This window comes from Aquimarina sp. U1-2 (assembly GCF_017897595.1).
In the GTDB taxonomy this organism is placed as follows: Bacteria; Bacteroidota; Bacteroidia; order Flavobacteriales; family Flavobacteriaceae; genus Aquimarina.
Window position 1 is genome coordinate 1 of record NZ_JAGKIK010000015.1, and the last position, 98065, is coordinate 98065.

76 protein-coding genes, 1 tRNA gene and 1 pseudogene are annotated in these 98065 nt (G+C 35.1%); 24 read left to right on the top strand and 54 right to left on the bottom strand.

Annotation, left to right across the window (positions count from 1 at the left end):
• The first annotated feature begins 273 nt into the window (after positions 1–273).
• The 6 genes from J8281_RS15840 (at position 274) to J8281_RS15865 (ending at position 7338) form a co-directional block, all read left to right on the top strand.
• A complete protein-coding gene (locus J8281_RS15840) occupies positions 274–1878 on the top strand; it encodes a prolyl oligopeptidase family serine peptidase (protein ID WP_371812628.1) in 1605 nt (534 codons plus the stop codon).
• Positions 1879–1906: 28 nt separating this feature from the next.
• A complete protein-coding gene (locus J8281_RS15845) occupies positions 1907–3547 on the top strand; it encodes a S8 family serine peptidase (RefSeq protein WP_210198632.1) in 1641 nt (546 codons plus the stop codon).
• A 175-nt stretch (positions 3548–3722) separates the two neighbouring features.
• Positions 3723–4586 carry an RNA polymerase sigma factor RpoD/SigA gene (locus tag J8281_RS15850; protein ID WP_024772554.1) on the top strand — a complete coding sequence of 288 codons (864 nt, stop codon included), beginning with the start codon at positions 3723–3725 and terminating at the stop codon, positions 4584–4586.
• Positions 4587–5081: 495 nt separating this feature from the next.
• A complete protein-coding gene (locus J8281_RS15855; RefSeq protein WP_210198633.1) occupies positions 5082–5489 on the top strand; it encodes a BLUF domain-containing protein in 408 nt (135 codons plus the stop codon).
• 105 nt (positions 5490–5594) lie between these two features.
• A complete protein-coding gene (gene rpe / locus J8281_RS15860; RefSeq protein WP_210198634.1) occupies positions 5595–6257 on the top strand; it encodes a ribulose-phosphate 3-epimerase in 663 nt (220 codons plus the stop codon).
• A gap of 109 nt (positions 6258–6366) precedes the next feature.
• A complete protein-coding gene (locus J8281_RS15865; protein WP_210198635.1) occupies positions 6367–7338 on the top strand; it encodes a YpdA family putative bacillithiol disulfide reductase in 972 nt (323 codons plus the stop codon).
• Between the two features lie 52 nt (positions 7339–7390).
• Here J8281_RS15865 and J8281_RS15870 read toward each other — a convergent pair whose 3' ends face one another.
• The 3 genes from J8281_RS15870 to J8281_RS15880 form a co-directional block, all read right to left on the bottom strand.
• Positions 7391–8101 carry a Bax inhibitor-1 family protein gene (locus tag J8281_RS15870; RefSeq protein WP_210198636.1) on the bottom strand — a complete coding sequence of 237 codons (711 nt, stop codon included), beginning with the start codon at positions 8099–8101 and terminating at the stop codon, positions 7391–7393.
• Between the two features lie 87 nt (positions 8102–8188).
• Entirely contained in the window at positions 8189–9043 is an 855-nt protein-coding gene (locus J8281_RS15875; RefSeq protein WP_210198637.1) for a zinc-dependent peptidase, read from the bottom strand.
• 261 nt (positions 9044–9304) lie between these two features.
• On the bottom strand, positions 9305–13417 hold the full coding sequence (locus J8281_RS15880) for a two-component regulator propeller domain-containing protein (protein ID WP_371812626.1): 4113 nt from the start codon (positions 13415–13417) through the stop codon (positions 9305–9307).
• 172 nt (positions 13418–13589) lie between these two features.
• Between J8281_RS15880 and J8281_RS15885 the strand changes: the two genes are divergently transcribed.
• The 6 genes from J8281_RS15885 to J8281_RS15910 all read left to right on the top strand — a co-directional run bounded on the left by J8281_RS15885 (position 13590) and on the right by J8281_RS15910 (position 26263).
• Entirely contained in the window at positions 13590–16229 is a 2640-nt protein-coding gene (locus J8281_RS15885) for a glycoside hydrolase family 2 TIM barrel-domain containing protein (protein WP_210198639.1), read from the top strand.
• A 264-nt stretch (positions 16230–16493) separates the two neighbouring features.
• Positions 16494–19343: a TonB-dependent receptor gene (locus J8281_RS15890; RefSeq protein WP_210198640.1), complete on the top strand. Its 2850-nt coding sequence runs from the start codon at positions 16494–16496 to the stop codon at positions 19341–19343.
• 22 nt (positions 19344–19365) lie between these two features.
• On the top strand, positions 19366–20988 hold the full coding sequence (locus tag J8281_RS15895) for a hypothetical protein (RefSeq protein ID WP_210198641.1): 1623 nt from the start codon (positions 19366–19368) through the stop codon (positions 20986–20988).
• A gap of 116 nt (positions 20989–21104) precedes the next feature.
• On the top strand, positions 21105–22718 hold the full coding sequence (locus J8281_RS15900; RefSeq protein WP_210198642.1) for a hypothetical protein: 1614 nt from the start codon (positions 21105–21107) through the stop codon (positions 22716–22718).
• Positions 22719–22893: 175 nt separating this feature from the next.
• Positions 22894–24192, top strand: a complete 1299-nt coding sequence (locus J8281_RS15905; RefSeq protein WP_210198643.1) for a metallophosphoesterase family protein — start codon at positions 22894–22896, stop codon at positions 24190–24192.
• 10 nt (positions 24193–24202) lie between these two features.
• The gene (locus J8281_RS15910) at positions 24203–26263 is read left to right on the top strand and encodes an alpha-galactosidase (RefSeq protein ID WP_210198644.1); all 2061 of its coding nucleotides are present in this window, start codon (positions 24203–24205) and stop codon (positions 26261–26263) included.
• A gap of 188 nt (positions 26264–26451) precedes the next feature.
• Here the strand turns inward: J8281_RS15910 and J8281_RS15915 are convergent, their stop codons facing one another.
• The 4 genes from J8281_RS15915 to J8281_RS15930 form a co-directional block, all read right to left on the bottom strand.
• Complete coding sequence (locus tag J8281_RS15915; RefSeq protein WP_210198645.1) at positions 26452–26985, bottom strand: GNAT family N-acetyltransferase; 534 nt, start codon at positions 26983–26985, stop codon at positions 26452–26454.
• Between the two features lie 537 nt (positions 26986–27522).
• Positions 27523–28263, bottom strand: coding sequence for a DUF547 domain-containing protein (locus tag J8281_RS15920; RefSeq protein WP_210198646.1), 741 nt, complete (start codon positions 28261–28263; stop codon positions 27523–27525).
• Positions 28264–29014: 751 nt separating this feature from the next.
• Positions 29015–30013, bottom strand: a complete 999-nt coding sequence (locus J8281_RS15925; RefSeq protein ID WP_210198647.1) for a fasciclin domain-containing protein — start codon at positions 30011–30013, stop codon at positions 29015–29017.
• Between the two features lie 25 nt (positions 30014–30038).
• The gene (locus tag J8281_RS15930) at positions 30039–30914 is read right to left on the bottom strand and encodes a hypothetical protein (protein WP_210198648.1); all 876 of its coding nucleotides are present in this window, start codon (positions 30912–30914) and stop codon (positions 30039–30041) included.
• 483 nt (positions 30915–31397) lie between these two features.
• Between J8281_RS15930 and J8281_RS15935 the strand changes: the two genes are divergently transcribed.
• The gene (locus J8281_RS15935; RefSeq protein WP_210198649.1) at positions 31398–34628 is read left to right on the top strand and encodes a S41 family peptidase; all 3231 of its coding nucleotides are present in this window, start codon (positions 31398–31400) and stop codon (positions 34626–34628) included.
• Between the two features lie 52 nt (positions 34629–34680).
• Here J8281_RS15935 and J8281_RS15940 read toward each other — a convergent pair whose 3' ends face one another.
• From J8281_RS15940 to J8281_RS15950, 3 genes are all read right to left on the bottom strand, one after another.
• The gene (locus J8281_RS15940) at positions 34681–35817 is read right to left on the bottom strand and encodes a sensor histidine kinase KdpD (protein WP_210198650.1); all 1137 of its coding nucleotides are present in this window, start codon (positions 35815–35817) and stop codon (positions 34681–34683) included.
• Positions 35818–35948: 131 nt separating this feature from the next.
• Entirely contained in the window at positions 35949–36989 is a 1041-nt protein-coding gene (locus J8281_RS15945; RefSeq protein ID WP_210198651.1) for an AraC family transcriptional regulator, read from the bottom strand.
• A 314-nt stretch (positions 36990–37303) separates the two neighbouring features.
• Positions 37304–37789 (bottom strand): DUF892 family protein, encoded by a 486-nt coding sequence (locus J8281_RS15950; RefSeq protein WP_210198652.1) that lies wholly within the window; start codon positions 37787–37789, stop codon positions 37304–37306.
• 149 nt (positions 37790–37938) lie between these two features.
• Here J8281_RS15950 and J8281_RS15955 point away from each other — a divergent pair, with 149 nt between their 5' ends.
• Together J8281_RS15955 and J8281_RS15960 are read left to right on the top strand one after the other, a co-directional pair.
• Positions 37939–38988, top strand: coding sequence for an AraC family transcriptional regulator (locus J8281_RS15955; RefSeq protein WP_210198653.1), 1050 nt, complete (start codon positions 37939–37941; stop codon positions 38986–38988).
• A 150-nt stretch (positions 38989–39138) separates the two neighbouring features.
• Positions 39139–39291: a YqaE/Pmp3 family membrane protein gene (locus J8281_RS15960; protein ID WP_210198654.1), complete on the top strand. Its 153-nt coding sequence runs from the start codon at positions 39139–39141 to the stop codon at positions 39289–39291.
• 68 nt (positions 39292–39359) lie between these two features.
• Here the strand turns inward: J8281_RS15960 and tnpA are convergent.
• The 16 genes and pseudogenes from tnpA to mraZ all read right to left on the bottom strand — a co-directional run bounded on the left by tnpA (position 39360) and on the right by mraZ (position 56692).
• A pseudogene (gene tnpA, locus J8281_RS15965) lies at positions 39360–39795 on the bottom strand (IS200/IS605 family transposase).
• A gap of 288 nt (positions 39796–40083) precedes the next feature.
• Positions 40084–40157: transfer RNA gene (locus tag J8281_RS15970), tRNA-Arg, on the bottom strand.
• Positions 40158–40169: 12 nt separating this feature from the next.
• The gene (locus tag J8281_RS15975; protein WP_210198655.1) at positions 40170–40619 is read right to left on the bottom strand and encodes a GatB/YqeY domain-containing protein; all 450 of its coding nucleotides are present in this window, start codon (positions 40617–40619) and stop codon (positions 40170–40172) included.
• A 224-nt stretch (positions 40620–40843) separates the two neighbouring features.
• Positions 40844–42814, bottom strand: a complete 1971-nt coding sequence (gene ftsZ / locus J8281_RS15980; protein ID WP_210198656.1) for a cell division protein FtsZ — start codon at positions 42812–42814, stop codon at positions 40844–40846.
• Positions 42815–42887: 73 nt separating this feature from the next.
• Positions 42888–44237, bottom strand: a complete 1350-nt coding sequence (ftsA, locus tag J8281_RS15985; RefSeq protein WP_210198657.1) for a cell division protein FtsA — start codon at positions 44235–44237, stop codon at positions 42888–42890.
• A 7-nt stretch (positions 44238–44244) separates the two neighbouring features.
• Positions 44245–44964: a cell division protein FtsQ/DivIB gene (locus tag J8281_RS15990; RefSeq protein WP_246849138.1), complete on the bottom strand. Its 720-nt coding sequence runs from the start codon at positions 44962–44964 to the stop codon at positions 44245–44247.
• Positions 44961–46307 (bottom strand): UDP-N-acetylmuramate--L-alanine ligase, encoded by a 1347-nt coding sequence (murC, locus tag J8281_RS15995; RefSeq protein ID WP_210198658.1) that lies wholly within the window; start codon positions 46305–46307, stop codon positions 44961–44963. Before murC ends, J8281_RS15990 begins: the two co-directional genes overlap by 4 nt.
• Positions 46304–47419, bottom strand: a complete 1116-nt coding sequence (gene murG, locus J8281_RS16000; protein ID WP_210198659.1) for an undecaprenyldiphospho-muramoylpentapeptide beta-N-acetylglucosaminyltransferase — start codon at positions 47417–47419, stop codon at positions 46304–46306. Before murG ends, murC begins: the two co-directional genes overlap by 4 nt.
• Positions 47416–48621, bottom strand: coding sequence for an FtsW/RodA/SpoVE family cell cycle protein (locus tag J8281_RS16005; protein ID WP_210198660.1), 1206 nt, complete (start codon positions 48619–48621; stop codon positions 47416–47418). Before J8281_RS16005 ends, murG begins: the two co-directional genes overlap by 4 nt.
• A gap of 70 nt (positions 48622–48691) precedes the next feature.
• Complete coding sequence (gene murD / locus J8281_RS16010) at positions 48692–50062, bottom strand: UDP-N-acetylmuramoyl-L-alanine--D-glutamate ligase (protein WP_210198661.1); 1371 nt, start codon at positions 50060–50062, stop codon at positions 48692–48694.
• Positions 50063–50096: 34 nt separating this feature from the next.
• A complete protein-coding gene (gene mraY, locus J8281_RS16015; protein WP_210198662.1) occupies positions 50097–51329 on the bottom strand; it encodes a phospho-N-acetylmuramoyl-pentapeptide-transferase in 1233 nt (410 codons plus the stop codon).
• 46 nt (positions 51330–51375) lie between these two features.
• Positions 51376–52839, bottom strand: coding sequence for a UDP-N-acetylmuramoyl-L-alanyl-D-glutamate--2,6-diaminopimelate ligase (locus tag J8281_RS16020; protein ID WP_210198663.1), 1464 nt, complete (start codon positions 52837–52839; stop codon positions 51376–51378).
• Positions 52836–54830, bottom strand: a complete 1995-nt coding sequence (locus J8281_RS16025; protein WP_210198664.1) for a penicillin-binding protein — start codon at positions 54828–54830, stop codon at positions 52836–52838. Before J8281_RS16025 ends, J8281_RS16020 begins: the two co-directional genes overlap by 4 nt.
• Before the next feature lie 3 nt (positions 54831–54833).
• Positions 54834–55145: an FtsL-like putative cell division protein gene (locus J8281_RS16030; protein WP_210198665.1), complete on the bottom strand. Its 312-nt coding sequence runs from the start codon at positions 55143–55145 to the stop codon at positions 54834–54836.
• A 109-nt stretch (positions 55146–55254) separates the two neighbouring features.
• Entirely contained in the window at positions 55255–56160 is a 906-nt protein-coding gene (gene rsmH / locus J8281_RS16035) for a 16S rRNA (cytosine(1402)-N(4))-methyltransferase RsmH (protein WP_210198666.1), read from the bottom strand.
• A 64-nt stretch (positions 56161–56224) separates the two neighbouring features.
• Positions 56225–56692, bottom strand: a complete 468-nt coding sequence (mraZ, locus tag J8281_RS16040) for a division/cell wall cluster transcriptional repressor MraZ (protein ID WP_210198705.1) — start codon at positions 56690–56692, stop codon at positions 56225–56227.
• A gap of 301 nt (positions 56693–56993) precedes the next feature.
• On the opposite strand from mraZ, the gene J8281_RS16045 reads away from it, so the two are divergent.
• A complete protein-coding gene (locus tag J8281_RS16045) occupies positions 56994–57764 on the top strand; it encodes an alpha/beta fold hydrolase (RefSeq protein WP_210198667.1) in 771 nt (256 codons plus the stop codon).
• Positions 57765–57777: 13 nt separating this feature from the next.
• Complete coding sequence (gene yihA / locus J8281_RS16050; RefSeq protein WP_246849139.1) at positions 57778–58383, top strand: ribosome biogenesis GTP-binding protein YihA/YsxC; 606 nt, start codon at positions 57778–57780, stop codon at positions 58381–58383.
• 219 nt (positions 58384–58602) lie between these two features.
• Here the strand turns inward: yihA and gldC are convergent, their stop codons facing one another.
• Together gldC and gldB are read right to left on the bottom strand one after the other, a co-directional pair.
• A complete protein-coding gene (gldC, locus tag J8281_RS16055; RefSeq protein ID WP_210198669.1) occupies positions 58603–58941 on the bottom strand; it encodes a gliding motility protein GldC in 339 nt (112 codons plus the stop codon).
• Positions 58941–59909: a gliding motility lipoprotein GldB gene (gldB, locus tag J8281_RS16060; RefSeq protein WP_371812627.1), complete on the bottom strand. Its 969-nt coding sequence runs from the start codon at positions 59907–59909 to the stop codon at positions 58941–58943. Before gldB ends, gldC begins: the two co-directional genes overlap by 1 nt.
• A 207-nt stretch (positions 59910–60116) precedes the next feature.
• On the opposite strand from gldB, the gene nadE reads away from it, so the two are divergent.
• A complete protein-coding gene (gene nadE, locus J8281_RS16065) occupies positions 60117–60905 on the top strand; it encodes an NAD(+) synthase (RefSeq protein WP_210198671.1) in 789 nt (262 codons plus the stop codon).
• Between the two features lie 138 nt (positions 60906–61043).
• Positions 61044–61676 (top strand): response regulator transcription factor, encoded by a 633-nt coding sequence (locus tag J8281_RS16070; RefSeq protein WP_210198672.1) that lies wholly within the window; start codon positions 61044–61046, stop codon positions 61674–61676.
• Here J8281_RS16070 and dnaG read toward each other — a convergent pair.
• Positions 61673–63634 carry a DNA primase gene (gene dnaG, locus J8281_RS16075; RefSeq protein WP_210198673.1) on the bottom strand — a complete coding sequence of 654 codons (1962 nt, stop codon included), beginning with the start codon at positions 63632–63634 and terminating at the stop codon, positions 61673–61675. The two genes, J8281_RS16070 and dnaG, sit on opposite strands and share 4 nt — an antisense overlap.
• Positions 63635–64215: 581 nt before the next feature.
• On the opposite strand from dnaG, the gene J8281_RS16080 reads away from it, so the two are divergent.
• A complete protein-coding gene (locus J8281_RS16080) occupies positions 64216–65124 on the top strand; it encodes a hypothetical protein (protein ID WP_210198674.1) in 909 nt (302 codons plus the stop codon).
• A gap of 293 nt (positions 65125–65417) precedes the next feature.
• A complete protein-coding gene (locus J8281_RS16085; protein ID WP_210198675.1) occupies positions 65418–66056 on the top strand; it encodes a hypothetical protein in 639 nt (212 codons plus the stop codon).
• 348 nt (positions 66057–66404) lie between these two features.
• Here J8281_RS16085 and J8281_RS16090 read toward each other — a convergent pair whose 3' ends face one another.
• The 15 genes from J8281_RS16090 to rsgA form a co-directional block, all read right to left on the bottom strand.
• Entirely contained in the window at positions 66405–69653 is a 3249-nt protein-coding gene (locus J8281_RS16090) for a fibronectin type III domain-containing protein (protein WP_210198676.1), read from the bottom strand.
• Positions 69654–70254: 601 nt separating this feature from the next.
• Positions 70255–71325 carry a hypothetical protein gene (locus J8281_RS16095; RefSeq protein ID WP_210198677.1) on the bottom strand — a complete coding sequence of 357 codons (1071 nt, stop codon included), beginning with the start codon at positions 71323–71325 and terminating at the stop codon, positions 70255–70257.
• A 172-nt stretch (positions 71326–71497) separates the two neighbouring features.
• Positions 71498–72283 carry a hypothetical protein gene (locus J8281_RS16100; RefSeq protein WP_210198678.1) on the bottom strand — a complete coding sequence of 262 codons (786 nt, stop codon included), beginning with the start codon at positions 72281–72283 and terminating at the stop codon, positions 71498–71500.
• Entirely contained in the window at positions 72264–72833 is a 570-nt protein-coding gene (locus J8281_RS16105; RefSeq protein ID WP_210198679.1) for an RNA polymerase sigma factor, read from the bottom strand. Before J8281_RS16105 ends, J8281_RS16100 begins: the two co-directional genes overlap by 20 nt.
• 81 nt (positions 72834–72914) lie before the next feature.
• Positions 72915–73892: a polyprenyl synthetase family protein gene (locus tag J8281_RS16110; protein WP_210198680.1), complete on the bottom strand. Its 978-nt coding sequence runs from the start codon at positions 73890–73892 to the stop codon at positions 72915–72917.
• Between the two features lie 89 nt (positions 73893–73981).
• Complete coding sequence (gene rlmN, locus J8281_RS16115) at positions 73982–75022, bottom strand: 23S rRNA (adenine(2503)-C(2))-methyltransferase RlmN (protein ID WP_210198681.1); 1041 nt, start codon at positions 75020–75022, stop codon at positions 73982–73984.
• Between the two features lie 197 nt (positions 75023–75219).
• Positions 75220–76149, bottom strand: coding sequence for a chalcone isomerase family protein (locus J8281_RS16120; RefSeq protein ID WP_210198682.1), 930 nt, complete (start codon positions 76147–76149; stop codon positions 75220–75222).
• A 306-nt stretch (positions 76150–76455) separates the two neighbouring features.
• Positions 76456–77505, bottom strand: a complete 1050-nt coding sequence (gene queA, locus J8281_RS16125; RefSeq protein ID WP_210198683.1) for a tRNA preQ1(34) S-adenosylmethionine ribosyltransferase-isomerase QueA — start codon at positions 77503–77505, stop codon at positions 76456–76458.
• 77 nt (positions 77506–77582) lie between these two features.
• Positions 77583–78803 carry a 3-phosphoshikimate 1-carboxyvinyltransferase gene (locus J8281_RS16130; RefSeq protein ID WP_210198684.1) on the bottom strand — a complete coding sequence of 407 codons (1221 nt, stop codon included), beginning with the start codon at positions 78801–78803 and terminating at the stop codon, positions 77583–77585.
• A 1-nt stretch (position 78804) separates the two neighbouring features.
• A complete protein-coding gene (locus tag J8281_RS16135; RefSeq protein ID WP_210198685.1) occupies positions 78805–79059 on the bottom strand; it encodes a hypothetical protein in 255 nt (84 codons plus the stop codon).
• Positions 79059–79385 (bottom strand): nucleotide pyrophosphohydrolase, encoded by a 327-nt coding sequence (locus J8281_RS16140; RefSeq protein ID WP_210198686.1) that lies wholly within the window; start codon positions 79383–79385, stop codon positions 79059–79061. The genes J8281_RS16135 and J8281_RS16140 overlap by 1 nt, the downstream gene beginning before the upstream one ends.
• Before the next feature lies 1 nt (position 79386).
• Positions 79387–81414, bottom strand: coding sequence for a DUF3857 domain-containing protein (locus tag J8281_RS16145; RefSeq protein WP_210198687.1), 2028 nt, complete (start codon positions 81412–81414; stop codon positions 79387–79389).
• Between the two features lie 11 nt (positions 81415–81425).
• The gene (locus tag J8281_RS16150; RefSeq protein ID WP_210198688.1) at positions 81426–83339 is read right to left on the bottom strand and encodes a DUF3857 domain-containing protein; all 1914 of its coding nucleotides are present in this window, start codon (positions 83337–83339) and stop codon (positions 81426–81428) included.
• Positions 83340–83366: 27 nt separating this feature from the next.
• The gene (gene dtd, locus J8281_RS16155; RefSeq protein ID WP_210198689.1) at positions 83367–83819 is read right to left on the bottom strand and encodes a D-aminoacyl-tRNA deacylase; all 453 of its coding nucleotides are present in this window, start codon (positions 83817–83819) and stop codon (positions 83367–83369) included.
• Between the two features lie 129 nt (positions 83820–83948).
• Positions 83949–84899: a ribosome small subunit-dependent GTPase A gene (rsgA, locus tag J8281_RS16160; RefSeq protein ID WP_210198690.1), complete on the bottom strand. Its 951-nt coding sequence runs from the start codon at positions 84897–84899 to the stop codon at positions 83949–83951.
• 118 nt (positions 84900–85017) lie between these two features.
• Here rsgA and J8281_RS16165 point away from each other — a divergent pair, with 118 nt between their 5' ends.
• On the top strand, positions 85018–85473 hold the full coding sequence (locus J8281_RS16165) for a hypothetical protein (RefSeq protein ID WP_210198691.1): 456 nt from the start codon (positions 85018–85020) through the stop codon (positions 85471–85473).
• Positions 85474–85544: 71 nt separating this feature from the next.
• On the opposite strand, the gene J8281_RS16170 is transcribed toward J8281_RS16165, so the two are convergent.
• From J8281_RS16170 to J8281_RS16195, 6 genes are all read right to left on the bottom strand, one after another.
• Positions 85545–86627, bottom strand: coding sequence for a bifunctional 3-deoxy-7-phosphoheptulonate synthase/chorismate mutase type II (locus J8281_RS16170; RefSeq protein ID WP_210198692.1), 1083 nt, complete (start codon positions 86625–86627; stop codon positions 85545–85547).
• A gap of 42 nt (positions 86628–86669) precedes the next feature.
• Complete coding sequence (locus J8281_RS16175; RefSeq protein WP_210198693.1) at positions 86670–87518, bottom strand: prephenate dehydrogenase; 849 nt, start codon at positions 87516–87518, stop codon at positions 86670–86672.
• A complete protein-coding gene (locus tag J8281_RS16180; protein WP_210198694.1) occupies positions 87515–88720 on the bottom strand; it encodes a pyridoxal phosphate-dependent aminotransferase in 1206 nt (401 codons plus the stop codon). The genes J8281_RS16175 and J8281_RS16180 overlap by 4 nt, the downstream gene beginning before the upstream one ends.
• Positions 88717–89550 carry a prephenate dehydratase gene (locus J8281_RS16185; RefSeq protein WP_210198695.1) on the bottom strand — a complete coding sequence of 278 codons (834 nt, stop codon included), beginning with the start codon at positions 89548–89550 and terminating at the stop codon, positions 88717–88719. The genes J8281_RS16180 and J8281_RS16185 overlap by 4 nt, the downstream gene beginning before the upstream one ends.
• A gap of 393 nt (positions 89551–89943) precedes the next feature.
• Complete coding sequence (gene kbl, locus J8281_RS16190; protein WP_210198696.1) at positions 89944–91131, bottom strand: glycine C-acetyltransferase; 1188 nt, start codon at positions 91129–91131, stop codon at positions 89944–89946.
• Between the two features lie 259 nt (positions 91132–91390).
• Positions 91391–92371, bottom strand: coding sequence for an NAD-dependent epimerase/dehydratase family protein (locus J8281_RS16195; protein ID WP_210198697.1), 981 nt, complete (start codon positions 92369–92371; stop codon positions 91391–91393).
• Positions 92372–92541: 170 nt separating this feature from the next.
• Here J8281_RS16195 and J8281_RS16200 point away from each other — a divergent pair, with 170 nt between their 5' ends.
• Complete coding sequence (locus tag J8281_RS16200; RefSeq protein ID WP_210198698.1) at positions 92542–93003, top strand: Lrp/AsnC family transcriptional regulator; 462 nt, start codon at positions 92542–92544, stop codon at positions 93001–93003.
• Between the two features lie 312 nt (positions 93004–93315).
• On the top strand, positions 93316–94221 hold the full coding sequence (gldA, locus tag J8281_RS16205; protein ID WP_210198699.1) for a gliding motility-associated ABC transporter ATP-binding subunit GldA: 906 nt from the start codon (positions 93316–93318) through the stop codon (positions 94219–94221).
• A 92-nt stretch (positions 94222–94313) separates the two neighbouring features.
• Here gldA and J8281_RS16210 read toward each other — a convergent pair whose 3' ends face one another.
• The 4 genes from J8281_RS16210 to J8281_RS16225 form a co-directional block, all read right to left on the bottom strand.
• Complete coding sequence (locus J8281_RS16210) at positions 94314–95060, bottom strand: head GIN domain-containing protein (protein WP_210198700.1); 747 nt, start codon at positions 95058–95060, stop codon at positions 94314–94316.
• Positions 95057–96154, bottom strand: coding sequence for an acyloxyacyl hydrolase (locus J8281_RS16215; RefSeq protein WP_210198701.1), 1098 nt, complete (start codon positions 96152–96154; stop codon positions 95057–95059). Before J8281_RS16215 ends, J8281_RS16210 begins: the two co-directional genes overlap by 4 nt.
• A gap of 791 nt (positions 96155–96945) precedes the next feature.
• Entirely contained in the window at positions 96946–97899 is a 954-nt protein-coding gene (gene metF, locus J8281_RS16220; protein WP_210198702.1) for a methylenetetrahydrofolate reductase [NAD(P)H], read from the bottom strand.
• Positions 97877–98065, bottom strand: a 189-nt coding sequence (locus J8281_RS16225) for a hypothetical protein (protein ID WP_210198703.1), incomplete at its 5' end; no start/stop codon positions are given. The genes J8281_RS16225 and metF, both read right to left, overlap by 23 nt.

A 98065-nucleotide genomic window follows, 5' to 3' on the forward strand; every position in this document is an offset into this window, starting at 1 on the left:
GATGGGATACAATGTTATCAAGGAATAAAAACCTGGTTTAACTATTACAACAAAGAACGTAGACATCAAAATTTGGATAATGAACATCCAATAGCGGTTTATAAACAAAACCTAAAACCAGCAGCATAATGAAAAATAAAAAGAAAGTGGAGTTGTTAACAAAAAAAAGAAGTTATGAGTCTCCCCCCAGACCCCCCTCTTTCAACATCATTAACATCTTATTTTTTTAATATTCTGTCCTAAACATGGGGGGAATTATAACATCCACAGGTCATAAAAAATACAAAACCCAAGACTACAGGTGGTATCAATTGGCTACCTGATAATTCTGGTTTTACGTATCAATTTATTGAGAATACCGATCATCAGCTTAAAGAGTATATGACCGACACTCGGTCGGTACTCTACAAATTGAATACTAACGCTAACCTTTTTACGCAAATATTTCCTCCCAAAACAGGTAAAACTATTCCACTCGAACCTGCCGATTTTCCTATTGTACGTATCAAATCAGACCAATCCAGTTACATTTTTGGAATTATCGGTGGTGTTTCTAGTTACAATGATACGTACATAGCGAACTTAGATAAAAATGTAGATTATTCAAAATTAAACTGGAAACTTCTATTCACTCAAAAAGAGCAAATAAAGAATTATATCGTTTATCAGGATGAACTAATTTACAGAACTTCTAAAAATGCATCGAATTTCAAAATATGTAAAACGTCGATTAAAAACCCGGATTTTGATAATCCAATAGTTTTAGTTGAAGAAAAAAAAGAGAATGTCATTACTGATTTTGAGTATGTAGATGGAGAGTTATTTTATATAACGATAAAAAACGGTGTTGACGCTAAATTTTTTAGTAAAAAAGAGAATATAGAAAAAGAAATAAAACTCCCTCAAGCCTCTGGCAATAGTTATATAGCTTACGAAGGAAATCAACTTAAGGTTTCTCTATACAGTTGGACAAAACCTTATCAAGTATACACATATGATAGAAAAAAAAGAGAATTTACTTTATTAGATGTAAATACGAATGCAAACTATCCCGAATTCAATGATTTTGTAGTTGAAGAAGTTGAAGTTCCTTCTCATGACGGGGTTAAAGTTCCGCTATCTATTATTTATAAAAAAGGATTAAAAAAAGATGGAAATAACCGTTTAATCTCATTAAGTTATGGTGCTTATGGAGCCTCGTTTAGTCCCTTCTTTTCAATTCCGTCATTAACCTGGGTCAATGAAGGTAATATTTGGGCACTCCCCCACGTAAGAGGTGGTGGCGAAAAAGGAAATGATTGGCATAAAGCAGGATTTAAAACTACTAAACCTAATAGTTGGAAAGATTTAATAGCCTGTACTGAATATTTAATAGATCAAGGATACACCTCTTCTAAACTGAATATTGCTTTTGGAGTTAGCGCTGCAGGAATAACGATCGGCAGAGCCATCACAGAACGTCCCGATTTGTTTGCTGTAGCTGTAATGAACTCACCTTCTATTAATTTAATTCGATCAGAAATTCAGCCGAATGGGCCTAACAGTGTCAAAGAATTTGGGACTGTAGAAATCAAAGAAGAATTTGAAGCTCTGCTAAAAATGGATGCTTATCATCATATTAAAAAAGGTATAGATTACCCTTCAACTTTAATTACTACCGGCATGAATGATGGTGCCGTTGTACCTTGGGATCCAGCTAAATTTGTTGCAAAAATGCAAACCACGAACCCAAATAGTAAACCAATATTATTTTCAGTAGATTTTGACGCAAATCATGGAGGTGATGGAACAACAACTACTTTTTATAAAAATATGGTAGACACTTTTGCTTTCGCCCTCTGGCAAACCGGCCATCCTGACTATCAACCCAAGGAATAATTGTAGTTCAAAATCGCGACACTCTTTAATGAAAAATAAACTTTTCTTACTTTTATTGTGTTTATGCTCATGTATTGCACAAAACACAAATACTTTTTCTAAAAACATCATAGTAGTCGATGAAAATAAAAGACAGATAAAAGGTGAAATAATAAAATCATGGCAGCATAAAGATATCTTTGAAGATACTATTCAAGGAATGAGTGTCGAAAGAGCATACAGCGAAATTCTATCCAAAAAAAGGGGCAATACAGTCATAGTTGCTGTTATCGATGGAGGGACTGATATAGAACATGAAGACCTAAAAGATCAAATTTGGGTTAATGAAAAAGAGATCCCAAATAACAACATTGACGATGACAAAAATGGCTATGTAGATGATATCCATGGCTGGAATTTTTTAGGAAGTACAAATGGCGAAAATCAATATTATGCCAGATGGGAATTTGTAAGGATTTTAACTAAAAAAGGGCTTTTAACTAAAGAAGGGCTTGAGCAACCTAAAGAGGAGAAAGATTCGTTAATTCTTGAAGCCATCAAGTTTTATCAAAATGCCAAAAATACTTTAGATACAGATCTACGATATATAGAAGAACAAAATAATTATCTCAAAGAGATAAGAGAAAAGCTCAAAAATTACTTTCCAAATCAAAACTATAATTTCGAAACCTTAAAAACTATAGATACACTTAAGAATCCAGAACTGAGTAGACCTGCAAGAAAACTACATGAATTTCTTACTTACGGGCTCACTCAAGAATCTCTAGATGAATATGCAAAGTATGTTTACAGTATTAGAGATTATAAGTTGAATTATGCGTATAAAGACAGAAAGATTTCCAATGATAATGTAGAACACTTTAACGATACAAATTATGGAAATAATATTATAATCGAAGATAAATCAATTGATACTCATGGGACCTCTGTTTCTGGTCTAATAGCTGCTACAAGAAATAATAATATTGGTATAGATGGTATTGCGGATCATGTGAAATTAATGATCCTAAGAACCGTACCACAAGGTGATGAATACGATAAAGATGTTGCCTTGGCTATTCGTTATGCTGTAGACAATGGGGCCAAAGTGATTAATATGAGTTTTGGTAAATTTTTTTCACCACAAAAAGAAATGGTTTTTGATGCTATACAATATGCTGCAGAAAAAGATGTAGTACTTGTACATGGGTCAGGTAATGACGGTAAAAATCTTGATGTATACAATTTCTACCCTTTAGATTACACTAATAGTGAAGAGTTTGCAAATAATTTTATTAATGTTGGGGCATTAAATACATTTTTGGATCACAGATTACCGGCGTATTTCTCTAACTATGGAAAAAAGAATCTTGACGTTTTTGCACCAGGTAAAGATCTGTATACAACTGCCGTTAATAACAAATATGTAGTAGAAGATGGCACATCACTGGCAGCACCTTTGGTATCTGGTGTGGCAGCCGTGATTAGATCCAGATATCCAGATCTCTCTGCATCTCAAGTAAAGCATATCATTTTAGAATCCGGAAACAGCTATAATATTAACGTTAGATTTCCTGGTAATGCCAAAGGTCCAAAAGCACCCTTTTCAGACCTCTCAAAATCCGGTAAAGTAGTTAATCTTTATAATGCCTTACTTATGGCCGAACAGATTTCAAAAAAACAAAAGTAAAATGAATCAACCGGCTTTTCTAAATGACCAATCCTAATTATTCAATCCACATCACAACAAAAAAATCATCTTTTTTAAATTAAATTGAACAATTTTGTAACATTTTGGTAACTCCTTACGTATAACTAATAAAATGCCCTAAATATTCACGTATTAAATTTCAAGGATAACATAGATGAGACAACTAAAAATTACGAAGCAGGTAACGAATCGTGAGACTGCATCGCTGGATAAATATTTACAGGAAATAGGTAAAGTTGATTTAATTACCGCAGATGAAGAAGTAGAATTAGCACAGCGTATTAAAGCAGGTGACGAAAGAGCCCTTGAAAAACTAACCAAAGCAAACTTACGATTTGTGGTATCTGTTGCAAAACAATATCAAAATCAAGGACTTACTCTTCCTGATTTAATTAATGAAGGAAATCTGGGGCTTATTAAAGCTGCTAAGCGATTTGACGAAACCCGTGGATTTAAATTCATCTCGTATGCCGTTTGGTGGATTCGACAGTCTATTTTGCAAGCTCTTGCAGAGCAATCTCGTATTGTACGTTTACCATTAAACAAAATTGGCTCTATAAATAAGATTAATAAAACATATGCGTTTTTAGAACAATCTCATGAACGTCCGCCAAGTGCAGAAGAAATTGCAAAAGAGCTAGACATGACGATTAACGATGTAAAAGAATCTATGAAAAATTCGGGTCGTCATGTAAGTATGGATGCACCCCTTGTAGAGGGCGAAGATTCTAACTTATACGATGTTTTAAACTCTGGAGAATCACCAAATCCTGATAGAACCTTGCTTCATGAATCGTTAAGAACCGAAATTGAACGCGCTCTTGAAACATTGACACCTAGAGAAGCTGATGTGATTAGACTATACTTTGGTTTGGGAGATCAACACCCTATGACATTAGAAGAAATCGGTGAAACGTTTGATCTCACACGAGAACGTGTTCGCCAAATTAAAGAAAAAGCAATTCGACGCTTAAAGCATACCTCTAGAAGTAAAATATTGAAAACATATTTAGGATAATTTTCTAAATTACAGTTACAAACAGTTTTATACTATAACTGTTCGTTTTTTGATTGATGAATGACCTCCGGCTGATTACCGGAGGTTTTTTTATCCTCATATACTGTAAGCAACTACACTTTCTCTTCCACAACCAATTCTTATTTTGTCGTTTAACTATTATTAATTTTTTAAAAATGAATTAGTTAAAAAATTAAGAACGTATGTAAACCGCTACGCTCTCACATTAAAAATTTTATTACTATTCGTTTCAATAGTAGAGTACAGATCTTGATTTAAAAAAACCATGCAAATGTTTGGATATAAATTCAAGTTATATTTCTAAATTCTTTTTGAGTTCATTTTTCAAATTGAAAATCTGTATATTTAAGTAGTATTTTGAGTAAACTACCACGGGGAAAGTCCACGAGACATATGTTGAAAACAATTTTTCAATTTCAAGGCAGGCCTCGGAGTATTATACTCTTTGGCGGTGCCAATAAATTAACAATAATTATGAGATATATTATAAGTTATGTGAGTACAGTACACCCTGATGTATCAAGTACTGATATATCACAACTTATGGATTATGTGAGAACCTATAATAATACAATTGGTCTTACTGGGATCCTAATGTATTCTGAAGGTAATTTTTTTCAAGTTCTGGAAGGTGAAGAAAAATTAGTTAAAATGATGTTTGAAAGAATTAAACAGGATTCGAAACACTACAATATTATCAAAATGCTGGATTCCCAAATGAATACAAATTCTTTTTCAGAATACCACTCTTCTTTTACTGTAATAGCTGATGACTACAGCAAAAACGAATTACTGGAGTTCCTCAAAAAAGAAAAAGATAATAATCCAGAACATTACAAAAGTATTTCTTACCTCACACAACGTTTTATGAAGCTTCTATAGTTGGCTATTTAGAGACAGAAATAGTACTTTTGCATTAAAATGACTAACCTTGTGGCAAGCCTGGGGGTATGAAGCCCTTTAGCGGTGCCAATAACTATTTCGTATATGACTTCAAAAAAGATCGCACCTTCAGTTTTGGCAGCAGATTTCGCCAATTTACAACGAGATGTCGAAATGATTAATACTAGCAAAGCAGATTGGTTTCATATTGATATTATGGATGGTGTTTTTGTTCCGAATATCTCGTTTGGCATGCCCGTATTAAGAGATATCGCAAAACATGCTACCAAAACCATAGATGTACATTTAATGATCGTAAATCCCGATCGCTATATCAAAACGTTTGCAGATCTGGGAAGCCATATACTTACAGTACATTATGAAGCCTGTACACATTTGCATAGAACCTTACAAGCGATAAAATCAGAAGGTATGAAAGCAGGTGTTGCTATAAACCCACATACTAACGTTGATCTACTCGAAGATAGTATTAACGATATTGATTTGGTTTGTATAATGAGTGTAAATCCTGGATTTGGCGGTCAATCTTTTATCGAAAACACGTATGATAAAGTGAAAAAACTCAAAAAAATTATTACAACCCGCAACGCCGGTACGTTAATCGAAATTGACGGTGGAGTAACCGATAAAAACGCGAAACAATTAGTCGAGGCCGGAGCAGATGTATTGGTAGCAGGTAGCTTCGTGTTTAAAAGCGAACATCCTACTGATACCATAGCGTCTTTAAAAGAACTTGTTAATTCTTAAATGACAACCTTTATAATAGTTTCGAAGGACTCGATACACTTCTTCATCCAGTGGAAGCACTCGAATTGACAGACTTTGAATACAATAATTAAAATGCACAACAGATTAAATGAAGCATCTAGATATAATTATAATTGGCGGCGGACCCATTGGTATTGCATGTGCACTCGAAGCCCAAAAGAAAGGTTTTGATTATCTTATTATCGAAAAAGGAACTATTGTAAATTCTCTGTACAATTATCCCATCAACATGCAATTTTTTTCATCTTCAGAAAAGCTTGAGATTGATAATATTCCTTTTATTAGTAAAGAAGCCAAACCTAAACGCAATGAAGCCTTAGAGTATTATCGTCGCATCGTTACTTCTAATAATTTGAATATTCATTTATTCGAAATGGTGAATTCAATCCGCAAAAGAGATACTATTTTTGAGATAGATACACAAAAACAAAGCTATACAGCTTCTTTCATAATTGTCGCGACAGGATTTTACGACATCCCGAATACCATGGATGTACCTGGAGAAAACCTTCCAAAAGTATCTCATTATTATAAAGAACCTCATTATTATGCAAAACAGAAATTAGCCATTGTAGGCGCAAGTAATTCGGCAGTAGACGCCGCATTAGAATGTTATCGCAAAGGTGCAGAGGTAACTATGATCGTTCGCGGACCTGAAATTGGAAAACGGGTAAAATACTGGGTTAAACCTGATATTTTAAATAGAATAGCAGAAGGAAGTATCAAAGTACATTACAATGCTACCGTTCTTGAAATTCTGGAGGATAAAATACGCATTGCAACACCTAAGGGTAATTATACTATTGAAAATGACTATGTATTGGCTTTGACCGGATACAAGCCAAATTTTGAATTTCTCGAAAATAGTGGTATAACACTTACCAATGACAAAAAATTATATCCTGAATACAACCAAGAAACTATGGAATCTAACGTTGAGAATTTATACCTCGCCGGGGTCATTTGTGGCGGAATGGACACGCATCTATGGTTTATAGAGAATTCGAGAATTCACGCAAAAACTATACTAGATTCGATTACAAAAAAAACAGTGAATTAGTTTAAACTTTTTTCGATTTTAATTCAATGACCATACGTTCGCTAGACTGATATTAATCGCCGCTTAGTCTCGAGAGAATGCTTAAAATGTACCAAAATAATAACATTAGAGAAGCAAACAACCCTAGTGAAGCTCCTACGTACTGATCTTCTGCATATTTGTGAACCATATTCGATGTTTGATAAAGAATAGATCCGGAAGCAAGAACTACCATACCTACACTAAACCAAAGCCCAAGATTGAAACCAAATAAAAGACCTGCAACAATTAATCCTAATGCTATAAAAAATCCAATTGTTAAAATAGAACGAAGGAAAGAAAAGTCTTTTTTGGTTAGCAATACAATGGCAGACAGTCCTGTAAACAATGCTAGCGTTAAAATTGCTGCCTGATTCAGGATATTTGCTCCTCCGTTTTCGGCAATCATCATGGCAATCCCGATTAAAGGAATAAAAATGAATGCCTCGGCCACTACGTATAGTAAAAGACCTAGGTATTGCTGATTAATATTATGTGTTCGATGAGCCATTTTTTCAGCATACGTAGTTGCTAGCATAAAACCACCTAACATTAATAGCCATCTCCAGCCTTGAGTCATTGAAAAGGCAAAATTAACGACGGTTTCAGATTGAAAAAAAATCCACTCGACGACTACAAAAAGTAGCACGGCCATAGCAAGATGAGTGTATGTCTTTTTGTAAAATGCGACCCTCTTTTCATCTGACAAGGCGCTTACCGGTAGTACCTGTTGAAATTCTTCCATAATTTTAATTAGTTAACGTTGTTTATCATTGTAAATATAGTAAACTCTTATTACTTCATGGTGTATCATTACAAATGAGCCCCTATATTACTCGAAATATCGAAAATTAAGCATACGCATGACGTACGTATAGATCTTAGGAAATTTTTCTTTCAACTCTTGAGGAGATTCCATAAAAACTTCAACTAATACCGCAATAAACTCAAACTTATCTGTGTAGGCATACTCTCTTAAAATTTTGGTATCGACAATTTTCTTTCGTATTTCTGCCGAACCCAAATACTGTTCTAGTTGCAAAAAAGTATCATAAAAAATTTCAGAACTTATATCATTATTTCGTATTGAATTGTAGTGAATGGCATGCGTTATCTCATGAATTCCCAAACTTTTTCCGCTGTCCTGATGTAAATTCCCTTTCTGGAAATCCTTCCACGAAAGTGCCAGGGCTTTCGACCTTGGATTAAACTCTCCGATATTTTCAGTTTGATTTAGAATAGAATAAAATGATGATGGATATACAATTATAGTATGTAAATATTCTAATAAATAGTGACGCATTCCAAAAGTAAGTTGAATCACCATCATAGCGATTTGCATTCGCATAAAATCATCTACGACCAGGCCTTCTCTGCCTACAAAATTAGTATTCTCAATAAATTTAGCTGTTCTATGAGCAAAATATTGCTTTCTTCTGGCATCGAGTTGATTGTAAAAGTCATTGTCTTGCACAAAAACCTGTAAATTACGAGGTAGTATTTTTAAATTCGGATAAAAATGGATATAGTAGGGCTTTTGATAGTATTTTACATAAATTGACTCAAGGTATCGCAAGACATAATAAATACAAATTGATACAATACCTAAAGTGACTGCTAATCCCAGCGCAATCTGAAACAAAGAGTTTACAGGTTCGTCCTGTACGTATGCAAGTAAATGATTCAAAAATTAATACTGTAGGTTAAGGAAATTAAAAATAGTATTTTAGAAATTAAAATTACGTAAAAAGCAGGTTTTAACATTAATTCACACGGTAACAACGAGTTTAGCTATCGTTCTATTGTTTAAAGGCGATGTGCTCTATCCGGAGTCAGGGTCATGGGAAGAGTATCGAAAAAAAAACTGCTTCGCTATACGTATTAATAGACTAGATTATCTTTTTGTTTTATAGGCAAATTAACAGAAAATAACACAAATCTTCATAGGCTATTTATCTTCCCGTTTTTCATTTTTCATAAAATTTGCGGGGCTTTGACCGTACTTTGCTTTAAAAGTCTTACTAAAATATTGTACATCCTGATATCCTACTGCATAGGCGATATCTGCAATTTTATAGGCCTGATTCTTTAACAAATCCATCGCATAATTCATTTTAAACTCTTTGATATACTCAGCAGGTCCTACTCCGGTTAATGCCTTTATCTTTCTACTTAAATGTACTCTGCTTAGCCCGATTTCGTTACTTAAAAAATCTACTGTAAAATTTGGTTTGTCGAATTGCTCTTCAATAATGGTGATCACCTGTTTCATTAACTTTTCATCAAAGCTGTTCATTTTCAATACAGTAGGCTTAGTAAGAGTATCGTTATCTCTAAACCGGAGTCTTATTAAGTTTCTATTTTTGATAATATTTTTAATTCTGGTCTTAAGCTCGGTAAGACTAAAAGGTTTTGCTATATAATCATCTGCACCCAATTCAAGTCCTTCAATCTTATGCATTTGAGAATCTTTTGCAGTAAGTAATAAGACCGGTATGTGGCACAATTCTTTGGTTTGTTTTATACGTGCGCACAACTCTAAACCATCCATTTTTGGCATCATAATATCACTAATAACTACATCTGGAGCTTCTCTTTGCACTTTCTTTAGCCCTTGTAAACCATTTTTAGCTGTGATTACGGTATAGTATGGTTCTAATTGTTGTTTTAAGTATTGTTTTAATTCTTCATTATCTTCGACTAGTAAAATGACTTCCTTTTTTTCATATTCGCCCGACTTCTTCTTGTTTGACAGCGGTGTGTTTTGAAGCTCTAGAGGAACCGGTTTTACAAAAGCACTATCTTCTTTTTCGAGAGAGATTTCAGCCATTTTAAAAGGTAAATTTACAATAAAAGATGTGCCTTTACCTTTGTTACTTATAGCACGAATATCACCTTGCATAAGTTTCACCAAAGATTTGGTTAATGATAATCCAATTCCTGCTCCTGATTGTTTTTTTTCACCCTTGTAAAACCGGTCAAAAATTTTGTCTAGCTTGTTTTTAGAAATACCTATACCGGTATCACTTATTTTGACTGTATATCGTAGTCGCTTTTGGTGCTCTTCTACGTCTAAAGTTACCTTTATTTTACCGCCTTCAGGAGTGAACTTAAACGCGTTGGACAATAGATTATAGAAGACTTTCTCAATTTTATCCTTATCTGCAAGAACAGGTCGCTCATTTTTGTTAGGTTGACCAAACGATAAGGCAATTTGCTTTTTATCTGCCACCACCTTAAAAGATGATACAATATCCTCGATAATCGCTTCTATATAAAGTGGTTGTTCTTTGAGTTGAGAATGACCTGTTTCTATTTCCCTAATCTCTAAAATTTGATTAATTAATAAAGATAATCGCTTAGCATTAAAATACATTATTTTTATTCTAGAACGCAACCATTTTTCTTGATTTCCAGAACTGATCATCTCTTCTAAAGGACCCAAAATTAAAGTTAACGGAGTTCTAAATTCATGAGAAACATCTATAAAATATTTCAATTTGAGATCATGAATTTCTTTCCATTTTTCTTTTTCAATTTGTTGTATTCGTAAATCATTTTTGAGCTGCGTGCTCTTAATTGCGTTATATCGAATAGCATACATGGTTAAACCAATTAAAATTACATAGATGCAATACGCCCACCAGGTTTTCCAAGGCGGTGGTAGTATCGTAATATGTAAAGACGTGGGGGTAGCACTCCAGACATTATCGGTATTGGCAGATTTTACAAGAAAGGTATACTTACCATCGGCTAGATTAGTATAGGTTGCTTCGTTACGAGTTTGGCTGTACACCCAATCACTATCAAATCCTTTAAGCATATATGCATATTGATTGTGATCTGACCGCAAGAAATTAAGGGATCGAAATGCCACACTAAACACCGATTGAAAATAGTCCAATGTAATCGCAGAAGTTTTACTAATATCTTTGGTAAGAATATTGCTATTATCACCCGGGGTGATATCCTTATTAAAAATTTTTAGCGCAGTAAGTACCGGGCTAGGACTATAAGTATTCAAACTTAATTGATCTGGATGAAATTGAACATAGCCGTTGCTCCCCCCTATTAATAGAAAGCCCTGTTTTGTTCTATAAAACGCTCCTTCATTAATTTCTTCTAACGGAAAACCTGTGTTATAAGAATAACTTCTAAGTATGTGATCTTGATTCAAACTAACTTCGGCAACCATATCTGATGTAATCACCCATCTGTGATTGGGATTCATATTTTCTAAGGTTCCTAATACGATGTTACTACCTAAACCTGATACAGTATGCCATCGATTGCATTTTTTAGATGTACTATCATAAGCGATAAGTCCTTTCCCGTTTGTTGACAACCAGAGCTTTCCATTTTTGGCCAGAGATATATGATTAAATTCTGTACATTGAAAGGATGTGTCACCAACAGTAAACTGCGTTAATTGTTCGATGGTGCCTAAGGCGGGATCAAAAATAATAATACCAGATCCTTGTGTAGCCAGATACACTAAACCATCTTTGATTTCAATTGCTTTAATAGGATCACGCTTGATCAAAGTGTTTAACGCTTCCCTATTGGGATAAACTATATACTGTTTCTTTTTATAGTCGAATTTTTGTAATCCATTCTCGTCTGTTCCCATCCACAAACTTCCCTGCTCATCTGCGGTAATACAATTAATAATTGCGTCTCTTAAATAATTAAATTCGGGAGGTTGTGTTGCAGAGACTCGAATTAGCTTGTTGGTTACAGTATTAAGGTAATGTAATCCTTTTTTAAATACGCCAATCCAAAGTGTATACTGTGGATCTCTATACAAAGACTTTATCGTACTTCTGATTTGTGAAGAATCAACTAACCTATGATGCTTTTTTTCGTTAATATCATAAATATTTAACCCTCCTCTTTCTGTCCCAACAAAAATAGTTTCTTCATCAGGGTTAACTTCAAATGCTCCTACTACGTTATAACTTAGTGAATTGGTGTTACCACTACTATTATAGAAATGTTTGAACCTTTGATTGTGGATATCGTAGATAGAAACACCCCCAAAATACGTTCCTACCCAAATACTGCCCTTTTTATCTTTGAAAAGTGATCTAATACTACCGTGTGATAATCCTTTGGGATCTCCATCCTGATAGTCGATGGTCACCATTTGATTAAAATCTTGAAATACGTTTAATCCTTTAAATGTACCTATCCAAAGATCATGGTCATCTATAAGTAATGTCCTGATGCGATTATCAGAAATTCGATGTTGAGTATTCAATGCATTTGTATGATAATGCCCTAATACATTTCCGTTTGTATCAAATTTGAACAATCCACTACCGTAGGTACCAGCCCATATTTCTTGATCTGTAACGACAAGAGATTGAACTCGCTGTATAGGTTTGTTCTTTTCTTCTTCAGGATGAAAGGATTTTAATTTTTTATTAAGAACATCGTACTGAAAGATACCTTTTTTACTAGTTCCCAGTAGTAATTGTCTATTATCACTTTGTGTAATAGAAGTGACAGCGTATTTCTTAGAAGGATGACGATCATAAAGTGCCATGAGATCAGAGCTAAATTCTTCATTCTTCGAGTCAAAGTGTACAAGTCCAAAATTACCTCCTACCCAGATTTTATTTTCTGTAGTAATATAAAGTACATTAATTAAAGGGGTTTCGTTATTTGCGACATCTAGCTTATAGTTATGAAATAATTTCAGACCTCTATTATACGTACTTAAACCTACATCTGTAGCGATCCATATATTTCCTAAAGTGTCTTCTTTAATATCCTTTATAATATTACCCGATATAGATGTACTGTCACCTACTTGATTTTTGAATACCTTAAATTGATAACCATCATAAAGATTAAGACCATCTCTGGTTCCCAACCACATAAATCCAAATCGATCTTGATGCATACATAAAATAGAACTTTGAGATAGTCCTTCTTTTACAGTGAGATGATCAAAATAAAAACTGTTTTCGACAAATGAAGCGTTTTGAGCCCGAAGAATAAAGCTATTTAAATTTAGAACAACAGCCAGATAGAGAAAAAAATTACAAAAATTCAAGAATCACAATTTTACAGGAACATACTGCTTTTTTAACATAAACTCAAATATTTTAAATCATTTATTTTTTTAAAATGCGTATACCCGTTATATTTGTTTGGCTTTTAGAATATATTGTTACTTCTCTACTATTTTGAAGTTCTTCTATATGTAGAATTTTCAAAATATGATTATGTATTCCATTTCAATAAAGCGTATAGCTTTGCTATGCTCCCTTATATTTATTTTTTCTAGCACAATCCAGGCACAAGTGCGTGTAAAAACCTCTATTAATTCTTTATGGAAATTTAATAAACAAGAGGAAAGCCCATCTAAAACTAATATAAATACGAATAACTGGGAAATTGTTAACCTGCCACATACGTGGAATAACGAGGATGTATTAGACGATGGAAATCGCGGTTATTATCGCGGTAAAGGCTGGTACTACAAGAAACTGGAGGTTGAATTCAAGACTTCGACAAAAAATTATTTTCTACATTTTGAAGGGGCTAACCAACACACAAAAATTTTTGTAAATGGCTCACAAGCCGGAGAGCATAAAGGAGGGTATAGTGCTTTTACAATAGATATAACGCCTTATTTATTAAAAGATCAGAGCAATGAGTTATTAATTATGGTCGATAACGCTCACGATAAAAACATTCCCCCACTCTCTGCCGACTTCACTTTTTTTGGAGGCATTTACCGCGATGTTTTTCTTATTGAAACATCCAAAACTCACTTTAATTTGCTGGATTATGGATCAAAAGGAATTTTTGTGAGTACACCCAAAGTAAGCTCCGACAAAGCAAACATTCAAATTAAAGGTAGCATTAGAAGTGCTTCAAAAAACTTAAAAACTCACAGTGTACACTATACAATTTACGATTCGAAAGGAACTACTGTTGCACAAGGCAACACTCAAATTACTTCAGGAAAAAAAGATGAGTTATCAATTTTTCTTATAGATAAAATTGAGATAAAAAACCCTGCATTATGGTCTCCCGATACACCTGACCTGTATACATTAGACATTTCCATACATAAAAAAGAAGAAGTTTTGGATCGAGAGTATATTAATTTTGGTATTCGAACCTTCTCTTTTGATGCAAATACAGGTTTTTATCTCAATGAAAAGCCTCTTAAACTAATTGGTGCCAATAGACATCAGGATTTCCCGGGAAAAGGGAATGCTCTAAGCGATGATACACATCGTAGTGATCTTAGATTGATAAAGGAAATGGGGGGTAACTTTATTAGGTTGGCGCATTATCCGCAAGACCCTGCTATTCTTGAAGAAGCCGATAGAATAGGTCTAATGGTTTGGGAAGAAACTCCGCTAGTAAACGAAGTAACACTATCAAAAGAACATGATCAAACTAGTGAGATCATGCTAAAAGAAATGATACGACAACATTACAACCATCCCTCTGTAATCATGTGGGGGTATATGAATGAGATTTACTGGGCGCATCGTTTTATTGATAAAGACATAGTCGACCAGCACACCAAGGCAACTGTAAACCTGGCAAAAAAACTAGAAGCTATAGCCAGAAAAGAAGATCCTACACGCTATACAGCTATGGCTTTGCACAAATATCCCCTTTATGAGGGCTCTAAAATCGATGAAATCCCACAAATCGTTGGTTGGAATTTATACCATGGTTGGTATTACGACACCTTTGATGACTTTGGAAAATTTTTAGACGAACAGCACAAAAAACATCCAAATCGCATTCACTTTGTGAGTGAATTTGGTGCCGGAAGCGATCCCCGATTTCACAGTTTGCATCCCGAAAGATTTGACTTTACCATAGAAGGGCACAAACGAATGATGGAAAGTTATTATCAACAAATCATGGAACGCCCTTACATTTCGGGAGCAACGGTGTGGAATTTAATAGATTTTAGTTCTGAAAGACGAATTGACCCCAATCCACACGTTAACAATAAAGGGCTGGTATCGGCAAATCGTAAACCTAAAGATGTATATTTCTTTTTTAAAGCTGCGTTATCAAAAAAACCTTATCTTAAAATTGCCGAAACGAACTGGACAGATCGATCAGATCTACAAACAAAAAAACTTCCGGTACAGGTCTACAGTAATCTGGAAAAAATTGAATTGTTCCAAAATGGAAAATCATTGGGGCTACAAAAAGTGATCAATCATTCGGCCACCTGGGAAGTCATGTTTCAAGAAGGGAAGAATGTTTTTGAAGCTATCAACCCTTTAGAGAAGTATCCCAAAGACATTCTGACCATTAATTATAAAGGTATTCCTGAAAAAATTTCTAATAAAGATAATGTAGACATTAGTATAAACTCGGGGAGTAACCATAGTTTTTACGATCCTATAGGAAAGAATACATGGTTGGTAGATAAAAAATATGAGAGCGGTAGCTGGGGGTATTTAGATGGAGAACCCCTGTATGTAGCAAAAAAAATTGGAACAAAAGAAGACATTCTTACCCTAAAAGAGGATATAGGACTCTATCAAACCATGCGAAGAAATACTGCTGGATATCAATTTGATCTTAAAGATGGCTGGTACGAAGTTGAATTGCTTTTTGTGGAACATTATCCGAAATCCAGACGGTTTGTTGATGGAGTAGAGTCTCCTAAACACAAAGGAGGAACATCTGTTTTTGATGTCATTGTTAATAATAGTACAGTGCTTAAAAACTTAGACATGCTTAAAACCTATGGATACAACTATCCTATTAGAAAAAAGGTAATTATTAGAAGTACAAAAAACAAAGGAATTCGAGTACACCTTAAAAGTAAACAAGGTAGCACATTCATTAGTGCCATTAGAATAAGAAGTCTTTAATTAAATGCAAATTTTTGGGTTACTATTTTATTATGATCAGGTTAATTTAAGTTTAAATTAACAATTTTACTATAAATGTTACAGATACCCCGTACTCTTGATACATATTCACCGTACGATTATAATTCTTTTATAACATCTTTACCATAAGAGTTACTTCAAAACGCAGTAAGATGTTTTAAAGTATATCTAAGAGCCAAAGATCATTAAAGTTTGGATAATGAATACACTCATTATTCTCCATTAAAATTTAACCTAATAAAAATGAAGAAAAAAATTACTAGTATTTTTTTGTTTCTACTTATCTGTGGTATTTCTTTCGCCCAGGATACAAAAGTGGTTACAGGAACAGTTATTGACCCCGAGGCGAATTATCCTTTATTCGGTGCTACCGTGGTTCTTCTAGACGGTAGTGGATCTACACTTACAGGTGTGGTTACCAATGAATTCGGAGAATTTACCATTAGAACAAAAGCCTCTGGAAATGCAAAAATCGAAGTAAGCTACATTGGCTTTGCTACCAGGTCATTTGGCATCGAATTGTCGGGATCCCAGGTAGATGTCGGTAATGTTCTTATGAACAAAAATGCCGCAGAACTCGATCAGGTAGTTGTAATCGGTAATGTCGAAGGAAAGTCAAAAGCTTTAAACCTACAACGAACAGCCGATAATATCAAAAATGTGGTTTCTGCCGATTTAATTGGTCGCTTTCCTGATCTAAACGTGGCCGAGGCACTGCAAAGAGTACCTGGAGTAAATATTCAAAGAGACAAAGGAGAAGGATCGACTATTAGTATTAGAGGAACCCCTCTCAACTTCACGACGGTGCAAATTAATGGTGAACAGATTCCTAGTGTTCAACAAAACGGTGCTAGAACAGAGTCTTTAGATTTAATTCCTGTAGATCAATTAGCCTCTATGGAAATTACCAAAGTACCCACCCCTGATATGGATGGGGATGCCGTTGGAGGTACTGTTAATTTGAGAACACCTATAGCAAGAAGATTCAATCTTGGTGTAAAGGCGGAATCCGGTATTGGATATAACGATATTTCTGATGGTCTTAATGCGTTGAATAAATTACGTCTGGATAAGCGATTTTTTAAAACAGATATAGTTCCTAATGGAAAACTAGGGATTATTTTAGGTGGAAGTATGTATAGTTCAAATAATTCAGAACATAGAAATGATGCACGATGGGGTGGACTACCCATTACCACAGATGTATCACAGGAAGAAGTTATTGTCATGGATCAGTATGAATACAGGCTAACCGAAAATGAAAGAGAACGGTATGGAATTACCGGAACATTAGATTATAAATTTGATGAAAATAATAGCCTTGTTTTTAACTATATGTATAATCGAAGAGAAGATACAGATGTACGTAATCGCTTTCGATTTGATATGGATACCGATCGAGGTGCACGGTATCAAACTTTAGATTCTATTACAGGAAGCGGTGCAAGAGCACGTCGTGATATTAATGTATTTAACGAATTAAAAGAAAATCAAACTTTTAACCTTGAAGGATCGCACACTTTAGGTAGCTGGGATATCGATTGGGGAGCATTTTATACTTTTTCAGAACGAGATTTCACTTCAGACCGAGCAGATTTCGGAGCAGAAGATGTTACCATAATTGCAGATAATCCTTTGGGGATTTATGGCGAAGAACCTAATTTCAGACTATCAACAAATGATCCTAGTGTATATAATCCGTTTATTTATGATGAAGTAAGACGATATGAAGAAGATATAGAAAAAACTGAAGCCGATAATTTGGTAGGTAAACTCAACATTACCAAAAATATATTGCTAGGTCAAGATCAGTTAACCATAAAGTTTGGAGGGAAGTACCGTACCCAAACCAATCAAAAATTTAGAGATAACCGAATTTTTGTAATCAATGATCCCAACGATGTTGTTAGAGAAGAAGAATTCTTTTTAAGATCACTATCAGGAGTAGAGCCTACGAATTATCTGTATGGAGACTATCGTTTCGGACCACTTATTGGGCAGACCGAATTTATGAACGTAATTGATAATAATCGACGGTTTTTAGATGGTGATCGATTAGACTGGAATTCTAGACAAATCTCTTTTAATGATACCTATGAAGCTCAAGAAGATATTTATGCGGCCTATGCTATGGGAAAAATAAAGTTTAACAAATTGATGATCTTAGCAGGTCTGCGATATGAAAGAAATGAGGTTAGCTATGATGCCTTCGATGTTGTAAGGGTAGGTAATACTTCAGAAGCTACACCAATATCCGGAGGTAATGATTTTGATTTCTTTTTACCTAACGTACATGTTAAATATAATATTACAGATTATACATCGCTACGCTTATCTACAGTATTTAATTATGCTCGCCCTGATTTTGTTGATTTAGTACCTTTTGTAGATTTTGATGTTGATGCCAATAGATTAATTTTAGGAAATTCAGAACTTACACCAGCTGAAGCTCTCAATATTGATTTAATGTTTGAACACTATTTTCAGGATGTTGGTGTCTTTTCTATAGGAGGTTTTTATAAAAAAATCGATGATTTTCAGTTTGATAGAATAGATAACTCATTAACAGAAGATGCCCCGGGATTTCCAGGAACTGTCGGTTTTGAATTTCGCCAAAAACAAAATGGAGAAACAGCTACAGTAGCAGGGATTGAATTTAATTTTTTCCGAACACTAGGATTTTTACCGGGAATTTTAAAGAATTTTAATGTAGAAGGAAATTATACGTATGCATATTCTGATTCTGATACGCAATTTAGAACAGGAGTACCCTTACAGGGGCAAGCAGAGCATACGTTTAATGCAGCGTTGGCTTTCAATTATAAGGCATTTTCTGCTAGGGTATCAGCAAATTACAATGGCGAATTTTTAACTGGGTTAGCTAGTACTGAAGATAATGATCTAATACAAAAAGATCGGCTCCAAATTGATGCGAATGCGTCAATTATGTTAGGGAAAAGGTTACGATTTTACGTAGAAGGGATCAACTTAAATAATGAGCCCACTATCAGATACCAGGGTAATACTAGCAGAATTTCGCGTAGAGCATTTTTTGGTTGGTCAACAAGAGCCGGAGTAAGTTATACGCTTTAATAAAGAATTCAAAAATAGAAAAATGAAATTTTTAAAATATATTTTTATAACAATACTCATGGTACTCGTTGGATGCGAGCGTAATGAGATAGATTTTCAGTCAGACGGTCCTTCTATTACTACAGAAGGAAATATTCCTGAATTAACCAAAAAAGCAGCAGGAAATGAGATTTTCCAAAGTTTTACATTTCAATCAACTGATGGAATAGATAAATTTGAAGTTTTTCAAGATAATGATCTTATCGATAGTGTCATTTTTAACAGCACTTTATCAGCAAATTATGAATTTGCATTTACTATTCCTGAAGAAACACCCGATTTTACCAGAATTACATTTACTTTTCTAGTAACAGATGCCTTAGGCGAACAAGCTAAGAAAGAATTTAAGTTACTGGTGGCTCCTACCTTTTTTGAGTTTGAAGAAACGGTTAACAGTGTTAACGTTACTCGTATTAAAGGTGAGTTAAATAAAGATTATACTTTAGAAAAAGATAGAATATATATTGTAGATAGCGTACTTTCAGTTAACAGTGGAAATAATTTAATTATAGAAGCTGGAAATACAGTGTATTTCAAAACTTTTGACAACCCAGCATTAACTTCTCGATTGGTTATAGCTCAGGGAGCAAAAATAATAGCCGAAGGAACCGCAAACGATCCTATAATTTTGACAAGTGATAAATTATTGAAGGGAGAAACACCCAACCCATATGATTGGGGAGGGGTCACCATTTATGGCAAAGCACCTACTAACGAAGGTGATTTTGTAATTGATGATGGGTTTCGATATGGAGGTAATGTCGTAAATGACAACTCAGGAATACTAACATTTATACGAAGTGAATATGCCGGTAATTTACTAGAAAATGGGTTGCATGCTTTTCAATTTAATGGTGTTGGGTTAGGAACTACAGTAAATCATATTCAGGTGTATAGAAATTATAATATCGCCTTTCGTTTACGAGGTGGACGCGTTAGCCTTAAATACATCTCTGCTATTGGGCATGGAGGATATGGTCTATGGGCCGGCAGAGGATGGCAAGGAAATGGGCAATTCTGGTTATTTCAAACCGATGTCAAAGCTACTCTAGTTCCAGTCAACTATTGGAATATAGCACGCTCTATTGAATTTAGAAGTGATGGTGATAATTTTTTAAACGAACCAAGAACTCGATTTAACGTAAGCAACGTTACTATTATAGGTAATGGTTTTGAAGCCAACGTAAATAATGGCACAAGACGCGGTGTACGGGTAAGACAAGGATCCATCGGAACATTCCAAAATGCAGTGGTTACAGGATTTCCAGGAGAAGGGTCTCGCATAGATGATTTAGACTTGGATGTTCTAGGTAGCGAAATGATTTTTGATAACATACGCTCTTATGGTAGTGCTACAAATTTTGTTCAAGAAGCCGAAACCGTATTTTTTAATGACCCCGAAAATGTTTTCAATGTTACCGATGAGCCAATACCAGGCATTACTTTGGCAAATTTTGTAGGATCTATACCCTCTGCGTTTAACCCTACAAGCCTAGGATCATTTTTTTCTAGCGCACCTTATATTGGCGCTATCGAAAATGAAGCTAATGATTGGACTACACAAGGTGATACATGGTTTAAAAATCTGGATGGAACTTTCAGATAATCATTTTCAAAAATAAATTCATAATTATGAAATAAGCCATAACAATAAGGATGATACCCGCCAATATGATTAAATGGCGATTCCATCTGGCAATTAAAAAATAAAAATATAAACAGATGAAAACAAAATATAAATTTTATACTATTATACATATACTTGCTATTTGTACATGTATGCAAATAGTAGTTACAAGCTGTGGTGACGATGATACTGATTTAGCTGAAACACCTACAATTAGTATATCCCAACAAGAGCCTTTATTGGCAAGATCTGGCGAAACTATTGAAGTCCCTGTGAGTTTCAATATTCCTGGAGGTAATAAAGAACTAGTTGTTTTTCTAGGTAGCGGACCTTTGGATATCATTTCACTGGAAACTGACGCAAACTCCTTTACGTATGAGCTGAAGGTACCTTTTGATGTAGAAGAAGGAGAAGAATTAGTATACGAGTTTTTAGTGTCAGATCAAGACGGTCAGGACTCACAAAGAGCTACATTTACAATTGATGCTGCTATTTATGATACAGTCATGATAGAAGGTGAAGAATTATACAAGGTTGACATCCCGGAAGGAGGTACTCTTTTTAGTGGGTCATCACTTACCTTTGCCAAAAATAGGAAATATTTAGTCACAGAACCATTAACTTTTGAACAAGGCAGCAGGTTAAGTATTGAAGAAGGAGCTATTCTTTATATGGAGAAACCCACTCAAGCAGAAGAAGAAAATGTGTCCTTTATTGTAAACTCTGGTACAGATGTGTCGATTGTGGGTACAGCGACTAATCCGGTGGTAATGACTCCTTCTTCTACATTAACTGGTGATCCAGAACCAAAAGATTGGAATCAATTGAGGTTGAATGGTGTTACGAATGCAACAGTGAAATATTTACGTACAGAGTATGCAAGTGATGGATTTAGAGCTAATGATCTAGATACTTCAAATACCGTTGAATACATTCAATCTTTTAAGTCAGATGATGAAGGTATGTATTTTGACGGCGGAAATGTAGTTGCTAAATACTTAGTATCAACAGATTCTAACGATCAATCATATAGATTGGCTGATTTTAATGGAAAATTGCAATTTGGTATTGCACAGCTTTCGCAAGCATATAAAGATACTTATGCCTGCGAAATTCGCGGAAGTTCGGAGCTAATAATATCTAATTTTACACTTGTAGGGCCAGGGATTGAAGCTGGTGATTCTTACGGATTTAGATTTAGAGGTGGAAGTAATGGAAAAGTTTATAATTCTATAGCTTCAAATTTTAATAGAAGATCGGTTAGAATTGATAAGGAAACATTTGCTAGTGAAACACTTGAAGGTCCAACCGTATTAGCATATTCTTATGTTATTAACACAGGTCAGGCATTTCGAGATGATAGATCGAGTACTGATATAACTAATCTCAATTTTTTTCATGGATTTTTGAATAGTGAAGACATGTTCATAAACAATTTTAATAACAATGTGACAGGATTAACTCCAAATGGCAGCAGTGAGGAAGATAATCAAGTAGGAGTACCAATTTTTATACCTACTTTGGAAAATATACCAGGCATAGGAGTAAATGATTTCATTCCGGATGCTACGGTCACAGCGAAACAAAACCACGATCCCAATACGGTGGATGCTGCATTTACTTCAGTAACTTTTGTTGGTGCTGTCGAAGATGCAGAGAATGACTGGACAGTTGGTTGGGTTAAAAATCCAGATGGAACTATACGATAAAAAGTTCAAAGTGTAACTTTGTTTTCAATTTCAAGTCTGATAAGAGTGTCTAAAAAATTACACGTCTAACGTTTTATATTTTTTAGATGCTCTTTCATATTTTAGATTTTATTAATTATTTAATAATACGTTAATTATAGAGTTTTTTTACTATTCGTTTCATATGCACAACTATATGAAAATACAATCCCTACTACATCTTACTATTGCATTCTTTGTTACCTTGCATTGTGTCTATGCACAACCTATACAAAAAAATGTAGCTCCGATAGTACAACACATCGATTACAAGGCCTCAAAAAGGCCGGATCGAATTTTGCTTACACTTACCCGCAATCCATCTCAAGAAATGATGGTTACCTGGAGAACAGATAACAGCGTTTCCCAAGCCTTTGCGGAAATTGCAGAGGTAACCCAAAACTATGACTTTTATAAAAAAAATATCCAATTAACTGCAATTAGTGATACCATAACTTCAATAGAAAATGAACAGGTTATTTATCATAAAGTAAAGTTTAAAAATTTAAAACCAAATACACAATACTCCTATCGTGTTGGTGGTCGGGGGTATTGGAGTGAATGGAGCGATTTTAAAACTACAGAAAGAGCGTTTACCAAGCCATTTCAGTTTTTATACCTTGGTGATGCACAAAATGATATTTTTTCTTTATGGTCAAGAGCTGTACGTGGTGCTTTTAAAAAAGCGCCTAATGCGCGTTTTGCAGTCCATGCAGGAGATTTGATCAATCATTCTCAAAATAATTACGAATGGGGAGAATGGTTTGCAGCAAGCGGTTTTATTCCAAAAATGATTCCTTCTTTGATTACGCTGGGTAATCATGAATACATAAAAGATGATACCGGGCATAAAGTGGATGTAAGTGCCCTTTGGAATCCGCAATTTAATTTTCCCAATAATGGCCCAAAAGGTTTTGAAGATCGAGCCTATTTTGTTAATTACCTTAATACGAAAATGATATGCCTGGACTCAAACAAAGGGATTGTAGAACAAACTACGTGGTTAAAAAAAGTACTTAAAGAAAATAAAGAACCTTGGGTAATCGTATTTTTTCATCATCCTGTAATTTCAGCAGCAAAAGGTAGAGTGAATACAGCAATCATGACGCATTGGAAACCTTTGTTTGATCAATATAAGGTAGATTTGGTATTACAAGGGCATGATCACGTTTACGGTCGCGGCAACAAAGTGAATTCAGGCCTGGGAAAATGGAATGAAAATTCGGGCACAACCTACGTGGTTTCTGTAAGCGGAAGAAAAATGTATACGCTAAGCGATCATAGCTGGATGGATAAGAAAGGAGAGAATATACAACTTTATCAGGTAATCACGATAAAACAAGATAGCCTTAATTTTAAAGCATATACACTAGATGACCAATTGTTTGATCATTTTGAGCTTTATAAACAAAAAAATACGGCAAACGTTTTGAAGGAATTACCGCTACACGAATAGTAAATACGTTATGGATATATTTAAATGGATACTGCTGTGCGCTTTCAATATTTTAGCATCTTTGTCACACGCACAGCAACATACACTGCCCGATATACACGTTACCTTAAAAAAAGATACCCTTTATCTGGAGAATGGCCAGGTTGGTTTTACGTATGAATGGAACAACGGGAACCTAATTCTCAAGAAAATTGTTAATAAGAAGAAGAAACAAAGCATATATTTTCCAGATCATAATGCACCAGATATCGTATTACCTGGTGAAGATATTGCAGCTTCAGATGCGAAAATAGAGATTATCGATACCCGCTTATGGCCTAATGAGGACTTACATAAACAAGTTTCGATTTATTTTTCTTTAGGTAATCTGGAAATAAAAAGAATAATCAAAATATATCCAAATACTTCAGCGATATCACATACCTTCTATCTGCGAGGAAAGGCAACTGCATCTACATGGGTTCTTGATTCGAAAAATGAGTTAGGGATGATCGAGAAAGATCATCAAGAAGATGTTATACCTTCTGTACAGATAGGAAATATTCCTTTAAATAACAGACACTGGGAAACGACAGTAGTTTCATTTAAGGAAGCTACAGATTATCATGATAATTTGGTTTTTGAGCAAAATATCCTCCCCTATCGTAAAAAAACGAACCTATCTGGCACTATTCTTTTAGCTTCAAACCAACAGGATGATATAGGTTTTTTCTTGATTAAAGAAGCTCCGATATCGAATAGCCAGCACAATTATCCCGGTTATGATTTTCAAATTGATCGACAATCGGTAACCATACATGGGATTGGTATTGCCCCAGAAAACGTAACAAATTCGTGGATGCAAGGATATGGCTATGCAATAGGTGTAGGATCGGCCGATAAAACCACAATGCAATACAATTTATTACAATATCAAAAACAATTGCGTAAATACATTCCTAACCGGGATGGAATGATCCTTTCTAACACCTGGGGAGACCGAAGTAAAGATAGCAGAATGAACGAAGCTTTTATTTTGAAAGAAATTGAACATGCCTCGAAAATAGGAATTACTCATCTGCAGCTTGATGATGGATGGCAAAAAGGATTGTCTCGTAATTCTGCTTCCAAAGCAGGACAAAAATGGGACGATTGGAGAACTGAAGACTGGCAACCTCATCCAAAGCGTTTTCCTAATGGTTTTAAGACGATCATCGCTACCGCAAAAAAGAAGAACATTGAAATCTGTTTGTGGTTTAACCCTAGTAAGGCCAATAGTTATCAACTTTGGGAACGCGACGCGACTATTTTGATTGACTATTATCAAAAATACGGTATCGAGGTGTTTAAGATTGACGGCATGTCTTTTGCCGATAAACAGTCTGAAATTAATTTACGTAAGTTATTTACCAAAGTAATGAAAGCCTCTAAAGGGCAAGTCACCTTTAATATGGACGTTACAGCCGGACGCAGAGTTGGCTATCACTATTTTAATGAGTTTGGGAATGTCTTTCTAGAAAATCGCTATACCGATTGGGGAAATTACTACCCCCATAGAACACTTCGCAATTTGTGGCAGCTATCGGGTTATGTACCCACAGAACGATTACAGATAGAGTTTTTAAATCCTTTACGAAATCCTCATAAATATCCCAAAGATGACATATTAGCGCCAAGTAAGATTCCCTTATCCTATTCAAGCGCGATTACGCTCGCAGCACAACCCCTGGCATGGATGGAGTTGAGTTCTTTAACAAATATAACAACGCTAGAAAAGCAATTTACCGAGTATAAGAAAATTTCAGAACAATTGCATTCAGCAATAATCTTACCGGTAGGGCAAGAACCTTCGGGTTTTTCGTGGACTGGTTTTGTTGCGTATCAAAAAAATAAGCCTGCATATGCATTGGTATTTAAAGAGTTCACCAATACGAACACGTATAAGCTGAAAATACCGGATTTACATATAAAAGTAGAACCCAAACGTATCTTAGGAAATGAAATTTCTATATCCCATGATGAAAAGCATCCAGGTATTCTTACATTACATTCAGCCAAACAATTTGATTATGGTTTATTTAGGCTTGATTGATTGCTTTTTTCTCTACCTTTTCTGCTAAAGGACATTTAATATATTATATTATCAAGATTCAAGTAAGAGTAGTAATACTAAAATAAACAACTGCTTTTGATGATACAACACCCATGAGTCACAAAAAAACGATTTAGATCTGCGTCGAAACCAGTAGTATTTAAAATACTTTGGATGATATAGGTAAATTAACTCAACAAGAGAAATTCGTTTTTGAGTATAGCCATTATAACTTCGTTTACGTAATGCCCATTTTTATAAACACATTCGCGTAGAGTTCCTTCTTTTTTAAAATGACACTTTTCATACAGTTTAATAGCGCTATGATTATCTTCTTGTACTTTTAAGAAAACTCTGTGAAGATTTAAATTATTAAAAGCAAACGTGATTGTTTTTAGGGTTGCCTCTTTTGCATAACCTTTTCCTTTTGCATTGTCATCTCCAATAAAAATTGCAAACTCTGCCGTTCTATGTATTAAATTTATATCTTTTAAAAAGGACATCCCAATTAAGGAATTCGATTGCATTTCTTCTATACCAAACGAAGTTAACGGTAGATCAGAAACAGCTATTTTTTCTATCCAAGCTTCTTCTTTTTCTAAATTAATGAAGAAAGGATGACCCGAATAAAAGTATCGTATAGCATCAGTATTGCGCCAAGGCCATGAAACTTTGGCATCATCTTTTGTTAATGCTCTTAGTTTAATTTTTTCACTACTCATAGTCGTTATTTTGCTTCTTATTTGTTTTTAGAAATTCCAAGTGCATGACGGTTATGAAACTACGTTTTGGTTAAACCTGTTCTAAGCATTAGAAGATCCCCTATCTACTTTTTAGGTGTTTTGTAGCAGGACAGTATTATCGGCTTGAAAAGATACTCAAAAAATAAAAACGATTCTAGTATAAACTCGAATCGTTTTTATTTTTATTGATTGTCCGTTATTATACCTAAAATTTAACTGAGGAGTCATCCTGAATTCATTTCAGGATCTCATTACGTTATTTTCAGTACATTGAGATGAGAAGCTGAAACGAGCCTGTGCTGAACTCATTTCAGTATTCAGCTTAACGCAAACCGTTTAGGTTAGATTACGGATATTCGTATTATTTTTATTTGCACACAGCTTGTTCTGGGATTTCTCGATTTCTTTCTACATCTAATACCTGTTCTACTTTAAACCCGCTTTATGCATTAGAAAATCTATTACGGCTTTAAACTGCTGCAAAGACAAGCCTCGAGGTATTCCAATAAACAATTTTTAGTCAAATACGTAACGTTCATAAGTAGGTAACACTTTATTCAAACCCCAATCGTAATTTTTATACTTCAAATTCTGATCTTCCCGAATTTTGACATTAGAATAGGTATTGATAAACTTGATGACATCACTATCATTCGCTCTAAAATCTTTTCGAAACCAATCAAATATTCTAGAAACACGAACCTTTGAGCTGGTGATTTCATTACGTGCAGGATCATTTATGAAATCTCTAGTTTGTCTATCAAGTGCTTTCTGCAAATTTTTTCCGGTGTAGGCTCTATTCCATACTACAGGACATGAAATTGAAGCACAATTAATGGCGAAATGAATCCTTGGATCATTAAATTTTCTTAAAATTTTATGTTCTAAATCATTTAGACTATACCACTCTCCGTCTATTTTAAAAAACTTTTTGTCCCACGGTTTTTTCAAATCAGTAATACTTTTTAAAGGGTAGCTATCGATAATCAGTTTTATAGTATATGCGTTATAGGCATTAATCCAATACGCCATACGTTCATCTTTTGTCCATGATTTATCAGGTTTATTCTCTGAGAGTTCTTGAAAATAATCATAGAGCAAATAACTATTTTGCATAAAACCTTTGTAATCTACGAATCCGTTTGAGGAAACATTTAACAAAAGAGCTTGATCCCAATTGGTGTGGTCGAACTTATTTTGACCAATCACAATGGTAGTTGTAATTAATGCGACAAATAAAATGGTAAAATTCTTCATGCTGTACTTTTTTATTATTGAACTCATCTTGACGCTTTGTTTTTTAACCGAAATTGAGTCAAAACGCGTTCATTGTTATGATGAAATTATTTTTTGGTTACTACTATTTATATCAATACATACGAAAGAAAATAGAGCTAGGTTTTCGTAATAATGTTAAAATTTGCCGAAAGCTTTTGTGATATGATGCGTCGTCTTTTTTATTTTAAGCATCAGAAATCTAATTGAAAATGTAGCATCTGATTTCTTCTTGATTTAACCTGTTTAATGAAATTTCCAACTAACCTGAGTTAGATTATTATTCATTGTTATTCGATAAAAAAGTTGATACGCTCTAAAAACCTCTATTATCCTTAAGAAATTATGAGTTTATAGAAAAGACACCTTGCTTTTCTAAAATTTAGACAACTTATTTTGAAACTGAATCGCCTTTACTTCAAAAACCATAATAGGCAAGTATTTACAAATAAGTCTTTGTTCTATTTTCTAGCAGCGCAGCGGTCTAGTTTCTTTAACCAGACAATACTGATTATTAATCTACTAATTTTCAGAAACCTTATTTTGTTCCAATTATCTTATGCGAGGTCGATAGGTTATTTTGAGGTGTATTAACCAGGTCTCGACTCTACTCGACCAGATTGGCGAATTCAGATTTAAAGGATTACGCCTTAAGATATTACGAGAATTAATAACTAAGAAAACGGTTATATCGAAACATAACCGCTTTCTGTCCTTATTCTAAACCTAAACGTTACATATTTGGTAAAAGGACTTGATCTATAACATGTACAATACCATTTGTGGTTTGCACATCTGGAATAACCATATTCGCCGGACTCATATTACCTGAACCGCTAACAGAAAGCAGGCCATTAGTATACATGCCTAAAGTAATAGTATCTTCGCCTAAAGTTTCGAAACTACCGGCAGAAAGTTCTGATGTAAATTTATCAGCTGATACATCGGCAAAAACATGATTAAGCAAAACGGCGGTAACCAGTTCTTGGGATAACTGCCGTATATTAGCAGGTTCTGTAAATGTGAGACCTAATGCGGTCCCCAAGTCTATAAAAGCCTGATCAGTCGGTGCAAAAACTGTGAAATTAGCATCAGGATTGCTCAAGGCATCAACCAAACCTGTATAAACTACTGCTTCTACAAGAAAAGATAACTCTGGATTAACAAAAACAGCTGCATCGTTTAAGGCTAGTGCAGATTCGACTACGTTACCTCCTGTAGCTATCATTACTTTGTCGATTACATGTACTGTACCATTAATTGCATCTACATCGGTAGCCAAAATTTTTGATCCGTTGATAAAGAGCTCATTATCTCGGTTTACAAAACGTCGGGTTACTCCCAAGGCTGATATAGACATGTCTCCTTCTGAGATGGTATTACCTGCTAAGTTTCCATTAGAAACATGATACAAAAGGGTGTTTGTTAAAAAATCTTTCTGTAATACACCTAATGTATTTTCGTCAAGACCCAGTCTTGCAAATGCATCATTCGTAGGAGCAAATACAGTATAATCTCCAGAAGAGTCGTTAGGGTTTGGATTACTTAAGGTAACAGCCACACCACCCGTAATAGCAGCCTCTTCTAAGGTGCTAAAAGCGGGGTTGCTAACCGCTATATTAGCAATAGTTGGTGGCACATCCTCATAAGCACTTTCGGTTTCGCAACTTAAAATAACGGTTGTCAATATGAAAAAGAAAATGAAATTGTATGTTTTGTATTGTGTATTCATAAGTATAAAATTTTGTTGGTTAGTATTAAAAGGAGTAGGTTAAACCTCCATAAAATCCTGTTGATATGCCTAAATTTCTTCCGGCGATGTAAGTATTAGCTCCTCCTGAAATACCGAAACGATAAATTATGGGAACATACGCGTTGAGTCCGATTCTAGTATAATTCACCTGTGTAGCAGGAAAAAAACCGTTAAAGCCCTCACCTAGAATATCAACTCCATCTCTAGAGATTTGGTTGGCGATAAAGGCATCTACATAAAATTTTTCTGCAGCATACCCTAATTTTAGTTCATTTAAAAAAGCATCAGGCACATCGTTGTTTCTTATACTATATCCGATTTGACCAGTAGCAAAAAATCCAGAATTGTGCTTATAGGTTACAATACCTAAGCTGTTTATATCTGTAGACCGGTTTCCTATAGCGATTATAGATTGTAAACCTTCATCAACCTTATAATTACCTACAGGAAATTCAATACCTAAACTTCCTATAAAATCAAGTTTACCTTTCGCAATCTCGGTAGTGTAAAATCTATATTTAGTATACAAAGCGAGGTCTTGCAAACCTTCACGTACATTTTCAAAACCATTATTCTCCAGACTAGCTTCAGTAGCGTTACCTTCAGATCTTATAAATGGTAAATTAGCTACGATCATAAAGTTATCTGTAAATGAATAGTCAATATACAGTGAAGTGGCGCTAATATCTACTTGATCGAATACTGGAACGCGGTCCACTTTTTCGGGAACTAAAAAAACTTCGTCATAACTTTCTATTGATTGGGATAGTGTAATGCTTCCTTTACCTTTTTTTTTCATAAACCCATCAATAGGGCTTTGAGCTAAACAAAATGTGGAGGCCATTAGAGCCGAAAACATCATAAGTGTTCTTACTTTCATAATTTAGATTTAGAATTTACTTTATTTACGAAGAAAACTCAGGTATGGTTTTCTAAAACTTGTTAAAAAATTCTAAATATGAAGTCTTGCGTTGCTGTTACTACAGACTAGAACACCACATTTTTCTTGTGATGAATTACTTGGTAAGCTTCTCATATTTACAGATATTATACATCGAACTAATGTAGTAAACTACCTTGGGGCAAGCTTACAAGGCATTCGTAAAAACTGAATTTTCACTTCGAACAAGCCTCTTGAGAGGGAACTATGCCCTTTGGCGGTGCCAATAAACTTGATCGGCTCGTATTCACTTTTCTTTAATTCATTTTTGCGATCTGCATAATTTTTTGGCTATAACTTCTTGTATAATTTAGAATTTATTATTTTTTTAACAACTTATCCGTGATTATTTATTTGTTTAGCATTTAGCCATGTTAATTCATCTATATGAGCCAAACAATTAGAATACCTTATATTTTTATCATGAGAAAATCGATCTTTCTGTTTTTTACTTTTATTTCTTTATTCCAAATTTTAACGGCTCAGGAGAGTTCTCAATGGTTACGCTTTCCGGCGTTATCTCCTGATGGTCAAACTATAGCCTTCAGCTATCAAGGTGACATTTATACGGTGCTGTCTACCGGAGGAACAGCCACAATTCTTACCATGAATGATGGTTATGATCATATGCCCGTATGGTCTCCAGATGGTTCTCAAATTGCTTTTGCATCTAATAGACATGGTAATTTTGATATTTTTGTTATGCCATCCAAAGGAGGTACTGCTACTCGGCTAACATTTCACTCTTCTAATGATAGTCCAAGCGATTTTAGTACTGATGGTAATTTCGTCTTATTCTCTTCTTCACGTTTAGACCTACATACAAATCAACAATTTCCATCTGGTATATTACCCGAATTATACCAGGTACCGATTAAGGGAGGCAGAGTAACCCAAGTTCTAACTACTCCTGCAGTTAATACCAAGATCAGTAGTGACGGAAAGACGTTACTATTTCAGGACTCAAAAGGATATGAAGACCCACTTCGCAAGCATCACACATCATCTGTTACACGAGATATTTGGAAATATGATGTCGAATCAAAGGCGTACACACAACTAAGCACATTTAAAGGAGAAGACATGAATCCAGTCTTTGCAGAAGATGGAAATTCGTATTATTTCTTGGGTGAATCCTCGGGGAGTTTTAATGTACACAAAGCAAGTCTTTCTGGAGGTACTTCTAAACAAATTTCAAATTTCACTAAGCATCCAGTTCGTCATCTCAGCATAGCTTCAGATGGTAAGCTCTGTTACGGTTATCATGGTAGCATATTTTTACAAACTGAAGGATCTGAACCTCAACGTATAGAAATAAATATTCGTTCAGATTTACGTAATCTACCTGTGAAAACAGTATCTGTAAATGACAACCTTAGTGAGTTTGCGGTTTCTCCCAATGGAAAAGAAATAGCTTTTATTAAACGTGGTGAAGTATTTGTTAGTTCGATTAAAGATGGAACGACCAAACGCATCACTAATACTCCAGAACAAGAGCGTAGTGTATCCTTTAGCCCAGACGGAAGGGCTATATTGTATGCCGGTGAACGCAACGGAAGCTGGAATCTATATGAAACTTCATTAAGTCGCGAAGAAGAAAAATACTTTTTTAATTCGACAATTCTAAACGAGAAAGTTATTCTTAATTCAGATGCTGAAACCTTTCAGGCGAGCTATTCTCCCGATGGCAAAGAAGTCGCTTTTCTTGAAGAACGTACCAACCTTAAGGTCATCAACCTAAAAAGTAAAAAGGTACGCGAGATTATGCCTGGTAACAATAACTATTCCTATACAGATGGGGATCAGTTCTATGAGTGGTCTCCAGATAGTAAATGGTTCTTGGTGAATTACCTAAGAGATGGACAATGGATAGATCAGGCAGGCCTCGTTAATGCATCTGGCAAAGAACCTGTCATTAATATAATCCCTACTGGTTATGGAGCTCATATCCCACAGTGGATGATGGAAGGCCAAATGATTACGTGGTATTCTAGCCGAAATGGAATGAAAAATCACGCAAGTTGGGGAACCGAAATGGATTTTTATGGTATGTTTTTAACACAAGCTGCCTGGGATGATTTCAATTTAAGTGAACTCGAATCAGAGTTAATGTCTGAAGCGCAAAAAGATTTAGATTCTGAAAGCGATAACAATACTTCAAAAGATAAGAATAAAAGTGAGGATACAGAAAAGAAAGTAGACCCTATCGAGTTTGAGCTTGATGGACGAGAAGATCGAATCACTCGATTGACAACACATTCTTCAGACCTTGGAGCCGCGATTGTTTCGAAAGACGGCAAAATGCTTTATTACCTTGCCAAATTTGAGAAAGGCTACAATCTGTGGCAAACTAATCTTCGTACTAAAGAAACAAAAATTCTTGCTTCATTAAATGCCAAAACTCCGGGAGATATAAAGATGGGACCTAAAGGGGAAAACCTTTATATCCTATCAAATGGTAAAATAAGTAAAGTTGATCTTAAAAAAGGAAAAACTGAAGGTATTGCTATCAAAGGTGAAATGCTACTCGACGAAACGGCCGAACGTGCCTATTTGGCTGAGCATATCTGGCGTCAAACCAAAAAGAAGTTTTACCGTAAAGACATGCAAGGCGTAGACTGGGATTTTTATAAAGAAGCTTATTTTGTTAAGCTCAAAGACATCAATAATAATTTTGATTTTGCAGAGCTAATGAGTGAGATGTTAGGTGAACTAAATGCTTCTCATACAGGCGCAAGCTATAGAGATGCGAAACCAAATGGAGATCAAACTGCTTCTTTAGGAATCTTCCTAGATCCATCGTACACTGGTGATGGATTAAAGATTATTGAAATTATGGATAAGAGTCCGTTAAAGAGTAAAAACAACAAATCTAAAACTGGTCATATCATACAGGCAATAGACGGTGTAAAAATCAATAAGGATATGAATTATTACCCGCTCCTTAATCGTAAGGCTGGTAAAAACACATTACTCACTTTCTATGATCCTGAATCAAAAAAAGAATGGAAAGAAACCGTAAAGCCAATTAACAGGAGTAAATTAAGGGAACTGCTATACGAAAGATGGGTTAAAAATTGTAATCGCCTTGTGAAACGACTTTCTAAGGATACGTTAGGTTATGTACATGTTCGCAGAATGAATGATGAGAGTTTTAGAAAAGTATATGATGATGCTCTAGGAAAACATTACGATAAAAAAGGATTGATTGTAGACACTAGATTTAACGGAGGAGGTTGGCTTCATGATGATCTTGCAACATTTCTAAACGGAAAACCATATATAGATTTTAGACCTAGAGGTCAAAATTTAGGGTCAGAACCTCAATTTAAATGGAGTAAGCCATCGGTTGTTGTAATGAGTGAAAGCAACTACTCTGATGCGCATATGTTTCCTGTTACCTATAAAGCAATGAATATCGGAAAACTTGTAGGTATGCCGGTACCGGGAACAGGTACTGCAGTATGGTGGGAAAGGTTGCAAAATGGGACTCGCTTCGGAATACCAATGGTAGGAATGATTGATACTAAAGGTAAGTATCTTGAAAATCAACAATTAGAACCCGATATCAAAGTGGCATTAGACCCAGAGATAGTTAGTATAGGAAGAGATCAACAATTGGAGGCTGCAGTTAATGTGTTGTTAAAGGATTAATTTAGAAGGGTTTTAAAATCCTTCTAAATTCTGTTTACTAGTATATTGTATACTACCTTTCTTTAAGTTTGGTTCTTGTTTTACCAGGTTTGTTAAAATTTTTATCCAACAATATTGTAAAGCAAGTACCTTCTGTAGTATCACTCTCCAGATGCACATATCCACCGTGAGCCTCTGCTACCAGTCGAACCAGGGTAAGACCCATTCCCCAACTGTTCAAATTTATATTATTTTGAGATTGATCTTTTCTTAAAAACTGAAATATTTCTCCTTGTCTATCTTTAGGAATAGGAGAGCCATAATTACGAACAGAGATTTTTACACTCTCTTTAAGGTCTATCAATTTTAAAATAATTGGAGTTTTATAAGAGCCATATTTAACAGCATTAGAAATTAGGTTTTCTAATAATCGCCGAATTGCTATTTTATCAAAAACTCCGGTAATATCATGAAGATCTCCTTTACATTCAAAAGAATGAGAATAAATGTCAATGGCATCTGTATAGACATCTTTAACAACTTGTGTGATGTTCTCTTCTGTAAAGTTCATCATCATACCTTGTCCAGCTTTTACTGAGATAGAATCCATAAGCCCCTCAATAAGGCTGAGTGCTTTTGTTACGCTTTTTGACGCAGTTCCTTTCATGGTATCAAACCATTCTTCACCCTCATCATATTCCATTAGATCGAGAGAAGTCTTTGCTGCCGATAGCGGATTACGAATATCATGAGCCAGAGTGCCGATGAGTTTATCTTGCATCTCAGATAAGGCTTTTGAAAATGATTCGACTGAGTTCAATATTGCAGTTTCAATTAGATATTTTAGTAATTCACCTACCTCCAGGGTATACACTTCATTTTTAAGTAAAGTAGCGGTAAGAGTCTTATGAAAAACAATATACTCATGAACGATTTGACTTGCTGTATAATTTGACGAAGACGCTCTGTGCCGCCCGTGTTCTATACTATTTTCTAGTATTTCTTGATACTTGTCATCGGTCTGAGCGTCTATCAATGTCTTGCGACGCGACATTACTGTTGATATATCTTTCATTAAATTAGGGAGATGATCATAGAGTGCTATTTCTGAAAGATTAATTGAGGCAGGAACTTCCTTTGTTACCTCTTCTTCCCAAAGCTCCATAATTTCTAAAACTTTACTATTGATCACTTCGGCTGCAGGTTTCATAATTCATTTGTTTATGTAAGTTGATTACTATATTGTACTAAATAGATGATTATGAATATCCCTAAGTTTTTAGAGTTTCTAGTGATCTTTCTAAAATTCAAATTGTATTCGCCAGGATTAGTTTACAAAAATTATTGATGATTGTTAGTTCGAATAGCGTTCTGCAGAGCATATAGCTTCTTATATTCATTGGGTGAAATAGTGTACATTTCTTTAAAAATTTTAGAGAAATAACTTCTACTGCTCAATCCTATCGAATACACAATTTCTGAAACGGTAAGTTTGGTAGTTTCTATTAATTCTCTTGATCGTTCCAGTCGGGCTTTGGTAATAAAACGAGAAACCGTCATGCCGTATAGTTGTCTAAACCCCATTTGCAACTTCCTTGGAGTAAGTCCGGAAAGACTGCATAGTTTTTCTATACCTAAATTTTGTTCTAATTTTTGTGATATGCTTTCTGAAAGGTTTATAATTTTATTAATCTCCTTACGAGATAATGCTGAAGAAATTTGGGGATTATTGATTTCTTCATCGTGATCTTCCAGTTGAGTTAGTAGGATCTGAAATAGAGTAGATTCTGTAATCAGGCGACCAGGCAAACCACTTTTTCTATTATCAATGAGTATTCTAACATATTCTGCGGTTATGGGACGTATCCTCCCAAAGAACTGATAATTTTCTTTGTGCTCTAGTTGCGTAAAAATATCAGAGAGATAGGTTTGCAGGTATGTACTTTGCGATAATTTATTTTGTTGCAAATCCTCTTCCGTAATATAAATAAAACTAATTTTTAGTTTCGTACCACCTGGTAAAATAATTCGGTTTTCTATATTATTTTTATCTAAAACGATTACGTTTTGTTGGGTATTCACGGTATGCATTGCGTTTCTTCCCCCAAATTGGTAATCAAATTGACCGCATAAGCAATATACAAAGTAAACTGTTGAAGAGGTACTGTTTTTAAGTGTGAACTCAAAAGAATCCGAAAACGTTATATCATAGGTAATACAGGAAAAACCAGAAAAAATTTGAAAAGCAGAAATTCTGCCTTTTGCTAAATGATTGTTGACCTGAAGTATTGAAAATCCATAACCTTTTTTAATTGTCGCATTTAATAATTGGGAAAAAGAATCAATAATGTCAAAGGCATTATTACTATAACTATTAATCATTAGTGTTTTGTTATGGATAAGGTCATATTCAAAGGTATTTTATAAAACACCTACTACCAAATCTTTAGCCTTTTTGACTGATTATTTTAACATTTAGGATTTATTATACTACTGTACTGGATCGTACGTTCAAATGACACGATAGGGGAAAATTTATAAGTGATACCGGCATCATTATTCATATTCTAGTATACCTTGGGAAGATAAAACTGTTACAAAATTTTGTATAACCAAAAAAACTTCGATGTAATAATTGTAAGGCATTAACCTTTGATTAAATAAAAAATGACGATGCATAATAGGTTTAGGGATTTTCACTCTAATTGGTATGCCAGTATAAGAAGTTTTTCATCATTCTCATATATATTGTCTAAATGTAGTCTAAAAACTTTGGACCCCTCGTGGTTATTTATTTTTTTCGACAACCTAACTATAGATTCATAAATTGCTATATTATGATGTATGATTTGTTGTAAAAAGAAAACGATTCCATAAAGCAGAGTTATACCATCATTCTTTTTATCTAAGAATGTGTTCATATTATTGATGATACTATGCAAAGTGCTCTGTACGTTACTTTTTTGTAATTTTTCTTTTTGTGATAATAATAGTTCATATTGCTCCATTAATTTGGAATTATCATTAATTATGAATCCGATAAGGTCCTTCACTTGCTTTTTTGATATTTTATTAAGTAGTTCATTCAGTGCTTTTTTAGTTATAATTTCATCACAGTAGGTCGATGTTAGTAATTCTTTATAAAAGAAAATTAATGTATCATTTTGAGGATTTAATTCCATATCTATAATTCTTTGTAAGATAATGTTCTATATCTTTAGGGTTTAGAAAAGTAATCTATTATAAATTCATTGAGGTAGTTGCACTCATCAATTATTTTTCTGGTGTAATCAATACTACATATATTAAAATCCTCACACTATTCAATATAATGGCAAAACAAACTAAAGAAATCTTAATTGATGAAAAAGATATTATAGGGGTTTTAAAAAAAATCAGTAGAAAAATCAAAGGATCCATCACTCAAAAATGGGGAGAATTTTATCTGAATGTAGATAATGAAATAGCCAAAGGCGAGATTCGTGCAGTATATTTAGAGAGTGGTATATCGCTCATAATTTTTGATATTATTTTTTTTCAAGAAGTTCTATTAGAGATTGAGGTCACCTATAGAAATCCTTTATATTTTCTGTATTGTCTGCGAGGCACAGTAACCCATAGAAGAGATAAAACCGCTAGCGAAAACCAAATCGACCGATATCAAAATGTAATATTTGCGAGTAGCTGTGAAACCCAGAATTTCGTAAAATTTCCGCTTAACAAAAAGTTGAACATTAACAATATACAAATAGGTAGAAAAGAATTTTCAAGTCGAAAATTGAGTCAACTAAAAATGCTGAATGCAAAATTAAGAGAAGTTTTTTTGGATATCAAAGAGGAAGATGATTTTGAATATTTTGGTGAAATTAATTTAGAATTAGCAGATAATATAGAAAAGATAATTAATTTAAAAGAAGAAGGAGTTATACGGTTATTGATGCTAGAAGGATTGGTATTCTATTCACTTGCCCAGCAAATCAAATTCTACAATAATGATATAGAAGGAATTAAACTACCTTATCGATTGTCAAATCATGAGCTTGAAAACATTAGAGAGACCGGTCACTTTATTATAAAGAATTATAATATGGCGTATACAGTTAAAAATTTATCTTTAAAGACGGGTATAGATCCCAAAAAACTCCAGACTGGATTTAAGTATTTATTTGCCAAAACAGTTGGAGAATTTATAAGAGATGTAAAACTAGAGGAAAGCTGTAGATTGATTCGAGAAGCAGAATTATCGATTTCTGAGATAGTATATAAGATAGGCTATAACAGCAGGAGTTATTTCTCCAAAATATTTAAAGAGCGTTATAACCTCTTACCTAGTGAGTATGCTCTTAAAACCAAGAAAATCTTAAAAGAATTAGAGGATTAAAATAGCGTAGTTTATATGCTAGCTGTACATTACAAGTAAAGAGATATATAGGTAAATTGAATTCTATATACGTTAAAGATTAGCGTGATTGCGTTAGGTACACATACTGATGTAGTGTAGTTTTGAACATTACTAATTTAAAATACATATATGTCTTTGCTAACTATCATTCTTAATATTTTATTACCACCATTAGCTGTATTTCTTAAACACGGTTTAGGCGGCACATTTTTAATAAGTATTCTTCTTACATTAATAGGCTGGATACCTGGGGTGATTCACGCATTTATTGTAAATGATTAAATTGAATAACCACTATGGATTTCAAATCTATAGTTTTAAAGACAAAAGAATGAAATTCTTTACTAATATTATTTTAATATCCAATTACCTTTCTCTGAGTTGGGTTTATCCTTATGGTGTTCCAGATATTCCTGAACCATTTCATCTGTTATTTCACCTGTACTCCAGGCACCGTAACCAACTGACCAAAAGTGTTGCCCCAGTATTGCTTTTACAATTTGGGAAATTCACGTTGTAACATTCGAGATGAACGACCCTTCAACTTTTTTACCAAAACACTTATATTCAAAGATGGAGGATATTCAATATGCATATCAATGTGATCCTTACTCACAACACCTTTCAAAATTTGAACATTCACCGAATTACATATCTAGATTAACAAATCCCGACAGCGCAATGTTGGATATCACCCTGTAAAACAGTGTAACGATATTTCGTTGCTCAAACAATATGGCAACTCAAATTGGTTATTGAATGAGAATTCTTTCGGCAATTGAACATTCAACAAAACTGAAACATTATAGAAACTAAAGTAACTGCAATAAAATTGCAGGATTTTAACCTCTAACTAGAAAATAAAGAACCATGTATAAAGACGCGGTTTCTTACTTGATGTGACCGTGGAGGGATTAACCAACGTTGATCCCATTACACTCACTGCTGCAAATACAAAACTAGCAAAGCTACCGCTTTACAGTTTTTGTTACTCTCCAAAGGTTCAAAACTTTTGTTTTGACCTTTTCCGAATAACAAAAACCTGCAATTACATTGCAGGTTTTGTGCTTGATGTGACCGTGGAGGGATTCAAACCCCCAACCCTCAGAGCCGAAATCTGATGCGCTATTCAGTTGCGCCACACGGCCAATGTGTAATTGCTAAGACAATTTATTTTTTACAATAGTCGAAATGGTTTTACCATCGGCTTTACCTGCCAATTTCGAAGATGCCATTCCCATCACTTTTCCCATATCCTTCATCCCCTCTGCCCCTGTTTCTGCAATTATAGCTTCAATTACCGCTTCTATTTCCTCTTCGCTCATCTGCTCTGGTAAAAATTGTGCTATAACTTTGGCTTGCTCTAACTCGGGCTTGGCCAAATCCTCTCTACCTTGCTCTGTAAAAATAGCAGCACTATCTTTGCGCTGTTTTACTAGTTTTTGCAATAATTTCAATTCTTGATCTTCTGAAAGTTCTTCTTTTGCACCACTTTCTGTCTGAGCCAACAAAATAGCCGACTTAATAGCTCGTAATGAAGTTAAGGCATTGGCATCTTTGGCTTTCATTGCCTCCTTCATTGCGGTCATTACTTCTGCTTGTAAACTCATTGATGTAAATTTTAAACTTTCGGATTGCGAATATAAAAAATAAACCGATAATCTATAGATAGTTTATCAGTTATCTTGTTTGTCGAGAACTAAATTACTCTATATTCAGCATATTTAAAAAGACATTGAATTCAATATTTAGAAATACGCTCTTAACTTCTACGACAAGTACCTTAGAAATTATAATCCTTTAATAACGATGCTAATACTTTGTTTAACCGGGTTTAATCTACATTATCATGTAAAAAAGAATTGTTTTTTCTAAGCTGAATATCGTCATTCCCATCGGTTCCTAATGAAGTGCGAGACAAGCCCGAATCTTCGGGTTTGGCATCTACATCAATTCCTGCACGCTTGTAGGCAGGTTCTTTTTCAATATCGTCTATCTTATTGGCACTATTTCTGAATTTGTAATTAAATTCTTTCATTTTCTCGCGACGTTCTGCTGCTCTGGCTTTTAATGTTTCAGAAATAGGTTGGTTAATGGGATCTACATTTCCTGTAATTTTGGGTTCTGTATCAGGCGCTACCGTTTTCTTTTCAAAAATCACTTCTTCATCTTCTTCTATTACTTCTGGTTGTGCATTGGTCAATCTTTTTTCTTCTTCCATATAATCTTCGAGACTATATTTACGCACACCTCCTGATATTGTTTCATTAGCAGGAATAACCTCTATGGGCTCATTAACTTCCATATCGAGAATATCATCACTTAGATCAAAAACGATAGGCTGCTCTTCTTCTATTTTTTCAGTATCTGAATTTTTTGCGGTATCAAAAGTATCCTGGCGATCTTTATTCCCACCTTCAACAGGCATATCAAATGCTAGTGAAAACTGATCTTCTTTCTCTTCTGTTCCTTCTACTTCTTTTGCATCATTCACTTCAATTTCTTTAATAATATCTTGCGCATTGATAATCACAAAATCATTATCTGCAGAAAAAGCATCTACAACCTCGTAGTCAACATTAATATTTTTCAAAAGATCTGTGGTCGCGATCAATGGTTCATCGGCTTCCTCTTTTTCATCAATTAATTTGTGTTTAATGACCGAAGGCTTTTCAATCTCTTCCTTTTTGGGTAAAGGAGATAAGATAGGAGTACTTTTACCTGTAGATTTAGGAGTTAAATCCTGTACTGCAGCACGTTGCTCGTCTTCTAATGTGTGAATAATTTTCTTGGTTTCTGTATTTACAATTTCATCCTGTTGCTCTACATCAAATCCAGTAGCTATAACGGTTACAGAGATTGCGTCTTCCAGGGAGTCATCTTCTCCGACACCCATAATGATATTAGCGCCATGTCCTGCTTCTTGCTGAATGTGATCATTAATCTCACCTATCTCGTCGATAGTGATTTCTTCTCTTCCGGATACGATTAAAAGGAGTACATTTTTCGCTCCGGTAATTTTATTATCGTTGAGTAATGGAGAATCTAATGCTTTTACTATCGCGTCATGAGCACGTTTATTACCAGAGGCATGAGCAGACCCCATAATTGCAGTACCGCTATTGCTAAGAACAGTCTTAGCGTCACGTAAATCTATATTTTGAGTGTAATGATGTGTAATTACTTCGGCAATACCTCTTGATGCAGTTGCTAAGACTTCATCTGCTTTTGAAAAACCAGCTTTAAAACCAAGATTACCGTAGACTTCTCTTAATTTGTTATTATTAATCACAATCAAAGAGTCGACATGTGCACGAAGTCTTTCTACACCTAACTGGGCCTGTTCATTTCGCATACGCCCCTCGAACTGAAAAGGTATGGTTACTATACCTACCGTAAGAATATCTAATTCTTTTGCCATTTTTGCAATGATAGGCGCAGCACCGGTACCTGTTCCCCCACCCATGCCGGCGGTAATAAAAATCATTTTGGTATTGGTATCCAGCATGGTTTTTATTTCTTCATAACTCTCGACAGCCGATTGTTCTCCAACTTCTGGATTGGCACCTGCCCCGAGTCCTTCTGTTAAAGAAACACCAAGCTGGATTTTATTTGGGATAGCACTATTCTCTAACGCTTGCGCATCTGTATTACAAATGACAAAATCAACACCTTTGATCCCTTGTTGAAACATATGATTGATAGCATTGCTACCTCCTCCTCCTACTCCGATTACTTTGATAACATTGGATTGATTTTTTGGTAAATCGAACGCAATGTTTTCGAATTCTTCATTATTACTCATAATTGCTAATTTTCTGGTTCTCCTACTTTTCTTTCTATATGTGACTGTTCACTTATGAACATTTCCCTTCTTTTTATTCTGCGTTATCTAGAAACTCCTTGAATTTTTCAGTCCATTTTTCTAGAATATTCTTTCTAGGCTTAAGATCAATACCCGTATTTTCTTCTTCTAATACATTCGTATCAGAGCTTTCTACTTGTTGAGCAGCTTTTGTGCTTTCCAAAGCCTGTTTTTGTATTGTCTTTTTTTGTTTCTTGATATGCACCAGACTATCCATAACCAATCCAACAGCGGTGGCGTACATGGGACTAGTCGTTTCTGCATCACTATTACCTGCCAAATGCTCATTTGGATACCCTATCCTGGTATCCATACCGGTAATATACTCGACCAATTGCTTAAGGTGCTTCAATTGCGAACCTCCTCCTGTTAAGACAATACCCGCAATCAGCTTTTTCTTTGGAGATTCATGCCCATAATTTTTAATCTCCAGAAATACCTGTTCGATGATCTCTACCACACGGGCGTGGATGATCTTGGATAAATTTTTAAGCGTAATTTCTTTTGGCTCTCTTCCTCGCAGACCAGGAATGGATACAATCTCATTATCTTTATTTTCACCAGGCCAGGCAGAACCAAATTTTATTTTTAATAATTCTGCTTGTTTCTCAATAATTGAACATCCTTCTTTAATATCTTCGGTGATTACATTACCTCCAAATGGAATAACAGCTGTATGACGAATAATACCATCTTTAAATATGGCAAGATCTGTTGTACCACCTCCTATATCGATTAATGCTACACCTGCTTCTTTTTCTTCCTGGCTTAGTACTGCATTTGCCGAGGCTAGAGGCTCTAGCGTTACATCAGACAACGCCAAGCCTGAGCTTTTTACGCATCTGCCAATATTTCTAATAGACGTTACCTGTCCTACAACCACATGAAAATTGGCTTCTAACCTTCCTCCATACATTCCAACAGGCTCTTTTATTTCGGCTTGACCATCTACCTTGTATTCTTGCGGAAGTACATGAAGAATTTCTTCTCCTGGTAACATCACCAGTTTATGTACCTGATTGCATAATTTTTCTATATCGTCTTCATCAATAACCGCATCTGCATTAGGTCGTGTGATATAATCGCTATGCTGTAAACTTCTAATATGCTGACCTGCAATACCTACAGTAACATCTGTAATTTTCATCCCCGAAACACTTTCTGCTTCTTGCACAGCTTGTTGTATGGATTGTATGGTTTGGGTAATATTATTCACTACCCCACGATGCACCCCCAGACTTTTGGATTTACCTACACCCAAAACTTCCATCTTTCCGTATTCATTATACTTACCGACCATAGCAACAATTTTTGTTGTTCCTATGTCTAAACCCACTGCTATTTCATTATCTTCTCTTTGCATAATGGTATTATTTTTTTGTACACACCACTTGATTACTAAATTGTAAACTAACCCTTTTATACATATCGAGGCTCTTATCCTTTAGTGCCTTTTGATAAAATGCCTTAAAATTGTTAATCTTACTTATAAGATGCTCTATTTTCCCAATAACTACTTTAAAAGAATATACTCTAAGTTCTAATTCGTAGTGTTTTTTTACATTTAGGTGCACTCCCACTACATGCTTTTTTAAAAACTCGTCATTCTGAATTTTTTTCAGCAAAGGAAAAACTTCTGAAATCTCTCTTTCTGAAACGTTATGTACCAAAGGTACGTGTGCCGAATAACTATCAGACAAAGGCATTGTGTTTCCCGTGATATCTACATAAAATGGAGTAACTGCATTCACCCTGGCAATAGGGGTACGTTGTTTAATTCTAGCTCTAAGCTCCCCATTTACAGTTAAATACACATCAGAATGCTCGATCATTTTGTGTGAATCCAGCGTTTGCTCTACCCTATTCAAAACTAAAATTTCTTTACCCACGCTCGTCACTCTTCCTTCATTTTGTATTAACAATTTATTAACCGCGAGTTCATTTATATAGGGATCTTGTTCTTCTATAAATTCTATATGCACTTCTCTAATTTTTCTTTGCTGATTTCGCTTGCTTGTGAATGCAAATAATATAACTACCAAAGCAATTAAACCTATAAATTTCAAGTATATAAGCATCCTCTTCTTCATGATAATAAAGCTTCTTTAATTCTACCAACTTCTTCTCCTATATCCCCTGCCCCTATAGTTACAACAACCTCTGGGTTATTTTGTAAAATCTCACTAACCAAATTCTCTTTTGAAACTAGCATTTTTTGTTTGTTACTAATCATTTCTAATAACCAGCCTGAAGTTATCCCGGGTATGGGAAATTCTCTGGCAGGATAAATATCCAATAGCAATAGTTGATCAAATTGACTTAGACTTTTTGCAAAATCTACAGCAAAATCTCTGGTTCTACTATACAAGTGAGGCTGAAAAACGGCCAATACCTTTTTACTGGGATGCATTTCTCGAACCGCCTGATGCAGTGCATCAATTTCTGTAGGATGATGTGCATAATCATCTACATACACTATGTCGTTTGTTTTAATTTGGTAACTAAATCTACGGCGAACTCCTTTAAATGATGATAAAGCCTTTGCCAATGATGTGGTCGGGGAGCCATAGAGCATCGCAATAGCAAAGGCTGCGATAGCATTCAACAAGTTATGTCTGCCAGGCAGGTTTAAACGCAGATCCCTAATGAGTTTGTAAGGAGTATGTAAATCAAAAATATAGGTGCCATTATCTATTTTAATGTGTTGCGCACAAAAATCAGAACCATCTTCGATACCAAAAGTGAGTCCCGAAACCGGTAATCCGTTACAGACTAACAAGTATTCTTTTGCTCGCGATGTAAATTCTAGAAAAGATGCTTCAAGCGCATTGGCTTTTTCATAGATATCCAGGTGATCTGCATCCATCGAGGTTATGGCCGCAATATCTGGATATAATTGTAAAAAAGATCTGTCGAATTCATCGGCTTCTACCACTACAACCTCATCACCTTCCATAATAAGGTTAGAGTTATAGTTTTCACTTATACCACCCAAAAATGCCGTAACCTCTACTCCGCTTTCTTTTAGCAAATGTGCCAAAATAGCCGTTGTTGTAGTTTTACCGTGTGTTCCTGCCACCGCAAGGGTATACTTATTTTTTGTAATCAAGCCGAGCATTTCTGCCCGTTTTTGTATGCAAAATTTTTGCTTTTGAAAATAGACAAGTCCTTTATGATCTTTCGGAATCGCAGGTGTATAGACAATAAGAGTTTCTTTTTTGTTTAAGAATACCTTCGGAATTGTATTTACGTTATCCTCAAACTGAATTTCGATACCAGCTGCAATTAAATCTTTAGTAATATCGGTTGGCGTTTTATCATATCCTCCTACGGTTTTACCTAAAAACTTTGCATAACGAGCGAGTGCACTCATGCCGATACCTCCAATACCGATAAAATAAACATTTTTTATATGTTGTAACTCGTTATTCATCCGTTCGTAACAGCATTGCTTTTTATCAAGCGTTCAATTTCATCAACTATAGTCAAAGTTGCATTAGGTAACGCCAGATTCTTAATATTCTTAGACAATTCCCTTTGCTTTTTCTCAGACTGAAAAACCTCTAGAAATACATCGTCAAAAACCGTGTGTAATTCACTTTCCTTCAATAACACTGCCCCATCTTGATCTAAGATTGCCTTTGCATTTTTTGTTTGATGATCTTCGGCTACATTAGGTGAAGGAATGAAAAGAACCGGTTTCCCAACGATACATAATTCTGAAACCGAACCTGCTCCAGCTCTTGAAATTATAATATCTGCGGCAGCATATGCAAGATCCATAGTGTCTAAAAATGGATGCACTTGCACATTTGTTCTGGTATTGTATTTTTTGTATTCTTTGTAATACAGCTTGCCACATTGCCAGAGTACTTGAATCCCAAGTTCAGTAAAAAAATCTAATTTTTGTACGATCAGTTGATTGATTCTTCGAGCTCCCAGGCTTCCTCCTAAAATCAACAACGTTTTCTTACCAGGGTCAAGATTATACTTTAGTAATGATGCTTCTTGCTTACTCTTTATTTCTAATATATCTTGCCGAACAGGATTTCCTGTTTTTACAATTTTATCTTTCGGAAAAAATCGATCCATACAGTCATAAGCCACACAAATTATAGTTGCTTTCTGTGCCAACCATTTATTCGTGATCCCCGGGTAAGAGTTTTGTTCTTGAAGCACAGTTGGAATATTTCTAGAACCTGCTATCTTTAGTAATGGTCCGCTGGCAAACCCCCCCGTTCCAATTACTATATCGGGTGTAAAATTTTTAATTATTCTTCTTGATTTCCAAAGGCTACTTATCAATTTAACAGGAAACATAAGATTGCTTATGGTGAGCTTTCTTTGAATACCACTAATCCATAATCCTATAATTTTGTACCCGGCTTGTGGTACTTTTTGCATTTCCATACGATCCTTTGCACCTACGAACAAAAAAGAAGCATCGGGATATCTATTACGCAGCTCATTAGCAATAGCAATCGCAGGATAAATATGTCCTCCTGTACCTCCACCAGATAATATGATTCTCAACTTTTTATTCATACAGCTTCTCGTAATACTTCTAGAGGATTTTCTTCATTTTCGCTATCCAGTAATTCTTGCTCTATACTCATCTCTCGCTTACTACTTACACTAAGAACAATCCCAATAGCAAGACAAGTCATCCATATCGACGTACCCCCGCTACTAATTAAGGGAAGCGTTTGCCCGGTAACCGGAAATAATTCAACAGCAACTCCCATATTAATCAACGCCTGGAATACTATAGGAAGCCCCACACCAATGACTAGCAATTTCCCGAAAGTATCCTCGCTTTTGTGCGCAACAACGACTAATCTAAACAGCAAAAACATGTACAAGAGCATTAAAAATACGCCACCTACAAATCCCCATTCTTCAATAATGATGGCATAAATAAAATCTGATGATGACTGTGGTAAAAAATTTCGTTGTACACTTTTTCCAGGTCCTGTACCTATGATGCCTCCTCTTGCAATCGCTATTTTAGCGCGTTCGATTTGATAATCCCCAGGTGTATCTTTTTCATCAACAAAATTTTCAATTCTACTTACCCAAGTATCTACTCTATTGGGGAACATCCCGGGAAATGCTTTGGCAAATAGCATAAAAAACACCAATACCAGAAAACTCGATCCTAAAATTGTAGCTATGTATTTCATAGGATATCCCCCAAGAAAGACGAGCATAATCACCATTGAAAATACGATAGCGGCGGTAGAGAAATTTGCTGGCAGAATAAGCATTAATATCAAAAATACCGGAAGCCAAAGTGGTAGTACACTTTCTTTAAACGACACCTTTTGATCTTTTATTTTTGAAAGATACCGAGCTACATATGCCATAAGTACAACAGCTGCCAAAGTAGATGTTTGAAATGTCACCCCCACAAAAGGAACACGAATCCATCTACTGGCATTTGCACCCTCTACAGTAGTATTTTGAGCCATTGTTGCCAGTAGCAATACTAGAACGACAGGTATCATAATAATTGAAAGTCCTTTAAAATAATGATATGGTATTTTATGCACTCCATACATAATTAAAAAACCTAGAACGAGATGTGCAAAATGTTTTATTAAGAAACTAAAGGTATCTCCGTCACCATACAAGTATGCCAGATTACTACTCGCACTATACACCGGCAAAAAAGAAAATAATGCCAACAGGGCGGCCACTGCCCATATTACTTTATCACCTTTTATATTTTTGAGTACTATTGTCATCTGTTATTTTAAGTATTACTATCGTAGTTTTCTATCAATATCCTATTGTACTAATTATCATTTGGTTGTTTTATAATTCTCTAACTGCTTCTTTAAATTGTCTTCCGCGTTCTTCATAATTTTTGAACAGGTCAAAACTTGCGCATGCCGGGGATAAGAGAACATTCTCATTTCGCTCAGCGATTTTATAGGCAATGTTTACGGCTTCTTTCATAGATTGCGTTTCAGAAATAGCATCTACACAATTTCCGAAAGCATTAATAATTTTGGTATTGTCTACACCCAAACAGATAATAGCCTTCACTTTTTCATTCACCAGCGCATATAATTCTGAATAGTCATTTCCCTTATCTATTCCACCAACAATCCATATAGTAGGAGATTTCATGGCATCCAGCGCATAAAATGCTGCATTTACATTGGTCGCTTTTGAATCATTGATATATTGTACATTATTGATCTTAAGCACATTCTCTAGTCTATGTTCAACTCCGTGAAAATTTTCAAGACATTCTCGAATCGTAGTCTTTCGAATTTTTAGTAATTGTGAAACCGTGGCTGCGGCCATCGCGTTTTTCACGTTATGATTGCCCTTTAGCGATAAATCTGTTGTTGGCATGATGAATTTGTTGTTATCTATGGTTATTTTTATTTTTCCGTTTTCTAAACATGCTCCATTTTTCACTTCTCTTCGTAATGAAAATGGTAGTAATCTTGATGGAATGGGATACTTTTCTAAATACGTTGTTATCACTTCATCATCTGCATCATAAATGAAATAATCCTGTTCGGTTTGATTCATTACGATCCTGAATTTTGAAGCGATGTAATTTTCAAAGTTATATTCGTATCGATCCAGATGATCTGGAGTAATATTGAGCAATATTGCAATATGCGGAGCAAAATTTTGTATGCCATCCAATTGAAAACTACTAAGCTCAAGCACATAATAGGGAGCATCATTTTGCGCCACTTGTTTGGCAAAGCTGTCTCCGATATTTCCAGCCATATTCACATGAAGTCCACCGTGCTTTAATACATGATGTGTAAGCATGGTAGACGTTGTTTTGCCGTTACTGCCTGTTATACCCACAATTGAGGCATTTGTATAGCGTGCGGCAAATTCAATTTCAGAAATCACCGAAGTTTTCTGAGCCTTCAATTGTTGTACGATTTCAACTTTATCAGGAATACCCGGACTCTTCATTACTACATCTGCATTTAGAATCTTGGGCGCTGTGTGCTGCTCCTCTTCCCATTCAATTTCAAAATTTCTAAGAACTTCTTTATAATGATCTGTAATCATTCCGTTGTCAGAAATAAAAACATGGTATCCTTCTTTTTTACCAAGAATTGCGGTTCCTACGCCACTTTCTCCTGCTCCCAAAACCACTAATCGATTTCTGGTTCCTGTTTCCTGGTTTCTGGTTTCTTTCTTCATAAACTCTTCAATCCAAAATCATACATCTTAAATCCTACCTTACTTTTAATGTAATCACAGCGATAATGGCCAAGAAAATCCCAACGATCCAAAACCTGGTCACGATCTTACTTTCATGAATTCCTTTTTTTTGATAATGATGATGTAAAGGAGACATTAAAAATATTCTTCTACCTTCTCCAAACTTCTTTCTTGTATATTTAAACCAACTTACCTGCATCATCACCGACAAGGTTTCGATAAAAAATATGCCACATAAAATGGGGATTAAAAATTCTTTACGAATCGCTATTGCTATTACGGCTATTATTCCGCCAATCGTTAAACTACCCGTATCCCCCATAAAAACTTGAGCGGGATAGGTATTGTACCACAAAAAGCCAACTAACGATCCTGCAAAAGCTGTTATAAAAATGGTCATCTCTCCCGAATTTGGAATGTACATGACGTTGAGATAGTCTGAAAAGATGATATTCCCCGAAACCCATGCAAAAAGCGCCAGTGCAAGCACGATAATGGCAGACGAACCTGCAGCCAAGCCATCAATCCCATCAGTGAGATTAGCACCATTGGATACTGCTGTAACAATAAATATGACGATCGGTATAAAAATTAACCATGCGTACTTTGTCATATCCGGACTTATCCAGGTGATTAAATCTGAATAATCAAACTCATTATTCTTAAAAAAAGGAATGGTAGTTTTTGTGGATTTAACAGCAGGATAAAAATCTGCACTTTCATTATTAGATCGTTCTACAATCACAGTATCTGCATTTGCTTTTTCCTGTCTTACCGTAATGTCTTCATGAAAATACATGGTGCAACCTACGATAAGGCCTAAACCTACCTGACCAATTACTTTAAATTTTCCTGCCAAGCCTTCTTTATCTTTCTTTTTAATTTTTAGAAAATCATCTGTAAAACCGATGACACCCATCCATATCGTGGTCATAATGAGCAAAATCACATAAATGTTATCGAGTTTCGCTAGTAAAAGAACAGGAACCAGTGTAGATAAGATGATGATGATCCCACCCATAGTTGGTGTTCCCGCCTTTTCACTTTGACCTTCTAGACCTAACTCACGTATACTTTCCCCCAGTTGTTTTTTTTGAAGAAACCTTATGATTCGTTTACCATAGATCGTAGAGAGCAACAACGATACTATGATAGCAATTGCCGCTCGAAAGGTTATGAATTGAAATAATGTAGCCCCAGGGAACTGGTACTCATTTTCCAAATATTCGAATATATAGTATAACATAAATCACTACCTTTTTGCGACGCATACCTTATGGTGCATCGAGGGTTTACTTGTTTAGCTTTTTTAACTCTTCTTTTACAATGATAAAATCATCAAAATCGGCTCGTTTTCCATTAATTTCCTGATACGTTTCATGACCTTTACCGGCTATGAGGATGATATCATTTTTTTCTGCTATTTGACATGCAGTTTTAATGGCTTGTTTTCTGTCTGTTATTGATAATGTTTTTTTATAATCCTGCGGCTCTACCCCTTTTTCGATATCTTCAATAATTTGATTAGGGTTTTCTGTTCTAGGGTTATCACTAGTAAATATGGCTTTATTGCTTAATTTTGCAGCGATATTTCCCATCACCGGTCGTTTAATTTTGTCTCTATCTCCGCCACAGCCCACTACTGTGATTAAAGTTTCATTATTTGTACGAATGTCATTGATAGTTTCTAATACATTTTTGAGTGCATCAGGGGTATGCGCATAATCGACTATTGCTGTAATTTTTTCTTCGGAAATTAAATATTGAAATCTACCACTTACACTTTGTAGATCACTAATAAGCTGTAGCGTTTCTAATGTTTCTAATCCCAGCAACTCTGAAGCTGCAAAAATTGCCAGTAAATTATAGGCATTAAAACTACCAATAAGCTTGGTCCATACTTCATGATCATTAATCTTTAAAAGCAAGCCTTCTAAGTTATTCTCTAAAATTTGCCCTCTATAATCAGCATATGATTTTAACGCATAACTATATTGTTTTGCCTTAGTATTTTGAAGCATAAAAGCTCCATTTTTATCATCACCATTGGTTAAAGCAAATGCATGGGCCGGTAACCCATCAAAAAAAGCCTTTTTAACGTCTCTATACTCTCTAAATGTATTATGATAATCCAGGTGATCGTGAGATAGGTTTGTAAAGATACCTCCCGCAAAAGTAAGCCCATCAGTACGCTTTTGGTGAATACCATGAGAACTCACTTCCATAAAGCAATATTCTACTCCGGCGGCATTCATTTCTTTGAGATAATAGTTAATGGTTAAAGAATCAGGTGTGGTATGCGTAGCTTCATACTCCTGGGTATCTACTAAAATTTTTACTGTAGAAAGTAGTCCTACCTTGAAACCTGCTTTTTGAAAAAGCTGATAGAGTAACGAGGCGATAGTTGTCTTCCCGTTGGTACCTGTTACTCCTACTAATTTTAGATTATCTGAAGGGGAACCAAAATAATTAGAAGCCATAATGGCCAAAGCAGATTGTGTGTTTTCAACTACAATATACGTAACACCGTTAACTTGTACATCGGGAATTTTTTCGCAAACTATTGCGCTTGCGCCCAAATCTATGGCTTTCTCAATAAAATCATGCCCGTCTGATACCGTTCCGCGTATGGCCACAAAAACAACGTCTTGAACAACTTTTCTAGAATCAAATACTATCTTATTGATTTTTAAGGTGGTACTGCCCACGACAGCATTCATAGCAACTTTATATAATATGTCTTTTAGTTCTATCACGATAATTCTAGTCTAACTATTTCGTTCCTTTTAACTTTGGTACCTGGTGCGATGGATTGTTTAGCTACCTTGCCTGCGCCTTTTAGTTCGACTTTTAGTCCCATATTCTCTAAAAGAGAAATTACATCCATCGCAGGCATCCCTTTTACATTGGGCATTATGGTTTTATACTTTTGGGCATTTCTAAAGTATTTTTCATAACTATTCCCCACAGACTTACTTTCTGCAACTGCATATGAAACCTCATCGATTACAGGTATATCGTTATATATTTTGGTAGCAATAGTTTTAAAAACAGGAGCAGCAACCTCGCTGCCATAATACCCCTTCTTTTTATTAGGTTTATGAATAACCACAATACAAGAGTAGATAGGTTCTTCTGCAGGAAAATACCCTGCAAAGGATGATATATACTCTCGTTCTTTATCTTTACCATAGTTACCCCAACACGTCCCTGTTTTTCCTGCAATTAGAAAGTTATCACTCTTAATATTGTCTGCTGTTCCTCTTTTAACTACGTTTACCATCATTTCCTGGACAATTTTGGCCGTTTTTTTCGAACAAATTGTCGGATTGATAATTTGTTTATCAAATCGCTCTCTTGTTTTATTCCAGGTTTTTACTTCTTTAATAAATCGGGGTTTTACCATTTCCCCATCGTTGGCAATTGCATTGTAGAAGGCTAATGTTTGTAACGGTGTAATTGCAACACCGTAGCCATGAGCCATCCATGGTAATGTAGTACCATACCAATCTTTATCTCCCGGGTATGGAATTTTAGGCACACCTTCGCCTTTGATTGATAAATCTAGCGTTTCCCCTAAGCCCATATTGATGAGACGATCCACAAATTTTCTGGGGTTATCTTTATAGTTTTGATTAATCATTTTTGCAAAAGCTGTGTTTGACGAAAGTTCAAAAGCTTTTGCTGCAGAAATTTTACCATAGCCACCCCATTTTGAATCTCTTACAATTCTATCATAAAATTTCACCCTACCATTCTCTGTATCGATTACATAGCTAGAATCTATAACCTTATCTTCTAAGGCAGCCACCATGGTCATTAATTTGAATGTAGAACCCGGTTCGTGCGACTCTCCTACGGCATAATTCAATTTTTCATAATATTTGCCGGCTCGAGTTCGACCTAAATTAGATATTGCTTTAATCTCTCCGGTTTTGGTTTCCATCACCACAACAGTTCCGTGCTCGGCCTCAAATCTCTCTAATTGACCAAGTAGTGCGTGATGCGCAATATCCTGTATATTTACATCGATCGTAGAAACAACATCAAAACCATCTCTAGGTTCTACTTCGTTGGCATCTCCTATAGGTTTCCATTGATTTTTTGCAATTTTTTGCTTTTTTCTTTTACCTTCTTTTCCTCTTAAAAATGGACCGTATGCTCCTTCTAAACCAACTCGGGTATAATAGCCGTTTTCATCCCTTCTTTCATAACCTACAGTACGTTCTGCAATTTTGCCAATAGGATGCTCTCTAACCGTAGTTTGCTCAACGATGAAGCCACCGCGATTTGCACCAAATCGAAATAAGGGAAACTCTTTTACCCGCATATATTGAGAATACCCAATATTTCTACGAATTAACAAATACCTATTTCTATTCGCTCTGGCCGTTCGAATTAATTTATCATAGTAGGTTACTGGTTTTCCAAACTCTTTGGAAAGAGATTGACACAGTGGCTTTACAAACTTTCTAAAATCCTTATCAGTAACCGTAAGAGCATCAAATCTAATCGTATATTTAGGTACCGAGGTTGCTAATAGGTTACCTTTACTATCATAAAGATTACCACGATTAGCAGGAATATCAAATGTTTTAAAAACTCTTTCTTGCGCTTTTTTTCTATAGGCGTCGCCTTCTACAAATTGTATGTTGACCAATTTTATCATTACGACAATAGCAAAAATGAATAGACAAGCTGCTACAAAATACAATCGATTTAATATGTTTTTTTCTTGTATGGCCAACTGCTACTGTTTTACTATTATTTTTTGAGGGGGCGTAGTAGGTCGCTTTAATCCCTCTTGTGTCATTTTTCTAATTATGGAAGATTCCATTTTGAGCTTCATCAATTCTGTTTTTCCGTCTACAAATTGTGTTCTTAGTTCTCGTACTTCATCATTCAATTTCGCGATTTTATGCACTTTACTTTCTGCATTATGCGAGCTAGCAATCATAATAATTGCCAAAAACGAAAGAAATAGGAGCATCCTCCAATTTTTCATCGCATCATCGGCGATGAGAAACTTTCCTTTTAGTATGTCATAAACCGTTTGTTTCATACGTTTAAATCTGTTTATATTTTTTGTTTCTTAGTTGTCAGATGGAATCGCCATATCATCATATCGGCGGGTATCATCTTCATTGTTATGGCTTATTTCATACGCGCATTTATATTCTTTCAGCTACTCTTAATTTTGCGCTTCGCGCCCGATTATTTATTTCAATTTCTTGAGGAGAAGGAACAATAAATCCCCCAACTTTTTTGAAAGGAACCGATACATTACCATATAAGTCTTTCTCGGGTTCTCCTTCAAACATTCCATTTCTTATGAATCGTTTTACAAGTCTATCTTCTAGAGAGTGATAAGAAATCAAACTTATCCTACCGCCTTTATCCAATAATTCTAAAGTCTGTAACAAAAATTCTTTTAAAACTTCTATTTCTTGATTTACTTCAATTCGTATCGCCTGATAGATTTGTGCCAATAGCTTATGCTCTTTATGTTTAGGCAAAAAAGGGCGCAATATTTCTTTTAAAGCTTCACTGGTTTTTACAGGCTTTTCATTTCTGGCTTCAACTATGCTCCTGGCCAGTTTAGGAGCGTTGCGCAATTCGCCATACGTCAAAAAAACAGTTCGCAGTGCTGTTTCTTCATAGTTGTTTACGACTTCGTAAGCCGAAAGTGTACCTTTTTGATCCATCCTCATATCTAGATCAGCATCAAAGCGCGTTGAAAAACCTCGCTCTGCAACATCGAATTGATGAGACGATACGCCAAAATCACCTAAAATGCCGTTTACCTTCTTAATTCCGTAGAACCTAAGAAAGCGTTTGATGAACCTAAAATTTTCATTGATCAAAGTAAACCGATCATCTTTGATCTCATTGGCTAAAGCATCCTGATCTTGATCAAACGCAAATAATCTACCTTGTGCATTCAGCCTTTCTAAAATTGCTCTAGAATGACCGCCACCACCAAAGGTTACATCAACGTACACCCCATCGGGCTCAATTGCAAGTCCGTCTACGGTCTCTTTTAGTAACACTGGATTATGATATTCGGTTTGCTTCATATCTTATTTTCCTATCCCACTCAAAACATCGATATTGATGACTACAGTTTCAATCATTTTATTATCATTTTAGGGGTAACTCTTCATCTAACCCCATTACCTCTTCCGCTAAATCTGCAAAATCTACAGTATCTTCATCGATGGTTTTCTCGTACTGATCTTTATCCCATATTTCAATAATATTTACGGCAGAAGACAATACCAATTCTTTAGTAATACCCGCAAAACTTATTAAATCTTTGGGTATCAACAGGCGACCAGTACTATCAATTTCTACAACTTTGACTCCTGCAGTAAATCTTCTAATAAAATCATTATTCTTTTTTTTAAAACGATTTAGTGTATTGATTTTTTGCATCAAAAGGTTCCATTCTGCCATAGGATATAATTCTAAACACGACTGAAACACCGACCTTTTTAACACAAAACCTTCTTGCAACACGGGCGAAAGTTGTTTCTTAAAAGCCACAGGTATCATAAGACGCCCTTTGGCATCAGCTTTACATTCATATGTACCGATTAGACTTACCACTTTGTATTCCAAAACGTTTAATTAGTCAAATATATTGAAAAATTTACCACAATTTACCACAATTTACCACATTGTTAATAAGTTGTGGTCTGGAAACACCACGTATTGGCATCAAAAATTTTAAAAATTTGTCTTTCAATGCGCTAGCTCGAAGCTCATAAAATTTCGAATTTGATAGTTTAGAAAACCTGTTTTAGGTATGAAAATGAATTCTTAAAATTCATGCTGTAGTATTGATAAAAAATCTTTAAACTAATTATGAAAATGCTATATTTGCTTTTAATTCTTGTAAGAAGTATTAATGAGGCACGAATTACAAAAAGACGGAAAATTTAGGTATCTAAACGTTGGAGAAGGCACACCAATCATCATTTTACACGGACTGATGGGTGGTCTAAGCAACTTTGAAGGTGTAGCCTCGTATTTTCCAGAACATGGGTATAAAGTACTTATTCCTGAACTTCCCGTATATACTTTACCGCTGATAAAAACAAAGGTGAGCACCTATGCCAGATATCTCAAAGATTTTATCGAGCAAATGGGGTATGGTGATAAAGAGGTTATTCTTCTTGGAAATTCTCTGGGTGGTCATATTGCGTTGTTATGCACCAAAATGTATCCTGAAAAGGTTAAGGGTCTCGTTATTACTGGCAGCTCGGGATTATATGAAAGTGCTATGGGAGAAAGCTATCCTAAGCGTGGTGACTATGAATATATAAAAGCAAAAGCTGAAAATGTATTTTATGACCCCGCTATTGCTACCAAAGAGATCGTTGATGAGGTATATGCTACAGTTAATGACCGTAATAAACTTATTAGAACCTTGGCTATTGCAAAAAGTGCCATACGACATAATATGGCAAAAGATCTTCCTAAAATGCATACGCCAACCTGTATTATTTGGGGTAAAGATGACAATGTAACACCACCCGAAGTTGCCGACGATTTTGATCGATTATTACCTGATTCAAATTTGTACTGGATTGATCAATGCGGGCACGCCGCCATGATGGAGCATCCTGAAAAGTTCAATGCGCTATTGCACAACTGGTTACAAGAACGAAATTTCTAAATACTATCGTACTATGAAAATCAGTAGCGCTGAATTTGTGATGAGTAACAGCGATGTCTCTAAATGCCCAAAAGATAAGTTGCCAGAATATGCTTTTATAGGCAGGTCTAATGTGGGCAAATCTTCATTAATCAATATGCTTACCAACAAAAAAAGTTTGGCAAAAACTTCGGGGCGACCTGGTAAAACGCAATTGATTAATCACTTCATTATCAACAAAACCTGGTTTTTGGTAGATTTACCAGGGTACGGTTATGCCAGAGTATCAAAATCTGCAAAAAAAGTATTTCAGAAGTTCATCACCACCTATTTTTCTAAGCGCACACAACTAGTTTGTGCATTTGTTTTGGTAGACTGTAGACATGAACCTCAAAAAATCGATCTTGAATTCATGCAATGGCTGGGTGAACATCAAATTCCGTTTTGTATCATTTTTACCAAAGCGGATAAACTCACAAAGACCAAATTACCCACTCAAATTAATACATATATTAATGAGATGCTTAAGTACTGGTCAGAAATGCCGCAATATTTTATTACCTCATCGTCTTCTGGATTGGGAAAAGATGAAGTCCTTGCCTATATCGATAGCATTAATTCTCAATTAAAAATTTCTTGAATCTTTAATGTAGATGTGGCAATAAGAGATTTACTTACTTAAAAGGAGTACTCATTTGAGTCCTAGATTATATTTTTCATTCTTTTGAGAATAAATGGTGAGTTACACTCCTCTGTATCTCCCCTCAAGGGGAGACCTCAGTCTGCTTTCCTTCAAACCGTTTTATATATTGCTAAATCAATGCATATTAACACAAATCTTCATAGAAAACACTTGGTGTTATTGTTGCTTAAGCTCTAGTTTTTCTGCAAAATAATCACAAAAATCTTTCATGGTTGCCGACATTTTTTCATCCTGTGTAGCACGATAGAAGGTATCACTCATAGCAACAAGCGTTTGATGAAAAAAGATTTTCATTTCGTCTACAGGCATATCTTTAGTCCATAGATCAATGCGCAAACTTTCTTTATTTTTATGATCCCAGACTGATAAAAGCATAGCTTTTGTTTCTTCATGTTCTACCCCCCCGTCTTCTGCCGTCCATCGTAATTTTTCAGGAATACGGTTTTCATCCAATGCTATATCAATTTTTATTTCAGAAGTATGTTCTATTGCCATTATCTTGCAGGTTTATATTTTGATCTATTAAAAATGGTTTCGGCATCTGCCAATACCAATTGCCGCAAAGATACGTTGTTATTTTTCATATATGCAGCTACAATTTGCCAACCTATAAATTGACCTATTCTATCTGGTGCTTCTTTATCGATTTCTTGTAAATAGAATTTAGAAAACGGTGCAGGATACAAAAACCGGGATAAAAGATCACTTTCGGTACTATATAGCAATTGTTTGTCGATAAAATATCTCCAAATCTCTTCTTCATTGGCCTGTGCCCAGGCATATTGCTCATCTGAATATCCTATTTTTTGAGCATCACTATAATCTGGTAAAAATTTATCTGTGAGATACAACTCTTTACCAAAAGAAATGAGATTCCCTAAAAATGTTCGTTCTCGTATAGGACCTACCAAATTTTTGGCATAAGCTGCTGCCACATTGGGTAGGATTTGCTCTCTTTTAAAATTTTGTCTCAGGTATTTTTGAATACTTTCGTAGAAATGATGATCTTCTCCTAGGTAAACATCTAAAGAAATAATAAGTAGCCCCTTTGCAATCACTACGCTGTTTCTGTAATCTACATCAGAGGTGATGGTGACTACTTTTGGTGTCGAAATTTCGGGAAAGTAGTATGTAATATGCTGAAATAGCGACAGCAATTGTTCTTTTTCTCGAGAAAGATCAGGAAACGCTTTTTCTACTTCTTTATTCAATTCTATCTGAATGGTATCTTTGGATCTGTTCAACCAAATACTATCTGCATATTGCTTTGCAAACAAAAAAGGATACTTTAATTTGAGATCGGCAAGATTATCTTTGGTCAACCCGGCAAAGGAGCGATCAAAACGTTCAATTTCGATGGTTACGGGAATTTGGGCAATCGCTTCTTCACGTTCGCTTTTATTTTTACAAGAAAGTAAAAAACAAAAAAATAGTACATATACTACTAATTTCTTACAATTCACTGCCAAATTTCGGTTTATATTCAAATAACATTTAGAATTATAGAACGCCATCTTTTTTTAGTAATTTTATGATCGCAAAGATACGGGAAATACGAGATACAAAATTTGAAATACGAAATTTGAAATGGTATTTCTAAATTTCTTTATTTCACACACAGCTAGAGAATAGCACCATGTACTTCAACAGAAATTATAAAAAAAGCGACTATGCAAGTTAAAAAAGTAATTGATCATATCACGAATTGGTTAAAAAACTATGCAATTAAAGCCAATATAGAAGGTTTTGTGGTAGGTGTTAGTGGCGGAATCGATAGTGCAGTTACTTCTTCGCTATGTGCTAATACCGGTTTACGAACCCTTTGTGTAGAAATGCCGATTCACCAAGCTCCTAGCCAAGTGACCAGAGCCCAAGAACATATCACTCAACTAAAAAGAAGATATGCTAATGTAACCGATGTTCGGGTTGACCTTACTCCAGTTTTTGAAGAACTTAAATTGGTTGTACCTAAAACTCCGACCAGTGAACAGTTAGATTTATCATTAGCCAATACCCGCGCGCGATTAAGAATGACTACGCTTTATTACTTTGCAGGATTACATAAATATCTCGTCGCAGGAACCGGGAACAAAGTAGAAGATTTTGGCGTTGGGTTTTATACCAAATACGGCGATGGCGGGGTCGATGTTAGTCCGATAGCCGATCTAATGAAAAGTGAGGTGTATGCCCTGGGCAAAGCATTAGAGGTACCCCACGCTATACAAATAGCAGCACCTACCGATGGATTGTTTGGGGATAATAGAAGTGACGAAGATCAAATTGGTGCGAGTTATGATGAATTGGAATGGGCTATGAAAATGAAAGATAAAGGTAAGAATAGTAATGATTTTGTAGGAAGACAACAGAAGGTATTTACAATTTTTACTCGCTTAAATACCGTAAACCAACATAAAATGAACCCGATTCCGGTCTGTAAAATACCCGTTGATCTATTATAACCAGCATTTTGTCGAGAATTGAATAAAAAAAAGTTTACGACGGTTAGTTCTTAGTAATTTTGCTTCATGATAAAGTTACCCCTAGCCTAATAGATTTTATGTTTAAAATAAAATTAATATTAACAATCGTAAACAAGAATGACAACCGTATTAATCGCTGATCATCACCCAATTACTAGGAAAGGGATCGTTTCTTTGTTACGTAACTCTGAAGATTTTGAGATTACTGGAAAAGTAAGCAACGGAAACGAAATGTATGATGTTTTGAAAGCTAACACTCCTGATGTACTTATTATGGAGCTCGATCTACCTCAAATTAATGGAATTATGGCTTTGAGAACGATCAAAAAAGAATTTACCGGCATCAAAGTAATCATCTTTAGCTCACATCCTGAAGAGATGTATGCATTAAGTGCTATAAAAGCAGGAGCCTCGGCCTATTTGTCGAAAACTGTTGCCACCAAAACCTTAAAGAAAGCTATCGAACGTGTTGCCAGAGGGGGTATTTATCTGAATGACAACCTAACCCAACAGCTGGCTAACGGTAATGCGAGTGAAAATAACATGGTGGTCAAATACAAAAAACTATCTGCAAGAGAGATCGAAGTGCTAAATTTATTATCCTCTGGTAAACGAAACAAGGACATAGCTACCACATTGGCTATAAATGAAAAAACAGTAAGTACTTATAAAACCAGGTTGCTTAAGAAATTAAAAGTCGATAACCTGGCCGATTTAATTCACCAATCACGGCTTTTACATATCAGTTAGACGACTCTATTTAGTTTTTCAGATAAAATTTTTTTAAGAGACAAATAATCCATAATATCTTGGATAGATTCTTGGTGATCATCTGTTTGATGCGCTTTTACGTCTTGCGAGAGCTCTTCTACTTTTTGTGCGATCAAGAATCTTCTTAAATTCAGGATAATATCGCTTACATATTGAGAAATGGTATACTCTTTTTGCTTTACATGAATTTCTTTATCATGCCAGCGGTGCAACGCGTACCGCTCTTCATTCATTAGAATGGCCGTAATTTCAGAGGCAATTTCTGGAGAAATATGATGTATAAAACTATCAACTTTAAAATCTTCATCCTGTTGCAATTTCTCTATTAAGACTGAATATATATCCTTGAAACTGTCGTTGGTAAACTCGATTTCGTCTTCTTGCAAATCCAGGTAAATTTTCTCAAAAACTTTGGTAGTATGAATTTCTGGCTCTAAAACGAGCTCGCCTTCATCATTTTCTTTGAGAACGAGGTCTTCAAATTCTTCTTCTCGCTGCCCATACAATAAAAGTATCTCTATGATTTTTCGTTCCAGCTCGTACTGTTCATCTACTTTTGGAGTCGCTACGGTATTTGTAGAAACTACCTCGAGCGCTTTTTTCTCTTGCTTTTGTTGTTTGCGTTGTTCTTTGGTGTCAGCACTTCGAATTTGTGCGAGAGTATTGAACAGCACCTCTTCAGAAATATCCATTATTCTTGAACATTCCCGCACATAAATTTCTCGCTTTATCACATCAGGAATCTTAGCAATACTAGTTACCATATCCCTAATGAGTTCTGCTTTTTTTATAGGATCATTTTTAGATTCTTTTTGTAGCAAAGATGCTTTAAAACTAATAAAATCCTGTGCATTTTCTTCAAGATATAAAGTTAGTTCTGCTAAAGTGTTCTCTTTGGCAAAGCTATCGGGATCCTCGCCTTCTGGAAAGCTGCATACCTTTACATTCATTCCCTGCTCCAAAATCAAATCGATTCCACGTATCGAGGCTCTCATCCCGGCAGCATCACTATCAAATAAAACGGTGACGTTTTTGGTAAGCCTGCTTATGAGTCGAATCTGATCGGGAGTTAAAGCCGTACCCGAAGAAGAAACCACATTATGCACTCCGGTTTGATGAAATTGAATCACATCGGTATACCCTTCTACAAGAAAACAGTTATCCTCTTTGGCAATAGATTGTTTTGCATGGTAAATCCCATACAACACTTTACTTTTATGATAGATATCACTTTCTGGAGAATTGAGATATTTGGCCGCTTTTTTCTCGTTGGTTAGTATTCTACCACCAAAACCAAGAACTCTGCCTGACATAGACTGGATAGGGAACATTACTCGACCCTTAAAGCGATCAAACTGTTTTTCTTCTTTAACGATGGTAAGTCCCGTTTTTTCAAGGTATTCTAACTGATACCCCTTTTTTATAGCTGTAGCTGTGAAAGCATCCCAAGTATCTGGTGAGTACCCTAAACCGAATTTTTTAATCGTTTCTTCTGTAAAACCGCGTTCTTTAAAATATGACAACCCAATAGCCTTACCTTGTTCGGTCTTGTGTAGCGAATTTTGAAAATACGTATTAGCAAACTCACTCACCAGAAACATACTTTCGCGATCATCGGCCTGTTGTTTCTGCTCGTCGGTTTGGGCGGTCTCCTCTATCTCAATATTATATTTTTTGGCTAGGTATTTTATGGCCTCGGGATAGGTAAAATGTTCGTGCTCCATCAAAAAAGCCACTACGTTGCCTCCCTTACCGCTCGAGAAATCTTTCCAGATTTGCTTCACCGGTGACACCATAAATGACGGAGTTTTCTCGTCGCTAAACGGACTCAATCCCTTAAAATTGCTCCCTGCTTTTTTTAACTGCACAAAATCACCAATCACCTCTTCTAACCGAGCGGTATCAAAAACTGCATCTATGGTGGATTTATGGATCATTTGTTAGGTGTTAGGTGTTAGGTGTTAGGTGTTAGGTGAAATTAATCAAATCCTTGTGGGTATAAAAGTAAGGGATTCTGAAATATCTAGAAAAATTAAGCCCATTTTTGAGTAAAGATAAGCGCTAAAGCGCTTAAGAGCCTCGCTACCAGGCTATGTTCTACATGCAATATTGTAATATAGCTTCTAAAAAAGAGTGCTTAGAAACAAAATTTTGATAATTTGAATGTATAATCATCATATCATCTGGGTTCAATGATGATGTTACTGAATAGTATCCATTTACTTTCGCATGGCTCGGATTGAAAATCCACGCGATCAGATAATTTATAGATATTCAAATTAAATATTCATAGGCTTTTGTCGTTTTATAAGAAGGACTGATTTACATTTTTTGAGCAAATCAAAAAAATGTAAATCAGTTTAAAATATCAAACTGTATACTTATGAAATGAGCATAAACTTTTTTCAGCATACCCTACCGATATGATTAAAGTAAGTTTGTGCGAAAACGAAGTGGTTACATCTGTTTACAATTTTGTAATTACTTATTTTTCATTTAATTACAAAATTGTAAACAGATGAGAAACCTTAACATCCTTTCGCTTATTATCCTTTTGAGTTTATTTTTAATTAGCTGCCAGGAACCCAACATTCAATCTGAATATATTTTATCTACCACCGATATCAACGCAAAAGTAGTTCGAGCGAGAAGAGCAACAAATAATGTATCGTTTGATGTGCCCACCCAGCAGATTTCTAGTAGAAACGATATCGAAGTACTCTTTAAAAATCAAATTTATGGTTGGGATACCGGTTTTACAGCTATCCAAGGTCAGAAATTAAAAGTGACCATGCCCAAAAATCATCATTTAAGTGATAACAATTCTAACCCATTTGATGATGGGTTACGATGTCGTATTAATGTTCCCGAGAGGGATGGATACGAGCTTCAATTTGATGTTATTTTTCAGTCTAATTTCTCGTTTAGCGGTGGTGGTAAAGTAGGGTTTGGATTTGTTGTTGGTAAAGGGGTTTCGGGACGTGATACAGCAGCTATCCGTGACATGCAGGGAGGTAGCTTTAGAGTGGTCTGGGATTTGCAAAATGATAATCATTATCTCTGTCCTTATGTATATTATCAAGATATGAGAAATGAAAACGGAAGAGATTTTATCAGTCATAGATTTCCGTTAGAAGCTCGTAAAAGATATACCATACGCCTGCGTATCCAGTCAAATACATCAGGAAATAGCGCAGATGGTTATGGTAAAATGGAAATTAGCACAAATTTTGGACGTACTTTTCAAACGGTGTGGGAGAAAGATGATATGCGCTGGTCTGGAAACAGTAATCCCTATTTTCGAAATATTCGGCAGTTTTATTTTCAAAACTTTAGAGGTGGTAAAGGAGAGCAATATGATGGTGACAGAGGTAATCAAAGTGTTTATTTCGATAATCTAAATTGGAAACCTTTTCGTTTTCGTTAACCTTGAGAAGGTTTTTTATATTAAAAACACGAACCAAGTCATTACATAAAGTGAGTTCTTATAATAGCTTGGTTTTCTCTAAATTTTAAATTAAATAAACGAATATCCGTAATTTAATCTAAACAGTTTGCGTCAAGCTGAACTCGTTTCAGCTTCTCATCTCAATGTACTAAAAATAAACTTAATGAGATCCTGAAATGAATTCAGGATGACTTCTCAATTAAATTTTAGGTATAATAACGGACAATCAAAATTAAATATAAACAATACAAAGAAAATATTTTAGTTCTATAATGGCAGTTTCAAAAAATGAAACTGCCATATCGTATACTTGTAAAAAATTTAAACTAATGGATAAACAGCGTATAATAAAAATTATTCCGTACATAGTATTATTCGGTCTTATGACCACTAGTACCGTGATAGCACAAACCCGAAAAGGAGAATTCATTAACGCATCTGTAGGACTTGGGATAAGCGATTCTTATGATGAAGTTGATATTACGGGATCAGGATTTTATATCCAGGGTGAATATGTATTTGGTTTACGTGAATGGTTTTCAGTAAGACCCTATGCAGGTTTTGTAACAACGAGTAAAGACGATGACGATTTCAGGGATGCCCAACTACCTTATGAGGTTACTGCCAGTGCATTTTTGATGGGTGGTAAAGTTCGGGTTTTGGCCCCTATCCCCTGGGTTGCTCCTTATATTGAATTAGGTATTGGTGCTTCTATAGGATCATTTACCACCTTTACACCACTTACCAATATAGAAGAAAACGGTTTATTGTTACACATTCCTTTTACAGTGGGGATAGAAATCGGACGTACACGAAGATTCGCAGCCGAATTCGTATACTATTTTCACCCTTCTGCAGAACAGGTCTTAGGCGCTGCCGCTATAGGAATAACTATTCCGATAAAAACGTAGAAACGAGGTACCCTGAGTAAGAACATAAGCTAATAATACAAACGCTATAGTGGTTTTCAGATTTATATAATGACAATCACTATCGCTGTCCTTATATGTATTACCAGGATAAGAGTATCAAAAAACGGAAAGAATTTTATTGATTCTATGTGTTTCGTTACAACCTGTAAAAGATGTACTATACGACCGAATATCTTTTCGAATACAGCGGGAAATGAGACAGACGTTTACATAAAAATGGAAACTTATTTATCGCCGTTAGCTGATCGTGGCAATGCAAAAAATAAAAGGAGGCTATCTACATTAGAACGCCTCCTTTTATATGGTACTTAACCAGGTTAAGAGCCATTATTTTTTATTAAATGCTCTTGTAACTATCATTTCATCTGCAGTAATTCTCGTGTAGTAAACACCTTTTGGCAACGAACTTACATCAATAGTATATGTTGTACCTTGGTAAACACGCTGACCATACATAGAGAAAATCTCTACATTCTGAATAGGCTTTTTACCTTTAGAAATGTTTATCGTATTTTTGGCAGGTACAGGAAATAACTTAAACTGGTTTTCATTGTTATCCAGATCGGTTAGTTCATAAGTCGCCAATCGTACAGATGCTGTAGTTTCGACGCAAAATGTAGTTGCTTCAGAATCATTAAACGCTCCACCAGATACAATGGTACCTGCACTACTCGTGAGCGTGTATGAACCATTTCCAAAACGACAGCAAATTCCGTCACCAAACTCATCAAAAATCGTAAAGGTATAACTTCCGTCAGTTAAATCACTAATCGTTTCAGTCACTGTAGAACCGTTAGCGTTTGCAGTAGAATAATTTTCAGAGGCGACTGTAACACCGCCTTCATCAACCATTGTCCACGAGGTTTCTTGTGGATAATTATCAAAGGTAATACTTAAAGTGAGTTCATTACCGGCACACTCTTCTCCGGTATCTGTACCGCTAGTAAGCGAAACTGCATCTATTGCCGCATCGGCTCTCCAGGTACTTCCGGTTACTCTATTAAAACGTAATTGCACACCAGTTCCTAGATAAGCTTCTAGATCTATGCTAGCAGTTTGCCAGGAATTACCCTGATTTCCGCTTCTATTCCAAATACTCGTCCATGATGCTCCCTCATCGTTACTGGCTTCAACATCTAATGTACCAAAGTTGGCATCTCCAAACATATGATATTTAAAAGAAAATATAGCTGAAGTGGCTGCACCTAAGTCAAAACAAGGTGAGGTAAGTATGGCTTGTTTATCAGGAAATCCGGTTCCGTTTCCTGAAGCCTCCAGATATAAATAAAATGACCCATCATCTGCGCTTGCAGGACCTGTACCGTTAGACGGAGTAGCATTATTGTTTCTAGTCCAATCAAGATCATCATCTGTATTTTGAGTCCACTCGCCTAACCCAGCTTCAAAACTTTCGTTATACGGTTCAGCAATTCCACCGACACATCCACTTGCCTCGGATGTCATTACACTAATAGCATCGCTGGCCGCGGATGCATTTCCGGCAGCATCGGTAGCAATTATCGCAAAATTATAGGTGGTTTGCGGTACAAGTCCCGTGATTGTCGCCGTAGTAGTAGCTACAGTATCAACGACTGTACTGTCTTGTACTACTTCATAGGCAACCACGCCTACATTATCTGTAGATGCATCCCAGTTAAGAGTTACTTGATTCGCTGAAACATTCGTTGCTTGAAGGTTGGCAGGAATCGATGGCGCTTGAGTATCTGGAGCTGTGGTGGTTACAGTAACTGTATCACTTGCGTCGGAAATGTTTCCGGCGGCATCTAGCGCAGCAACTGCAAAATCATAAGAGGTAGATGGCATCAAGCCCGCAATATTTGCAGTAGTCGTAGCTATCGTATCTACTACGACACCATCTTGAAACACTTGATAGCCGGTTACTCCAATATTATCTGTAGATACATCCCAATTAAGCACTACTGAAGACTGCGTTATTTCTGAAGCTGATAGATTGGTAGGTACAGACGGCGGCTCGGTATCTGGAGTTTCTGGTTCTAGTTTGAAGGCTACGACATGATTTTTTCTAAATCCGGCATCAAAATACTCTCCCGTATGCCAAAAGGTACTATCATCAAGAGGATCTATCGTCATATGCGCATAATCCCCATAGCGTAAAGAAGGATTGGATTGTGTTCCATCTACAGCTTTTTGTTCTACAAGTGTCATTGTACCCAAAGGATCACTAGCTAACCGACCTGTATATCGTATCGATGGAAAAACTGATGTGCTTACAACACTGTATCCTAGCCCTATATTACCTTGAGCGTCCATTGCCATACTACCACAAAATGCGCTAAGACCATCGGGTTGTGTATACGTTCCTTCTTGATAGATCGTCCAGGGTTGACCATCGGTGGTTTGTCTCAACTCGTACCATCGTATACCTGCCAGCTCATCGTTGCCAGTAAGATCAACTACAAAATTTAAAACTATAGAATTATGAGTAGTAAAACGTCTGTAGTTGGTCATATACATCATAGTGGCTTGTAGTGCATCTATATCTGGACCAGAAGGTTGGGACAAGTTTGAGAAACCTCCATTATTAAACACACTATCAAAAGGAGCCGTGATAATCTCTTGAGGTTGTGATATTGTAGAACTCCCAGGATTAGACCAATCAACATCTGTAGTCCAAACTTTAATGTGATCTTGATTGATGCCAGCCCAGCTATCGTCTTGCAAGTATAGTATTGAATGACCAACACCAACTGGTGGAAGTAGGGTTCCTGTAGCATGAGAACCTCCAGGACTGTAAAAACCATTAGTTTCAGCACCTGGAAGGGGAAATCCAACAAAACCTGCATCTGGATCACCAATTAACATTTTATCTCTTTCTACAGCGAAAACAACATCATTACCGCTAGGATTATTTTGGTCTTTGTTTGCTGTAATGTAATAGCCATCACTCCATATAGACAGCTTCTCATAATCAGGAAAAGAACTTGTATTGAATCGATATGTGAACCACCCATCATTAACCGGATCAGGACCTTGACCTACGGCAATTAAAAAGCCATTAGGAGAATTACTGAATTGCATTATGATAAATCGTTCTGCAAAGTTATCATAAACCACAATGGGGTCACCAAGACTTTCTCCGGGGAAAATAGTAGCCAGAGAAGCTTCGGCTAGTAGTACATTACCATTTCTGTCTCGAATTCCGAATCCCGTGTTAAACGCGTAGACATAATGATTGGGGCCAATAGCCCCTGTAGGATCTGTCGGGGTACTAAAACCTTCATGACTGTCGAACGAAGCAACTTCTGTAGCAATAGCAATTTTGACCGACTTTTGCTGTGACTGCATTAAAGGATCATTTTGTCCGGCAGCAGGTAGCCCTTTACCAGGTACATACGTGTTCTTTCCTCGACGTTTTTCTTGACCATGCTTAATCATTCCTTTTGCAGAAATGATGTTTTTCATTTTTGATAATGCGGGTACTTTTCTTACATATTCAGCTTTACCATAAGAACTGGCTTTCAAAGGGCCTTTTTGAGCGAAAAGACCAAAACTACAAAACAATAAAAGTGTTGTGTAAAAGAGTTTTGTTTTCATTTGTGTGAAATTTGGTTAAGGATTAGTGTGAAATCTAATCGACCAAAGCAAAGCTATAGTCGTACTAGAGTATGTGCATTGTGTGATTTGATGTTTATGAAGAAATGTCATTGTTTAAGCTGAATAAATATAGAGTATTTATACTTAAAATAAAAAATTAAATTACCATAAAATACTTATAACCAAATACTTACGTTAATACCGTATACTTATTATGGATTTTACTTGTACTTAACTATGTAGCAAAAAAATACTTTTGATAAGGTTATACTATTCTAGAGATATGGCTTAAAAACTACAGTCATTCTGTATAAAATGAAGGACTAAAAAATGAAAAATATAAATTAGGAAGATAGCAGTCTTTATAAGAAGATATTCATAGTATTGTTTTAAACCATATACTACATACCTATTATACCTTTTAGCTGTTTTCGAACCAAAATACATCAAGTCAAAGTTTTCTTATACTAATTTTCTTAACTCACAACAGGTATGTTATGTATTTTTAAGTAAACCATAGTATCAATGGTTTGCCTTATTTACAACAGATTGATCGTTTAAAATTGTTTGAAGACATTTGAAGAGTACCTAATGTAAACGGTTATAGATCAAAACGTAGTCCTAAAGAAATATTATTTTGATCTATTACTGCATTTTTAAATATAGGTGATACATCGTATTTAGCATAAAGTGTCATAGTACCAAAACCAATATATGAACTTATACCGTAAATTAGATCGCTAGTATTGTAATCCCTTTTGATTTTATCTTTAATATCATCACCATTTTCTGTATACTTCAGTTTTTGACGCGTACTAATATTTGCTCCTAAGTATCCTCCCAATCCTATCTTAAATTTACGATCTGTAGAATAGCGTATACGTTCTTTTGTAGTTGAGCGTATAGAAGGTCCAAATTCAAAATGAACAGGAACTACAATATTATCCATTCTAAATTTAGATTTATCGAGCTCTACAGGAAACTCTACTAACCGGGTCTGGTTTCCATTTTCAACAAAAAACCGGTTATCTGTTGGCTTTAAACCATTTGATGTGTAAGAAACTCCATATTTCAATCTCATAAAATTTGAATTTTTGAATACTCTGGTTTTCCAGTACCATCCAATCTCAAAAAACCTGCTTCCGGCTATTTTATAGTCTGAATCCTCTAGCGATTGATCATCTACCAATACGTTATTCAATCCAAAGGCTACCATCAAACCTGATGTTGTGCGCCTATCGTATTTGATTTTCTGTTTTTTACCAGAATTGACCTTGACACCAAAGAGGACATCAGCATTTTCTTGGTCTTTTGCTCCTAATCCAATCCATATTTTTGAATCTTTGGTATTTTGATAATCTAATCCGTTTCGTTCTAATAATGCAATTTTGTTATCGATAATAGCCATGCGATTTTCGATATTAAGCGCTCGAATTTTTGCTGCTTTCTCTTTTAAACTCTGAGCTTCTTGTAGCGTAATTTCATTATCGTCTAATTGTTGATTTATGGCTTCTACCTCCTTTTTTAATGCTTGTTTTTCTGTATTGATAATCTTCTCTCTTTCTAGCGCTAACTTTTGTATTTCGGCACTATTTTCGATATCCTGGGCTTGTACCCATTGTCCAATAAGTTTCATGGTCACCAAGATGGTAACTTTAATTAACGTTTTCATGATTGTTTGATTTTGATATGAAAGAGACTGTCTAAAAAGCAATAAAGCACGTCATTACTAGAACACTATTACTGAATTCCTTGTAAATGATCAGTAACTTAGAGTTAAAGAATTCATTTGTTTTATTCGGAGTCACAACTTTTCAGACAGTCTCAAAATTGATTGATGAATACTATTCATATTCCCTTTCTGCTACTGCAGTTTTTACTTTTTGAAAACCAGATTTAAGCGCATCAAAAACTCGTTGTTTAAAAGTTTCGTCTATATCAGCTTCTACATCCTGTAAAAGAGCTGATGCACTTATCGTATTTGATCGTATAATTTTTTGCGAGGTAATTTCCCGTTGCGCTTGTCGTAATAGACTATCTATTTCCTCGTCGGTTACCTGAATGTCATTATCTTCCATCGTATCAAGCTGAGCAAGAATTTTTTCTACAGAATTGGTAATCACTAAAGAGTCTACAGGCAATCTATCATCGTGCACTAATAAAGTCGAGGTTGGTGGTTTATTTGCGATACTATCGGTCTCTAATTTACTTTGATCACTATTGTTAAGGCCGTTTTTTTTCTTATTTCTTTCAGATGAAACTACGAGACGGTTATCGCTAATTTTTTTATCGTTATTAGTCAAATTTGTATGCTCATAGATTTCTTTTGGCTTTTCTTTTTTGTCTTGAATCCTATTTATACGACTTGGAATTGTTTCATTTTTCGTTGTATTTACCATAGGTGCAGTATTATCTTTTGACATAAACTCTGTGTTCATAAATGCAGTAAATAACAAAGCTCCTACAAATATGGCAGCTACACTATACCACCATATATTGTTAACACTACGCTCCTTTTCCCTATTATGTTCTAGTTGAGATGATAATGTATCCCACATGTGATCAGACGGGGGTATAGCGCGCTGTTCTAGCTTCTCCTTAATTTTTTCTTCAAATCTTAATGGCGCCATGATTAATTGTATTGAGTTGATTTAACTTTTGCTGTAGCATTTTTCTAGCTTTAAACAATTGTGATTTTGAAGTGTTTTCAGAAATCTTTAACGTTTGAGCTATCTCGTTGTGTTTGTACCCTTCTACAGCATACAGAATAAACACCATTTTATATCCTTGAGGTAAACTGTCGATTAATTCTTGTATTTGAGCTACTTCGAGTTCTATATGTATAGCATCCCAGGGTTCTTCTTCGTAGCTAAGTAATTCTTCAGTAAAAATTATTTGCTTTTGTTTTCTCAAAAACGAAATAGATTCATTAACCATAATTCTGCGAACCCATCCTTCAAAACTACCTTCGAACTTAAAATTTTTAAGATTTGTAAATACTTTAAAAAAACCATTCAGCATTACCTCTTCCGCAAAATGTATATCTTTTATATACTGTCTACAAACGCTAAGCATTTTAGGTGAATATTGATGGTATAATTGATGTTGTGCGCCCTTATGCTGTTTGATCGCCTTTTTAATGAGCTGAGTTTCGTTTTTATATAACTGAATTATCTTCAATACTAAGACTTAAATAACTTGATCTTCTATTTACATAGACGAGAACTTTACTAAAATAGTTGCCTGGGGGGTACAAAAAAATTATTTTTTTCGATCGATTACATAATTGACCATTAAAATTAATGAAGATTTGTAATTAGAATCTGGATACTGGGCTAAAATAGAAAGTGCTTCATCTTTAAACTGATGCATTATTTTGACTGCATAGTCTAGCCCAGCGCTTTCTTTTACAAAAGCGATTACCGCTTTCACCCGTTTTTTATCTTTGTTATGATTTTTAACCGAATTAATTAACCACTTTTTCTTTTCTTTACTGCAATTATTGAGTGTATATATTAAGGGAAGTGTCATTTTTTGTTCTTTGATATCGATCCCAGTAGGTTTTCCTATAGACGTATCACCGTAATCAAATAAGTCATCTTTTATTTGAAAAGCCATACCGATCAACTCTCCAAACTTTCTCATTTTTTGAACATCATCGGCATCTGGAGCGACAGAACAGGCTCCTAAACTGCAACAAGCCGCGATTAACGTAGCTGTTTTTTGTCGTATAATTTCAAAATAAATCTCTTCAGTAATATCTAAATTTCTGGCTTTCTCAATTTGAAGCAATTCGCCCTCGCTCATCTCTCGTACAGCAACCGAAATAATTTTCAGTAAATCAAAATCGCCATAATCTATTGATAGTAAAAGACCTTTGGATAACAAATAATCTCCAACTAAAACCGCAATTTTATTTTTCCATAAAGCATTTATAGAAAAAAAGCCGCGTCGCCTATTTGAATCATCGACTACATCATCGTGAACCAGTGTAGCAGTATGAATGAGTTCTATGACCGAAGCACCTCTATAGGTTCGTTCATTTATTTCTCCGCCCGAAACCATCTTGGCTACCAGAAAAACAAACATAGGCCGCATTTGCTTGCCTTTTCTATTTACGATATAATGGGTGATTCTATTAAGAAGAGCTACCTGCGAAGACATTGATTGTGAGAACTTCTGTTCAAAAAGTTCCATCTCATCAACAATAGGTAGTTTTATTTCCTCAACAACTTTCAATGCAAGACGCCAATTCAGGTGTTTAACTTAGTACGAAGATAGTTATAAATAGTTTTTTGTTTACCTGTAATCTTGTTAATATAGAAAAATCATGATTTATTTGCCAATTGACCACACGCGGCATCGATATCTTTTCCTCTGCTTCTACGAACATTAACAACGATTCCCTTGGCCTCCAAAGCGTGTATGTAAGCATCAATCGCCGTGTTTGAAGCTTGCTGAAACTTACCATCATCAATGGGATTATATTCTATCAAATTAACTTTACAGGGGACATATGAGCAAAATGTGATAAGTGCATCAATATCTTCTTTTCTATCGTTTATAGCATTCCAAACCACATATTCGTAGGTAATTCTGCTTTTAGTTTTAGCATACCAGTACACTAAGGCTTCTTTCAAATCAGATAAAGGAAATGTTTCATTAAATGGCATTATAGAAGTACGAATATCGTCGATTGCAGAATGTAAAGAAACGGCTAGTTTGAACTTTACCTGATCGTCTGCCATTTTCTTTATCATTTTTGGCACTCCCGAGGTAGAAACCGTTATTCTTTTGGGCGACATTCCCAACCCCTCTTTGGCGGTTATTTTATCAATAGCTTTAAGCACATTATTATAGTTCATGAGAGGTTCACCCATTCCCATAAATACGATATTCGATAGTGGCCTGTTATGGTATAACCTGCTTTCTCGATCAATAGCTACAACTTGATCATAAATTTCATCAGGATTAAGGTTACGCATTCGTTTTAATCGAGCCGTTGCGCAAAATTTACAATCCAAACTGCATCCTACCTGGGATGACACACACGCTGTAGTTCTTGTCGCTGTAGGTATAAGAACAGATTCGACAATCAATCCATCATGTAATCTTACCGCATTTTTTATAGTACCGTCTGTACTGCGCTGCAATTGATCAACACTAATATGATTGATAACAAAGTTTTCTTCTAAAATTTGTCTGGTTGCTTTTGATATATTCGTCATATCATCAAAGCTATGAGCGCCTTTGTTCCACAACCATTCATAGACCTGGTTCCCTCTAAAAGCCTTATCCCCAATACCTTCAAAGAAAGATCTAAGTTGATCCTTGGTCAATGCCCGTATATCTTTTTTCTTATCGCTCATTATACTTCAAAAATAAAAAAGGATATCTCAAAAGTATCAATTTTAGTATTCTGTTACAGTGAATAAAGTCGAAATATATTGAAAATCAATACATCTTACTTTTTGACATCATTCACAATGACAGTTTTTAAATGATTTTTGAAATATCCTTTTTATCCTCGTTTATACTATAGTGCTACCAAGGATACTTTGAGTTATTATTCTTTAACACGTTTCCATTGATGCGTGCCACCACCTTTGTACTTTACGTTCAGAATATCCCGATTATCTTCGTCTATCCATATTTGACAATCTGAAACTTGCCCATCTCTAATATTGGTAAATTTACCGTCACCGAACTCGTGCTCTCCTTTGGGCTTCAAATTTTTTAAAATAACTAATCCTTCTACTTTCTGATTTTTATCTTTTCCCTGACATTGAAAGCAAACATCATCCTTCTCCGAAATTCTTAGCATTTCTACTATGGATCCAAATACTTTATCTTTCAACATATACATTTGAATAATATTAATTGCGACACCCGTCTCTTTGTCGTAGGTCTTCCATTTTCCCAGAACAAGATTGGTATCTACACTAGCCAGCAAATCTTCTTTAAGTCCTTGATGTAAAGGATTTGATCCTAACCATATTTTGAATAACGCTTTTTTAAACTCGATATCATTTAGAGTACCTAATATCTCTTTGTTTTTATACACAGATATTTTACCGCCTTTCTCATATAACATCTTATAAATATCATATTTATTGATTTTATTTGGAAAGAATCCAAGAAACTGGCGGATTTTATCTTCGTACATAAAGCTGTTACCATCTGTAGCCCGTTCGAATCCGTTGCGCATCATTTGGGTGAATTTCTCTTGAGACATCGATGATGTCATTTTCATGGTAAGTGCCATGTGATCATCTTTTTCAGCGACTTTATTACCGTTTTCGAGATCTTCGACATCAAAATCAAGTCCAAAATAAGAAGCCAAAGCGTAGGAATCTTCATCTTCTCCGGCACCATTTAATATCAACTCTAATTCTCCAAAAGTATCGACATCATTAAAACGAACATCGCCAACTTGCGTTTGAGCGATAACCACGTAAGTCATAAAAAATGTTAAGCAATAAGTTAGGTTTTTCATTGTACTCATGAATTGTATTTGGGTTTAGTTCTATATTTCGATTTGAGATAATCAAAAAACGATCCATTTTTGAAAAATCATTTTTCGATCTTGCCAAATAACGTATTTTTTTCGATAATATTCAATATCAATCTTTTTTACATTATGATAAAATTATGGTAAAACCGTAATTTAGAGCCATCGAAAATACTATTTTTCTATAAAAAAACAATCTAAACACTTAATTTTAAGAAATATATAAAAAAACCCTATTTAGAATATCTATAACAGGGTTCGTAAATAACAATAATTCTTTCTATATAATTATTAAATAATTAACATTGCATCACCATAAGAGTAAAACTTATACTTTTCTTTTACTGCCTCTTCATATGCTTTTTTAACAAAATCGTGTCCTGCAAATGCGGAAACCATCATAAGCAATGTTGATTTTGGTGTATGAAAATTAGTAATCATACAATTGGCGATACTAAAATCATATGGAGGAAAAATGAATTTGTTCGTCCATCCTCTAAATTCATTTAAAGTCCTTTCTGATGAGACTGCGCTTTCTAATGCTCTCATTACTGTAGTACCCACAGCACAAATTTTCTTTTTATTATCAATTCCGCTATTTATTACACTAGTAGCATGAGCGGTAATATATGCCTCTTCACTATCCATTTTATGCTTGGATAAATCTTCAACTTCTACAGGGTTAAATGTTCCTAACCCTACATGCAAAGTAATCTCTGCAAAATCTACTCCTTTAATTTCTAAACGCTTCATTAAATGTTTAGAAAAGTGAAGTCCTGCAGTTGGAGCAGCAACAGCACCTTCATTTTTCGCATAAATGGTTTGGTATCTTTCTTCATCCTCAGGCTCTGTATCGCGTTTGATATACTTTGGTAAAGGTGTTTCTCCCAAATCTGTAAGTTTTTGCCTAAACTCGTCATAAGAACCGTCATAAAGAAAACGTAACGTACGACCTCTAGAAGTGGTATTATCTATAACTTCGGCCACCAAACTTTCATCATCACCAAAGTATAATTTATTCCCGATACGTATTTTGCGAGCAGGATCTACCAAAACATCCCAAAGGCGCGTTTCAGAATTTAATTCTCGTAATAAAAACACTTCAATTCTTGCTCCGGTCTTTTCTTTATTACCGTATAATCTAGCAGGAAAAACTTTGGTATTATTAACCACCATTACATCATTAGGTTCAAAATAATCAATAAGGTCTTTAAATTCCTTATGTTCAATGGTTTGCTCCTTCCTATTTAAAATCATCAAACGAGACTCGTCTCTATTTTCTGCCGGATACTCTGCCAATAATTCTTGCGGAAGATTAAAATTGAAATGTGATAACTTCATTCTAGTGTATTTTTTTGAAGGAGCAAATATACAATCTCGCTATAGCGGTTGTCAAGTAAAATGGAATATATTTATTTTTACAGTATCTTAAACCCTAGTTTTTTTAAATCAGACCAAAAATCAGGATATGACTTTGAAACCACATCAGGATCTTCGATATTTATAGAAGTTCTTAATGCTAGAGGAGCAAATGCCATTGCCATTCGATGATCATTATAAGTAGCTATAGAAATATCTGATCGTATCGAACTTGCCGGTTCTAAACATAAAGTATCGTTGGTTATGGTAATGACCCCTCCCAATTTTTCGATTTCTACCTTTAGCGCCTGCAATCTATCGGTCTCTTTTATTTTTAAGGTATGTAACCCTGTAAGGAAACAACCCAATTTTAACCCAAAACAACTTACTACAATGGTTTGAGCAATATCTGGAGAATTAGATAGATCTAACGTTTCTGGCATTTGTACATCATTCATTACCTTGGTTAAAGTAATAGAATGATCATGGTATGCAGTTTTTACCCCTAGATGTTTATAAATTCCTGCTAGTGCAGAATCACCTTGATAACTCTGCTTTTTATAACTCTTGAGCGTTACTGAAACATTCACGTTTGCCAGTGCAATAATCCCATAATAATATGAAGCAGAACTCCAATCAGACTCTACGGTAATTTTTGAAGCAAGTTTCTTAGTATTTGGTGGTATAACTATTTTATTGTGTTCAAATGTTCCTGCTATACCTACATCTTCTAATAAACGTAGTGTCATATTAATATAAGGTATAGATGTTACTTTCCCTTGAAGATTGATGATTAAACCTTTTGGTAGAGAAGCTGCAACCAACATAAGTGCCGATATGTATTGGCTACTTACATTTGCCTTGAGTTCAATTTGACGGGTCAGAGGTTGTTTTCCTATAATTTTAATAGGTGGGTATCCTTCTTCTTTCTCATAACTAATCTCACATCCTATCTGTCGTAAAGCATCTACTAGTATTTTTATGGGTCTTTCTTGCATTCTTTGACTGCCAGTAAGTATAATTTCTCTACCATCATTTATAGCAAAAAAAGCGGTCAAAAAACGCATAGCGGTACCGGCATGGTGTATATCGACAATCATCTCATCACTTTGTAACGCTTTTTGCATGAGTTGTGAGTCATCACTATTAGACATATTTTCTATGCTGATATCGGGATACAACGCCTGCAAAATCAATATTCTATTGGTTTCGCTTTTTGAACCTGTGATTTTTAATGTTGTATTTTCAATAGTAGGAATGTAGGCTAATTTCAAACTCATATTATCGATTTGATTTTCGTTTTCTTAACTCAAAATAATACGCCATAATCATACCGTATAGCAATCCGCCAACAATTCTGGAAACGGTATATTTTATCCAATTTCCATTTGCAATTTTATCGTTTATGAATGAAGCTACAGCAAGCCCATTGTAATGCATAAAATGTTCTATTACACTAAATATGATTATAAAACCAAGACCAATGTATGCGGTAGACATCCAATATTTTTTTGAAGAAAGGACTTTTTTAAACATTATTTCAGCTTTTGATTGTTGTGATGTCGATTGTGGTCTCGTTTCGTTTTAAGGTCTAGTTTTTTGTTAAAAGCCTCCTGAAGATTGATACCTGTTTGATTGGCTAAGCACAATATTACGAATACAACATCGGCTAACTCTTCACCCAGGTCTTTATTTTTATCACTTTCTTTTTCACTTTGCTCACCATATCGACGCGAAATGATCCTGGCTACTTCTCCTACTTCTTCTGTAAGTTGTGCCATATTTGTAAGTTCATTAAAGTAGCGCACGCCATGATTTTTAATCCATTCGTCGACTGCCTTTTGTGCGTTTTGGATGTTCATATTATATTTTTTTTAGCACTATTTGCTCATTTTCTTTTTCTACAACTTGATTGTAAAATTGCTTTATATATGGATATGATATTGAAGGAAGAAAAGGTTTAGCAATGGTTTCGTTTACTACAACTTGAATCATTCCATTCGCTATTCCAGATCTAAATGTAAAAGAACCCATACCATTTGGCAGTTTAAATGCTTTAGGTTTAGGTAATGTGACCACCTCATAGTCTTCTGGAATTTTGATATTTACCATGTAGGTATTTGTGAAACCATATCCAAAATCTATAGGATGCTCTCTATTTTCAGATTTAAAAAGATTCTCCTTATCCCTTAAGAATAATAATGGAGAAAAATACATCTCTTCATCAATTAGTTCAATTTGATTGTAAGATATAAAATTAAAGCTCTCGCTTACCCCTTTTCCGTAGTCATTTATACCTTTAACGTCGTATTCTTTAATTTCTTCAATTTCGTATTTCGCTTTAAATTTCCCTGCTTTACTTTCTATATCTCTTTCGCCGTATTTAGTTCTAAATGCATGAGCAAGATAATCCATATGACGAACATTGAATTTACCACTAATCATACCTTCGCCGTCGATTTCACATTGTATATTATATCGATCCATTGAAGGATTTTCTGGTCTAAGACTTACTTGCTGAGATGTTCCATTACTCGCAATTATTCTTCCAGAACCTCGGATAACTCGATCAGGTAAAACATTAGGAACTCCATATTTATCTGTCGCATCTAGGTATGCTATGCTTCCATCTACCAATTTCACTCTTGTAATTACATAATTAAAACCATCTAATGTAGGAAAAAGTGCCATAACTCTATTACTAGAACTTACTAATACAGGATTAGCATCCAGTCCCATATATGACAACATCGCAGTAAGCATTATGTTGATTTCTGCGGCGTTTCCTGTTTTTTCTTTATAGGCTTTTTTAACTCCTATACTAGTAGCAACAGCGTATTTTCCATTCCAATTCATTCTGTTTTTAACGTATTCAAATACTTTTGAAAGCTTAGTGGCTTCGTTTTCTGTTTTAGAAACTATTGCTTTAAGATCTTCTTCATAATAATTTTTCTTTTTTAATTCACCGCCAAAATTCTCACTTTTAAATATTGTTTTAGTTACATCTTCCCATGTGGTTGAATAATATTTGATAGGTTGGTTAGGAAAATTAATATGTGACAACTCGTAATTTATGGATGAGATATAATTTTTAATATTTCCCGAATAAGGCTCAACTTTAAACGCAGGCACGTTCGTCGAATTAATAGTATTAATAAAAGTTTTAAAATCAATAGTACTTGTGGTAGTATTTGAGGTAACCGGACTGCTAAAACCACCTCCGGTTCTGGTCTTATTTGTATGTGCAATTTTATCTAATTTACTATTTTCCTTTAAATTTATCGGAAGGTATCCTGAAGTAAATTTTTTAAAATGAAAATATTCAGGAAAATTAAGGCTTACATTTAGTTGTTTTATTGGAATTTCATATTGAAGATTGATCTTATCTATATTAAATAGAAATGGTGAAATAATTTTATATTTATATTCAATAACAGATCCTTCTTGTAAAGATGGCATTGTAAACTTTACCTGATCATAATATTCTGAATATTCATTCTTAAAAATTCCTTCTCCTTTAAGTTTGGTCTCTATAACTTTCCCATCAATTAAACTATAAGTAAATCCCTTTAAACCGACTACTTTTTCATCTTCGCTTCTCTGTTTATATAGAAAAATTTCGTCTGTTGCATAATCAAAGCCTTCTTTTTTATATAATTTCACTCTCTTATGCACCTCGGTCATTAATTGGAACCCCTGTGATTGATTATAGTTAATAGAAACATTCTTATTCTCATACAAAATCACAGCATTGGCTGAGCTATCAAGAGGATATGATTGTTCTAACAGTTCTTCTTTGGAAACTTTCCCAAACTTATATTCTTGGGCAGTTCCAATATTGATTGCTACAATTAGCATAAAAACTAATTGCAAATTGTTTATATACTTCATAATTGATTTGTTTATTGTTGTTTAAGTACTATTCTTGATTTGTCTATTTTTTTGATCCGAGATCTGAATTCTCTATATTTCTCGTACTTTTCTTTCGGAAAAATCCCGTCAACTATCTTCAGAAATCTTTTGAATCTTATTTGTGATTCATCTAATTTTTCTAACTCATAGATATACTTTCCAAATTCTGTTTCCAAAGTTTTCTTTTCTGGTAAGTTACGTACAGTATAGTCCTCTGGTAGGTTAATTATATATTCATCAGTATGCACATAACCTCTTGATATGACTAAAGGAGTAACTCTATTTTTGTATTTTGGAAAACTGCTTTGATCACAGCTAAACATATTAGGCATTAATAAAAAGCGATCCCCTACCTTTTTTGTATAGGAAGTACAGGACACTTCAATATCCTCGGTAAATAATACGGTGTCTCTATTATTCTTAAATTCTACAGAATTGATTTCTAAATTATTAACATATCCCCATTTCTTCTTGTAATGTAATTTTTGATCTTTAGGTTCCTGATATTGAATATCATAATTCCCATTGTATTCCAATCCTTTTGATTCCCTTTTTAAAGTAGCGACCATTGATTTATCGGTATTCAATTTTATGGTAGCAACTGTGTTCAAAATATTTTCCTGAGGCTTATATTTTTTAGTTCTCTTTATCTCACCTCCTTCTGGTTTTACTACCAAAACGTTTCTGTCATCTGTAAAATCACCAATAAAATTGAATGGCATCGTTTGACTGGTACATTCTAACCAAATTTCTTCATCTTGATACGGTACATTTAAAATTACATGATTGCCTTGCATTGAAACAAAATCTGAATCGATATCCCTTTTTTCTTGTGCATAAACGATCGTATAATAAGAGGTGATCTTTTGGCTATCTAATAAAGCCCTAGTGTAATTTGTAAGTGCCTTACAATCTCCATAGCCTAATCTATCTACGTCTGAAGCTAAAAATGGCATCCATCCACCAATACCTAATTGTACACTTATATATCTTGTTTTATCCTGAACATATTCGTATATTAATTTTACTTTTTCTTTATCGGTTTTGGCATTAGTGACCAAGGTATTTATCTCTTCTATCGTTTCGAGAGGCAGTTCATTTCTTCCTGATAAAAGTTTATCGTATTGCCATTTTCCAAAGGATTTCCAATCGCTTGCAGATCCTTTGACACCTTCCAAAAAAAAGTCATTTAAGGTAACTTTTGCTTCTGGCACCATGTCTAAATACGAAGGACTTAATACTTCTGGTTGTCTTGGAAGTACATTTAGAATAAGAAATGAAATCTCATGATCTGTTTTATTCTTAATAATTGAATATCCTTCAAAATTGGATTCTTTAATTCTTATTGGAATTGAAGTAGTATTTAAAACTTTATAGGACGACTTTTGAATTCCAAGTTTGGAAGCTCTAACAGGAACCCAGGAGGGTATAAATGCTGTTGTAGAACTTTCTACTTCACTTTCCCAAGCAAGTGTATATGGATAAGATATCGCAGTATAATCAATATATTTTATGCGATTATCATTCATCAAAGAAATTCCATCAAAAGCACTTCTATCTTTAAAATCTTTCTTCTTATATCTTTTTATTTCTTTTCCTGAAGCGTCATAAACAATGGCCCCAAGTTTCTTAATATGTATAGATGGGTCATACCCTTCATAAGAATCAGCATATCCATCCCCAAACTTGTTAAGAACAGTGATAATCCTCTTTGTCTTTGTGGTAATTGAACGTATAGAGTTGATTTCTACTATGATTTCTTCGGATCGCACAACAGCGTTCGCACCCCTGATAAGTATCGAATCAATTTGAGCTACTCCCAGGTTTGCATCTTCTTGTGAAAAAATATTACAAAAAGTCAATGGTATTAAAACCACTAGAAGTTTTAGTGATCTTTTTTGCATATAATTATTTATTTTGGGTGGGGTAGGTTATTCTTTACTCTTTGTATCGATGATTATTGTAACTGGTCCATCATTAAGTAATGATATTTTCATATCAGCTCCAAATATACCAGTTCCAACTTTTTTTCCCAAATTCTTTTCTAATTGGTTAATAAAGCTTTCATATAAAGGTATCGCGATTTCGGGTTTTGCCGCTTGTATATAACTTGGCCGATTGCCTTTTTTCGTACTTGCATGAAGTGTAAATTGACTTACAACTATAGCCTCACCATTCATATCAACCACGCTTTTATTCATTACTCCGTTTTCATCACTAAAAATTCTCAATTTGGAGATTTTTGAGGACAACCATATACTATCTTCTGAAGTGTCTTTATTTTCAATTCCAATAAGAATTAGCAAACCGTGTTGTATGTTTGCGATTATTTTTCTCTCAACTGACACTGATGCTTTAGAAACTCTCTGTATTACTGCTCTCATTTAGTTATTCTTTAAAACAAATTGTTGATTTAAGTTTAAAGTGCAAGTATACATTGTTTGTGTTTCATTTTTTGAAACTGAAATGTTTTTTTTAATTTATTGTCCAAACTTGATTTTTATGCCTAAGTATTATTCTTCGTCGTAATTGTTTTTTCTATAACTCTCCTCTTCGCCTTCCAAAATTTGCAGATAACTTTTGTATCTCGACCAGGCTATTTCTTCGTTATCCAAAGCCTTTTTAATAGCGCATTTAGGTTCATTAACATGCAAGCAATTATTAAATTTACATTCAGATTTTAAATTAAAAAATTCTGGAAAATAATCCCCTAATTCTTCTTTATCCATATCGACAACTCCAAATCCTTTGATGCCCGGAGTATCAATGATTTTGGCTCCAAAACTTACATCAAACATTTCTGCAAATGTAGTTGTATGCTGACCTTGTTGATGCTGGTCGCTTATCGCTGCCGTTTTTAATGCCAAGTCGGGCTCTATTAAATTCACCAGTGTCGATTTACCAACACCGCTATGTCCAGAAAACATGCACACTTTATCCCTCATTAACGCTTTAACTTGATCAACATTTTTTCCAGTTTTAGCAGAAATCCCTATACATTCGTAGCCAATCTTTCTATACAAAGCCGCAAGATATTTTACTTCGAGAAGTTCTTCTTCGTTATAGGTGTCAATTTTATTAAAAAGCAAAACTGCCTTGATTGTGTAGGCCTCTGCAGTTACCAAAAATCGATCAATAAAAGCTGTAAAGGTAGGAGGGTTATTAAGCGTAATTATCAAAAATACCACATCAATATTAGCAGCTATAATATGAGTTTGTTTTGATAGATTTACAGACTTTCTGATGATATAATTTTGACGTTCATGAATATGTTCGATCACTCCGGTTTCCTGATCATTTTTGGTTTCAAGTTTGAAATCTACTCGATCACCTACCGAAACCGGATTGGTACTTTTTATATCTTGAATTCTAAATTTCCCTTTTATACGGCATTCATAAATCGTACCGTTATCTGTTTTTACGGTATACCAACTTCCTGTAGATTTATATACTGTGCCTGTCATTACCACAAAGATGCAACTATTAAAAATTTTATAATACTAATTTTTTCTTTATTCAGAAAAATAATGGCATAACTATTGAGTTATAGAAAAGATTATTAATCATTAAAAACAAATCAATATGAAAAAACATCTAACATTCATTGCAGTATTCTTTCTTGGTCTTACCACTACTTTTTCGCAAGACACTTACGAATTTCAAATCGTAACCGTTATCGAATCGATTGTACCCAGTGGTTTGGGAAGATCCAGAATGCTCACCACCAACGAAGTTAGAGACTATAAAGAGTTTACCTCTACTCGAACTGGAGAAAACGATAAAAGAAACAAATCAAATCGTGAAGAAATTCGTGTAAAGGGGTTCGACGAAACCAAATTATTGAACTTTTTTAATCTTGGCGGAATCCGTTTTCAAAATATAGCAGCAAACGATGCTATAGTCACTTCAAAAATCAACGAAATGTCGACACAAGGCTGGGAGCTAGCTTTTGTTAATAGTGGTGTCGAAAGCTTCGGTGGAAAAGGAGATGGCAATGGAATTTACATAACTCGATATACCTTTAAGAGAAAAAAGTAAATAACAGTTATAAAACGGAGTCAAGTTAAAAAACCTTGGCTCCGTTTTGAATTAATACTGTACCTTCTAGATTATCCTCTGGCTATTTTCTTCTGATGATTAATTGACTCTTGATGAATTGCCTTATAAATTCGTAACATGAATTCTTCACTTAATCCTTTTTCTTCACCCTCCAGAATCATTTTACCAAGTATTTCATTCCAACGTTTCGATTGAAGTATAGCCACGTTTTGTTTGGCTTTAACTTTACCTATTTCATCAGATATTTTCATTCTTCGTGATAATACATCAAGTAACTGATTGTCTGCTATATCAATTTTGGCACGAAGCTCGCTTAGCGCTTTTTGATACGTTTCATCATCACCAATTTCTTTTCTAATTTTCAAATCTTTCATATACTGAATTAATGTTGCTGGCGTGATCTGCTGTTTGGCATCACTCCATGCATTATCAGGATCATAATGCGTTTCTACTATCAACCCGTCAAAATTGAGATCCAACGCTGTTTGAGAAAGATCAAATATCAGATCTCTTCTTCCTGCAATATGAGAAGGATCTAAGATCAGGGGTAAATCAGGAAAACGATTTTGTAAATCGATAGGGATTTGCCATTCGGGAATATTGCGATATTTGGTTTTTTCATAGGTAGAAAATCCTCTATGAATTACACCAAGGTTTTTAACATCGGCAGTATAGAAGCGCTCTACTGCCCCAAGCCAAAGCGATAGATCGGGATTGATAGGGTTTTTTATCAACACGGGATTATCGATTCCCTTGCAGGCATCGGCAATATCCTGAACGATAAAAGGAGACACGGTACTTCTAGCACCTACCCACAAAATATCTACATCGTGTTCTAGTGCTAATTCTACGTGATGAGGATTAGCTACTTCGGTTGCAATTTTTAAGCCGGTTTCTTCTTTTGCCTTCTTAAGCCATTTTAGTCCAAGCGCCCCTACCCCTTCAAAATTTCCGGGTCTTGTTCTGGGTTTCCATATACCTGCACGTAAAACAGTAGCATCAGAATCTTTAAGTTGATGTGCTATTTTCAACACCTGATCTTCGGTCTCTGCACTACAAGGACCCCCTATTACAAGTGGATGATCCAGATGATACGCATCTAACCAGTGTCTAAGTTCTTTTTTATTTTCCATATCTATTTTTTTTACAGTTGTGATGTGGTTTTAGGGTTTGTATTATGAAATTCCTTTTAAAATTGATTTTATATGATTTGTATTTTCCATTTCTTTATACACTTTTTTAAAATTGTCTTTTTCGATCAGCTCTTTAAATTGCGTTAAGTTAGCAATGTATTCTTGAAGTGTCTCGATCACATTTTCCTTATTATGCATAAAAATGGGTGTCCACATCGCAGGAGAACTCTTAGCAAGTCGAACTGTTGATGCAAACCCACTTCCTGCCATATCAAAAATATCGCGTTCATTCTTTTCTTTTTCAATAACGGTTTTACCCAACATAAATGAACTGATATGCGATAGGTGAGATACATAAGCAATATGCTTATCATGAGAAATAGCGTCCATATATCGAATTCTCATTCCTAACCGAGAAAAAACCTCCATCCCTCTTTCTTGTAATTTGAAGGCTGTTTTTTCTACCTCACAAATAATATTGGTTTTTCCTCTATACAAATTGGCAACAGCCGCTTCCGGACCTGAAAACTCGGTGCCGGCAATAGGATGTGCAGCAAGGTAATTTCTTCTTTTGCTATGTGTTGAAACAGCTTCGCATAATTTTTGTTTAGTGGATCCTACATCAAAAACCAAACAATCATCAGGTACAATATCCAAAACTTCTGAAATCAATCGTACAGTAGCATCTACAGGTATAGCTATGATTACTATATCTGCATTTTTACTTTCTTTTAAAGAAGCTTTATGGTCTATAACTCCCAGTTCTAAAGCTTTATTAAGATGCTGTTCATTTTGATCAATCCCGTAGATACATACTTCGTCAAAAGCGGCTTTAATATCAATGGCCAAAGATCCACCTATAAGTCCTACTCCGATAATAAATACGTTCATAGCTCTCTAGCCCCTAATGGGGAATTTAAATGATGTTTGGCAATGCTATCTTTTCCTTTTAAACGCAAAATAGCTTCCCTAATGTTCTCTTGTGTCACACAAAGTGAAAAACGGATATATCCTTTTCCATTACTACCAAAAATATCGCCAGGAGCAATAAAAACATCGTTATTATATAAAATAGTGTCAATAAAATCTACGGCATTGATTCCTTCAGGTAATTTTGCCCAAACAAACATTCCTTTTGCCGAAGTATCATACGTACAACCTAAGTGAGAAGCAAGCTCCCATATCAATTTTCTTCTTTTTTTATAGATAGTATTTATGGTATGATACCAGTCATCTGCTATTTTTAATGCTGCAACCGCCCCTTTTTGAATCCCATAAAACATGCCGCTATCCATGTTGCTTTTTACTTTTAATATAGCTTCTATTTTATCTGAACTTCCAGAAACCATTCCTACTCGCCAACCTGCCATATTAAACGTTTTACTTAGCGAATTCAATTCGAGCGCTATATCTTTTGCTCCTTCCATAGATAAGATACTCATAGGATGCTCATTCAAAATAAAGCTATACGGATTATCATTGACCAATAGTATATTATGTTTTTTGGCAAAAGTGATACACTTTTTAAATGCTTCTACTGTTCCCAAAGCACCTGTAGGCATATTAGGATAGTTAATCCACATAACTTTAACATTACTCACATCTTTTTTAGAAAGGCTATGAAAATCAGGCATCCAATTATTTTCTTCGGTAAGCTCATAAAACACCGGTTTTGCGCCTAATAGCCTGGTAACAGATGCATACGTTGGGTAACCCGGGTTAGGGATTAATACCTCATCACCTTCATTGAGATAGGCCATAGATATGTGCATTATACCTTCTTTAGAACCAATTAATGGCAAAATTTCCTGATCAGGATGTAGGTTCACCTCATATTTATCAAAATAGAATTCTGAAATTGCGTTTCGTAATTCTGGTAAACCCTGATAGCTCTGATATTTGTGTGCTCCGTTGCTAGCGACAGCTTGTTGTATGGCTGTGATCACTTCTTGAGGAGGGTCTAGATCCGGACTCCCGATCGCCATATTAATAATAGGTTTGCCAGCAGCAGCCAGCTCTCGTACCTCTCTTAATTTTTTTGAGAAATAATACTCTTCTACCGTGTCTAGCCGTTTTGCAGTTTGAATAGTCATCCGTTTTGATTTTTATATTCGCCGAGTACTTTTAACTCTAATGCCATAATTTTCAAAAGCGACAAGGCTTTTTGATAGTTTTGATAGGCATCAAAAGTCACATCTACAAAAAAAGAATATTTCCATGGCATTTCAATTACCGGCAAGGATTGTATTTTGGTCAAGTTCAAACTACAATCACTCATAACATTTAGCACTGTAGCCAGACTTCCTCTTTTATGATCAGTCAAAAACTTTAAAGATGCCTTATTAATTTCCGTTTTTTCTATGCTCGATGTGGTAGCTTGAGTATTCAAAATAAAAAATCGAGTACTATTAGATTTTATAGTTTGAATGTTGTGTGCTAGAATATGAAGATCATAAATGCTGGCAGCTGTTTCTCCAGCCACCGCTGCGATTCCTTTTAATTGCTTTTCCTGAATTCGTTTTGCGACATCTGCCGTATCGGCATCTTCTATTAACTTAATATGAGGCAGGGCCCGAAAAAACTCTTTGCATTGTAATAAAGCCATAGGATGCGAATAGACCTCTTTAATATCTGAAATATCTTGCCCAGAAAGCGCCATCAAGCAGTGATGTATAGGTAAAAAATACTCCCCATTAATGGTTAAATGATGCTCATCGATATAGGCATAATTAGGAATTATCGAGCCCGCTATACTATTTTCTATGGCCATGACCGCATCTGTACTTTTCTGATTTTCAAGACTGGTCACCAGTTCTTGAAACGACATACATTCGTCTACAATCACATCTTCCCCAAAGTAGGCTTGCGCGACACTATGATGGTACGATCCTTTGATTCCCTGAATGGCAACTTTCTTATTCACTATTTTAAATTTAAATTTAAACTATCCTGCTTTACAGCTAGATTAGTTCAACTAGCAATTTTGAGTTATCACAAAAAAAATCCCGACTTTTCAGCGGGATTCTAGTTATATTTTAAATGTTCATTTACATAGCTATCCCGATCTTACTTTTAAGATAAAAGAAGAAAAAATAAAATCGGTTCCAGATAAATACGTTTTTCATTGTCCTAAATATGATAGCACTAAAGTAGTTAAAACTATAGCATTTAAAAATGTTTTTCTTTTTTTTTCACGACTGCCTCAAAATTATAATCAAATATTAAACAATCTTGCTTTATTGATGAAAAATTCTAATCAAAACATAGCAAAGATTATTAATTTTCTATTATTCAGATCACTAACAAACGTTTGTCATTATATGACGCCCAGTTCTTTACCTACTTTTTTAAAGGCTTTAATAGCTTTTTCGAGATGATGACGCTCGTGAGCCGCAGATAATTGTACTCTTATTCTAGCCTTTTCTTTTGGCACTACAGGATAAAAGAATCCTATAACATAAATACCTTCATCTAGCAATTTTGAGGCAAACTCTTGTGACAACTTTGCATCGTATAGCATCACAGGTACAATGGGATGATCCCCCGGGATAATATCAAAACCTGCGTTTTTCATTTCTGATCTAAAGAATTTTGTATTCTCTTCGAGCTTATCGCGTAATTGTGTAGAAGCGCTAAGTACGTCTAATACTTTTATAGAAGCGCCAACAATAGATGGTGCCAGAGTATTAGAAAATAAATAAGGTCGGGATCGTTGTCGTAATAGCTCAACAATTTCTTTTCGGGCTGCTGTAAATCCGCCCGAAGCACCACCCAGAGCTTTACCATAAGTGCCTGTAATAATATCTACACGCCCCATCACATTTCTATATTCGTGGGTACCTCTACCCGTTTTTCCTAAAAATCCTGTAGAATGACATTCATCTATCATGACCATAGCATTGTATTGATCTGCCAGATCACAGATTTTATCTAATTGTGCGATAGTTCCGTCCATAGAGAATGAACCATCGGTCACAATTACTATTCTCCTGGCATCTTTGGCTTGCATTAGTTGCTTTTCAAGATCTACCATATTATTATGCTCGTATCGAAAACGCTTAGCTTTGCATAGTCGTACTCCGTCAATAATAGAAGCATGATTTAACGCATCTGAAATGATAGCATCATCTGCTCCTAGAATTGGTTCGAACAAACCTCCATTGGCATCAAAAGCGGCAGCGTATAAAATACAATCCTCCATCCCTAGAAATGCAGCGGTCTTTTTTTCCAACTCTTTGTGAATGTCTTGTGTTCCACAAATAAATCGCACCGAAGACAGACCATAACCATGAGAATCAATAGCCTCTTTACCTGCTTCTATAACATCGGGATGCGACGAAAGCCCCAAATAATTATTCGCACAGAAATTTAAAACATCTTTGGTATGAGAGGTATCGATTTTAGCACCTTGAGGAGTAGTGATAATTCGCTCGGCTTTAAATAATCCCGCATCTTTGATTTCATCTATCTCTTGTTGTAAATCGTCTTTTATATTTGAAAACATATATCGTCTTATTTTTTATTAATTTTTTTATCTGGAAATTGAATATCTACTACACGTTATAAATGTCAAAATTGTATCAACGAATTTACTTCAACATCATTAAAACTTATATTTTTTGGCTTTTGTGGCGTTGCTATACAAGCAAAAAATAACTTTATCCAATCACAAACCTTTCGCAATCCCAACACCTGGTACCTTGTTATTGGTCGGTCCTGTATCCATCAAAAATGTACACCAGTTCAATATTCGATAGGGAAACTTAGCAAGGCGAAATTTCTAAATTTCTGGAGCCTGTCTTATATTTTTCCTTTAATTTCTGAATCATTGTCTGAGTAATCATTTTTAGATCATATTCTGGTTTCCAACCCCAATCTCTTGCAGCAGCTGAATCATCTATTGATTTGGGCCAGCTTGCCGCAATATCCTGTCGAAAGTCAGGTATAAAGTTTACTTTAAATTCTGGATATAATTTACGAATTTCCTGAACAACTTCGATAGGAGAAAAGCTAACTCCTGCAATATTATAAGATGTACGCGTTTTGATACGCTCCTTTGGAGCATCCATAAGTTCGAGCGTCGCTCGTATGGTATCTGCCATAAAAATCATAGGCAATGTCGTATCCTTTTCTAGAAAACAAGTAAATTCTTCATGAAGCACAGCTTTGTGATAAATAGCTACTGCATAATCTGTAGTACCTCCTCCTGGCAACGATTGATATCCTATCACACCTGGATATCTAATAGACCGCACATCTAAGCCATACCTTTCAAAATAGTATTGTGCCCAATTTTCTCCTGCTGCCTTGCTCATTCCGTATACTGTTGCGGGATTTAAGTATGCATTATTGGGAGTTTGATGTAAAGGAGCATCATTTCCAAAAACAGCAATAGAGCTTGGATAAAAAACTTTGTCAATAGCATTACGCCTTGAAACTTCGAGTACAACAAACAAGGTTTTCATATTAATCTCCCAGGTCTGTAGCGGATTTTCTTCACCTCTAGCCGAAAGTATAGCCGCCAAGTGATAAATTTGAGTAATTTGATATTTGGATACTAATTCTTGAATTCTATCTTGATGCGTAGCATCTGCGATTTCAAATATTCCGTAAAAATTATCCTTTCTTGTTAGATCAGATCCTACTACGTTCTCTACACCATATTTTTTCTGTAGCGCACCGATAAGCACAGTTCCCAATTGCCCATTGGCTCCAATGACTAAAATCTTCGTTTGTGACTTCATTACAAAAGTATTATTCACTTACTAAAGTACTAATTATAGATTTTAAAACCATATTTTAGCAATAAATAAGTGAAATTTACTGTAAATCATTTAAATTTTAACTATTTTTACTTCTTTATTATTGATTATTATATATTTACAGTACTATTTAGATTCAATGTAAAACATTTATGGAACAGCTCGACCAAACCGATATTATAATTCTTAGATTGTTACAAGAAGATGCTAAGAAAACAGCCAAAGAAATCGCAAATATTCTCAATCTAACCTCGTCGCCTGTATATGAACGTATTCGAAGATTGGAGAAGCAGGGATTTATAAAAAAATATGTAGCCATTTTAGATAAAAAACTTATCGATCGTTCGGTTACAACAATTTGCCAGGTTTCTATGCGCTATCATAACGAGGCTTTTATAGAGAAATTTGAAGAACAAATTCAAAACCTTCATGAAGTGCAGGAATGCTATCACATGGCGGGCCAGGTTGACTTTATATTGAAGATACATACCAAAAGTCTCGAAGAGTATCATGATTTCATAAAAACCAAACTATCAAAAATCGAAAATATAGGGGTGCTTAACAGTACTTTTGTACTGAAGGAGATAAAGCATACATCAGAGTTTTCTATTTAATATATTATTTTGTTACCTATGTGTAGGTTTTTTTAAACCCGGTTTATACATTAGAATTTCGTTATGAGATTTGAAAACACCAATAAAAACAAATGCTTTGTCAATTTTATCGTCGCAGTTTACCCTCTGCGGAGTCGTAGGGCTACAGTGACATTGAAAATACAGCGTAGCGTTTGTTTTTAAAGGTATTTCAAGCCGTAATACCTGCCCGCCTTTTTCTAAACAAAATGGCAGGCGGGGATTTTATAATGCATCATCCGGATTTAATTCAAATTATGTACTTTTGAGCATAGTTAGATCCAATTTCTATTTATGTCTATACGAGTAACAAACATTTCAAAATCTTACGGAGCGCAAAAAGCACTAGATCAAGTATCTTTTGAGGTAAAACAAGGAGAAATTGTCGGTTTTCTAGGACCTAACGGTGCGGGAAAGTCAACTATGATGAAGATTTTGACTACCTATATTCATCCAGATCATGGTACCGCTTTGGTCAATGGCTTTGATATCGACAAGCAAGCTATTGATGTTAAAAAGAGTGTAGGTTATTTGCCAGAGCACAATCCGCTGTATCTTGAAATGTATGTGAGAGAATATCTCTTGTTTACCACTCGGGTCTATAATATCCCAAAATCAAAAATTGAAGAAGTTATTGAATTGACCGGACTCACCCCTGAAGCACATAAAAAAATTAATCAGCTTTCTAAAGGCTATAGGCAGCGTGTAGGATTAGCGTGTGCACTCGTACACGATCCACAGGTTTTAATTTTAGACGAACCCACTACAGGTCTGGATCCTAATCAACTGGTAGAAATTAGAGAACTCATTACCACGATCGGGAAGAAGAAAACTGTATTTCTTTCTACTCATATCATGCAGGAGGTAGAAGCTATGTGCAATAGAGTACTAATTATTAATAATGGTACTATAGTGGCAGATCAATATTTGCATGACCTTATTGATAAAGAAGATCAAATTATTATCGTAGAATTTGATTACCGCATTGAAGAAGCTTTTTTACAAAAATTACCCTATGCATCACATGTAAAAAACACCCATGGATTTGTGTATGAAATTACATTTACAACCTCGACAGATATGCGCCCTAAGGTTTTTGATTTTGCACATGACAATACACTTAAAATTCTTCAATTAGCGCGAAAAAACAAAAATCTAGAGAGTTTGTTTAGAGAGTTAACAAGTCCGCCTCTGTCTTAGACTTCTCCCACCTAAAGGATGGAGAAGCTAAAGTAAACTACCTTGAGGCAAGCCTCGGGATGTTATACCCTTTGGCGGTGCCAATAAAAGTTTTATTCAAACAGTAATCTCCCTGTGAAAAACTGCTCAACTTCGACTACTGGTGGGGTGTTTACCGCAATTAAATCACCGGTACTGCGCAATTCTCCCTGAAGAGATTCTATAGGATGAACGATAATTTTATTGGCACCTCTATGAAAAAAACTCACCTTTTGTGCTATTAAATTACCGCCTTCGAACCGGCCTATACCCGATGCAAAATTAACACTTAAACTTTCTGTAACCCCTTCAATAAAAAAGGAAGTTATATTATTGGCAACAATGGCTATGTTTTGAGCGTTTACCCGCAAATTAAATGTTCCTGTTGTGGTTCCCGTATCTTCGTTAAAATCCTCAGACAGTAAGCTCAACGATGGGTAATTTAAGACGCCATCAGACGAAATGTCAAATTGTGTTGCACTTCTAATCTGAGTGATGTTGGGTGCGGTTACAAAAACTTTAGTCGGATTAATGGCTCGAAAAAATGCGCAGTCGTTGCTGTCATTAAGAATAAGGCGATCACCGTCTACAATTACAGAGACGTCATTTAATAAATTATCTCCTGTTTCTATGCTCACAGCAGTTGTATCGCCTTGTTTAAGTATAAGTTCTATATTAGGATTAACTAAAATTCTAGAAAAATCTTGAACTTCAATCTCTTGCCTTACTGTAGCCCCTGTTCGTTGAAAGCAATCTAATGCATTTTCAGAATCGCATCCCATAACAGCTACTATACCTATGATAAATAACAGTTTCTTCATAACCTATATCCAATTGTAAATTCCATAGCCTCTGCTTTAGCGGCGTGAGATCTTACCGTAAATTCGCCTAAAATATTCTTTGTAAAATAATATCGCAACCCTGCCCGAAGGTAGGTTTGACCTTCAAAATCAAAAGGATAATACACATAATATCCGTATTGTGTCACTACCGAAATGCTATTTACCCTTAACTCGTGCCCCAAATATACTCCCAGTCGTTTTGAATCTTCATCACCGGTTGTACCATCATTAAAAGCACCACTAGCTCTAAAATCGATATAACGCTCTAGCGCTTTTGAAAAAAATAGTTCTGTCCCAAGCTGAAATGCACTTTTTTTATTAATCCGTTTATCGATAAAGGCTCCCAACGTATAAAAAGGAAACCTTCCCGAACCAACGACATCACTTTCATTGACACCACTTCTAAATAAAAATCCGTAACCCAAAGGTAACGCTCCTTTTACCAGCCCTTTTTCTTTTTCTGCATATTTTGGAAAATTTTCATCTAATGAGTACGTAATTCCCGCATTCAAAAATAAAGTATTCGTACTTTTGTTAGGTGCTTTGGCATTTCCGTTAGAATAATGCACAATCCCTAATCCTGCCTGAAGACCTAGACCGTTTATAAGGTTTTCTTTCTTGAAATTCAGCAAAAAATAAGTCGCACTAGAAAATTTGGATCCATGCGCAATATTTCTGAAATTATCATCTTCGTCGTATGGATTATTGCTATACGCCATACCCTGACCTAATCTAAGCATTAGATTTCTTTTCAAGAAGTAAAAATTATAGTGCGCGTATACACTAAAATGCTCACCTAAATATGAATTATCCAAATCGTGATAGATAAACGAGATTCCATATTCCGGATTATTGTACAATCGCTGCCATTCTTGATCCCCAAAGGTTTTTCGCTGAAAAGAAAAAATCACACCACTAGGGTGCCCTGTAATCAAGTGAGAAATATCCGGATTGTGTTTTAAAATCGTTCCGTAGAAATTATTAACATCGAAAGTATCATAGTTTTTAGAACCGTCTTGAGCAAACGCATGAAAACAAAGCACTAAAGATAAAAGTAAGACCTGCTTAATCATGCGACAAATGTAGGGAATAAGATGAACTTTTTGACTTCCATAGCGCTGCTATTCAAGTAAGAAATCACTTTATCTAAGCACAAAACCTTTCGCAATCGCACCACCTGGCACCTTCCTATTGGTCGGTCTTGCCTAAATCAAAAAAGTTTACAGAAGTTAGTAGTTAGTTACCTATCGGAATAAGACGCTATAGTACTACTGGCTGGTTTAGCCCTTGGCCAGAGCTCAGGACAGGCTCAGTCGAAACTTATTTCGCAAAAACGAAAAATTTTCGACTGCACTACCGTTGTTATGTTTCGTAATATTTTGAAATTCAGCAAGTAAACATCTCCCTAAATCCCTCTTCAAAGAGGGACTTTGCTCCCTTCTCTTTTTGAAGATGATAGCGGTAGCGACAGACGAAATAGAGCGCTGGAAAAGACATAGATATTTACTTCAGTTGAATTACTGGTTAGAATTTTTATTGAATGTCTCGAATAGCTATTTTGTTAGATTTCGAATTGCTGAAAATCAATATTATAAAAATTGATTGTCTGTTATTATACCTAAAGTTTAACTAAGAAGTCATCCTGAATTCATTTCAGGATCTCATTGAGTTTATTTTCAGTAAATTAAGATGAGAAGCTGAAACGAGTTCAGCTTGACGAAAACCATTTAGGTTAAATTACAGATATTCATATTATAAAATTAAATATTACAGATATTTATCTACTGATCTACAAAAGTCTAAACCAGTTCGACAAAAGCAACCGCATAACACATTAACTTATATCATTAAACAATTTTTACATCTAAAAAATTGCAGAGGCTATCTTTTTGATATTATCAGATTTTCCCATCGAATAATAATGCAGTACCGGCACCCCATATTCCATAAGTTCTTTGGATTGCTGAATAGCAAACTCAATTCCTACCTCTCGAACTTCTTTGTTATTCTTACATTTTTCAATAGCTTTTACCAATTCATCAGGCATATCTAGTTTAAATACCTGTGGTAGTAACTGCAAATGTTTTTGGACGGCAACTGGTTTAATACCTGGGATGATGGGCACATCAATACCTGCATCCTTTGCCTTTTCTAAAAATTTAAAATACCGTTGATTATCAAAAAACATCTGGGTAACCACATAATCGGCACCAGCATCTACTTTTTCCTTTAATCTTCTAATGTCTGAATCCATTGATGGTGCTTCAATATGCTTTTCGGGATATCCTGCTACTCCAATACAAAAATTAGACTTATTATCGGTTTCTACAACCTCGTGTAGAAACTGACCCTTATTCATGTTTACAATCTGCGTTACGAGCTCATTAGCATAGCCATGCCCCCCTTTTGTTGGTGTAAAATATTTTTCTTCTTTCATAGCATCACCTCGCAATGCCATAATATTATCGATCCCTAGGTAATGACAGTCGACTAATAGATATTCAGTTTCCTCTTTGGTAAATCCGCCGCAAAGTACATGCGGTATTGTATCGACATTGTATTTATGGGTTATAGATGCACAAATTCCCACAGTACCAGGTCGCATACGTGTTAATTTCTTATCCAAAAGGCCATCTCTATCGATATAAATAAACTCTTCTCTAGAAGTTGTGACATCGATAAATGGAGGGTCAAACTCCATTAACGGATCAATATTATCGTATAGTTCCTGAATACTTCTTCCTTTTTGTGGAGGTATTAATTCGAATGAGAATAAGGTTTTTCCTTTTGCTTTTTTAATATGATCTGTAACTTTCATTCTTAGGTTTATCGTTCTTTATATCTTTATATCTTTTACTATTTGTACCGTCCCGCGCAGGTTTTGTACCGTCCCGCGCAGGTTTTGTACCGTCCCGCGCAGGTTTTGTACCGTCCCGCGCAGGTTTTGTACCGTCCCGCGCAGGTTTTGTACCGTCCCGCGCAGG

Bases quoted from the DNA above. Each gene is read 5' to 3' on its own strand.
- J8281_RS15845 (WP_210198632.1), top strand. From the start codon at position 1,907: ATGAAAAATAAACTTTTCTTACTTTTATTGTGTTTATGCTCATGTATT.
- J8281_RS15850 (WP_024772554.1), top strand. From the start codon at position 3,723: ATGAGACAACTAAAAATTACGAAGCAGGTAACGAATCGTGAGACTGCA.
- J8281_RS15855 (WP_210198633.1), top strand. From the start codon at position 5,082: ATGAGATATATTATAAGTTATGTGAGTACAGTACACCCTGATGTATCA.
- rpe (WP_210198634.1), top strand. From the start codon at position 5,595: ATGACTTCAAAAAAGATCGCACCTTCAGTTTTGGCAGCAGATTTCGCC.
- J8281_RS15865 (WP_210198635.1), top strand. From the start codon at position 6,367: ATGAAGCATCTAGATATAATTATAATTGGCGGCGGACCCATTGGTATT.
- J8281_RS15870 (WP_210198636.1), bottom strand. From the start codon at position 8,101: ATGGAAGAATTTCAACAGGTACTACCGGTAAGCGCCTTGTCAGATGAA.
- J8281_RS15885 (WP_210198639.1), top strand. From the start codon at position 13,590: ATGTATTCCATTTCAATAAAGCGTATAGCTTTGCTATGCTCCCTTATA.
- J8281_RS15890 (WP_210198640.1), top strand. From the start codon at position 16,494: ATGAAGAAAAAAATTACTAGTATTTTTTTGTTTCTACTTATCTGTGGT.
- J8281_RS15895 (WP_210198641.1), top strand. From the start codon at position 19,366: ATGAAATTTTTAAAATATATTTTTATAACAATACTCATGGTACTCGTT.
- J8281_RS15900 (WP_210198642.1), top strand. From the start codon at position 21,105: ATGAAAACAAAATATAAATTTTATACTATTATACATATACTTGCTATT.
- J8281_RS15905 (WP_210198643.1), top strand. From the start codon at position 22,894: ATGAAAATACAATCCCTACTACATCTTACTATTGCATTCTTTGTTACC.
- J8281_RS15910 (WP_210198644.1), top strand. From the start codon at position 24,203: ATGGATATATTTAAATGGATACTGCTGTGCGCTTTCAATATTTTAGCA.
- J8281_RS15915 (WP_210198645.1), bottom strand. From the start codon at position 26,985: ATGAGTAGTGAAAAAATTAAACTAAGAGCATTAACAAAAGATGATGCC.
- J8281_RS15920 (WP_210198646.1), bottom strand. From the start codon at position 28,263: ATGAAGAATTTTACCATTTTATTTGTCGCATTAATTACAACTACCATT.
- J8281_RS15925 (WP_210198647.1), bottom strand. From the start codon at position 30,013: ATGAATACACAATACAAAACATACAATTTCATTTTCTTTTTCATATTG.
- J8281_RS15930 (WP_210198648.1), bottom strand. From the start codon at position 30,914: ATGAAAGTAAGAACACTTATGATGTTTTCGGCTCTAATGGCCTCCACA.
- J8281_RS15935 (WP_210198649.1), top strand. From the start codon at position 31,398: ATGAGAAAATCGATCTTTCTGTTTTTTACTTTTATTTCTTTATTCCAA.
- J8281_RS15940 (WP_210198650.1), bottom strand. From the start codon at position 35,817: ATGAAACCTGCAGCCGAAGTGATCAATAGTAAAGTTTTAGAAATTATG.
- J8281_RS15945 (WP_210198651.1), bottom strand. From the start codon at position 36,989: ATGATTAATAGTTATAGTAATAATGCCTTTGACATTATTGATTCTTTT.
- J8281_RS15950 (WP_210198652.1), bottom strand. From the start codon at position 37,789: ATGGAATTAAATCCTCAAAATGATACATTAATTTTCTTTTATAAAGAA.
- J8281_RS15955 (WP_210198653.1), top strand. From the start codon at position 37,939: ATGGCAAAACAAACTAAAGAAATCTTAATTGATGAAAAAGATATTATA.
- J8281_RS15960 (WP_210198654.1), top strand. From the start codon at position 39,139: ATGTCTTTGCTAACTATCATTCTTAATATTTTATTACCACCATTAGCT.
- J8281_RS15975 (WP_210198655.1), bottom strand. From the start codon at position 40,619: ATGAGTTTACAAGCAGAAGTAATGACCGCAATGAAGGAGGCAATGAAA.
- ftsZ (WP_210198656.1), bottom strand. From the start codon at position 42,814: ATGAGTAATAATGAAGAATTCGAAAACATTGCGTTCGATTTACCAAAA.
- ftsA (WP_210198657.1), bottom strand. From the start codon at position 44,237: ATGCAAAGAGAAGATAATGAAATAGCAGTGGGTTTAGACATAGGAACA.
- J8281_RS15990 (WP_246849138.1), bottom strand. From the start codon at position 44,964: ATGAAGAAGAGGATGCTTATATACTTGAAATTTATAGGTTTAATTGCT.
- murC (WP_210198658.1), bottom strand. From the start codon at position 46,307: ATGAATAACGAGTTACAACATATAAAAAATGTTTATTTTATCGGTATT.
- murG (WP_210198659.1), bottom strand. From the start codon at position 47,419: ATGAATAAAAAGTTGAGAATCATATTATCTGGTGGAGGTACAGGAGGA.
- J8281_RS16005 (WP_210198660.1), bottom strand. From the start codon at position 48,621: ATGACAATAGTACTCAAAAATATAAAAGGTGATAAAGTAATATGGGCA.
- murD (WP_210198661.1), bottom strand. From the start codon at position 50,062: ATGAAGAAAGAAACCAGAAACCAGGAAACAGGAACCAGAAATCGATTA.
- mraY (WP_210198662.1), bottom strand. From the start codon at position 51,329: ATGTTATACTATATATTCGAATATTTGGAAAATGAGTACCAGTTCCCT.
- J8281_RS16030 (WP_210198665.1), bottom strand. From the start codon at position 55,145: ATGAAACAAACGGTTTATGACATACTAAAAGGAAAGTTTCTCATCGCC.
- rsmH (WP_210198666.1), bottom strand. From the start codon at position 56,160: ATGAAGCAAACCGAATATCATAATCCAGTGTTACTAAAAGAGACCGTA.
- J8281_RS16045 (WP_210198667.1), top strand. From the start codon at position 56,994: ATGAGGCACGAATTACAAAAAGACGGAAAATTTAGGTATCTAAACGTT.
- yihA (WP_246849139.1), top strand. From the start codon at position 57,778: ATGAAAATCAGTAGCGCTGAATTTGTGATGAGTAACAGCGATGTCTCT.
- gldC (WP_210198669.1), bottom strand. From the start codon at position 58,941: ATGGCAATAGAACATACTTCTGAAATAAAAATTGATATAGCATTGGAT.
- nadE (WP_210198671.1), top strand. From the start codon at position 60,117: ATGCAAGTTAAAAAAGTAATTGATCATATCACGAATTGGTTAAAAAAC.
- J8281_RS16070 (WP_210198672.1), top strand. From the start codon at position 61,044: ATGACAACCGTATTAATCGCTGATCATCACCCAATTACTAGGAAAGGG.
- dnaG (WP_210198673.1), bottom strand. From the start codon at position 63,634: ATGATCCATAAATCCACCATAGATGCAGTTTTTGATACCGCTCGGTTA.
- J8281_RS16080 (WP_210198674.1), top strand. From the start codon at position 64,216: ATGAGAAACCTTAACATCCTTTCGCTTATTATCCTTTTGAGTTTATTT.
- J8281_RS16085 (WP_210198675.1), top strand. From the start codon at position 65,418: ATGGCAGTTTCAAAAAATGAAACTGCCATATCGTATACTTGTAAAAAA.
- J8281_RS16090 (WP_210198676.1), bottom strand. From the start codon at position 69,653: ATGAAAACAAAACTCTTTTACACAACACTTTTATTGTTTTGTAGTTTT.
- J8281_RS16095 (WP_210198677.1), bottom strand. From the start codon at position 71,325: ATGAAAACGTTAATTAAAGTTACCATCTTGGTGACCATGAAACTTATT.
- J8281_RS16100 (WP_210198678.1), bottom strand. From the start codon at position 72,283: ATGGCGCCATTAAGATTTGAAGAAAAAATTAAGGAGAAGCTAGAACAG.
- rlmN (WP_210198681.1), bottom strand. From the start codon at position 75,022: ATGAGCGATAAGAAAAAAGATATACGGGCATTGACCAAGGATCAACTT.
- J8281_RS16120 (WP_210198682.1), bottom strand. From the start codon at position 76,149: ATGAAAAACCTAACTTATTGCTTAACATTTTTTATGACTTACGTGGTT.
- queA (WP_210198683.1), bottom strand. From the start codon at position 77,505: ATGAAGTTATCACATTTCAATTTTAATCTTCCGCAAGAATTATTGGCA.
- J8281_RS16130 (WP_210198684.1), bottom strand. From the start codon at position 78,803: ATGAGTTTGAAATTAGCCTACATTCCTACTATTGAAAATACAACATTA.
- J8281_RS16135 (WP_210198685.1), bottom strand. From the start codon at position 79,059: ATGTTTAAAAAAGTCCTTTCTTCAAAAAAATATTGGATGTCTACCGCA.
- J8281_RS16140 (WP_210198686.1), bottom strand. From the start codon at position 79,385: ATGAACATCCAAAACGCACAAAAGGCAGTCGACGAATGGATTAAAAAT.
- J8281_RS16145 (WP_210198687.1), bottom strand. From the start codon at position 81,414: ATGAAGTATATAAACAATTTGCAATTAGTTTTTATGCTAATTGTAGCA.
- J8281_RS16150 (WP_210198688.1), bottom strand. From the start codon at position 83,339: ATGCAAAAAAGATCACTAAAACTTCTAGTGGTTTTAATACCATTGACT.
- dtd (WP_210198689.1), bottom strand. From the start codon at position 83,819: ATGAGAGCAGTAATACAGAGAGTTTCTAAAGCATCAGTGTCAGTTGAG.
- rsgA (WP_210198690.1), bottom strand. From the start codon at position 84,899: ATGACAGGCACAGTATATAAATCTACAGGAAGTTGGTATACCGTAAAA.
- J8281_RS16165 (WP_210198691.1), top strand. From the start codon at position 85,018: ATGAAAAAACATCTAACATTCATTGCAGTATTCTTTCTTGGTCTTACC.
- J8281_RS16170 (WP_210198692.1), bottom strand. From the start codon at position 86,627: ATGGAAAATAAAAAAGAACTTAGACACTGGTTAGATGCGTATCATCTG.
- J8281_RS16175 (WP_210198693.1), bottom strand. From the start codon at position 87,518: ATGAACGTATTTATTATCGGAGTAGGACTTATAGGTGGATCTTTGGCC.
- J8281_RS16180 (WP_210198694.1), bottom strand. From the start codon at position 88,720: ATGACTATTCAAACTGCAAAACGGCTAGACACGGTAGAAGAGTATTAT.
- kbl (WP_210198696.1), bottom strand. From the start codon at position 91,131: ATGTTTTCAAATATAAAAGACGATTTACAACAAGAGATAGATGAAATC.
- J8281_RS16195 (WP_210198697.1), bottom strand. From the start codon at position 92,371: ATGAAGTCACAAACGAAGATTTTAGTCATTGGAGCCAATGGGCAATTG.
- J8281_RS16200 (WP_210198698.1), top strand. From the start codon at position 92,542: ATGGAACAGCTCGACCAAACCGATATTATAATTCTTAGATTGTTACAA.
- gldA (WP_210198699.1), top strand. From the start codon at position 93,316: ATGTCTATACGAGTAACAAACATTTCAAAATCTTACGGAGCGCAAAAA.
- J8281_RS16210 (WP_210198700.1), bottom strand. From the start codon at position 95,060: ATGAAGAAACTGTTATTTATCATAGGTATAGTAGCTGTTATGGGATGC.
- J8281_RS16215 (WP_210198701.1), bottom strand. From the start codon at position 96,154: ATGATTAAGCAGGTCTTACTTTTATCTTTAGTGCTTTGTTTTCATGCG.
- metF (WP_210198702.1), bottom strand. From the start codon at position 97,899: ATGAAAGTTACAGATCATATTAAAAAAGCAAAAGGAAAAACCTTATTC.